General features: G+C 60.9%; 94 protein-coding genes and 1 pseudogene (2 of these 95 only partly in view). 39 read left to right on the forward strand and 56 right to left on the reverse strand.

Annotation, left to right across the window (positions count from 1 at the left end; genetic code table 11):
• A protein-coding gene (gene recJ, locus DBR44_RS00560) for a single-stranded-DNA-specific exonuclease RecJ (RefSeq protein ID WP_124641019.1) crosses the window boundary here: on the forward strand, positions 1-1019 show its 3' portion. Its footprint begins 673 nt before the window's first position; the window shows 1019 of its 1692 coding nt (coding positions 674-1692); its start codon lies off the left edge, out of view; it ends in the stop codon at positions 1017-1019.
• A 57-nt stretch (positions 1020-1076) separates the two neighbouring features.
• On the opposite strand, the gene gdhA is transcribed toward recJ, so the two are convergent.
• Positions 1077-2414, reverse strand: a complete 1338-nt coding sequence (gene gdhA / locus DBR44_RS00565; protein ID WP_124641021.1) for an NADP-specific glutamate dehydrogenase — start codon at positions 2412-2414, stop codon at positions 1077-1079.
• A gap of 289 nt (positions 2415-2703) precedes the next feature.
• On the opposite strand from gdhA, the gene rmuC reads away from it, so the two are divergent.
• Both rmuC and DBR44_RS00575 read left to right on the forward strand, forming a co-directional pair.
• The gene (gene rmuC, locus DBR44_RS00570) at positions 2704-4185 is read left to right on the forward strand and encodes a DNA recombination protein RmuC (protein WP_124641023.1); all 1482 of its coding nucleotides are present in this window, start codon (positions 2704-2706) and stop codon (positions 4183-4185) included.
• A 155-nt stretch (positions 4186-4340) separates the two neighbouring features.
• Positions 4341-4595: a hypothetical protein gene (locus DBR44_RS00575; protein WP_124641025.1), complete on the forward strand. Its 255-nt coding sequence runs from the start codon at positions 4341-4343 to the stop codon at positions 4593-4595.
• Positions 4596-4667: 72 nt separating this feature from the next.
• Here DBR44_RS00575 and DBR44_RS00580 read toward each other — a convergent pair whose 3' ends face one another.
• On the reverse strand, positions 4668-5720 hold the full coding sequence (locus DBR44_RS00580; RefSeq protein WP_124641027.1) for an NADP(H)-dependent aldo-keto reductase: 1053 nt from the start codon (positions 5718-5720) through the stop codon (positions 4668-4670).
• Positions 5721-6649: 929 nt separating this feature from the next.
• On the opposite strand from DBR44_RS00580, the gene DBR44_RS00585 reads away from it, so the two are divergent.
• Positions 6650-7819: a site-specific integrase gene (locus tag DBR44_RS00585; RefSeq protein ID WP_158613525.1), complete on the forward strand. Its 1170-nt coding sequence runs from the start codon at positions 6650-6652 to the stop codon at positions 7817-7819.
• 89 nt (positions 7820-7908) lie between these two features.
• Here the strand turns inward: DBR44_RS00585 and DBR44_RS00590 are convergent, their stop codons facing one another.
• The 6 genes from DBR44_RS00590 to DBR44_RS00615 all read right to left on the reverse strand — a co-directional run bounded on the left by DBR44_RS00590 (position 7909) and on the right by DBR44_RS00615 (position 18064).
• On the reverse strand, positions 7909-9309 hold the full coding sequence (locus tag DBR44_RS00590) for an EAL and HDOD domain-containing protein (protein WP_124641031.1): 1401 nt from the start codon (positions 9307-9309) through the stop codon (positions 7909-7911).
• A 146-nt stretch (positions 9310-9455) separates the two neighbouring features.
• Positions 9456-10106: a TetR family transcriptional regulator gene (locus DBR44_RS00595; RefSeq protein WP_124641032.1), complete on the reverse strand. Its 651-nt coding sequence runs from the start codon at positions 10104-10106 to the stop codon at positions 9456-9458.
• 90 nt (positions 10107-10196) lie between these two features.
• A complete protein-coding gene (gene adeC, locus DBR44_RS00600) occupies positions 10197-11636 on the reverse strand; it encodes an AdeC/AdeK/OprM family multidrug efflux complex outer membrane factor (protein WP_124641034.1) in 1440 nt (479 codons plus the stop codon).
• Positions 11636-14779: an efflux RND transporter permease subunit gene (locus DBR44_RS00605; protein WP_124641036.1), complete on the reverse strand. Its 3144-nt coding sequence runs from the start codon at positions 14777-14779 to the stop codon at positions 11636-11638. Before DBR44_RS00605 ends, adeC begins: the two co-directional genes overlap by 1 nt.
• 15 nt (positions 14780-14794) lie before the next feature.
• Positions 14795-15958, reverse strand: a complete 1164-nt coding sequence (locus DBR44_RS00610; protein WP_124641038.1) for an efflux RND transporter periplasmic adaptor subunit — start codon at positions 15956-15958, stop codon at positions 14795-14797.
• Between the two features lie 528 nt (positions 15959-16486).
• Positions 16487-18064 carry an ABC transporter substrate-binding protein gene (locus DBR44_RS00615; RefSeq protein WP_124641040.1) on the reverse strand — a complete coding sequence of 526 codons (1578 nt, stop codon included), beginning with the start codon at positions 18062-18064 and terminating at the stop codon, positions 16487-16489.
• Between the two features lie 257 nt (positions 18065-18321).
• Here DBR44_RS00615 and DBR44_RS00620 point away from each other — a divergent pair, with 257 nt between their 5' ends.
• Both DBR44_RS00620 and DBR44_RS00625 read left to right on the forward strand, forming a co-directional pair.
• Positions 18322-18936: a M15 family metallopeptidase gene (locus DBR44_RS00620; protein WP_124641042.1), complete on the forward strand. Its 615-nt coding sequence runs from the start codon at positions 18322-18324 to the stop codon at positions 18934-18936.
• Between the two features lie 145 nt (positions 18937-19081).
• Positions 19082-19912 carry a hypothetical protein gene (locus DBR44_RS00625; RefSeq protein ID WP_124641044.1) on the forward strand — a complete coding sequence of 277 codons (831 nt, stop codon included), beginning with the start codon at positions 19082-19084 and terminating at the stop codon, positions 19910-19912.
• 190 nt (positions 19913-20102) lie between these two features.
• Here the strand turns inward: DBR44_RS00625 and typA are convergent, their stop codons facing one another.
• Entirely contained in the window at positions 20103-21917 is a 1815-nt protein-coding gene (typA, locus tag DBR44_RS00630; RefSeq protein ID WP_124641046.1) for a translational GTPase TypA, read from the reverse strand.
• A 151-nt stretch (positions 21918-22068) separates the two neighbouring features.
• Here typA and DBR44_RS00635 point away from each other — a divergent pair, with 151 nt between their 5' ends.
• Entirely contained in the window at positions 22069-22953 is an 885-nt protein-coding gene (locus DBR44_RS00635) for a hypothetical protein (RefSeq protein ID WP_124641049.1), read from the forward strand.
• Between the two features lie 150 nt (positions 22954-23103).
• Here the strand turns inward: DBR44_RS00635 and DBR44_RS00640 are convergent, their stop codons facing one another.
• A complete protein-coding gene (locus DBR44_RS00640) occupies positions 23104-24093 on the reverse strand; it encodes an NAD(P)H-quinone oxidoreductase (RefSeq protein WP_233578248.1) in 990 nt (329 codons plus the stop codon).
• A 106-nt stretch (positions 24094-24199) separates the two neighbouring features.
• On the opposite strand from DBR44_RS00640, the gene DBR44_RS00645 reads away from it, so the two are divergent.
• The gene (locus tag DBR44_RS00645) at positions 24200-26635 is read left to right on the forward strand and encodes a heavy metal translocating P-type ATPase (RefSeq protein ID WP_124641051.1); all 2436 of its coding nucleotides are present in this window, start codon (positions 24200-24202) and stop codon (positions 26633-26635) included.
• Complete coding sequence (gene ccoS, locus DBR44_RS00650) at positions 26635-26832, forward strand: cbb3-type cytochrome oxidase assembly protein CcoS (protein WP_124641053.1); 198 nt, start codon at positions 26635-26637, stop codon at positions 26830-26832. The genes DBR44_RS00645 and ccoS overlap by 1 nt, the downstream gene beginning before the upstream one ends.
• A 319-nt stretch (positions 26833-27151) precedes the next feature.
• On the opposite strand, the gene DBR44_RS00655 is transcribed toward ccoS, so the two are convergent.
• Entirely contained in the window at positions 27152-28645 is a 1494-nt protein-coding gene (locus DBR44_RS00655) for a C69 family dipeptidase (RefSeq protein ID WP_124641055.1), read from the reverse strand.
• Between the two features lie 268 nt (positions 28646-28913).
• On the opposite strand from DBR44_RS00655, the gene DBR44_RS00660 reads away from it, so the two are divergent.
• Both DBR44_RS00660 and DBR44_RS00665 read left to right on the forward strand, forming a co-directional pair.
• On the forward strand, positions 28914-30230 hold the full coding sequence (locus DBR44_RS00660) for an MFS transporter (protein WP_124641057.1): 1317 nt from the start codon (positions 28914-28916) through the stop codon (positions 30228-30230).
• A gap of 272 nt (positions 30231-30502) precedes the next feature.
• Positions 30503-30913, forward strand: coding sequence for a VOC family protein (locus DBR44_RS00665; protein ID WP_124641059.1), 411 nt, complete (start codon positions 30503-30505; stop codon positions 30911-30913).
• Between the two features lie 20 nt (positions 30914-30933).
• Here DBR44_RS00665 and DBR44_RS00670 read toward each other — a convergent pair whose 3' ends face one another.
• From DBR44_RS00670 to ssuD, 7 genes are all read right to left on the reverse strand, one after another.
• Positions 30934-33000 carry a bifunctional diguanylate cyclase/phosphodiesterase gene (locus DBR44_RS00670; protein ID WP_124641061.1) on the reverse strand — a complete coding sequence of 689 codons (2067 nt, stop codon included), beginning with the start codon at positions 32998-33000 and terminating at the stop codon, positions 30934-30936.
• Positions 33001-33111: 111 nt separating this feature from the next.
• Complete coding sequence (locus DBR44_RS00675) at positions 33112-35157, reverse strand: methyl-accepting chemotaxis protein (RefSeq protein ID WP_124641063.1); 2046 nt, start codon at positions 35155-35157, stop codon at positions 33112-33114.
• Between the two features lie 336 nt (positions 35158-35493).
• Positions 35494-36429 carry a TauD/TfdA family dioxygenase gene (locus DBR44_RS00680; protein WP_124641065.1) on the reverse strand — a complete coding sequence of 312 codons (936 nt, stop codon included), beginning with the start codon at positions 36427-36429 and terminating at the stop codon, positions 35494-35496.
• A 571-nt stretch (positions 36430-37000) separates the two neighbouring features.
• Positions 37001-37186 (reverse strand): hypothetical protein, encoded by a 186-nt coding sequence (locus tag DBR44_RS00685; protein ID WP_124641067.1) that lies wholly within the window; start codon positions 37184-37186, stop codon positions 37001-37003.
• A 400-nt stretch (positions 37187-37586) separates the two neighbouring features.
• Positions 37587-38549: a sulfonate ABC transporter substrate-binding protein gene (locus tag DBR44_RS00690; RefSeq protein ID WP_124641069.1), complete on the reverse strand. Its 963-nt coding sequence runs from the start codon at positions 38547-38549 to the stop codon at positions 37587-37589.
• Positions 38550-38701: 152 nt separating this feature from the next.
• Positions 38702-39544 (reverse strand): amidohydrolase family protein, encoded by an 843-nt coding sequence (locus DBR44_RS00695; RefSeq protein ID WP_124641070.1) that lies wholly within the window; start codon positions 39542-39544, stop codon positions 38702-38704.
• The gene (ssuD, locus tag DBR44_RS00700; protein WP_124641072.1) at positions 39541-40692 is read right to left on the reverse strand and encodes an FMNH2-dependent alkanesulfonate monooxygenase; all 1152 of its coding nucleotides are present in this window, start codon (positions 40690-40692) and stop codon (positions 39541-39543) included. The genes DBR44_RS00695 and ssuD overlap by 4 nt, the downstream gene beginning before the upstream one ends.
• A gap of 220 nt (positions 40693-40912) precedes the next feature.
• On the opposite strand from ssuD, the gene DBR44_RS00705 reads away from it, so the two are divergent.
• Positions 40913-41641, forward strand: coding sequence for a GntR family transcriptional regulator (locus DBR44_RS00705; protein WP_124641074.1), 729 nt, complete (start codon positions 40913-40915; stop codon positions 41639-41641).
• Between the two features lie 38 nt (positions 41642-41679).
• On the opposite strand, the gene DBR44_RS00710 is transcribed toward DBR44_RS00705, so the two are convergent.
• The 14 genes and pseudogenes from DBR44_RS00710 to DBR44_RS00775 all read right to left on the reverse strand — a co-directional run bounded on the left by DBR44_RS00710 (position 41680) and on the right by DBR44_RS00775 (position 56143).
• Entirely contained in the window at positions 41680-42489 is an 810-nt protein-coding gene (locus DBR44_RS00710) for a MetQ/NlpA family ABC transporter substrate-binding protein (protein ID WP_124641076.1), read from the reverse strand.
• Between the two features lie 44 nt (positions 42490-42533).
• Positions 42534-43889, reverse strand: coding sequence for an LLM class flavin-dependent oxidoreductase (locus tag DBR44_RS00715; protein WP_124641078.1), 1356 nt, complete (start codon positions 43887-43889; stop codon positions 42534-42536).
• A 1-nt stretch (position 43890) separates the two neighbouring features.
• On the reverse strand, positions 43891-45108 hold the full coding sequence (locus DBR44_RS00720; protein WP_124641080.1) for an SfnB family sulfur acquisition oxidoreductase: 1218 nt from the start codon (positions 45106-45108) through the stop codon (positions 43891-43893).
• A 14-nt stretch (positions 45109-45122) separates the two neighbouring features.
• Complete coding sequence (locus tag DBR44_RS00725) at positions 45123-46328, reverse strand: SfnB family sulfur acquisition oxidoreductase (protein WP_124641082.1); 1206 nt, start codon at positions 46326-46328, stop codon at positions 45123-45125.
• Positions 46329-46341: 13 nt separating this feature from the next.
• Positions 46342-46995, reverse strand: a complete 654-nt coding sequence (locus DBR44_RS00730; RefSeq protein WP_124641084.1) for a methionine ABC transporter permease — start codon at positions 46993-46995, stop codon at positions 46342-46344.
• Positions 46988-48097: a methionine ABC transporter ATP-binding protein gene (locus DBR44_RS19990; protein WP_124641086.1), complete on the reverse strand. Its 1110-nt coding sequence runs from the start codon at positions 48095-48097 to the stop codon at positions 46988-46990. Before DBR44_RS19990 ends, DBR44_RS00730 begins: the two co-directional genes overlap by 8 nt.
• Before the next feature lie 10 nt (positions 48098-48107).
• Complete coding sequence (locus DBR44_RS00740) at positions 48108-48920, reverse strand: MetQ/NlpA family ABC transporter substrate-binding protein (RefSeq protein WP_124641088.1); 813 nt, start codon at positions 48918-48920, stop codon at positions 48108-48110.
• Between the two features lie 195 nt (positions 48921-49115).
• Positions 49116-49706 (reverse strand): malonic semialdehyde reductase, encoded by a 591-nt coding sequence (locus tag DBR44_RS00745; protein WP_124641090.1) that lies wholly within the window; start codon positions 49704-49706, stop codon positions 49116-49118.
• 10 nt (positions 49707-49716) lie between these two features.
• Positions 49717-49912, reverse strand: a pseudogene (locus DBR44_RS20060) (molybdopterin-binding protein).
• Between the two features lie 306 nt (positions 49913-50218).
• Entirely contained in the window at positions 50219-50854 is a 636-nt protein-coding gene (locus DBR44_RS00755; protein ID WP_124641092.1) for a peroxiredoxin, read from the reverse strand.
• Between the two features lie 244 nt (positions 50855-51098).
• On the reverse strand, positions 51099-53588 hold the full coding sequence (locus DBR44_RS00760; protein ID WP_124641094.1) for a CS1-pili formation C-terminal domain-containing protein: 2490 nt from the start codon (positions 53586-53588) through the stop codon (positions 51099-51101).
• 85 nt (positions 53589-53673) lie between these two features.
• Positions 53674-54165 (reverse strand): CS1 type fimbrial major subunit, encoded by a 492-nt coding sequence (locus DBR44_RS00765; protein ID WP_158613526.1) that lies wholly within the window; start codon positions 54163-54165, stop codon positions 53674-53676.
• Between the two features lie 36 nt (positions 54166-54201).
• Positions 54202-54993, reverse strand: coding sequence for a molecular chaperone (locus DBR44_RS00770; protein WP_124641098.1), 792 nt, complete (start codon positions 54991-54993; stop codon positions 54202-54204).
• Complete coding sequence (locus tag DBR44_RS00775; RefSeq protein ID WP_124641100.1) at positions 54971-56143, reverse strand: EAL domain-containing protein; 1173 nt, start codon at positions 56141-56143, stop codon at positions 54971-54973. The genes DBR44_RS00770 and DBR44_RS00775 overlap by 23 nt, the downstream gene beginning before the upstream one ends.
• A gap of 150 nt (positions 56144-56293) precedes the next feature.
• On the opposite strand from DBR44_RS00775, the gene DBR44_RS00780 reads away from it, so the two are divergent.
• The 6 genes from DBR44_RS00780 to DBR44_RS00805 all read left to right on the forward strand — a co-directional run bounded on the left by DBR44_RS00780 (position 56294) and on the right by DBR44_RS00805 (position 64705).
• On the forward strand, positions 56294-56920 hold the full coding sequence (locus tag DBR44_RS00780; RefSeq protein WP_158613527.1) for a response regulator: 627 nt from the start codon (positions 56294-56296) through the stop codon (positions 56918-56920).
• A complete protein-coding gene (locus DBR44_RS00785; RefSeq protein ID WP_124641104.1) occupies positions 56907-60377 on the forward strand; it encodes a transporter substrate-binding domain-containing protein in 3471 nt (1156 codons plus the stop codon). Before DBR44_RS00780 ends, DBR44_RS00785 begins: the two co-directional genes overlap by 14 nt.
• 66 nt (positions 60378-60443) lie before the next feature.
• Positions 60444-61697, forward strand: a complete 1254-nt coding sequence (locus tag DBR44_RS00790) for a hypothetical protein (protein ID WP_124641106.1) — start codon at positions 60444-60446, stop codon at positions 61695-61697.
• Between the two features lie 372 nt (positions 61698-62069).
• Entirely contained in the window at positions 62070-62537 is a 468-nt protein-coding gene (locus tag DBR44_RS00795; protein ID WP_158613528.1) for an OmpA family protein, read from the forward strand.
• A 151-nt stretch (positions 62538-62688) separates the two neighbouring features.
• Entirely contained in the window at positions 62689-62955 is a 267-nt protein-coding gene (locus tag DBR44_RS00800) for a DUF333 domain-containing protein (protein ID WP_124641110.1), read from the forward strand.
• A gap of 496 nt (positions 62956-63451) precedes the next feature.
• Positions 63452-64705, forward strand: coding sequence for a diguanylate cyclase domain-containing protein (locus DBR44_RS00805; RefSeq protein ID WP_370449615.1), 1254 nt, complete (start codon positions 63452-63454; stop codon positions 64703-64705).
• A gap of 65 nt (positions 64706-64770) precedes the next feature.
• On the opposite strand, the gene alaC is transcribed toward DBR44_RS00805, so the two are convergent.
• A complete protein-coding gene (gene alaC / locus DBR44_RS00810) occupies positions 64771-65976 on the reverse strand; it encodes an alanine transaminase (RefSeq protein ID WP_124641114.1) in 1206 nt (401 codons plus the stop codon).
• 190 nt (positions 65977-66166) lie between these two features.
• Here alaC and DBR44_RS00815 point away from each other — a divergent pair, with 190 nt between their 5' ends.
• Positions 66167-66637, forward strand: a complete 471-nt coding sequence (locus tag DBR44_RS00815; protein ID WP_124641116.1) for an Lrp/AsnC family transcriptional regulator — start codon at positions 66167-66169, stop codon at positions 66635-66637.
• A gap of 33 nt (positions 66638-66670) precedes the next feature.
• Here the strand turns inward: DBR44_RS00815 and DBR44_RS00820 are convergent, their stop codons facing one another.
• The gene (locus tag DBR44_RS00820; RefSeq protein ID WP_124641118.1) at positions 66671-67432 is read right to left on the reverse strand and encodes a dimethylarginine dimethylaminohydrolase family protein; all 762 of its coding nucleotides are present in this window, start codon (positions 67430-67432) and stop codon (positions 66671-66673) included.
• A 297-nt stretch (positions 67433-67729) separates the two neighbouring features.
• Here DBR44_RS00820 and modA point away from each other — a divergent pair, with 297 nt between their 5' ends.
• The 5 genes from modA to DBR44_RS00845 are packed head-to-tail and all read left to right on the forward strand — an operon-like array spanning position 67730 to position 71232.
• The gene (modA, locus tag DBR44_RS00825; RefSeq protein WP_124641120.1) at positions 67730-68479 is read left to right on the forward strand and encodes a molybdate ABC transporter substrate-binding protein; all 750 of its coding nucleotides are present in this window, start codon (positions 67730-67732) and stop codon (positions 68477-68479) included.
• A gap of 1 nt (position 68480) precedes the next feature.
• The gene (modB, locus tag DBR44_RS00830) at positions 68481-69167 is read left to right on the forward strand and encodes a molybdate ABC transporter permease subunit (protein ID WP_124641122.1); all 687 of its coding nucleotides are present in this window, start codon (positions 68481-68483) and stop codon (positions 69165-69167) included.
• 1 nt (position 69168) lies between these two features.
• Positions 69169-69876 carry an ATP-binding cassette domain-containing protein gene (locus DBR44_RS00835; protein WP_124641124.1) on the forward strand — a complete coding sequence of 236 codons (708 nt, stop codon included), beginning with the start codon at positions 69169-69171 and terminating at the stop codon, positions 69874-69876.
• The gene (locus DBR44_RS00840) at positions 69869-70429 is read left to right on the forward strand and encodes a nitrogen fixation protein NifQ (RefSeq protein ID WP_158613530.1); all 561 of its coding nucleotides are present in this window, start codon (positions 69869-69871) and stop codon (positions 70427-70429) included. The genes DBR44_RS00835 and DBR44_RS00840 overlap by 8 nt, the downstream gene beginning before the upstream one ends.
• On the forward strand, positions 70426-71232 hold the full coding sequence (locus tag DBR44_RS00845; protein WP_124641128.1) for a TOBE domain-containing protein: 807 nt from the start codon (positions 70426-70428) through the stop codon (positions 71230-71232). Before DBR44_RS00840 ends, DBR44_RS00845 begins: the two co-directional genes overlap by 4 nt.
• 90 nt (positions 71233-71322) lie before the next feature.
• Here the strand turns inward: DBR44_RS00845 and hflX are convergent, their stop codons facing one another.
• Entirely contained in the window at positions 71323-72711 is a 1389-nt protein-coding gene (hflX, locus tag DBR44_RS00850) for a GTPase HflX (RefSeq protein ID WP_124641130.1), read from the reverse strand.
• Positions 72712-72871: 160 nt separating this feature from the next.
• On the opposite strand from hflX, the gene DBR44_RS00855 reads away from it, so the two are divergent.
• The 4 genes from DBR44_RS00855 (at position 72872) to DBR44_RS00870 (ending at position 79372) form a co-directional block, all read left to right on the forward strand.
• A complete protein-coding gene (locus DBR44_RS00855; protein ID WP_199730939.1) occupies positions 72872-74128 on the forward strand; it encodes a DEAD/DEAH box helicase in 1257 nt (418 codons plus the stop codon).
• A 272-nt stretch (positions 74129-74400) separates the two neighbouring features.
• Positions 74401-74793, forward strand: a complete 393-nt coding sequence (locus DBR44_RS00860; RefSeq protein ID WP_124641131.1) for a hypothetical protein — start codon at positions 74401-74403, stop codon at positions 74791-74793.
• Positions 74757-78308: a response regulator gene (locus DBR44_RS00865; RefSeq protein ID WP_124641133.1), complete on the forward strand. Its 3552-nt coding sequence runs from the start codon at positions 74757-74759 to the stop codon at positions 78306-78308. The genes DBR44_RS00860 and DBR44_RS00865 overlap by 37 nt, the downstream gene beginning before the upstream one ends.
• Positions 78309-78319: 11 nt before the next feature.
• Positions 78320-79372 (forward strand): HD-GYP domain-containing protein, encoded by a 1053-nt coding sequence (locus DBR44_RS00870; RefSeq protein WP_199730940.1) that lies wholly within the window; start codon positions 78320-78322, stop codon positions 79370-79372.
• 93 nt (positions 79373-79465) lie between these two features.
• On the opposite strand, the gene DBR44_RS19440 is transcribed toward DBR44_RS00870, so the two are convergent.
• The 3 genes from DBR44_RS19440 to DBR44_RS00880 form a co-directional block, all read right to left on the reverse strand.
• Positions 79466-79612, reverse strand: a complete 147-nt coding sequence (locus DBR44_RS19440; protein ID WP_158613531.1) for a hypothetical protein — start codon at positions 79610-79612, stop codon at positions 79466-79468.
• A 440-nt stretch (positions 79613-80052) separates the two neighbouring features.
• Positions 80053-81924 carry a methyl-accepting chemotaxis protein gene (locus DBR44_RS00875; protein WP_124641135.1) on the reverse strand — a complete coding sequence of 624 codons (1872 nt, stop codon included), beginning with the start codon at positions 81922-81924 and terminating at the stop codon, positions 80053-80055.
• Positions 81925-82308: 384 nt separating this feature from the next.
• Positions 82309-82584, reverse strand: coding sequence for an HU family DNA-binding protein (locus DBR44_RS00880; RefSeq protein WP_059286330.1), 276 nt, complete (start codon positions 82582-82584; stop codon positions 82309-82311).
• Positions 82585-82783: 199 nt separating this feature from the next.
• Between DBR44_RS00880 and DBR44_RS00885 the strand changes: the two genes are divergently transcribed.
• The gene (locus DBR44_RS00885) at positions 82784-83143 is read left to right on the forward strand and encodes a LexA family transcriptional regulator (protein ID WP_124641137.1); all 360 of its coding nucleotides are present in this window, start codon (positions 82784-82786) and stop codon (positions 83141-83143) included.
• 79 nt (positions 83144-83222) lie between these two features.
• On the opposite strand, the gene DBR44_RS00890 is transcribed toward DBR44_RS00885, so the two are convergent.
• Positions 83223-83753 (reverse strand): protein tyrosine phosphatase, encoded by a 531-nt coding sequence (locus DBR44_RS00890; protein WP_124641139.1) that lies wholly within the window; start codon positions 83751-83753, stop codon positions 83223-83225.
• A 338-nt stretch (positions 83754-84091) separates the two neighbouring features.
• Here DBR44_RS00890 and DBR44_RS00895 point away from each other — a divergent pair, with 338 nt between their 5' ends.
• On the forward strand, positions 84092-85354 hold the full coding sequence (locus DBR44_RS00895; protein WP_124641141.1) for a transporter: 1263 nt from the start codon (positions 84092-84094) through the stop codon (positions 85352-85354).
• Positions 85355-85365: 11 nt separating this feature from the next.
• Positions 85366-86700, forward strand: a complete 1335-nt coding sequence (locus DBR44_RS00900) for a sigma-54 dependent transcriptional regulator (RefSeq protein ID WP_124641143.1) — start codon at positions 85366-85368, stop codon at positions 86698-86700.
• 32 nt (positions 86701-86732) lie between these two features.
• Here the strand turns inward: DBR44_RS00900 and DBR44_RS00905 are convergent, their stop codons facing one another.
• The 5 genes from DBR44_RS00905 to DBR44_RS00925 all read right to left on the reverse strand — a co-directional run bounded on the left by DBR44_RS00905 (position 86733) and on the right by DBR44_RS00925 (position 90183).
• Positions 86733-87410 (reverse strand): hypothetical protein, encoded by a 678-nt coding sequence (locus DBR44_RS00905; protein WP_124641145.1) that lies wholly within the window; start codon positions 87408-87410, stop codon positions 86733-86735.
• Positions 87411-87457: 47 nt separating this feature from the next.
• On the reverse strand, positions 87458-88162 hold the full coding sequence (locus DBR44_RS00910) for a C39 family peptidase (protein ID WP_124641146.1): 705 nt from the start codon (positions 88160-88162) through the stop codon (positions 87458-87460).
• A gap of 116 nt (positions 88163-88278) precedes the next feature.
• A complete protein-coding gene (locus DBR44_RS00915) occupies positions 88279-89088 on the reverse strand; it encodes a hypothetical protein (protein ID WP_124641148.1) in 810 nt (269 codons plus the stop codon).
• A gap of 64 nt (positions 89089-89152) precedes the next feature.
• Complete coding sequence (locus DBR44_RS00920) at positions 89153-89746, reverse strand: hypothetical protein (RefSeq protein ID WP_124641150.1); 594 nt, start codon at positions 89744-89746, stop codon at positions 89153-89155.
• A 29-nt stretch (positions 89747-89775) separates the two neighbouring features.
• On the reverse strand, positions 89776-90183 hold the full coding sequence (locus DBR44_RS00925) for a hypothetical protein (RefSeq protein WP_124641152.1): 408 nt from the start codon (positions 90181-90183) through the stop codon (positions 89776-89778).
• A gap of 403 nt (positions 90184-90586) precedes the next feature.
• On the opposite strand from DBR44_RS00925, the gene DBR44_RS00930 reads away from it, so the two are divergent.
• Entirely contained in the window at positions 90587-92206 is a 1620-nt protein-coding gene (locus tag DBR44_RS00930) for a methyl-accepting chemotaxis protein (protein WP_158613532.1), read from the forward strand.
• Positions 92207-92234: 28 nt separating this feature from the next.
• Here the strand turns inward: DBR44_RS00930 and cadR are convergent, their stop codons facing one another.
• From cadR to DBR44_RS00945, 3 genes are all read right to left on the reverse strand, one after another.
• Positions 92235-92666 carry a Cd(II)/Pb(II)-responsive transcriptional regulator gene (gene cadR / locus DBR44_RS00935; RefSeq protein WP_124641156.1) on the reverse strand — a complete coding sequence of 144 codons (432 nt, stop codon included), beginning with the start codon at positions 92664-92666 and terminating at the stop codon, positions 92235-92237.
• A gap of 281 nt (positions 92667-92947) precedes the next feature.
• The gene (locus tag DBR44_RS00940) at positions 92948-94291 is read right to left on the reverse strand and encodes an HD-GYP domain-containing protein (RefSeq protein ID WP_124641158.1); all 1344 of its coding nucleotides are present in this window, start codon (positions 94289-94291) and stop codon (positions 92948-92950) included.
• Between the two features lie 112 nt (positions 94292-94403).
• Positions 94404-96698 carry a YgiQ family radical SAM protein gene (locus DBR44_RS00945; RefSeq protein WP_124641160.1) on the reverse strand — a complete coding sequence of 765 codons (2295 nt, stop codon included), beginning with the start codon at positions 96696-96698 and terminating at the stop codon, positions 94404-94406.
• A 295-nt stretch (positions 96699-96993) separates the two neighbouring features.
• Here DBR44_RS00945 and DBR44_RS00950 point away from each other — a divergent pair, with 295 nt between their 5' ends.
• The 6 genes from DBR44_RS00950 to DBR44_RS00975 all read left to right on the forward strand — a co-directional run bounded on the left by DBR44_RS00950 (position 96994) and on the right by DBR44_RS00975 (position 104954).
• A complete protein-coding gene (locus DBR44_RS00950) occupies positions 96994-97848 on the forward strand; it encodes a Kdo hydroxylase family protein (protein WP_124641162.1) in 855 nt (284 codons plus the stop codon).
• 142 nt (positions 97849-97990) lie between these two features.
• Positions 97991-99676, forward strand: coding sequence for a glutamine--tRNA ligase/YqeY domain fusion protein (locus DBR44_RS00955; protein ID WP_124641163.1), 1686 nt, complete (start codon positions 97991-97993; stop codon positions 99674-99676).
• Between the two features lie 349 nt (positions 99677-100025).
• Positions 100026-101243 carry a 6-phosphofructokinase gene (locus DBR44_RS00960; RefSeq protein WP_124641165.1) on the forward strand — a complete coding sequence of 406 codons (1218 nt, stop codon included), beginning with the start codon at positions 100026-100028 and terminating at the stop codon, positions 101241-101243.
• Between the two features lie 154 nt (positions 101244-101397).
• The gene (gene cysS, locus DBR44_RS00965; protein ID WP_124641167.1) at positions 101398-102771 is read left to right on the forward strand and encodes a cysteine--tRNA ligase; all 1374 of its coding nucleotides are present in this window, start codon (positions 101398-101400) and stop codon (positions 102769-102771) included.
• A 201-nt stretch (positions 102772-102972) separates the two neighbouring features.
• Positions 102973-103188 carry a 50S ribosomal protein L31 gene (rpmE, locus tag DBR44_RS00970; protein ID WP_124641169.1) on the forward strand — a complete coding sequence of 72 codons (216 nt, stop codon included), beginning with the start codon at positions 102973-102975 and terminating at the stop codon, positions 103186-103188.
• 110 nt (positions 103189-103298) lie between these two features.
• Positions 103299-104954, forward strand: coding sequence for a glycosyltransferase family 39 protein (locus tag DBR44_RS00975; RefSeq protein ID WP_124641171.1), 1656 nt, complete (start codon positions 103299-103301; stop codon positions 104952-104954).
• 50 nt (positions 104955-105004) lie between these two features.
• Here the strand turns inward: DBR44_RS00975 and DBR44_RS00980 are convergent, their stop codons facing one another.
• From DBR44_RS00980 to DBR44_RS01015, 9 genes are all read right to left on the reverse strand, one after another.
• Complete coding sequence (locus DBR44_RS00980; protein ID WP_124641173.1) at positions 105005-105418, reverse strand: hemerythrin domain-containing protein; 414 nt, start codon at positions 105416-105418, stop codon at positions 105005-105007.
• A 131-nt stretch (positions 105419-105549) separates the two neighbouring features.
• A complete protein-coding gene (locus tag DBR44_RS00985; RefSeq protein WP_124641175.1) occupies positions 105550-107511 on the reverse strand; it encodes an acetoacetate--CoA ligase in 1962 nt (653 codons plus the stop codon).
• A 51-nt stretch (positions 107512-107562) separates the two neighbouring features.
• Entirely contained in the window at positions 107563-108456 is an 894-nt protein-coding gene (locus tag DBR44_RS00990; protein ID WP_124641177.1) for a hydroxymethylglutaryl-CoA lyase, read from the reverse strand.
• Positions 108457-108475: 19 nt separating this feature from the next.
• Positions 108476-110443 (reverse strand): acetyl/propionyl/methylcrotonyl-CoA carboxylase subunit alpha, encoded by a 1968-nt coding sequence (locus DBR44_RS00995; protein WP_124641179.1) that lies wholly within the window; start codon positions 110441-110443, stop codon positions 108476-108478.
• Positions 110436-110564: a hypothetical protein gene (locus DBR44_RS19915; protein WP_255424569.1), complete on the reverse strand. Its 129-nt coding sequence runs from the start codon at positions 110562-110564 to the stop codon at positions 110436-110438. The genes DBR44_RS00995 and DBR44_RS19915 overlap by 8 nt, the downstream gene beginning before the upstream one ends.
• Before the next feature lie 10 nt (positions 110565-110574).
• On the reverse strand, positions 110575-111369 hold the full coding sequence (locus DBR44_RS01000) for an enoyl-CoA hydratase/isomerase family protein (RefSeq protein WP_124641181.1): 795 nt from the start codon (positions 111367-111369) through the stop codon (positions 110575-110577).
• A gap of 12 nt (positions 111370-111381) precedes the next feature.
• Complete coding sequence (locus tag DBR44_RS01005) at positions 111382-112980, reverse strand: carboxyl transferase domain-containing protein (protein ID WP_124641183.1); 1599 nt, start codon at positions 112978-112980, stop codon at positions 111382-111384.
• Between the two features lie 146 nt (positions 112981-113126).
• Positions 113127-114296 (reverse strand): isovaleryl-CoA dehydrogenase, encoded by a 1170-nt coding sequence (locus DBR44_RS01010; RefSeq protein ID WP_124641185.1) that lies wholly within the window; start codon positions 114294-114296, stop codon positions 113127-113129.
• Between the two features lie 140 nt (positions 114297-114436).
• Positions 114437-114841: a MerR family DNA-binding transcriptional regulator gene (locus DBR44_RS01015; protein ID WP_124641186.1), complete on the reverse strand. Its 405-nt coding sequence runs from the start codon at positions 114839-114841 to the stop codon at positions 114437-114439.
• Between the two features lie 193 nt (positions 114842-115034).
• Here DBR44_RS01015 and DBR44_RS01020 point away from each other — a divergent pair, with 193 nt between their 5' ends.
• A protein-coding gene (locus DBR44_RS01020; RefSeq protein WP_124641188.1) for an AMP-binding protein crosses the window boundary here: on the forward strand, positions 115035-115343 show its start. 1380 nt of this gene lie beyond the right edge of the window; only the first 309 of its 1689 coding nucleotides appear in the window; its start codon is at positions 115035-115037; its stop codon lies off the right edge, out of view.

The following is a 115343-nucleotide window of genomic DNA, read 5'->3' on the forward strand; positions in this document are numbered from 1 at the left end:
TGGCGCTGGGCACGGTGGCTGACGTGGTCAGGTTGGACCAGAACAACCGCATTTTGGTGGAAAACGGCCTGCGCCGCATGCGCGCCGGACGCATGGCACCGGGAATTGCCGCCCTGTTTCGCATTGCCGGCCGCGCCCACTACAAGGCCAACACCTTTGATTTGGGCTTTACCCTGGGGCCAAGGCTGAATGCTGCCGGGCGGCTGGATGACATGAGTCTGGGCATTGCCTGCCTGCTGGCTGGCAATGAAAGCCAGGCTATGACGCTGGCGCAGGAGCTGGACCGGCTCAACCGCGAGCGCCGGGTGATCGAGCACGGCATGCAGGACGAAGCCCTGGCCGTACTGGCCAGTTTTGATCCGGCTGACCGCTACACCCTCACCTTATACCGTGACGACTGGCATCAGGGCGTGGTGGGCATTGTCGCCTCGCGTCTGAAAGAACGCTTCCATCGGCCATCCATTGTTTTCGCCCCTGGTGACGAAGGCGAAATCAAGGGCTCGGGGCGTTCCATTCCCGGCTTTCATCTGCGCGATGCGCTGGATCTGGTGTACAAGCGCCATCCGGGGCTGATCCTGAAATTCGGTGGCCATGCCATGGCAGCCGGCATGACGCTGGCAGAAGCGCGCTTTGGCGAATTCCAGCAGGCTTTCGAGCAAGTGGCGCGCGAGCTGCTGGATGAAAACCAGCTGACCCGCACCATCGAAACCGATGGCGGGCTGGATGCGCGTGAGCTGCACCTGCCTTTTGCTGAAGAACTGGCGGCCGAGGTGTGGGGGCAGGGCTTCCCGGTGCCGTATTTTTACGACCGTTTTGCCGTGATGAGCCAGCGGGTAGTGGGTGATAAGCATCTGAAACTGCGTATTGCCAAGCAGGGTCAGGAATTCGACGCCATGCTGTTCAACCAGGTGGATTGGCTGCCGGACAATATCAATGCCGTCTACCAACTGGTGGCCAATGAATGGCAGGGCCGCAAGGAGCTGCAGATCTATCTGCAACACTGGGCGGCGGCAGAATAGTCCATTGCGCTTGAACTGACGGTGGCTGATATCTCCCAGCCGCCGCCAGTCCCAAGGTTACAACACGCCTTGCGCCAGCATGGCATCCGCCACTTTGACAAAACCGGCGATATTGGCACCGCGCACATAGCTGTGGCGGCCATCCGGCCCGCGGCCGTGAGCCAGGCAGGCCTGATGAATACCCTGCATGATGGCGTGCAGGCGCGCATCAACCTCGCCATGGCTCCAGTTCAGCCGGGCGGCGTTCTGGCTCATCTCGAGGCCGGAGGTCGCCACCCCGCCCGCATTACTGGCCTTGCCCGGGGCATACAGCACGCCAGCTTCCTCGAACAAGCGCACGGCTTCCAGCGTGGAGGGCATGTTTGCCCCCTCGGCCACACAGCACACACCATTGGCAATCAGTTGGCGCGCATCGCTTTCATTCAGTTCGTTCTGGGTGGCGCAGGGCAGGGCAACGTCCACCGGCACACCCCAGGGGCGGATGCCGGCATGAAACGGCAGCCCCAGGCGGGCGGCATAGTCGCTGACCCGACCATACAAATGGTTTTTCACTTCCATCAGCTCAGCCAGCTTTGCGGTGGTAAAACCAGCCTCATCGATAACCGTGCCGCTGGAGTCGGAAGCCGTCAGCACCTTGGCGCCCAGCTCCATGGCCTTGACCACCGCGTATTGCGCCACATTGCCTGAGCCAGACACGCTGACGCGCAAGCCTTCCAGCGACAGGCCACGGGTCTGCAGCATCTCCTGAGCGAAATAAACCGTGCCAAAACCGGTGGCTTCCGGCCGCATCAGCGAGCCGCCATAACTCAGCCCCTTGCCAGTAAACACGCAGTCGGCACGATTGCTCAGCTTCTTCACCATGCCGGCCATATAGCCCACTTCGCGGCCGCCGACGCCAATGTCGCCGGCTGGCACATCAGTATCCGCGCCGATATGGCGTTGCAGTTCGCTGGCAAATGCCTGGCAAAAGCGCATCACCTCGGCCGGGCTCTTGCCCTTGGGGTCGAAATCGGCACCGCCTTTGGCTCCGCCCATCGGCAAGGTGGTCAGTGCGTTTTTCAGGGTTTGCTCAAACGCCAGAAACTTCAGTACCGACAGATTGACCGAGGGATGGAAGCGAATGCCGCCCTTGTAAGGGCCAATGGCCATGCTGTGCTGGATGCGATAGCCACGATTGACCTGCACCCGGCCGTGGTCGTCGGTCCAGCAGACGCGGAACATCACGATGCGCTCGGGCTCGACCAGCCGCTCCAGTAAGGACTGCTCGGTATAGCGCGGATGCTGCTGCAAAAACGGTTCCAGGCTGGCGATGACCTCGCTTACCGCTTGCAAGTATTCTGGCTGATCGGGATTGCGCGCCTGGATGTGCTGTAAAAATGGTTGAAGACTGGGCATGGTAAGAACCTTGCGGGCTGGATATGGATGGAAACGGGATACGGCATGACCGCATTGCCTACGCGGAAGGTATTTTGTGCCGAAGCATGAAGCTTGGTGGCTGACATGGCTGCATGTCAGGAAGTTTCCATGGTCATAAATGAATGCGGAGGCAGGCCGCAGGAACTGACGCCCGACCTCATGGAAACAAGCCAGCACATGACAAGGCAGCAGCATTGCGGATGAATTGGTACGAATTCAAATTATCGGCTATGCTTGCCAGCAAACCGACAGGTAGCAGGATGAAGCGATGATTGAGTTGGCACTGGGTATATTACTGGGCGCGGCAAGCGGCCTGCTGCTGGCGCGTTACCAACTACAGCGCCGCCAGCAGCTGGAATACCAGCAATGGCTGCAGCGCGAAGCCACCCTGCAGGCGCAGCTGCAGGCAGCACAGGACAATGGTACGCAGGCCGCGCAGCGTGAGAGCCGGCTGCAGCAGGAACTAGCCACCCTGCGCCAGCAGTTGAACGAGGCACAGCAACAGACCGCAGCGCATTGGGCCAGCCGGCAGGAGCAAGTCAAACAGCTGGAGCAGCTGCGTAGCGAGTGGCAGCAACAGCAGCAGCAATTGCGCCAGCATGCAGATGAACTGGTGCGACTGGGCGGCAGGGAGCTGGAACTGCAAACCCTGTTGCAGCAGGAAAAGCAGCAATCGGCCGAAAAGCTGGCCTTGCTCAGCGAAGCACGTGAAATGCTCAGCAACCAGTTCAAGGCGCTGGCCAGCGATATTCTCGAAGAAAAATCCAAACGGTTTACCGAGCAGAACCAGCAGAACATCGGTGCCATGCTGGGGCCGCTGCACGAGCGCATCCAGGGCTTTGGCAAGCTGGTGCAGGACACCTATGACAAGGACTCCAAAGAACGACTGACGCTGGAGAACGAACTGCGCCGCCTGCAGGAACTGAATACCCGGCTGAACCACGATGCAGTGGCACTGACCCAGGCGCTGACCGGTGCCAGCAACAAGACTCAGGGTGGCTGGGGTGAGATGGTGCTGGAAAAGGTGCTGGAAACATCTGGCCTGACCCGTGACCGCGAATACCGGGTGCAGGTGTCAGATGTGGTGGAAACCGAAGATGGCCTCAAGCGCTACCAACCCGACGTGGTGATCGACCTGCCGGAAGGCAAGCAGCTGGTGGTTGATTCCAAGGTCAGCCTCAATGCCTATGTGCGCTATGTGGCCAGCGATGACGAATCCGTGCGTGAACAAGAGCTGAAACTGCATGTGGCGGCCATCCGCCAGCATATTCGCAGCTTGTCGGAAAAGCGCTACCAGGATCTTTATCACCTCAATACCGTCGATTTCGTTTTCATGTTCATTCCAGTCGAGCCGGCCTATCTGCTGGCAGTGCAGCAAGACATGAGCCTGTTCAACGAGGCCTTCGAGCGGCGCATCATGATCGTCGGCCCCAGCACCCTGCTGGCTACCCTGCGTACGGTGGCCAGCATCTGGCGCTACGAATACCAGAACCAGAACGCCCAGGAAATTGCCCGGCAGAGCGGTGCCATGTACGACAAGCTGGCTGGCTTCGTCGGCAATATGGAAAAACTGGGCAAGCAGCTGGACAGTACTCGCGATACCTTTGGCGATGCCATGAAGCAACTCTCCAGCGGCCGCGGCAATTTGCTGTCCAGTGCGGAAAAGCTGCGCAAGATGGGTATCAAACCCAACAAGCAGCTGCCCGGCCACTTGCTGGACGCCGCCGCCGGGGAGGGCGACGATGAATGAAATGCCCCATCGGGCAGCAGTCGAACAAACTCCCGGCGCGCCGGCTTGTCCCAGACAGGGGATGAACAATTCCGTGCAAATGGTAAGATAGCGCCCAGCGAAACATGAAGCAGGGTCGCAGCCTTGCGGCCCGCATTGATAACAGGAGTAACAGTATGGTGTTCTTCAAGATCCCGATGCGCAATTCCAGCGAATGGGAAAAAATGTACGACTTCATCGTGGTGGAAATGAAATCCGCCGACGAACTGGATGACGTACTGTCCGCCACCCTGTACGACGTGTTCGGCGAATTCGACGACGAACAGCCGGAACACTGGCAGCCGCAACAACTGACGCTGGAACAAGCGCTGGCATCCGGCTGGCCGATTTTCAGCTACGCCCTGTATCAGCGCGAAAAAGACATCGAGTAAGCTGGATAGGCACGACTATTCAAGAAAAAGCCCTGATAAATCAGGGCTTTTTTACGTCTGGCAAAACAGAACTCAAGGGCAGGGGTTGGGCATGCGGCTGTGAATCGCCTCCAGCTCCTGCGTAAGCGCCTCATCCAGCGTCAAATGAATGCTGTCCAGATTTTCCTGCAGTTGGGGCAGGGTGGTTGCACCAATAATGTTGCTGGTCACGAAAGGGCGGCTATTGACGAAAGCCAGTGCCATCTGGGCTGGGCTCAGGCCATGGCGCTGTGCCAGATCGACATAAGCCTGCGCAGCCAGGGCCGCGCCCTCACTGCTATAGCGGGTAAAGCGCTCAAACAGCGTCAAGCGCGCCGCAGCAGGCCGCGCGCCATTCAGGTATTTACCGGACAACACACCAAAAGCCAGCGGCGAATAAGCCAGCAAACCAATATTTTCCCGCCGGCTGAACTCGGATAGACCGATTTCGAACAGGCGATTGAGCAAGCTGTAAGGATTCTGAATGCTGACTACGCGTGGCAAACCCAGATTTTCCGAGGCTTTCAGGAACTGAGCCAACCCCCAGGGCGTTTCATTGGACAAACCAATGGCACGGATTTTACCCGCATCAATGAACTCCTTGAGAATGGCCAGCGTTTCCTCGATCGGCGTACTGCCATCCGGATCGTCCTGCCAGGGAAAGCCGAGTGTGCCAAAGGTATTGGCGGTGCGATCCGGCCAGTGCAGCTGATACAGATCCAGATAATCGGTTTGCAGCCGACGCAGACTGTCGTCCAGTGCCTGGGTCAGGTTCTTGCGATCGAAATGCGGTTTGCCATCACGAAAGTGGCTTGGTCGCTTGGGATCGGACGCCGGGCCAACAGCCTTGCTGGCCAGCACAATGCGCTCACGCAAGCCGGATTTTTTCAGCCAGCTGCCGATATAGCTCTCGGTCAAGCCCTGGGTTTCCGGCCGTGGCGGTACCGGATACATCTCGGCAGCGTCAATCAGGTTAACGCCGTGCTCCAGCGCCAGATCGATCTGACTATGTGCTTCGGCCTCGGTATTCTGTTCGCCCCAGGTCATGGTGCCCAGAGCGATCACGCTGACTGAGATATCGGTGTCGCCCAACTTGCGGTATTGCATGATGCTTGTCTTTCAGTGCGGTGGGTCAAGCCAACTATGGTAACGGCCAGCCAGTCGGGTGAGAAGCCATATATGACCATTGCAAGAGCATGGTTTTTGCTCAATTCCGCGATTTACGTTAGTTCGCATAATATATATTATGTCAAATTAGCGATTGTGATTGGTGCGCAGTGATTGATAACGCATGTGTGAGTACACGCTACGCGACTGGTGGTTATTGCGAGCGGTAGATCCTGCACGCAGCGCCGTAATGGACTTGTATGCGAGATTGAGCATGCATAAGCAAGCGACCCTTGATGATTTGCGTGGCCAGTCGGTGTGTAGTTACGCAGATCAGTCCAAACGTTGCAGTAAGTCGCACATTCGGTGATGGGTGCTGATCCAGCGCTTGATCAGCTGTGGCTGACTGGCTTTCAGATGAAGCCCAGTCGGACCATAGTTCACGCGTGGACTGTGGCAGCAGGATGAATGCTGAATGAGCCTGGTTAAGTGAACCGGTGACTTGCTGGCTGCATCTAGACTTACGGCATAAGGCTGTGCAACCAAGCTGGTACTGCAAATGGCGGCGGCAGCACAAGCAAGAGCGCATAGCTCACCGGCGAACCCTCAGCTAAGATGGCTTCGACTCTCTGAACCGGTTGGGGCTGTGCGTCGGGTCGGGGTCTTGCTGGCGGCCCGGACGTCTTGGAATCACCCTGACAGAGCGCGTAGGGCCACACCTCCCCTGCGGGCAGAATCCCTTAGCGTCACAAGCAACGCCAACGGTGCGTTTGATCATTGACAAGAGCAGGCGAGCTGGCAAAAACCCGGTTATAATTCACCATTATCCACATAATGTTGATATTTATTTCAATGTATTCTTACAAATTAACAACCGTACCATTGGCGGTTTTAGCTGGTGCTGGAGTGACTGATTGAATTTCCCTGCCTTGATCATTGAATCAGATGGCGAGTCGGCAACTGCCAGTTCGGCGACGCTGCAGCCTGCTACGGCCCACGGCTGGAATCGCCAGCAAGGCGCTTGCCTGATTGATGCCGATTCCGATGTCGAGGCTGTGCGCACCTGGCTCAAGGAATACCACAGCCGGCCGCGAACGCTGGATTCGTATCGCAAGGAGGCCGAGCGCTTTTTGCTGTGGGCCTCGCTCAAGCGCGGCAAGAACCTGTCGGATATCAATCGTGATGACGTGCTGGAATACAGCGATTTTCTGCGCAATCCGGATGTCAGCTGGTGCGGGCCAACCCGGCCGCGCAGCCATCCTGACTGGAAACCATTTGCCAAGTGGTCGCCGCACAAGCACGGTTTGTCGGAATCGTCCTGCCTGCAGGCCCAGGTCATCCTGGCCAATCTGTTCCGCTATCTGGTTGAGGCTGGCTATCTGCGCCACAACCCGTTCGCACTCAAGCGTGGCCGCTCACCCGACGCACGGGCCATTCATGATGAACGCCTGCTGGAAAAGGAAACCATCGATTTCCTGTTCAACTGGCTGGAGACCCTGCCGGCAGAAACCGAGCGGGAAAAACGCCATGCCGAGCGGGCTTTGTGGATTATTTCGTTGTACTACTACACTGCGGCACGCTTGCGCGAAATTCCAGCAGCACGCATGGCAGACATACGGCTGATCCGGGGCAACTGGTGGTTCCGGGTGACGGGAAAAGGTGACAAGGAGGGGTTGGTACCGGTGCCGGCTGCCCTGTTGACTGCCTTGCAGCGCTATCGCAGTTTTCTGGGACTGACTCCCCTGCCCTCGCCGGCTGAAACCACGCCGCTGGTTTGCAGCGTGTATGGTGAAATGGCCGCAATCCGCGCCGATTCGCTGTACAAAATCATCAAATCCATCATGAAATCCGCCGCAGATGATGCCCGAGCCAGCGGCCACAGCCAGATTGCCGGCAATCTGGAACACGCCACCACGCACTGGTTGCGACACAGTTCGGCCTCGCATCAGTTGGAGGCCGGCCTGCCGCTGCTGACTGTCAGTCAGAATCTGCGTCATTCTCAGATTGAAACCACCCGGCGTTACCTGCATACCGAAGATGATGACCGACATCAGGCCACCGTCAACTGGAGCAAGCCTGGCAAGCGCGCACGCGACTAGTGCCGGACTGGGGTCGGCTGGCAGAGCATAGCCAACCGACCTGCTCCTTCCCCGGTAGGTGGAACTGGCTCCGGGGGGGGATGGTTGCGTTACACCGCTTCTACATTGCTTTGTACTTCGCTCTCGCTCAGTACTTCCTGCGCCCACACCACCGCTTCCATATACACGCTGCTGACCTGATCAAGGTCTACATCCATTTGCTCGGCCAGCTCGGTGATGCGTTCGCCATCGTCCTGCTCGCAAGCCTGGGCCAGCTGCAAGGGGGCGGCAAACAGCCCTTTTTGCAGCAGCAGGGCATCCGAAATCATGAAGGGCAGGTCCAGCGGCTCCAGCGCTTCGGCCAGCGTCAGGTTGAGCAGATCGCCCAGCAGGGAAAACATGCCGGTCAGAAACAGATGCTCGGCTTCCAGCTTGTTGCCACGGATAATGCCCAGCTCTTCCATGAAGTGCGCGCGGATCAGCGATTTTTCCAGTAGCGACAAGGTGGCACCTCCGTCGCCATCCGAGGTGAACAATAGCAGGGACAGCCATTTGAACAGCGCGCTGCGTCCCAGCAGCATCAGGCCCTCATCGATGGTCTGGATCTTGCGCGACAGGCCATTGACCGGCGAATTGACAAAGCGCAGCAGCTTGAACAGCAAGAGCGAATCCAGCTTGAACTGGGCTTCAATCTCGGCCACCGGTGCATTGGCACGCAGCAGGCGCATGATTTCCAGCACCCGCCCCTGGCTGGCACCTTCTTTCTGACTGACCCGGTTTTGCGCTACCGACAGGTATGAGCCATGAAACAGGGCAAAGCGGTCGCTATTGGCCGAGTGGCGGCACAGTGCCAGCTCTTCGGCGGTATTGATATTGCGGGCCAACCAGCGCATTTGCGGATAACGCTGCGGTAATTGTTCCAGCAAGGGAAATAGCGCCCGCGTATTGGGCGCGGCGAAATCCAGCACCATGTAATCCACTCGCTGATACAGTTCCAGCGCCGCCGGGGCGGTGCCGTAGCGTGCCGGCTCCACGGCAAAGCGCAGCCCGGCTGCACGCAGCGCATCCAGCTGCGGCATCACGGTGTCGGCCAGTTGTTCGCCATCCAGCAGTTCCAGCAGATAAATGGCGCTGGCCGCTGGCAATTCCTGCTGCAACAAATCGTCCAGCGAAGCCAGTGACACATGAATAAACGCCCGCCGATAAGCCAGCAGGCGGAAAATATTCATGTTTTTCAGGGTATTGAACAGAAGTTGGTCAAAACTGCGCCGACTGGCCGCTGGCCGGGCCACCGCCAGACTGTCCTTGACCGCAAATTCGTAGGCAACAATGCGTTGCGACTGATCCTGAATGGGCTGGTGCGAAACAAAGCCCAGTGTCTGCGGCAGCTTGAAAGGCGTTGCCTGCGCGGCAGCCTCCTCTGCTAGCACAGCAGCGCGCGGCGGCTGTGGTGCATTGTTCGTTGTCGACTCTCCCCGCCCGAGCAAGCCGCCGAATATTTTTTTGAACATGATGTACTCTCTGACTGAAACGACTGCCTGGCTGCATTCCTGGCCGCTGATATCCAGGATGGCCACAACTGTCCGACAAGACAGCTACGCCATGGCCATGACAGTGTAGTCAGTATTGCGCAAAAGGGACAATCAGATCCTGCACTTTACTGCGGTGCGGGTAGCCAGCAATCGGCAACAAACACCCCGGCAAAAAATGGGGTCAGTAGCTGCTCGCAGTGATTTTCCAGATCGACCACCTGCGGATTGAGCATCCAACTGTCGACCAGGCCGCAAATCATCGAATGCAGGCAGCCGGAGGCACAGGCAAGATCAATACCCGGCCTGACCTGCCCTCTTTCCGCCGCCTGACTCAGCATGGCGTGCAGATTGCCTACTTTTTCCATCAGCCAGGAGCGATCCAGCAGATAGGAGTTCTGCATTTCGCCGACGAATTCGCAGCGCAAATTGATGATGCCCACCACGCGGGCGACGCGCTGACTGGTGGTGACCAGCTGCAGCACACTGCAGCTGTGTTGCCACAAACGCTGCGCCGGAGTCAGCCCCGGACAGTAGTCCTCAACCAGCAACGCCTGCATCAGTTCTTCGAACTGGGGGAAGGCCCGTTCGCACATGGCGTTGAACAGGTCGGACTTGTTGTCGAAGTGCCAGTAAATGGCCCCACGGGTCAGGCCGGCGTGTGCGGCAATGCCAGCCAGCGTGGTTTTACTGACGCCGTGCTCCCAGAACAGCTGCTCGGCAGCATCCAGCAGCAACTGTCGGGTTTTGTCTGCTTCTTCTTTGGTTTTGCGTGCCATCTTGTCATCACCGGAATCATGGCCGGGTACATTGCCCGGCCTTTGGAGTATTACCAGAGACCGCCATGCAGCAGGCACGGCGGTCTTTGCTTAGCTGCCCTGCTCCGGCGCTTGCCAGCCGCCGCCCAGCACCTTGTACAGGGTCACCAGGTTGGAGGCCTGCGACAAGCGGGTGCTGATCAGGTTTTGCTGCGCAGAATACAGGCTGCGTTGTGCCAGCAACAGGGTGAGATAACTATCCACCCCCACCTTGAAACGGGCTTCAGACAGCTGCAGGCTGCGTTGACTGGCCTGCACCAAGGCCTGTTGCGCCCGCAACTGGGTGCCCACCGTGCCACGCACTGCCAGCGCATCGGCTACCTCGCCAAAAGCAGTCTGAATGGCCTTTTCATACTTGGCCAGCGAGATGTCGCGTGCCACTTTGGCCGATTCCAGATTGGCGCTCAGGCTGCCGGCATTGAAGATGGGCAGATTGATGGAAGGGCTGAAGCTCCAACTGCCGCTACCTGCCTTGAACAGATCGGACAGATTGCTGCTGCTGGACCCGGCACTGGCCGTCAGGCTGATGCTGGGGAAAAACTTCGCCCGCGCCGCACCGATATTGGCATTGGCTGCTTTCAGGTCGTGCTCCGCCGCCAGAATGTCAGGGCGGCGCTGCAGCAGCTCGGACGGCAGGCCAGCCGGCAAGTCGGTAAGCCGGCTCTGGGTTTCCAGTTGGCCTCCTTGCAGGATGCCCGCCGGAATGCTGGTGCCCACCAGTAGGGTCAGCGCGTTTTCATCCTGCGCAACCTGACGCTGATAGCTGGCCTGATCGGCCAGTGCCGACTGCACGGTGGTGTCGGCATCGCTCAGATCCAGCTCGGTTGCCGCGCCCACCTCCAGCTTGCGCCGGGTCAGCTCATACGAAGCCTGCTGCGACTTGAGCGTGTTCTGCGCCACCTGCAAGTGCTGCTGGTCTGCCAGCAGGGTCAGATAGGCATTGGCCACTTCGGCTACCAGCGAAATCTGCGTGCTGCGCCGGGTTTCTTCCAGCGAGAAGTAGTTTTCCAGCGCCTGCTGTTTCAGGCTGGACAAGCGCCCGAACACATCCAGCTCGTAGGCACTGAAACCGATACCTGCGGTGTAGCTATGGCTGATGTATTCCTTGCCGGTAGCGCTGACGCTGGCCGGTACGCGCTGGTTGCTGCCACTGCCGCTGGCACTGATAGCCGGGAACAGATTGGCTTTTTCAATCTGATACTGCGCGCGCGCCGCTTCGATATTCAGTGCAGCCACGCGCAGATCGCGATTGTTTTCCAGCGCCAGCCCTATCAGCTGCCGCATGGCCGGATCAGTGAAAAACTGCTGCCAGGCCAGTTGTTCGGCCGGGGTGCTGCCAGTCTTGCCGGCCGGCACGCCCAGATAAGCCGGGCCGCTCGGCCATTGCGCCGCCACTGGCGACGCAGGCTGCTGATACTGTGGAATCAGCGAGCAGCCCGCCAGTGCGCTAGCCAGCAGCGACAGGCTGCACAGCTTGATGAATCGGGACATTACAGGCCCTCCTTGCTGATACCGTGCATGTCGTCTGCCAGTTTCTTGGGCGGGAAGCGACGGCGGATGACCACGAAAAAGACCGGAACCAGGAAAATCGCCAGTACGGTGGCCGAAATCATGCCGCCCATCACCCCGGTACCAATGGCATTCTGGCTGCCGGAACCGGCGCCATGGCTGATTACCAGCGGCAAGATGCCCAGGATGAAAGCCAGCGACGTCATCAGGATGGGGCGCAGCCGCATGCGTACGGCTTCCATGGTGGCGGCAATCAGTTCCTTGCCGTGCTCCTGCTGCTCCTTGGCAAATTCCACGATCAGAATGGCATTCTTCGAAGCCAGGCCGATGGTGGTCAACAGGCCCACCTGGAAGTACACGTCATTGGACAGGCCGCGCACACTGGCGGCCAGCAAGGCCCCGATCACCCCCAGCGGCACCACCATCATCACCGAGAAGGGAATCGACCAGCTTTCATACAGCGCGGCCAGACACAGGAAGACGATGAGCAGCGATATGGCGTACAGCGCCGGTGCTTGCGAACCGGACAGGCGCTCTTCATAGGACAGCCCGGTCCATTCGTAGCCGATGCCAGCCGGCAGCTGCTTGATCATGTGTTCCATCTCGCTCATCGCCGTACCGGTACTGACACCGGCAGCGGGTGAGCCCTGGATTTCCACCGACGACTGGCCGTTGTAGCGCTCCAGACGCGGCGAGCCAAAGCCCCAGTGCGAGCTGGCAAAGGCCGAGAACGGTACCATGCTGCCGCTGCTGTTGCGCACGTACCAGTTGCCCAGGTCTTCCGGTGACATGCGATAGGGTGCATCGCCCTGCAGATAAACCTTCTTGATGCGGCCACGGTCGATGAAGTCGTTGATATAGCTGGAGCCCACCGCCGTGCTCAGCGTGCTGTTGATGTCCGCCACGGACACGCCCAGGGCATTGGCCTTTTCGTGATCGACATCCAGCAGGTATTGCGGGTTGTCGCTCAGACCGTTGGGGCGCACCGCCATCAATAGCGGGTTCTTGGCGGCCATGCCCAGCAACTGGTTGCGGGCGGCCATCAGCTTGTCATGTCCCAGACCGGCACGGTCCTGCAGTTGCAGGTCGAAACCGGAGGCATTGCCCAGCTCCATCACGGCTGGCGGGGCAAAGGCAAAGATCATGGCATCGCGGATCTGGCTGAATGCACCCATGGCGCGGCCGGCGACCGCCTTCACGGTCAGGTCGGGCCGGTTACGCTGATCCCAGGGCTTGAGCTGGACAAAGCCCAGACCCATGTTCTGGCCGCTGCCGGCAAAACCGAAGCCGGAAACGGTAAACAGCGAGTTGACGGCCGGGTCTTGCAGGAAATGCTTTTGCACTTGCAGCAAGGCAGCATCGGTACGTTCCTGGGTGGCACCCGGCGGCAATTGCACCTGGGTAAACAGAATGCCCTGGTCTTCTTCCGGCAGGAAGGATGTCGGCAAACGCATGAACAACACTGCCATGGCGATGATGATGCCGATGTAAATCACCATATAACGCAGTGATTTTTTCAGCATGCGTGCCACGATACCCTGATAGCGCTCGCTATTGCGGTCGAAGGTGCGGTTGAACCAGCCAAACACGCCGCCGTATTCATGGCCGACGCCGTGGCCTTTTTCCACTGGCTTGAGCAGGGTGGCGCACAGGGCCGGGGTCAGCACCAGGGCCACCAGTACCGACAGCGCCATCGACGACACCACGGTAATGGAGAACTGACGGTAGATGACGCCGGTGGAGCCGCCAAAGAAGGCCATCGGCACAAACACGGCGGCCAGTACCAGCGCAATGCCGATCAGCGCGCCGGTAATCTGCCCCATGGATTTGCGCGTGGCTTCGCGTGGTGGCAAGCCCTCTTCACTCATCACCCGTTCGACGTTTTCCACCACCACGATGGCATCATCCACCAGCAGGCCGATGGCCAGCACCAGGCCAAACATGGTCAGGGTGTTGATGGAAAAGCCGGTGGCTGCCATCACGCCGAAGGTACCCAGCAGCACCACCGGTACGGCAATGGTCGGGATCAGCGTGGCGCGGAAGTTTTGCAGGAAGACATACATCACCACAAACACCAGGCCGATGGCTTCCACCAGGGTCTTCACCACTTCTTCGATGGAGATCTTGACGAAGGGGGTGGTGTCATACGGATACACCGCCTTTACACCCTTGGGGAAGTAGGCCGACAGCTCGGCCACCTTGTTGCGCACGGCCTGAGCCGTGTCCAGTGCATTGGCACCGCTGGCCAGCTTGATGGCTACACCGGTAGCCGGCTTGCCATTGAACAGGGCCTTGGTGCGGTAGGTTTCTGCACCCAGCTCGATGCGGGCCACATCCTTGAGCAGCACGCGCGAGCCATTGGCATTCACTTTCAGCAGGATTTTGCCGAACTGCTCGGCACTGGACAGCCGGGTCTGAGCAACGATGGTGGCATTCAGTTGCTGGCCCGGCTTGGCCGGCAGGCCACCCAGCTGGCCGGCCGACACCTGGGCATTCTGCGCGGTAATGGCGGTAGAAACGTCACCCGTGGTCAGCTGGTAGCTGTTGAGCTTGTTGGGGTCCAGCCAGATACGCATCGAATACTGCGAGCCGAACAAGGACACTTCACCCACGCCATTGACCCGGCTGAGGGTGTCCTGCAGGTTGCTGGCAACATAGTCACCCAGGTCGGTGCCGTTCATGCTGCCGTCTTCCGAGACGAAACCCACCACCATCAGGAAGTTACGCGCCGACTTGGTCACGGTAATGCCCTGCTGCTGCACCACGGTGGGCAAGGCAGCCATGGCAGACTGCAGCTTGTTCTGCACCTGCACCTGTGCGGTATCCGGATTGGTGCCGGCATCGAAGGTCATGGTGATGCTGACCGCACCGGTGTCGTCACTGGTGGAGTTCATGTAGCGCAGATGATCGATACCCTGCATCTTCTGCTCGATCACCTGGGTCACGCTGTCTTCCACGGTTTTGGCCGAAGCACCGGGATAAGTCGCGTTGATGGCGATCTGCGGCGGCGCGATGGCCGGGTACTGTGACACCGGCAGGCTGCGAATCGACAGCAGGCCGGCCAGCATGATCACGATGGCGATCACCCAGGCAAAGATCGGCCGGTCAATAAAAAATTTCGACATGAATCTTTTCCCGGTTTACTTGGCGGCGGATGCGTTGGTTTTCAGCGCTTCGGGTTTGACGGTTGCGCCATCCTGTACCTTCATCAATCCTTCCACCACGATGCGCTCGCCCCCTTGCAGGCCGCTGTCCACCAGCCACTTATCACCCACGGTCTGGCTGGTCTTGATAGTGCGGGCGCTGACTTTATTGTCCTGGCCCACCACCATCACGATGGCATCACCCTTCTGGTTGCGCGTTACCGCTTGCTGCGGCAGCAGTAAGGCATGCTGGCGCACCCCCTGCTCCAGCCGCGCACGGACAAACATGCCGGGCAACAATTCGCCGGTGGGGTTATCGAACACCGCGCGCAGCGTCACCATGCCGGTGCTGGCATCCACCGTGATGTCGGAGAACTGCAGCTCACCCTCTTTGGCATATTCACTGCCGTCTTCCAGGATCAGTTTTACCTTGGCCTTGCCCGGCTGGCTTTGCACTGCGCCCTTGGCAAAGTCACGGCGCAGATGCAATAGCTCGGTGCTGGACTGGGTCATGTCGACATAGGCCGTCGCCAGTTGCTGCACGGTGGCCAGGGCGGTGGTCTGGTTGGCCGTGACCAGGGCGCCGGCGGTCACGCTGGATTTGCCAATGCGGCCGCTAACCGGCGCGGTGATGCGGGTGTAGGCCAGATTGATGCGGGCGGTTTCCACGGCAGCCTTGGCGGTGGCCAGGTCTGCACGCGCCTGCAGCAAGGCGGCATGGGCATCGTCATTGTCCTGGCTGCTGATGGCCTTGATTTCCACCAGCTGCGCATAGCGCCGGGCCTTGAGTTCTGCCGATGTCAGGGTTGCCTCGGCCTTGGCCTGGCTGGCCTGGGCGGTCTGGTAGGCGGCCTGGTAGGTGTCGGGATTGATCTGGTACAGCACCTGACCGGCCTTGACCTCGCTGCCTTCGGCAAACAGGCGCTTCTGAATGATGCCGCCAACCTGCGGACGGATTTCAGCCACGGTAAAGGCGGAAATACGCGCCGGCAACTCGCGGCTGAGAACGGTATCCTGCGCTTGCAGGGTGATGATGCCGACGCTGACCGGGCCGGCAGCAGGCATGCCGCCGGTTTGCGACTTGCCACAGCTGCTCAGTGCAGCGGACAGCAGCAATGCGGCGACAAGCTTGAGAGCGGGTGAAGCTTGCTTGATGTGCATAAACATTCCAGAGCTTGATGATGATGAAGAACTGCACTGTGCCGGGTCTGAGCGCCCAGTCGTTCAGTTGGCTTATTTTAAATACATACGCGGCTGTATGCTTGCAAATAAGCAGGTAAATTCTGGTAAAGCATAGGCAAGCAGGCTGCGGACGGCCGGTTTTATGACTCAATACGTCAATTTTTAAACCAAATACAAGTTAATTATTCAACCGTAAGCTTCACAATAATGACATTAGTACAACAGTACGTAGGTTTACTTAGGTATTTTCACGAATTATCTGCAGATTATCTGAGTAATTACTCAGAAATAAGTAAGATAGGACTAACAGATACAGCGAGCAGGCAACAATATGCCAGCCGCCTGAATACTCTGTGACAAGCTGCCGGGCAGGCCTTGGGGAAGGCTCCGGCAACGATGTGCGAACACATCGGGGAAGATGCGTGCAAGCGGGAACAGACTGCCAACGCAGTCAACAAGCCAGACCTTGCTGGCAGCGGGAACAATCCCGCTGCCAGCCGGGGCGGCCTATTTCACATAGACATCCTCAAAGCCGAACGAACCGTTCGGATTCATCACAAAGCCCTGTACTTCCTTGCGCATTGGAATGTAAATGCGCGAATGCGCCATGGTGATCCACGGCCGTTCGCGTTTGAAAATGTCCTGCGCTTTCAGGTAGTAAGCCGTGCGCTGCTTGCGGTCGTTGGTCTGCCGGGCTTTCAGCAATAGCTGGTCAAATTCCTGATTGCAAAAACGCTGGCCATTCTTGCTGACGCTGCAGGAGAGTGAAGTCCACAGAAAATCATCCGGATCGCCGGAGTCGCTGGTCAGGCCACTCATGTAGACATCATGCTCGCCCTGCCCCGCCCGTTTCAGATACTCGCCCCACTCATAACTCTGGATATTGGCCTTGACGCCTATCCTGGCCCAGTCTTGCTGGATCATCTGCGCCATCAGCTTGCCATTGGGGTTGGTTGGCCGCTGCACCGGCAAGGCCCACAGATTGATGCTGAAGCCATCCGGGTAGCCTGCCTTGGCCAGCAACTGGCGCGCGCGCGCCGGATTGTATTCATTGCGGGTTTTGCCATTCCAGCCCCATACCGCCGGCGGAAACGGATTGACCGCCTGCGTGGCACCACCTTTGGGAAACAGCGCCTTGAACAGGGCGTCGCGATCAATGGCGATATCCAGCGCTACCCGCACATCACGACTGGCCAGCTGTGGCCGTTTCAGGTTGTAGGCCAGGTAGGAAATATTCATGGCCCCGGTACTGTCGACCTTGATGTTGCGGTCGGTTTGCAGTCCGTCCAGATCCGCCTCGCGCACAGCAGCGGCCAGCTGACATTCATTGCCTTTCAGCTTCTGGATACGCACCTGCGGGTCGGTGACGATGGCGAAAATCAGGCTGCGGGTGAGTTGCGGCCGCCCCCAGTAGTCCGGATTGGCCAGCAGGCGTACGGCCGAATCCTTGGCATAGCTCTTGAACTGGTATGGCCCGGTGCCGACTGGTTGCTGGTTGATGTCGGCAGCGCGGTTCTGCTGCAGCAGGTGGTCTGCGTACTCGGCTGACTGCATGCCGGCAAAGCCCATGGCCAGGAAGCTCAGAAAGGTGGCATTGCGCTCTTTCAGCTGCAGTCGCACCGTGTAGGAGTCGATTTTCTGCACGCTGGCTACCGACTGGGCGATCCCGTAATTGGCCGGCCCCAGTAGCTGGGTCTTGAATGCAGCATTGAATGGCAGCTCGGGCTTGATCCAGCGCTGCACGGTGAACACCACGTCATCCGCCGAAAACATACGCTTCGGGCTGAAATAGTCTGTGTGCTGAAATTTCACCACCTTGCGCAGATGAAAGGTATAGCTCAGCCCGTCTGCCGATATTTCCCATTTGCTGGCCAGTGCCGGTACGATTTCCACCCCGCCGCGCTTGAAGGCAACCAGACCCTGGAAAATCTGCCGTGTCACATTATAAGTGGACGCGCTATCCCATAACGCCGGATCAAAGCCTTCCGGTGCTGTCTCCGCGCAGAACACCAGAGGCTTGGCGGCCAATGCCGGCAAGGCTGCAGCGCTCAGGCACGCCGCCAGCAGCAGCTTGTGCAATTTCATTGAAATCTCCCTCATGCGGTGACTGCAGCATTGCCATGCCACCAAAGCCCGCATCATAACCGAAAGCGCAAAGCTGCCGCCCAGCACTGGCGCAAACAATGACGCACCTGCCTTGCGCGGGCAGGCTGCGCCGCGGGTCATTGCTTCGCCCTGCCTGCTCGTGGAAGATACATGGCGGAATGCTGCTTACATGATGACGACTGTTGCAACATGCCGCCTGTTTGCCACGACTGAGCCAGATCAACCGGAATTGCCCCATGCACATCACCACCATCCAGCTGGAAGACGTACTCGCCCATCCGGAATACATCTCAATCCACCAGATGCCAGGCATCCACCTGGATTTACGCTATGCCGGCGTGGACAACTTCATCGGACACAATCTGTATGGTGATTTTGATGGTGGCCTGCTGCACAGCCAGGCCGCCAGTCAATTGGCTCGCGCGGCGACAATCCTGCAAGCGGAACGACCGGGCTGGCGCTTGCGGGTACTGGATGCACTACGACCCGGGCGGGTGCAGCGCCTGCTGTGGGACCGGGTGAAAGGCACGCCGCAGCATATCTACGTAGCCGACCCGGCGCGTGGTTCAATCCACAGCTTTGGCATGGCGGTGGATGTGACACTAGAAAACGAGCACGGGCAGCAGCAGGACATGGGCACCCGCTTTGATGATTTCTCGCTGCTGGCACAGCCCTGCCAGGAAAGGCAGATGTTGCAGGCCGGCCTGCTCGACCATCAGCAGCTCAAGCAGCGCCAGCTGCTGCGCAGCTGTATGCAGCAAGCGGGTTTTCATGGCATCGCCAGCGAATGGTGGCACTTCGAGGCGGCTGATCGTGGCTGGATTCGCGCCAATATGCTGCTGGTGGAATAAGCCCGCCACTCGTGCGCAGCACGCCGGCGGCGGTTGCGCTAACTTGACGCCGACCGGGAAATCAAGTCTCATCCACCCTGCAATTATTAAAACAATTTAAACAAATATCCGAATACGCGCGGGCATGGTGCAGATGAGTGAGGCAATGAAAGACAGCGTGACCTATAGCAGTGCCGCTTCGTTTTCCCAACTGCAGCTGAAACTGCAGGCCATTATCCGCCGCAGCCCGGACCCGGCGCTGCGCCAGCTGTGCCTGGGCGCGCTGGAGCGGATCTTCGCCATCAAGTCGATGCTATGCATGCCGTTTGATATGGTTTATGCCAGCCAGGCCGCCCGGCTGAGTGAGCAGCTGGGCGAGAGCACTTTTGCAGGCTTCATCCGTAGCGAAGACGGGCTCAATCAGCTGGAACAGGAAATGCGCAAGGTATTTTCCTTTATCGAACGCCAGCATGGTGGCGTGGTATTCCAGCGACTCAACGGGCTGGCGGCCGCACTGGCCTGGGACATCATCGAGGCGCTGCTGCGCGACTTCATCGAGCTGAGCTGCAACCGCAGCCCGCTGCTGGTGCTGGATGCGCTGGAGCAACTCAAACCCATTCATCGTGACAAGCTGTTTCGCAGCGAAGTGCTGCAGCGACACAACTTTGCGGTACAGCACAAGCTGGGCAGCATTCTGCTGGAAGAAAACAATATCCGCGGCGTGGAGCGGCTGCGCCTGTGGCTGAAGCTGCTTTTCCCGCAGGAGAACACCCTGCTCGCCTATCTGGATGACCCCTTGCTGGACACCCTGCAGGCGCGGCGCGAAACCATTCTGCACGATCACTCGACACAGGATGCCACGCTGATTCTCAGCCGCGACGATGTCAATATTTCGGTTATTCGCGCCATCAAGCTGTGCCTGCTGTTGTCGATGGACGTCAGCATGGCGCCTGCAGCCGCCGCACAGACTGCTCCCGCAGCACTGGCCCGGCTGTAAGGGTTTAGGCAAAAAAAATCCCGGCAGAGACCGGGATCAAACGTTTAGCGGGGATAGATACGAGGCGGGAACCTCGTATTTGAATTTATATCTATCAAATAACCCCCAGTCAACTAAATATTTACTTACATATAAAACTAGTCGTAAAAAAAGGCAGCCATTGGCTGCCTTTTGTCACTCCGCTGAAAGATCAGGAAGCTTGCTTGTTCATCTTGCGGCGTTCGTTCTCTTGCAGGTAACGCTTGCGGATGCGGATGGACTTCGGCGTGATTTCTACCAGCTCGTCATCATCGATGAATTCCACTGCCGATTCCAGAGTCATCTTCATCGGGGTGGTCAGACGAACGGCTTCGTCAGTACCGGAAGCGCGCACGTTGGTCAGCTGCTTGCCCTTGACCGGGTTAACCACCAGGTCGTTGTCGCGGCTGTGAATGCCGATGATCATGCCTTCATACAGCTTGTCGCCCGGGGAGACGAACATGCGGCCGCGATCTTCCAGCTTCCACAGTGCGTAGGCAACGGCTTCGCCGTTTTCCTGGGAAACCAGCACGCCATTGTGGCGACCCGGCATGTCCGGCTTAACCGGGCCGTAGTCGTCGAATACGTGGCTCATCAGGCCGGTACCGCGCGTCATGGTCATGAAGTCGGACTGGAAGCCGATCAGGCCACGTGCCGGAATATGGTATTCCAGGCGGGTACGACCCAGGCCGTCAGATTCCATATTGGTCAGTTCGCCACGGCGACGACCGATTTCTTCCATGATGCCGCCCTGGTGATCATCTTCCAGGTCGATGGACAGGTTTTCGTACGGCTCGCACTTCTCGCCGTTCACTTCCTTGTACACCACGCGCGGCTTGGCCACGGCCATTTCGAAGCCTTCGCGACGCATGCTTTCCAGCAGGATGGTCAGGTGCAGTTCGCCACGACCGGATACGCGGAACACGTCGGAGTCTTCGGTTTCTTCAACACGCAGCGCAACGTTGGTCAGCAGTTCCTTGGTCAGGCGGTCACGGATCTGACGGCTGGTAACGAACTTGCCTTCGGTGCCGGCCAGCGGCGAGGAGTTCACCATGAAGTCCATGGTCAGGGTCGGTTCGTCCACGGCCACCATCGGCAGGCCTACCGGTTGTTCCTTGTCACAGATGGTGACGCCGATACCGATATCGTCCAGGCCGGAAATGATGATGATGTCGCCAGCTTCGGCTTCTTCAACCGGTACGCGTTCCAGACCCTGGTAGCCCAGCACCTGGTTGATACGGCCAGAGGCTACTTGTACTTCATGGTTCATCACCACAACTTGCTGACCCGGCTTGATGCGGCCATTCAGTACACGACCAACGCCCAAGCGGCCGGTGTAGGTGGAATAGTCCAGCGCGGAAACTTGCAGTTGCAGCGGCGCTTCCGGATCGCCCGGCGGGGTCGGCACGTGCTTGAGCACGGTTTCGAACAGCGGACGCATGTTGTCGGACTCTTGATCCAGTTCCAGCTTGGCAAAGCCGTTCAGGCCGGAAGCATAGATGATGGGGAAGTCCAGTTGTTCGTCGGTGGCGCCCAGCTTGTCGAATAGGTCGAAAGTTTGGTCTACCACCCAGTCCGGACGGGCGCCCGGACGGTCAACCTTGTTGATCACCACGATCGGACGCAGGCCCAGAGCCAGGGCTTTCTTGGTCACGAAACGGGTTTGCGGCATCGGGCCTTCAACGGCATCCACCAGCAGCAGTACGCCGTCTACCATGCCCAGTACGCGCTCCACTTCACCACCGAAGTCGGCGTGTCCCGGAGTGTCCACGATATTGATGTGCACGCCTTCGTATTCGATGGCGGTGTTCTTGGCCAGAATGGTAATGCCACGCTCTTTTTCAAGATCGTTGCTGTCCATTACGCGTTCATCTACCTGCTGGTTCTCGCGGAAGGTGCCGGACTGGCGCAGCAACTGGTCAACGAGGGTGGTTTTGCCATGGTCCACGTGGGCAATAATGGCAATATTACGAATCTGTCGTGTCATGTTTCGGAATTCGGTCGGTTGAAGCGGAAAAATCGTACGATTCTATCACGTAGCACAGGCTTAACCCAAAGCATTATCGCGACAAGGCATGATGATTTGGTTACACTGCGCGCCATTTCCCCCTGCAAACCCGGATATTGAGGAGTCGACCATGTATGACTGGGACGCCCTGTGGCATGAACATGAAGGCTATCGCACCGGCTTCGATGTGCAGCACAACGACGCCAACCAGCTGGCCGACGAGCTGTCGGCCAAACTGATGAAACCGGCACAACACCCCACCGACGTGGCGGTATACGAAACAGCAGACAAATTCATCCTGGCCGGCCATGCCGATGGGCTGCAGCTGCTGGAAGTGTTCAAACACGGCCTGTTTGACATCACCCTGCGCCTGGTGAGTGAAGACGAGGGCCTGGAACTGACCCTGCCCTATGTGGAAATCCACGTCGACAATCTGGCAACCGAAGAACAGGCCGTCTGGCGTGGTGCAGTGCGCCGCGATGAGGAAGGCCGCATCTGGGTAGACAGTCGCACCCTGGATGAGCAGGTGATGCCGGCCATGCCGTTTGACGATCTGTCCTTCACCGACAACGCCCGCTTCCGCGATGAGCTGCACCGGGTATGGGAAGAGGACTTGCCCACCCTGCGTCCGCTGATCGAGGCCTGGTTTGATCACACCTCGCTGGCCGGCGAGGCAGAAGCACACCACTATGGCGACGAAGGCCGGGTGCAGCAGATCTGCGACCGCTACGCAGAAATCGTGCGCCGCGAGCAGGCCGCCCTGTCGCGACTGTTCTCCGACGCCGAGCTGCGGCTGATCGCCCATGTGCTGCAAAACGTACGCTTTGAAGAGGCCGCATCCTGCCGTGGTGTATGGCTGGCCGTGGAGGCCTGCATGATAGACGAAGAGCTGGACCAGCACTTCAAGCTGGATGGCGAGGCACTGCTGGGCAAGATGAAGGCGCTGTCCTACGCCCAGGAAGTCGCCCTGATCGAAGCGCTGTCACCGCTGCCGCCCGCGACAGCCGCCGAATAAAGCTTCCAGTGCAGCCAAGGCCCGTTCTCGCCAGAGACGGGCTTTTTTGCGGGCAAAAAAAGGGGAACGATAGCCGCATCGTCCCCTAATCCCATCCATACCAGTCAGAGGCAGAGCACCTCCCACGCCGCACAATGTACTGGCGACGGATTACGGCGTCATGACAGGAAAGAAGGTCAATACCACCTTGCCCAGATTGGCATTGGCCTCCATGTGGGCATGCGCGTCCGCCGCCTGTTGCCAGGGGTAGCTGCTATCCAGCGTCAGTTGCAGCTGGCCGGCCAGCAAGGCTGGCAACACCTCCCGCTCCAGCGCCTGCGCCAGACGGGCCTTCGCTGTCAGCGGCTGTGAACGCAGGGTGGAGCCAATCAGTGACAGCCGCTTGACCAGCAGCAAGCCCAGATTGAGCTCGGCCTTGTTGCCGCCCATCAGGCCGATATTCACCAGTCGGCCATCCTGCTTCAGGCTGGCCATGTTTTCGGCCAGATAGGAGGCACCGATCGGGTCGAGAATCACATCCACCCCGCCCCACTCCCTGACCTTGGAAGAAAAGGCCGGCAGCGCCTTGTAATTGAATACCTGCTCCGCCCCCAGTTCCTGGCAGAAGGCCAGCTTGTCGGCACTGCCGGCGCTGGCAAAGGGGTGCGCGCCCAACCATCGCGCCAACTGGATGGCCGTGGCCCCGACGCCGCTGGCACCAGCATGGATCAGGATATTTTGCCTGGCTTGCAATTGCCCCACCTGCACCAGATTCAGCCAGGCGGTCATCCACACTTCCGGCAGGCTGGCAGCCTCCACCCACGACATGGCATCCGGCTTGGCAATGGCCAGCGCCTCGTCCAGCACGGCGCATTCGGCATAGCCGCCACCGGCGATCAGGCCGAATACCGCATCGCCTTCCCGAAAGCGACTGCCAGCATCCGCCTCGATTACCACCCCAGCCACTTCCAGACCAAGAATGCTGCTGGCACCCGGCGGCGGCGGATAATGCCCGCTGCGTTGCACGATGTCGGCACGATTCACCCCGGCCGCCATCACCTGCACCAATAGCTGGCCAGTCTGGCGCTGCGGCCTGGCGGTTTCTCCCAGATAAAGGGTATCCGCACCACCGGGTGCGCTTTGCAATATCGCCTGCATCATCTTGCTTTGCCTTTCCTTGCACTGCCTGCTCTTTAGCGAATTTCACTCGTCATGAAACTGAGCCAGATCAAGCAATGCGTCCGAGTATTGTTTACAATGGCGCGCCATGACTGATCACTGCTTCCATTGCGGCCTGCCCGTCCCCGAGACTGTCGATTTTCCGGTGCGTTATCGCGAAAAGACCGAAGCCACCTGTTGCGCCGGCTGTCAGGCCGTCGCGCAGACCATTATCGACTCCGGGCTGTCCGACTACTACGCTCACCGCACGCAGGGTGCGCGCCAGGGCGAGGTATTGCCGGCCGATATTTTGCAGCAGATTCAGCTGTACGACTCGGAAGAATTGCAGAAAAGCTTTGTCCATGTCAGCGCAGGACAAACGCGCGAGGCCGCGCTGATGCTGGAAGGCATTACCTGCGCCGCCTGCATCTGGCTGAACGAGCAGCACATCCGCCAGTTGCCCGGCGTGCTGGCAGTGGACATCAACTATACCAGCCACCGTGCGCGGGTGAGCTGGGACAACAGCCGCATCCGGCTGTCGCAGATCCTGCAGGCTATCAGCGCCATCGGCTATCGCGCCCACCCTTACGATGCCGAACGGCAGGAAGCACTGGCACAGAAGCAGCGCAAGCAGGCCATCAGCCGGCTATGGGCCGCCGGCCTGTCGATGATGCAGGTGATGATGTACGCCGTGCCGGTGTACCTGGCACCAGATGGCGACATCGACCCGGACTTCCTGTGGCTGCTGCACTGGGCCAGCCTGATCCTTACCCTGCCGGTGATGCTGTACTCCGCCGTGCCTTTCTATCAGAACACCTGGCGCGACCTGAAAACCGGCCGCGTCGGCATGGACACCCCCGTCACCATCGGCATTTTCACCGCCTTTTTCGCCAGTCTGTGGGCGCTGATCAACAAGATTCCGCATGGCGTGTATTTCGACTCGGTATCGATGTTCGTCTTTTTGCTGCTGGGCGGGCGCTATCTGGAAAGCATCGCCCGGCGCAAGGCCGGCGAGGCCACCGAAAGCCTGGTGCGTTTGATCCCGGCCTTTGCCCACCGCGCCAACGACTGGCCGGCCAGCCGCGATACCGCAGAAACCACGGTAGCCATGCTCAATTCCGGCGACGTGATTCTGGTGAAACCGGGCGAAACCATTCCCGGCGATGGCCTGGTGCTGGATGGCCACAGCGCCGCCAATGAATCACTGATCAGCGGCGAAAGCCGCCCGGTCAGCAAGCAGCTCGGCGATGCCGTGGTGGCCGGCAGCGTCAATACCAGCAGCCCGCTGTTTATCCGCATCAGCCAGACCGGGCAGGAAACCCGGCTGGCCGGCATTGTCCGTCTGCTGGACAAGGCGCTGGCAGAGAAGCCGCGACTGGCGGTGGCGGCCGACCGCTTTGCCAGCTGGTTTGTCGCCCTGCTGCTACTGGCAGCGGCCGCCAGCTATATCGCCTGGCACTTTATCGAGCCGGCCCGGGCACTGTGGATCATGGTGGCGGTACTGGTCGTCTCCTGCCCCTGCGCACTGTCGCTGGCCACTCCGGCTGCGCTGACCGCTGCCACTGGGCACCTCGCTGCACTGGGCGTACTGACCACCCGTGGCCACGCTCTGGAAACACTGGCCAAGGTTAGCGACGCGGTATTCGACAAGACCGGCACCCTGACTCATGGCGATATGCGACTCAGAGCGCAGCAGCGGCTGGCCGATCTGGACGATGCCGTAACACTGGCCATCGCCGCCGCACTGGAACAGGCATCGGAACATCCGGTGGCGCAGGCACTGAAGCTGGCGGCAGCCGACCTGCCGCTGCCAGCAACGGAACGGCTGGACAGCACGCCGGGCAAGGGTGTGGAGGGCGAAATCGCCGGCCAATCCTGGCGGCTGGGTTCGGCAGAATTCATTAATGAATGGCTGCCGGCACCTGCGCAGCTGCCACAGGACTGGCATGCCCACTGCACCCTAGTGGTGTTGGCCAACCGACAGGCGGCACAGGCGGTATTTGCCATTGGCGACACGGTACGCGATGACGCCGCCGCCATGGTGCAAGCCTTGCGCCAACGCGGCATTGCCATTCACCTGCTCAGTGGCGATGGTGCTGGCGCGGTGCAAAGCCTGGCCGACAGCCTGGGCATTGCCGACTGGCACGCCCGCGCCACGCCGGAAGACAAGCTGGCCTTTGTCGGCCAGTTGCAGCAAGCCGGCAAGCGGGTGCTGATGGTGGGTGATGGCATCAATGATGCGCCGGTGCTGGCCCGCGCCGATGTATCGCTGGCCATGGGTGGCGGCACCGACGTGGCCCGCGCCAGCGGCGACATGGTGCTGATGGGTGACCAACTGGCGCTGATTCCGACAGCATTGACACTCGCGCGCAAGACGCTGGGCGTAATCAGGCAAAACCTGTGGTGGGCAGCCGGGTATAATCTGCTGGCGCTGCCACTGGCGATGACTGGCCACGTTACACCGTGGCTGGCCAGCCTGGGGATGGCCGCCAGCTCGCTCATCGTGGTGAGCAATGCCCTGCGACTCGTCAAACGGAAATCCTGATGGAAAGTCTTTACCTGCTTATCCCGCTTAGCATCGTGCTGGCTTTTGTCATCGCAGTGGTGTTCTGGTGGGCTACCCGCTCCGGTCAGTTTGACGATATGGAAGGTCCGGCCCACCGCATCCTGATGGACGACGACCGCCCGGTCACGCCCAAAGCAGCCCCCCCCACCCCGCCCGAGGCCGACTCGCGCGGCTAGGGCCTGTTAACACGATGTTTTCTGCGGCGCAGGCCCTGAAAGGTTGTCAATGCAAGGCGGAGGGTGCAGCGCTTGGTGGCCCCAAGCGCAAATCCGACAACGCAGCAGTGGCAAGCTGGTCGGGCCTGCCCTGCGGGGCGGATGTTGAGCGGCGCACTGCCTTGTCAAACCGCGCTGGCAGGGAATGCCCTGCGGCGCGCGGTTTTTCGCGCATTGCATCCCCTCAACATCCGCCGCCGTGAAAAAAATAGCGTTAACAGGCCCTAGCACACCATGGCATGCCGGCCGCACGGTCTGGCCGCTCAAAACCAGCGCAAGCCTACAGTCCCTTGATCTTTTCCAGTTCTGCCGGGCTGTATTTCTTCTCGGTGGACTTGGTGATATCCGTCAGCAAAGTGGCGTTGAGGTCACGCGCCGATTGCACACCCCACAGCATCATGCCGTTGCTCCACTGATTGGCAAATGCCAGCGCAGCGTCCGGCGCAGTGGCGTGCAGGCTGCGCAACATGCCATCCACGGCGGCCTGCTGCGTAGTCAGCCGCGCTTCCTGCTTGCCCTGCCAGGCCTTGAGCAAGGGGCCGTACTTGGCCGGCTGGGTCTGCGCCAGGCTGGCATTGGCGCGGAAAGCCCAATACGCCGATACGGTATCGTAGCTGGCCGAGCCCTGGCGCAGCGGTTGCGGCACGTCCTTGAGCGCGCCTTCATACAGCGGCAGCAACAGCGCTCCGGCGGGGCTGCCAAATGACTGCCAGGTGAGCGCGGCCAGCTCGGCCGGCATGTCCGCCCGTAGTTGAATGATGTGGGTTTCGATGGTCCGATCCACGCCCATCGGGCGGTCGGCATCCTTGACGCTGGCCAGCGCGGTGCCATCAAAGCGTGCGCGCAGCACACGGGCGACATCACTCACCGAAATGGCCTTCTCGGGCTTGATGGTCAGCGGATACTGCTGCTGGCGGATTTTCTGGGTGAGCGAGGGATTGAGCAGATGCTGGCCGAGCCATTCGCGATCCACATTGTAGCGATCGCCAATCACGCCAAAGGCCTTGGCAAAATTGAAGCGGCGGCGATCCACCTTGTCCAGCAGGCCATGCTTGCTGACGAAATCAGCCAGACCAGGACTGGCGACTACATTGGCGCTGTCATCCAGATCGATATCATGCAAGCGCAAGCCGTTGGCCACCATGATGTAGCTATCCTGCGGCACGCGATAGGCAAGGTAGTGATGGCCGGAGCCGATTTCCATATACCAGGCCTCCTGCTGGTCGGCGATCAGCACGCCATTGCCCTCACCCGCGCCGTAATGGTCGATATAGCCGGCCAGCAGCGTCACCGCCTCACGCGCGCTGCGTGCCTGCGGCAGCAGCAAGGAGGGAATCGCTGCCTCCACCACGCTGCTATCGATCAGCGGGTCGGCCTTCTTGGCGCGCTCGTTCACTTCCGCGCTATTGCTGGCAGATACCGCCACATTATGCTCATTGACCCCGCGTTCTTCGTACAGGCCGTCGCCACTTGGGGTATCACCATTCCAGTCCATCAGCCCGCTATAGCGCAGCAAGTGCGCCGGTGCCGGCACCTTGAGCCCGTTCTTGAAGCTCAAGACCTCGTCTTTTTCCGCATTGCGTGCCGCATGCAGCACCAGCCGCTTGTTCCAGTTATTGATGTAATAGTCTTCGTTGCGGGCAATGATGACCGATCCATCAGCCGAGGCCTTGTTGCCCACCAGCAAGGAAGAGCAAGCCTGCGTGCCTTCAGCAGCAGCCAGCAAGGTGAGTGCGGCAAATGAAATAGCAGATAAGCGGCCGATCTGAGACATGATATTCCCCATATGCAGTAGATAAGTGACACGAAATGCTATTCCTGCCACTGCTTTCATGCACGACTCCGCCAGCACGCCAGTTGATTTTCATCAAGTATATTCAAACATGCTAATTTTCATGCCTGCACCGCAGCAGGCTCACGCCATGGCCAGCCCAGCCACACGCGGTGGCAACTGACAAACAGTCAAAGTGTCGTCCAGCAAGGCTGACAGCCGCATTTGAATACGTTAGCATGCGTTTCCCGCCTTTTCGTGCTGACAAACCGTGAAAACAGACTTCAGTTTTTTTGGCTCCCGCCGCTTTCTGCCCTTGTTCGGCACGCAGTTTCTGGGCGCATTCAATGACAACCTGCTGAAAACCGCCATCGTGGTGCTGATCAGCTACCACGGCCTCAGCCTGAATGGCTTGTCACCGGAACTGCTGGTGAATATGGCGGCCGGGGTATTCATCCTGCCCTTCTTCCTGTTCTCCGCCACGGCGGGCAAGATTTCCGAGCGCTTCGACAAGGCCATCATCGCCCGCTGGATCAAGCTGGCTGAAATCGGCATCATGCTGCTGGCTGGCAGCGGCTTTTTCCTGCACTCAGCCGGCCTGCTGATGTCTGCCCTGTTCCTGATGGGCTGCCACTCGGCGTTTTTTGGTCCGCTCAAGTATTCGGTGCTGCCGCAATATCTGGATGAGCACGAACTGGTGGGCGGCAACGGCATGATCGAGATGGGCACTTTTCTTGCCATCCTCATCGGCCAGATCATCGGCAGCCTGATGACCCAGGGCGGCCCGTGGATTACCGTTGGCCTGCTGCTGGGCACCGCCGTGTGCGGCTGGCTGTTCAGCCGCCGCATGCCAACCGCACCGCCCGGCGCGCCGCACCTGAAACTGTCCTTCAATTTCATCGGCGACTCGGTACGACTGGTTGGCGAGGCCTGGCGCATCCGCGATGTACGCAGTGCCATTCTCGGCATTTCCTGGTTCTGGCTGATGGGCGCGGTGTACACCACCCAGCTCCCCACCTTTACCCGCCTGCACCTGGGCGGCAATGCCGATGTCTATACCGTGATGCTGGCGCTGTTTTCCATCGGCATCGGCCTGGGCTCGGTGATTTGCGCCAAGTTGTCGCACGGCCAGTTGCAGCTTGGGCTGGTGTTGCTGGGTAGCGCCGGCATGACGCTGTTTGGCGGCGATCTGGCACTGGGTGCCATGTCGCATTACCATGGCCCACTGTTGACGCTGTCAGACTTCCTGAGCCAGCTCAGCAGCTGGCGTCACATGCTGGATGTTGCCATGCTGGGTTTCTTCGGCGGCTTCTTTACCGTGCCGCTCTACACCTGGCTGCAGGTTTCCAGCCCGGACAGCTTCCGCTCGCAAGCCATTGCCGCCAACAACATCATCAATGGTTTCTATATGGTGGCCGCAGCGCTGGCCAGCGTGCTGGTGCTTAAGCAGTTCGACAATATCTCCTACCTGCTGCTGGGCACGGCCGTGCTGAACATTCTGGCCTCCGCCCACCTGCTGCTGCAGGCACCCATCATCTGGCAACAGCGCAGCCATTGGCTGAAAGCCCTGCTGGAAGACCGCCGCTAAGCCAAGCGGGCGCAGCAAAAAAAGACCGGCCACCACGCAAGTGGTGCCGGTCGCAAGAGCATTCGGTGGCGTCAAGGCCCGAAACCACCGAAAGCGGGAGGGTCGCCAACAGGCCGTCAGTACTTGATTGCCTGTTAACGGCAGAAGAGGTTCCGAGAACAGAACCAGCTCCTGTGGTGCTGAGTGTCAGTCAGTGCCACCATTGTGCTGGCCACGCCACCATGCGTCCAATTGATTGAAATTAGATTTTCAATATAGATTATCTATTAACCATGTCAGACACGCCCCTGCCGCTGCGCGGCCTGCATCACGTCGCCCTGATCACCGCCGACTATGCCCGCGCGCGCGACTTTTACCACCGCATTCTTGGCCTGCCCATCGTCAGCGAGAGCTGGCGTGCCGAACGCCAGTCGTGGAAGCTGAACCTGCAGCTGCCGGATGGCATCCAGCTGGAATTGTTCAGTTTCCCCACCCCGCCCGCGCGTCTCAGCCGGCCGGAAGCCTGCGGCCTGCGCCATCTGGCGCTGAGTACGGATGATCTGGAGGCATTGCGGGCGGCACTGCTTTGTCAGCAAGTACCTTGCGAGGATATAAGGCTGGACGCGCTGACCGGACAGCGCTTTTTCTTCTGCCAGGACCCGGACCAGCTGCCAATCGAGTTTTACCAAACCACCAAAGCGTAGTCATTCCCGCCAATGGCAACTCAGCACTGGCCGGCGCGAATGAAAGCGAGAAAGTCCTGGCGTGGCATGGGGTAGGCAAACAGATAACCCTGGGCGTAGTCGCAGCCTGCCTCCAGCAGCAGCTGGCGCTGCGCCTCGGTCTCCACCCCTTCGGCAATCACCCGCATGCCCAGTTTGTGCGCCATGGCGATCACCGCCTCGGTAATGGCATGGTCGGTATTGTCACTGGACAGACCAGCGATGAAGCTGCGATCTATCTTCAGATAATCGATATTGAATTTTTTCAGATAGGACATGGCGGAGTAGCCGGTGCCAAAGTCGTCGATACTGACCTCCACCCCCGCCTGATGAAAGCCCAGCAGGGTGTTGACCACCAGCGGCCGCTCATCCAGCAGCAGCCCTTCGGTGATTTCCACCGCCAGACAGCCAGTCGGCAGCTGCCGTTCGGCGATTTCATGCAGCCAGTGGCGGCAATCGCCGCTGATGAACTGGCGCGGCGAGATATTGACGCTAACCTGCCCGTCCGGCCAAGCCGCAATCAGCTCCAGTGTCTGCTGGAACACCAGATTGCCGATATCGCCGATCATGCCGATTTCCTCGGCCACCGCGATGAAATCGCCGGGCAGCAGCACACCCTGCTCGGGATGGTGCCAGCGCAGCAGTGCTTCAGCCTTGACCACCCGGCCGCTGGCCAGCTCGACAATCGGCTGGTAATACGCTTCGAATTGATTGTCGCGCAAGGCCAGGCGCAGGCTGTTGCCCACCTTTTGCCGGCGCTGCGCCTCGACCTGCAAGGACGGGGTGAAATAGCTGGAGCCATTGCGCCCAGCGGCCTTGGCCGCATACATCGCCTGATCGGCGAAGCTGACCAGGGTTTCCAGCTCGGTGCTGTCATCCGGGTACAGTGCAATGCCAATGCTGGCCGACACATAAACCTGATTACTGCCCAGCAGGAAAGGCAGGCCCAGCAAGCGGATGATTTTGCCGGCCACCAGCCCGGCCGCCTGGGCGTCGCTGATGTCGGGCAGGATGACCACAAACTCGTCGCCGCCCTGGCGGGAGACGATGTCGCTATTGCGCACCACGGCACGAATGCGCTCGGCCGCCTGCTTCAGCAGCTGGTCCCCCATATGGTGGCCCAGCGTATCGTTGACTTCCTTGAAACGGTCCAGATCGATAAACAGCAGCGCCAGATTGCTGCTCATGCGCCGCGCCCGCTCCAGCTCTTTGGCCAGACTGTCGCGCAGCAGCCGCAAATTGGGCAGGCCGGTCAGGGCATCGTAGTTGGCCTCGTGCCAGATTGCCTGCTCCATGCGCTTGCGTTCGCTGATATCCAGCATCAGGCCAACCAAGCCGCCCAGGCTGCCATCAGCCTTGTCGAAGGTCGCCTTGTAGAACATCACCTCGTGCCGGCTGCCATCGCCATACACCACCTGGGTTTCGTAAACCTGGGTGCCACGGCTGTCAAACAGGGCCTGGTCTGCCGCCTGGTAACGGGCGGCCAGATCCGGCGGGGAGATATCGAATACGGAATGGCCGATCAGCTCGCTGCGCGGCCTGCCCAGATATTGCTCGAAGGCGCTGTTGCAGCCGATATAGCGACCGGTCTCGTCCTTGTAGAACACCGGATTGGGAATGGTATCGATCAGACGGGTGATGAACTGCAGCTGGTCCTTGACCGCGCGCTCGGCGGCGCTACGTTCGGACACATCCAGCAGCATGCCGATGATGGCCGGCCGCTCGCCAAAACGCGTGCTAACGCCAAAAACTTCCACATCCAGCTCGGAACCGTCCTGCCGCACACCGCGAAATGCATAGTGGCTGCTCTGGCTGTCGCCCTTGATGCGGCTGTCGATTTCCCGGCGCACCATGGCCTGGTCGCGCTGGGCGGTGAGCTGGCGCGGGCCCATGCCACTGCATAACTGTTGCTGGCTGTAGCCAAACAGCTCGGCCAGCCTGGCATTGACGAAAACGAAGTGATCGTCCTGGATGACGTACACCCCGATGAGGGCATTGCTGCACAGCCCCAACAGCAGCGGCCCTGCCTCGTGCAGCAGCCCGTCCAGCATGGAAGCGGTCTGATTCATGATGTCGGCTTGTCCCCGGCGCTGGCGGTGTTCGAACACCGCCCTGTCTTATTTATAGCGCGCAGGATACCGCAGCCGACAACAATCCGCCCGTTTTACGGGCGGGGCACGCTACAGCTTGAAGCGGCTGATGCTGGTGCGCAGTGCCTCAGCCAGCCCCACCAGTGTGGCAGCAGCCTGGGCGGCAGCACGGGCCTTGCCGTGATTGCCATCGGCTTGCTGGGCAATTTTTTCCACATTGAGCGCGATATCGCGGCTGGCCGCATCCTGCTCGCCCAGCGCATCGGAGATGCCGCTGACCGCCTCACCCACCTGCGCCGCACCGGCCTGGATATCCTGCAGGCTGCTAGCCGCCTGACTGGCGCTGCTGACACCGGCATCCACCTGCTGCGCACCGGCTTCCATATGCTCCACCGCCATGCGGGCACCGTCCTGAATCTTGCTGACGGTATCGGTAATCTGCAGGGTGGACTGGGTGGTACGCTCCGCCAGCTTGCGCACCTCATCAGCCACCACGGCAAAACCACGACCGGCCTCGCCGGCTCGTGCCGCTTCGATGGCGGCATTCAACGCCAGCAGATTGGTCTGGTCGGCGATGTCGCGAATCACGGTCACCACTTCGGCAATGCGTTCGGACAAGCCATCCAGCTGGCGCACGGTGCCACCCGCCTGCTTCACCGCAACGGCAATCTGCCCCATGGTGTTGGTGGCCTGGGATACCACCTGTGCGCCGCATTGCGACTGCACGTTGGCATCGGCAGCCATCTGTCGCGCCAGATCGGCATGACGCGCCACTTGATTGATGCTGCTGCTCATTTCTTCCACGCAGGCTGCCATGGTGCTGGCGGCGGCATTCTGCTCGCCCGAAGCGGTGGACACATCTTCCGAAATACTCACCAGCGATCTGGCCTGCACCGACAAGGACGCCAGGCTGCGTTCGACATCACCAATCATCTCGCGCAGATGGCTACTCATTGCGTCGGCAGCCAGCAGCAACTCGCCCACCTCGTCCTGGCTGCGCGCCTCAATGCGCACGGTCAGGTCGCCGTCGGCCACGCGGCGGATGGCATCCACCGCATGGGCCAGTGGCCGGGTGACCCACAGGCGGCTGGCCCAGAAAGTAGCAGCCAGCAGCAGGCCTATCATGACGATGATGCCGATGGCCAGGCGCCAGCGCATGGCCTGCAACTGGGCAGCGAACTCGTCTTCATAACTGCTGGCGGCGACAATCCAGCCCCAGCGTTCAAAAGTATCGAACACGGCAATCTTGGGACGCACCGGCTCGTTACTGTCCGGCTTGGCCCAGTGGTAATGCAGCACGCCCTGCTTTTGTTCCAGCATGATGCGGTTGATGGCGAGGCCGTCCTTGTCCTTGAAGTCTAGCAGGTTCTTACCCTGGGAATGCGGGTGGATCATCATGCGGCCCGGCTCGTTGTGGGCATCGAAAGCATAGATGTAACCGGATTCGCCAAAGCGCACCGACATGATTTTCTGCCGCAGCGCAGCCAGGCTGGCGGTGAACTCCTCACCCACAAACAAGGCCGCCACGACCTGACCAGCCTCGTTCTGCACTGGCGAATACAGCGTCATGAAATCGCGACCAAACAGCTGAACCGGGCCGGTATAGGCGTGGCCGGCATTCAGGCTGGCATAGGCAGGTGAATCGTGGCTCAGCGGGGTGCCGACAGCACGGCTGCCGTCTTCCTTCTTGACCGAGGTGGCAATGCGAATCCACTCGCTGCCATCCTTGACAAATACCGTGGCCAGCGAGCCGGTGCTACGGGTGAAACGATCCACCTCCAGCGTACTGTTATTGATGACGTGCTCGCCAATACGCAGCACCGGCAGGGCTTTGCCGCCGGTGTCCATCCGTTCGCCACTCAGCGCCGGCTGACCCGGGAGGTTGGCGCGCAAAGCTGACTCGGCCAGCGCGGCCGAGCGTTCCAGCTGTGCGGCGTAGGCATCCATCATGTCGATGACCTGACGGTTGGCCTGGCGCATTTCCTGTTGCTGTTGCTGTTCCATGCGCTGGCTTTGCCAATGGGTCAGCCAGATGCCGGCCAGTCCGAGTACCACCAGCAACAACAGGGATAACACCAGGTTAAGCTTGGCGGCAATGCTGAGCCTGCTGGTAAAAGCGTTGAATTGATTTGACATGATGATGGCCAGGGTATGTGTGCGTGCCGGAATGCTGGTCCCGCATCGCTGGCGGCAACCGTTTAGCACATTGGTCTAATTTTGCCGTGGCATCATAATATGGAAATGTTATTTGAATGCAGCAAATTTTTAATAAAATTGACAATTATCAATCAGAAATGATTTGCACTCAGCCGGCGCGCATGACCGGAAATCACTGCAAGCGGCAACAAGATTGCCCCTGCCCGTAAAGGCGGTGAGCAATACTGAAGGAAATGGCTGAAAGAAAGGATTTTGTTGCAAAGTGCGGGGCATTCAGTGACTGAATGCCCCATCTCAGACCGGGCCGATCACCCCTTACACGGCTGATAGCAAGCTAGCTGCTGCTTGCGGGCCGTGGTCACGATAGGCCGAAACCCGTTCGCCCCAGCGCTCGAAAGGATAATAATCCCAGATCGCATGGTGCTGGGTGGCCCAGTTATCCCACAACAACAGGGTATCCGGCTGCCAGTGAATGCGGGCCTGGAAGGACTGGTGTTTTTCGATATGACGGAACAGCAGCTGCAACAAGGCACGGCTTTCGGCCCGGCTCAGCTGCACGATGTGCGAGGTGAAGGCTTCGTTGACAAACAGGAACTTGCGACCGCTGACCGGGTGACGGGCCACCACCGGATGCTCGCTGGCATTGAATACCTGACCGGGCTTGGGCTCGGCACCATAGCCATTGCTCCACCCTTCCTTGCCGTCGTGGACGGCGCTCAGCCCTTCCAGAAACTGCTTCAGCGGATCAGACAAGGACGCGTAGGCCAGATAGAGGTTGGCAAATGCCGTATCACCGCCGCCCACTTCCGGCAGCCGGGTCACCCGCAGCAGCGAGGCCCAGATGGGGTGCGGATCGCAAGACACATCATTATGCCAGGCATCACCAGCGGTGTAGCGCGTGCTGCGGCCTGTTTTCCAGCCCAGGATTTCCGGATCATCGCTGCGCGCGGTCAACTGGGTGCTGTCACCCAGCACGTGCTGGTGCAGGCTGCCAAAATGCCGGGCAAAGGCCTTGTGCTCTGTGGCACCGATGGCCTGTCCGGGAAAGGTCAGCACCAGAAAATCGGTGAGCGCCTGGCGGATTTCCTCCAGCTGTGCCGGCGGCAGGGGCTGGCTCAGGTCCACGCCACGGATTTCCGCCCCCAGCGCCGGTGACAGGCGACGCAAGTCCACATGTTGATACTGCTGCACTGCCCGGGTATTCCAGCCTTCGATGGCCAGCTTGTCGTTGTAATCCTGATAAAAACTCATCTCGCAGCCTCTGGTGCCAAGGGGAAAAATGGTGGCCCTGCCCTTGCGGCAAAACCACTTGTCAGACATGGATATTAAGAAATCCACCCGGCATTCCCAAGCAAGAAATTACGGATAGCTTATTCGGAAAATTGCAGGAAATTTGCAGCAGAAAACAGCCATCCCGTCGGGCCACCCACCTCGGTCAAAGACGGCTGTTTTTGTCACCTACAGACGGAAACAAACACGGACATCCTGTAGCGCGCACGCAGACAGCGTGACAGGCCGTGGCCGTGCGCATGGCGGGTGTTTGTACAGGAATCGGCAAGGAACCGGCAGGCTGGCACCTTGGCTGTAGCAGATAAGAAGCAAGGTAGAGGACAGGATTCCGCCGGGAAGTGGCAGCTGCCAGGTTTTAGAAGGTGTGCATAGTCTGCCGAGACTTTGAACAGCTTCTTACATCAGGACAAGACGAGATGGCCAGCACTGGCGTTTTAGCTCAGACGGCTGGCAAAGTGACGGCGGCCATTGGGCAATGGGTCCGGCAGGATGCGCCTGCCAGGCAGCAGGCGCGCGGTGCAATCACGCCGGCTCAGAAATCATCCAGCGTGCAGGGTTGGGTATCTTCTTCAATATCCTTCAACAGCAATATCTTGATAGGCACGACCATCTCCCGGATGTCCTGCTTGGCACGGAAAATATCCGCCTCCAACTGGCACAGCACCAATTGAAATGCCAGATCCAGCATGGCCTCGATATTGGGGATTTTGGCGTCCAACTATTTTTCCTGCCCGGTATACAACCATTTGATTTTTACTGCAGCAATCTGCGCCGTGACACAGACTGCTGTACACCTCAGCAGTATCATGCCATTCGGGTGTTTTCGTCCATAAAATAACGAATATATCGGCGATAAATAAGGAAAAATCGCTGCCGTTGACGGGAAAAATGCCAGATATATAGCACTATCTATTAGTGATGCTTTCAGCATTTTTTACATACTGCCGATACCGGCAGCGTATCATCCTGCACCACGACAAAAAGCCGGCATTGCACGCGCAATGCCGGCCTCCATCAAACCACCAACAGTCCGCTCAGGCGGCATCCCGGGCCGCTAACAAAAACTGCGGTGGCGCTGCGCCTTGCCCCAGGGGGCTAGGCCATTTACTTGGCTGCGCTTATTTGCCGTCCCACACGATATCCTTCACCACCAGCGGCTTGGGAACCAGCTTGAGCTTGAAAAAGGTATCGGCAATGCGCTGCTGCTCGGCCACCACCTTGCCATCCAGCAGTTTCACCCCGTAGCCGGAGCGTTGCGCAGCCACCTGCACGATGTCCTTGTCCAGGCCGATCTGGCTGGATAGCTCGGCCGCTACTTCCGGAATATGGCTCTTGCCCCAGGAATCCAGCCGTTGCAGCTCTTCCAGCACCACCTTGATCACCTTGGGATTGCTGGCTACATAAGGCTTGCGCCCCAGATAAAACTGGGTGTTGTTGACGATGCCCTTGCCATCGGCCAGCAGGCGGGCACCCAGCTGTTTTTCCGCCGCAGCAAAGAACGGGTCCCAGATCACCCAGGCGTCCACACTGCCTTGCTGGAAGGCCGCGCGGCCATCGGCCGGATTAAGGAATACCGGGGTGATATCCTCATATTTGAGGCCGGCCTTTTCCAGCGCACGCACCAGCAGATAGTGCACATTGGACCCCTTGTTCAGCGCCACGCGCTTGCCCTTGAGGTCTTTCACACTGCGGATGGCCGAGTCCTTGCTCACCACGATGCCTTCGCCTTGCGGCGCGGCCGGTTCATTGGCCAGATACAGCAGGTCGGCCCCCGCCGCCTGGGCAAAGATGGGCGGCGTTTCGCCGGTGGTGCCCAGGTCCACGCTGCCCACATTCAGCGCCTCGAGCAGTTGCGGGCCACCGGGGAATTCGGCCCATTTCACCTTGATGCCCAGCGGGGCCAGGCGTTTTTCCAGCGTGCCCTGCGCCTTGAGCAGCACCAGCGTGCCGTATTTCTGATAACCGATATTCAGGGTGTCGCTGCCGGCAGCCAGTGCGCTGGCCGACAGGGTGGACAGCGCCAGGCCAGCTGCCGCCAGCAGGCTCAGCAAACGGCGGCGGGTGGGGTTGAAGTGTTGCATCACGTTTCCTTATTGTTTGCAGTATGGATATCCGGCTTTAAAGCGGCCAACAAAATGGCGTAGCGTCCCTGCGGCAAGGCACACCGCCGCAGACCGAACAAAAAGTCCGGCCAGGAGGCGCAATGCCGCAGCAGGTTTTTTGTTAGCCGTCCTTAAAGGTCAAACAGGCGCGCGGCATTGCCGTACAGCACCTTGTCCAGCACATCGGGCCGCAGGCCCAGGCCATGCAGATCATCAATCGACTGGCGAATGGGGCGGAATGGATAGGACGAGCCAAACAGCAGCTGCTCGGCCATGAAGCCATTGGCCGCATCGATATACAGCTGGCTGCCCGGCAAAAACTGGTACATGTCCGGCACCAGCAATACGTTTTCATGGCGAAAGGCGATGGCGATGACTTCCGCCACCCGTGGCCAGTAGCCGTGGTAGCAAACGATGGGCAGCTGCGGAAAATCCGCCGCCACCTTGGCCAAACCGGAGGGGTCGTTATAACGCGGGTCCGGCGTGGTGGGGCCGGACATCAGGCAGACCGGCACGCCCAGCGCCGCGCAGGTTTCGTAGATGGGGTAGTACACCGCATCGTCCGGCTGCCGTGCCGGCACGCCAAAGCCCGGTTCGATATCGATGCCGGACAGGCCCAGCTGGCGGATGGCACGCTCGGCCTCGGCTACCGCCGCCTGCTCGCCCTGCAAGGCCGGGTCCACCCCGGCAATGCCCAGCAGGCGCTCATGGCCATGCACGATCTGGTGAATGGTGTCATTGGGCAGCTGCTGGCCCGGCGTATGCCGCCCCACCACCACGGCGTGGCTGAGGCCGGCGCTGGCCACTTCATCCAGAAAACCCTGCTGGGTCAGCGAGTTGACAAAGTGCTGGTCGTCACGCGAGCCCACGCGCCGGTTAAGCCAGCGTGCCGCCTCGTAAGCTTGGGTGCCGGGTGAGGCCCCGAAGAAATCGTGCAGGAAGGCCGGCCTGCAGCGCATATCGATCGCCCTCATGCGGCCTCCGTCTCGGCCACGGGTTTCTTCACCACGGTGCTGGCATCAAACGGCCCGCCGGTCTGCACCCGGTCATCGCCATACACCCAGCGCTTGCCCGGCAACAGCGGGAATACCAGTTCGGCAAAGCGGTAGGCTTCTTCCAGATGCGGGTAGCCGGACAGGACAAAGCTGTCCACGCCCAGGTCGGCATATTCCTTCAGCCGCGCCGCCACGGTTTGCGCATCGCCCACCAGTGCGGTGCCGGCACCACCACGCACCAGGCCGACACCGGCCCACAGATTGGGGCTGACTTCCAGCTGGTCGCGCTTGCCACCGTGCAGGGCGGCCATGCGGCGCTGGCCTTCGGAATCCATGGCGGCAAAACGCTGCTGCACCTTGGCAATCACCTCGTCATCCAGATGACTGATCAGCGCATTGGCCGCCGCCCAGGCTTGCTCGGTGGTTTCACGCACGATCACATGCAGGCGCACGCCAAAGCGCACGGTGCGGCCCAGCTTGGCGGCACGGGCGCGTACATCGGTAATCTTCTCGGCCACGGCTGCCGGTGGTTCGCCCCAGGTGAGGTAGGCTTCCACGTGCTCGGCTGCCAGATCATGCGCAGCACTGGACGAGCCACCAAAGTACAGCGGCGGGGCCGGTTTCTGCACCGGCTCAAAGAAATTCTGCGCGTTTTCTACCGTGTGATATTTGCCGGCGTAGTTGACGGTTTCCCCGGCCAGCAGGCGCTTCCAGATGTGCAGGAATTCGCTGGCTTCCTCGTAGCGCTGGTCGTGATCCAGGAAGATGCCATCGGCAGCCAGTTCGGCCGAATCACCGCCGGCCACCACATTCAGCAGCAGGCGGCCATTGCTGGCCTGCTCCAGCGTGGCGGCCATGCGGGCGGCGGCGGTGGGCTTGGTCAGCGCGGTGCGCAAGGCCACCAGCAGCTTCAGCCGGCTGGTGACCGGCACCAGACTGGAGGCGGTCACCCACGGGTCCAGGCAGCCGCTGCCCGTGGGAATGAGAATGCCGTCGTAACCCAGACTGTCCGCCGCCACGGCAATCTGCCGCAGGTATTCGTTGCTGACGGCGCGGCCCGAACCGGACTGCCCCAGATAACGGGTATCCCCCGAGGTGGGCAGAAACCAGAAGATATCGAGACTCATGGTGCTTCCTTTGCTGGCGGTTGTGCGAAACACCGTGGGCGATGCGGCTGGCAGGCCACGGTGAAAATGATGAGGCTGATTCTAGACAGCCGCCTGTCCACACAGAACCAAGGAAATCAGCAAAGCAAATCACTTTAAGTCATAACCTGTCATGACAGGTTGGCAGGGTTTCGGGCTTATACTCGCTGCAGTTCATCACTGCATCAGCCCCACTGTCACCATGTCCACCCTGAACGCCCCCCAAGCCCTGTATGCCCGTATCCGCGACAGCCTGCGCAGCCAGATTCTCAGCGGCCATTACGATCAGCACGACAAACTGCCCTCGGAAAAACAGCTGATGGAAAGCTTTGGTGTGAGCCGCATTACCGTGCGCCATGCACTGGGAACCCTGGAACAGGAAGGCATGATCTTCCGCATTGCCGGCAAGGGCTGCTATGTCGCCAAGAACAAGCCCACCCAGACGCTGACCCGGCTACAAGGCTTTGCCGAAGCCATGCATAGCCAGGGCTACGCCGCCTGCAACCGGGTACTGAGCCTGAACAGCCTGCCCGCCAGCGAGCTGGTGGCTCAGGTGTTTGGCGTAGCGGTGGGCGCGCCCATGGTGGAGCTGCGCCGCCTGCGTTATCTGGAGCGGCTGCCGGTATCGCTGGATATCAGTTACTTCACCCAGGAGCTGGGCCAGCGCCTGGCGCGTGAAGACCTGGTCACCCGCGATGTGTTTCACATTCTGGAAAATGACTATGGCCAGCCACTGGGCCATGCCGACCTCGGCATTGAAGCCGCGCTGGCCACGCCGGAAGAAGCCGGCTTGCTGGAAGTGCCGCCCGCCTCGCCGCTGCTGGCCTTGCAACGCATGACCTGGGGCGCGGACGGCAGCCCGCTGGAACTGGATTTCATCCGCTACCGCGCCGACCGTTTCCGCTACCAGCTGCGCATCGAACGCCGCTGAATACTGGCCGGCACCATCTGCTGCCGGCCAGCGGCGGCTCACTTCAGCCAGGCCAGGCTGTAGAGCTTGTCGTTATTGGCATAGGACTTGCGAATCTGCGCCTTCACCGCCGGCGAGTTCTGGTAGATCTGCACAAATTTCAGCAAGCGCGGATCGCGGGCATTGTCATCACGGGCGACAAAGCGCAGGGCGTATTGCTCGTCGTCCTTGCCGGAGAAAATCAGCGCACTGCCGGGGTCGAAGGCATGCGCCGCCACGATGAAGTGCGGGTAGCCCTGCGCCAGATCGACATCATTCACCACCCGCACCAGCTGCGGCCCTTCCACCTCGACAAACTCCAGCTTTTTCGGGTTGCTGGTGATATCACCCAGCCTGCCGCGCGCGCCCACCCCCTCACGCAATTTGATCAGGCCGGCCTTTTGCAGCAACAGCAAGCCACGGCCCTGATTGATGGGGTCGCTGGCAATGGCCACCTTGGCACCAGTTTTCAACTCACCAAATTGTTTGATGCGGCTGGAATACAAGCCGACATTGGCCAGGATGCCCACCCCAACCGGGCGGAAGTGAAAACCCTGGGTCTTGATCACATTGTCCAGAAACGCCTGATGCTGGAAGTAATTGGCGTCCAGATCCTTGCTGGCCAGCGCCACATTGGGCGTGGTCCAGTCGGAGAACTCCACCACATCGACTTCCAGCCCCTGCTTTCTGGCCTCCTGCGCGGCCACCTGTACCGAATCGGCATAAGCGCCGGGCGTGACGCCAATTTTCAGTGCCGCCGCCAGTGAGCCATGGGCCAGCAGCAGGCCGACCAGCGCCAGCGCGCCCAGTTTTTTCTGGTGATGCTTCATGATTTTCCCTTGAGTGTGTGATGTTGTTTTGATTTTTGGGCGCTTCAGCGTGGCCGGTAGCCTGCCGCAGCATGGCGCGCCGGCAAGCGGTCGCCCTCGGCAAACAGCTTGTGGCGCAGGCTGCCTTCAGCGTAAGCGGTCTTGTAACTGCCACGGTTTTGCAGCTCCGGGATCACCAGATCGATAAAGTCTTCGTAGCTTTCCGGCGTAACCGTGCGGGTCAGGTTGAAGCCGTCCACGCCCACATCGTTGACCCAGCTTTCCAGCTCGTCGGCCACGCTGGCGGCATCCCCCACCAGCGTCGGATAGCGGCTGCCCAGACGGAAGCGCTCCAGCAACTTGCGCCGCGTCAGCTGGTTGGCGGCGGCAGTTTTGGCTGCGGACTGGATGGCATTGCTGCCACCGTATTCAATGGGGTCGTCCAGGCCATAGCGGCTGAAGTCCACGCCGATGCTGCTGGCAAAGTGGGCGAGACCCGCCTCCGGGCTGGCGTACTGCCAGTAGTCGTCAAACTTGTCCTGCGCCTCGGCCTGGGTCTGGCCCACCACCGCCGCGATGCCGATGAAGATTTTCACATCCTCGGCGCGGCGGCCGGCGGCCACCGCCTGACGGCGGATGTCCTGCACCAGCTGGCGGGTTTTGTCCTTGTCCTGGGCTGCGATGAAAATGCCTTCGGCGTGGCGGGCGGCAAACTGCTGGCCACGCTCCGAGCTGCCAGCCTGAAACAGCACCGGCGTGCGCTGGCGTGACGGCTCGCTCAGGTGGTAGCCGTCCAGCTGGTAGAACGGCCCCTGATGATTGATGCGGTGGATACGGCTGGCATCGGCAAACACCCGCGCCGCCTTGTCGCGTCGTACCGCCTCGTCTTCCCAACTGCCTTCCCACAGCTTGTACAGCAGCGTCAGGTAATCGTCGGCGCGGTCGTAGCGCTGGTCGTGTTCGTCCTGGGTCAGCAGGCCCATGGCACGCGCCCCGCTGTCCAGATAGCCGGTGACGATATTCCAGCCGGCACGGCCGCCGGTGAGGTGATCCAGCGTGGACATGCGACGGGCGAACAGATAAGGCGGCTCGTAGCTGAGATTGGCCGTGACGCCAAAGCCCAGATGCTGGGTCACCGCGGCCATGGCCGGCACCAGCAGCAAGGGGTCATTGACCGGCAGCTGGATGGCTTCGCGCGCGGTCAGGTCTATCGACTGCTGATACACATCGTAGACACCGATGATGTCGGCGATGAACAGGCCGTCGAACAGGCCGCGCTCCAGGGTTTTGGCCAGATCAGTCCAGTAGCCCAGCGTGTTGTAGTCCACCGAGTTGTCACGTGGATGCGCCCACAGGCCATGGTTGATGTGGCCGACGCAGTTCATGTTGAAGGCATTGAGCAGAATCTGTTTTTTGCTCATGTCACAAGGCTCCGTGGCGCGGCGGCAAGACATCGTTCAGCACATAGTTGCCGACGGCGAAGAACTTCCAGCGCACCGGATCATGCAGGGTGTGCACGCGGGCATTGCGCCAGTAGCGGTCGAGATTGCGCTCGCCCAGCGTGGCGCTGGTGCCAGACAGCTCGAACAGCTGATTGCCGGCCAGCAGTGCCACTTCGGTAGTCAACACCTTGGCTTCGGCCACCGCCACCGAGGCCTCGGCCACGCTGCGCGCATCGGGGAAAGCCTGCTGTTGCAGTGCATCCAGCACGCGGCCAGCCCGGTACAGCAAGGCATCCGCCGCCCGCAGCCGCACTTGCACATTGCCCACCCGCTCCAGCAGCAAGGGGTCGCGGCTGGCCTTGTCCACGCCGGCATCTATCCATGGCCGCGCATGCTCACGCACATAGTGCAGGGTTTCCTGATAGGCCCCGCGTGCCTGACCGCTGTCGATGGCGCAGTGCAGCAGCTGGGCAAAGGGGCCAATGGAGGTGGGGCGGTCAAACGAGGCCTTGAACGGCACGATCCACTCCGGCTCCACCCACACCTGGCTGAAGCTGACCGAGCCGCTGCCAGTCACGCGCTGGCCAAAGCCATCCCAGTCGTCGGTGATTTCCACACCATCACTGTGGCGCGGGATGAAGGCCAGATAGCTGTCCTGGTTGTCATCCACCACCAGGGTGGGAATCCACTGCGCATACAAGGCCCCGGTGCAATAAAACTTCTGCCCGCTGACGCGATAGCCCTTGCCCTCCGGCGTCAGCCGAGTGCGGCGCTGGTAATCCTTGTGGCCGATTTCGGCCAGCGCATTGCCGAAACGCACGCCCTCCAGCGCCAGGCCGTAGAAAAAGCGCTTTTGCGCCGTGCTGCCGCCCACGCGCAGCACTTCCAGCGCGTAGTAGTGGTTTTGCGGAATTTGCGCCAGCGAACCATCGGCGGCACTGATGGTGGCGATCACTTCGGCCAGCGTGACATGGGACACGCCAGCACCGCCGAACTCACGCGGCACGGTAATGCCCCACAGGCCACTCTGGCTGAAACTTTCCAGTTCTGCCCACGGCAGGATGCGCTCGCGGTCGCGCCGCGCCGCATCAGGGGCGAAATCAGCAGCCAGGCGCCGCGCCAGTTGCAAGGCTTCCTCATCGTTGCCAATGCGATGGGCTTGTCGTTGGCTGATATCCAAAACGGCCGGTGCGCTCATGGATGATTCTCCTTTCAATTCCATTGATGGCGCGCGGGAAAGGCGCCGTTAAGGTGGTATTGGCCGATGGCGTGGTATTTCCAGCGCACCGGATCGTGCAGGGTATGCACCCGGGCATTGCGCCAGTGACGATCCAGCTGGTGGCGCGCACGGGTGGCGGACGAACCGGCCAGTTCGAACAGCTTTTCACTGGCTTGCAGGGCGATTTCGGTGGTCAGCACCTTGGCCTCGGCCACGGCAACGGATGCCTCGGCACTGATGGCATCGCTGATGTCACCCGCCAGCAGTCGGTCCAGCGTGCGCGCGGCATTGTCCAGGACCTCCTGTGCCGCATGCAGATCGATCTGCAACCGGCCGATGACATGGATGACAAAGGGGTCGTCACTGGCCCGCTCCACCCCGGAGTCCAGCCAGGGACGGGCATGTTCGCGCACGAACAGGATGGCATCGCGCAGGGCTGCCTCGGCAATGCCGGCATCGATCGACGCCTGGATCAGCTGGGAAACCGGCCCAGTGAGGTTTGGCCGGTCGGCCAGCTGCCATACCGGCAGGATATGCGCTTCGTCCACCAGCACCTGGTCGAAACGCACCGAGCCGCTGGCCGTGGTGCGCTGGCCGAACGACGACCAGTCGTCGATGACTTCAACACCCGGCGCATGGCGCGGCACCAGCACCTGCACCGTCAGCCCAGACTCATCCTTGGCACGGGTGGGAATCCAGTCGGCAAACAGGGCACCCGTGGAGTAAAAGCGCTGGCCGCTCAGCCGCAGCCCGTCCGTGCCGCGCTGTAGCCGGGTGCTCAGTTGCAGCATGGACTGCTGGCCTTTTTCCGGCCCGGCATTGCCCAGCCGCCGCCCGGACAGCACTTCGCTATAGATGAAGCGCAGCTGCGCCGGCGTGGCCAGCAGGCGGAACACCTCCAGCACGGCAAAGTGATTCTGCGGAATCTGCCCCAGCGAGGGGTCGGCCGCGCACAGGATGCGGAACACCTGCGACAGCGTCAGCAGGCTGACGCCGGCCCCGCCATGCGACTTGGGCACGGTGATGCCACCCAGGCCGCTGGCCGAATACTGTGCCAGCTCGGCCCAGGGCAAACGCCGCTCGCGATCACGCAACCCGGCCTCCTGAGCAAACTGTGCCGCCAGCCGGCGGGCCACTTCCAGCGCCTCGGCATCACTGCGGATCAGTGCCGCCTCCTGGAACAATGCTTGATGACTCATGACAACTCCTGTTTCATTGACGATGGTTCAGCCGGCGTGCCAGGGCATCGCCCACGGTCTGCACCACGCTGACCAGCACGATCAGGCCAAGCAATACCGACACCATCACCTGGGTGTCGAAACGCTGATAACCATAACGAATGGCCACATCCCCCAGCCCGCCGGCCCCCACCGCCCCGGCCATGGCCGAGGAGCCGATCATCGCCACCAGGGTGATGGTGAGGCCGGACACGATGCCGGGCAGCGCCTCCGGCAGCAGCACTTGCCACAGCACGTCACGGCGGCGGCCGCCCATGGCCTGTACCGCTTCGATCAGGCCACGGTCCACCTCGCGCAGGCTGACTTCGGCGATGCGGGCAAAGAACGGAATACCGGCCACCGACAAGGGCACCGCCGCGGCCCACACGCCAATGGTGCTGCCCACCACCAGCCGGGTGAACGGCAGCAAGACCACCAGCAAAATGATGAAAGGCACCGAGCGGAACACATTGACCACGCTGCCCACCCCACGGTTGAGCCAGGGCCGGGCATACAGATCGCCCGGACCGGTGGTGACCAGCAGCAAGGCCAGCGCCAGCCCGAACAAGGCCGATACCAGCGCCGACACGCTGACCATCTGCAGGGTTTGCCAGGTGGCCGTGAGATACAAATCAACAAAATCAGGCATGGTCCAGATACCCCAGGATGCGAATATTGCCGACCGGCACGGCCAGCTGACGGGCCAGATCGCCCAGACGATTGCGTGACTGCGGTGCGCACGCCAGCACCAGCCGGCCCTGCGCCCGGCCCTGTATCCGTTCCACACCGCCATGCAGCAGGCGGGTGGCCGGCCCCAGGGCGCTGACCAGTGGCCCCAGCGCCGGGTCTTGCCCGCTGACCCCGTCCAGCCGCACATCCAGCAGCAGTTCGGACTGGGCCGTGGCCGGCTCGCTGGCAATGCGCCCCTGCACATCAGGCGGCAGCTCGTGCACCAGCGATGCCAGCAAGGCGCGGGTAGCGTCGGCCTGCGGTGCACCAAACACCTGCCATACCGGGCCCAGCTCCACCACCTGCCCTGCCTCGAGTACCGCCACGCGGTCGCAGATTTCGCGGATCACTGCCATTTCATGGGTAATCAGCACCACGGTGACATTCAGCTGGCGGTTGATGTCACGCAACAGCGCCAGGATGGACTGGGTGGTTTCCGGGTCCAGCGCCGAGGTGGCCTCGTCACACAGCAGGATGTCCGGCCGGTGCGCCAGCGCGCGGGCAATACCCACCCGCTGCTTCTGCCCGCCGGACAGCCGTGCCGGGTAGACATCGCGCTTGCCCTCCAGCCCGACCAGGTGCAGCAGTTCGTCCACACGCTGCTCTATCTCCGAAGGGGCCAGCCCGGCAATCTTCAGCGGCAGGCCGATGTTCTGCGCCACCGTGCGCGAGGACAGGAGGTTGAAATGCTGGAAAATCATGCCGATGCCACGCCGCGCCTGTGCCAGTTGGGCTTCGTTCAATCCGGACAGGTCACGTCCGCCCACCAGTACACGTCCACTGCTGGGTGATTCCAGCCGGTTGATGCTGCGCAACAGGGTAGACTTGCCTGCGCCGCTACGGCCGATGATGCCGAAGATTTCGCCGCGCCGGATGCCGAACTCCACCTCCTGCAAGGCCTGTACGCTGCGTCCGCCCGCCTGGAACCGACGGCTCACCTGCTGAAACTCCACCAGTACTTCAGCCTCCGCTGCTGCGGCAGCCGGTGGGGTGCTCACTGCAATATCTGCCCGTGCATTCATGCCAGCTTCCTTACAGCCAGGCCGGGGCGTACAACTTGCCGAACACCTTGTCCAGCGAGGCACGCACCTGCCTTGATTGCTGATAGATGGCAATGAAGCGGCGGATTTGCGCATTGTTCACATCCTGTTTGCGCACCACCCATTGCAGGGCGTAAATCTTGTTTTCCAGCCCGTCAAACAGCAAGGCATTGTCCGGGTTGTCGCCCGCCTGCTTGAGGAAGGACGGATAGCCCTGCGCCAGATCAACGTCATCCAGCGAGCGCGCCAGTTGCGAGGCTTCCAGCTGTACGATCTGCAGTTTGCGCGGATTGGCCACGATGTCCTGGATGGTGGCCTTGTAACCCAGGCCAGGCTTGAGCTTGATCAGCCCGGCTTTTTCCAGCAGCAGCAAGCCACGACCACCATTCACCGGATCGCCGGCAATGGCCACCTTGCCGCCCACCGGAATCTGGGCAAAGGATTTCCATTTGTGCGAATACAGGCCGATTTTCATGATGGTGCCGGGAGCAATCGGTACGAAGTCATAACCGCCCTGCTTCTTGGCGTTTTCCAGGAAGGGAATGTGCTGGAAATAATTGACATCGATATCGCCATTGGCCAGTGCGGCATTGGGGGTGTTCCAGTCGGAAAACTCGACCAGCTCCACATTCAGCCCCTGGGCCTTGGCTTCCTTTACTGCAATCTGCAGCGATTCGATTTGCGGGGTGGATGACACCCCCACCTTGATGCCGTTGGAACCGGCCACGGCCAGCGTACTGACAGCCAGCAACAGCGTGGCCAGCACACCGCCCCAGCGTGAAAATTTGATTGTTGATGACTGCATTGCAGACTCCCTGATGGTGGCTGCCGCAAGTGGGTGGGCAGCACATTCAGGGGACAGACTAACCATCCGGCATGAATCGACAAACCAAGAAAATCGCCGTTTTATATCTTAAATTCAGATAAATAACGGCAAATTACGACAAAAGCCGCCAATGCATGCGCATGGGCGGCGAGCTGACTGACAAGGGTGATGCGGTCAAACGATGGCAGCAGCCTGTTCAAACTCCAGCCGAGGACCGCGCGGCGGCTGACCGTCGCGCACACCATAGCCCAGGTTAAGCAGCAACAGGCTGCGCCACTGCCCGTCAGGGAAGAAGGCCGCATCGACCGCCGCCGCATCAAACCCTGCCATCGGCCCGGCGTCCAGCCCCAGTGCACGGGCAGCCAGAATCAGATACGCCGCTTGCAGGCTGGCATTGAGCCGCGCATGCGGTTCCAGCAATTGCGGCAGGCCATCATAGAAACCCTTGGCGTCATAAGCCGGAAACTGCCCGGGCAGATGCTGATGAAAAGCCGGGTCGTAAGCCAGCACCACGGTGAGCGGTGCGGCGGCGGTCTTGTCGCGGTTGCCGGAAGACAGCGCGGGCAGCAGCTTTTGCCTTGCCTCGGCACTGTGAATGAACAGATAACGGCCCGGCTGGCCATTAAAGGCGGTCGGCCCCCATTTCAGCAGCGCGTACAGCTGGCGAATGGTGTCTTCGCTCACCGGCCTTGGTTGAAAATGATGCGTCGATCTTGCCTGGACAAACAGCTGATCCAGGGCTTGCACTGACAGTTGCGAGCTCATGCGCACCTCCTCAGGCCAGCGTGGCAATCGACACTTCAGTGGACTTGACGAAGGCCACCACCGGCGAGCCAACCTTCAATTGCAGCTCGCGCACCGAACGGGTGGTAATCACCGAGGTGACAATGCCGGAGGCGGTCCGGCCCTTCCAGGATTTCCTTGATTACGCCTTTGAACTGGTTGCGGACATTAATGGATTGAATGCTCATGGGGTGGTCTTTCTCGTGGGTTTGGCCGCAGCGGCTGATAAAACCACGGTAACAGAGCTTTTTTATATCGATAAGCAATAAAAAATGCTCTGGTTAGCAAAAATTTCGCTAAAGAAGCCGCGCAAGGCAGGCAAAAAAATGCCGGATCGCAAGATCCGGCTGAAGAAGAGACATGCAAGAAGGAGAAACAGAGACAACTCAAGACAACTCAGGACAACAACAAATTCGACTTCGCTACGCCCCCTCCCGGCTTGTCGGCATTGGCCGACCTTGAGCAGGGAGCGCAGCGAATTATTGCAAGCGGCGCTAAACCGGCTGTGGCGTCAGGCGCAAATAGGGCCTGACCGCACGATAACCCTGAGGGAATTTCTGGCGGATCAGCGCCTCATCCTGCAGCGACGGCACGATCACCACTTCCTGCCCCTGTTCCCAGTTGGCTGGCGTGGCAACACTGTGTTTGTCGGTCAGCTGCAGCGAGTCGATCACCCGCAGGATCTCGCGGAAGTTACGACCGGTGCTGGCCGGATAGGTAATGATCAGCCTCACCTTGTGCGACGGGTCGATAATGAACAGCGAACGCACGGTATGGGTGCTGCTGGCATTGGGGTGAATCAGATCGTAAGCCTCGGACACCTTGCGGTCAGCGTCGGCAATGATGGGAAAATTCACATTGGCCTGCTGGGTGTCGTTGATGTCGGCAATCCAGCCGTGGTGGGCCTCTACCGGATCGACCGACAAGGCCAACACCTTGACATTGCGCTGGCTGAATTCCTGCTTCAGCTTGGCGGCCACCCCCAGTTCGGTCGTGCACACCGGGGTGTAATCGGCCGGGTGGGAAAACAGTACAGCCCAGCTGTCGCCCTTCCAGGCGTGGAAATTCAGCTCACCCGCCGTGGATTGCTGGCTGAAGTCGGGGGCGATATCGCCAAGTCGCAGTGTCATATTGCTTCCTGTTCAGTGTGATTGCGGTATGGGCTTAGTGCGGCTAACAAAAACCCTGCGGCGGCGTAGCGCCGCCTTGCCCCAGGGGCGCTACGCTATTTTGTTAGCCGCTCTTACTGTAATCGGCCGGCCTGGCCAGTGGAAACAAGGAAAACTGCGTTACTTATCAGCAAACCGGAGGATGGCAGGCGCTACTGCGCAAGCCTGCCGCGCCCGGCTGGGAGGCTGCCAGCCGGGTCTTGTTTTATAACAGCGGGCCGGGGCGGCTGGCAGGCGGCAGGCTGGCGCTATCTGTTGCGTGCTGAGCCAGCAAGGGCGCGCAGCGGATATCGCCGACAAACTGTACATCCTGTGCTTTGGCCGGCGGATTGCCCGCCAGCTTGAACAGGCACTGGCGCTGGCCGTTCAGCTTGATTTCCAGTTCTGGCTGGCTGGCACTGACATCCACGCTAAAGAAGCCATCGCTGTCGCTCATGGTGCGCCCGGCATGGTTGATGACGGCCGCACCGGCCAGCGGACGGCCATCGGCCCCTTGCAGGCGACCGGCCAGGGTGACGATCTTGCGCACATTCACCACCACGTAATCCACGCCGCCCTTGTTGAGGTGATAGCTAGACTGGGCCGGGCTGATGCTGGCGGCCGTGGCGTCGCGCTCGGCGAAATAGAAGCTGAACTTGCCTGGGCGATAAGGCGAGGCCGGCAGCAGATTGCGTCCGCGATGCAAGGTGTAGTGCCCGCCGCTGCTGTCTTCTGCATGCAGGGTCAACTCCGGGATGTCCGATGCCACATCCACAATGACTGCGGTATCGACTGCACTGGACACCCCGTCGGCCGACAGCGCCACCGCCTGGCCATTCAGTGCCAGGGTGCTTTCCACGTTGACGCCGCCACTGAAACGGCCGCCTTGCGCGGCGCGTGCCAGATAGGCATCGCCTTGTGCCAGCGCATGCCGCCATTGCACATCACCAGTGACACCCAGGCCGTAACGATCGGCATTCAGCCCTATGCCATATTGCTGCAGCCACGATGCCTCCTGACGCTGGCGCAAGGTAAGGCCGGCATATTGCTCGCGATTGCTGCCGCCCCCGTTGCGGCTTCCCAGGGTGGCGCTGAAGCTGCGGCCCTCACTGGCAAAATCCAGGTTCAACGACAGCTCGATGCCACGGCTGCGCTGCCCGCCCATGCCGCCATAGGGGCGGTCGAACATCGACAGCCGGGACACCAGATCGCTACCCCACAGCTTGTGGCGCCGGCTCAGGCCCAGATCCAGCCCCACACCCTGGCCCTGGCCATTGCCATGACTGAGCCGGGCCGACAGGCTGTCGCCCCGGCCCAGTTGCTGCTGCCAGGTCAGGTTGACGGTACGCACCGGCTGGCTGCCGCCATCGGGCAGGCTTTGCCGCCACTGGCTCAGCCCCAGCAGCACGCTGCCGTCACCAAAACCGCCATACCATTGCAGATCTGCCTGATTACCGGCCTGCCCGCTGTGCAGCCAGTTGGCAATCAGCTTGCTGTCGCTGGTGAAATCCACCGCCACCGATGCGCCATGGCCGCCGTGCTGTCCGGTGCGCGCCACATTGATGCCGGCCACCAGTTGCGGCAGTACCAGGTAATTGAGATTGCCGCCCCAGACCGGCTCACCGGCGTCGCTGCCGTCAAAATTATCCAGCAACTTGCGCTGCTGGCCGGCAAACAGGTTGTAGCGCCAGCGCTGTTCGGCACTGCCCCAGCTGGGCGATTTGTAAATCCATTCGCTTTGCGTGCTGTGCAGCACGCCGTCCTGCAATAGCCTGACTTCTACCTGATACACCCCCTCGGGCAGGCTGCGGGTGTTGACCAGTTGCAAACCGGAGCTGACCGGCTGGCTATGCAGCAGCACGCCATTGCGCAGCACTTCCACCATGCCGTCACGGTTGGCGGTGACATAAATCGGATAGCTGCTGGAGAAATCGTGACTACTCCTGAGCGTGGCGGAACTGCCTGCCATCACACCCAGGGTGGTGCTGCCACTGCCAGCCAGCGGGCGTGGCAGCAACACCATCTGTTGGTTGTCCGGGGTGAAATAACCCAGCCGCACATAGTTGCCCGCATATTCACGCTGGGCATACAGCTGAGTCAGCGCGTGACGCCAGCCGGCATCCATGCCGCTGCTGCGGCTGAGTAGTGCGCCGCCGTGACTGGTCCAGTTGCCCAGGCTGCCGCTCACGTCCAGTGCGTAGCGTCCACCTGCCCCGCCCTGCTGTGCACCCGCCAGGTTCAACTGGCTGCGTGCAATCATGCCCTGGCTGCCCGCCGCGGGCGGCAGGATATAAGCCCCGGCCTGCTCATGGCTTTCGGCATGCTGACTCAGCAGGTAGAGCGTGGCGTTTTCCACGCTGTAATGCATGCCGAGCAAGCCACGCGGGCAGTCGGTCTTGCAGTCACCCAGCGGCTTGGCTTCGCTCAGATAGTGTTGCCAGACTGTCTGCAGCGTGGTCTGCCCTTGCGGGCCAGCATCGCTGAACTGCAGCAACTGCACGCGGCCGTCGCGGCTGAGCGCCAGCAAGGCATCCCCCAGGAATGCGCCATTGAGTTCGACGCGGCTGGCTTGCGGGCTGGTAAACAATCGATCGGCGAATTCTGCGGGAATATCTTCTGCCTGCTGCTGCAGGGAGGGTGTCAGCACAGTAGTACCTGCTGTCGCCACACCACTGACCAGCAGCCAGGCCGCCAACAGTGTATTGGTATGCAACATCGGTCTCGGAAGTTAAAAAAGGCACGCCGGACGGCGCGCCAAAACCATCGAATGAAAAAAAGAAAACGGCGCTACCGCCGACAAATCAGCCGCCCGGTGCCACGCTCTCAAACATCATGTTGACCACTGCGTTGTACTGGCCGGCCTGATAACCATTGCTGGGTTTTACCGGTTCCAGCGCCAGGGTTACCCGCTTGCTGACTGCCGCATTGGTGGCCGACATCACTTCCACCTTGCTGGTACTGCCCACTTCCAGCTTCTTGTCCGCCACTTTCACGTTCAGCGGGATGGCGTTCTGGCCATTGCTGCTGTACAGGATGGCGGCTTCTTCCAGATAGCCCTGGATCGGGCCCAGCGTGCTCTTCATTTCCAGCGTTTTTTGCAAAGGCTCCAGGTTGCTGGTGCCGGGCTGCCAGGTCATGTTCTGCACCTGACCGCCCCAGCCGCTAACTGGCGTGACATAAAAATTGTCGGACGGAATACGCGCTTCCACCGTCAGTTGCAACTTGCTTGTTTCCGCCAATGCATTGCCCCACACAGTCGCCAGTGCTAGCGCCAAAAATAATTTCTTCATCATGTACATCTCCATATTGTTTCCAAGCACAGCTCGACATCAGGGAAGGGATACGGGCTTGGATCGTGTCCCCTCTATCAACTCGAAGTGGTAACGCCGCTGTGGCGTTCGCTCCAGGCGCAAGCTTGCCTGCGGCAAGACATGGCGCTTTACCGCATCGGTACAGACATTGCCGGCCTCGCACTGGTACAAGGCCTCCAGCACGATGGTGCTGTTGCCGCGATTGCTGACGACGAAGGCATCATCCTTGCTGTCCAGCACGGTGTCGTAATGCTCGACATGCGGCCGGACAATCAGAAAAGCGCCATAGCCAGTCAGCACGTTCACCCCGGCATCCAGCGAGTTCTGGTATTGATTGGCCGCCTTGTCATCCAGCCCGAATTCGTCTTTTTTCTGCGGCAAAACCGGCACGAAGCGCACGCGGTAATAGCTTTCCCGCTCACGCGAGCCGACATGCAGCAGCCGCACGCTGCTGGCAGAAGATGCCGGGACGATCACATGTGAGGGACTGGCAATCAGCCCCTCCAGCCTGGCACCGTCTTCGGCGCGGGTGACGGGCAGTTCGCGATGCTTGCCATTGCTGTCGTACACCACTTCATGGATGGTGATCCGGACAAATGCGGTATTGCTGCCGCTGTTGTAGATCCGCTTCAGGATGGAACTGCGGTCATGATCGATATAGTTGTACAACGCACCGATGCTGATGACCGGCCCGGCCTGCGCCAGGCCCGCAGCCAGCAGTGTGATAATCAGAATGATCAAGCGCATTTCTTTCCTTCCTCTTTCCGCCTTGCCCGCCGGACAGCCATCAAAACCGGTTTCCGATTTCATGTGCACTCATCGGCCGCGCCAGAAAATAGCCCTGGCCGGTGCTGATATCCAATTGACGGGCAATGTCCAGATCCTGCGTGCTTTCGATTCCTTCCAGCACCACATCGGTCACCGCCAGACTTTTGGCCATGCCGACTGCGGCGGCCAGTACGGTCAGGCCATCCCGGCCGCGACTGGCTGCCCGCAACAGGCTTTGGTCCAACTTGAGCTGTGTCAGCGGCATCTGGCTTAATAACTGCAAATTGGCATAGCCACTACCAAAGTCATCCAAGGCCAATTGAAAACCATGCAGCCGCAAACTCGCCATATTGCCCAATACCTGAGCCAGATCAGATAGCTCTTCGGTTTCGGTGACTTCGATGATAATGCTGGCGGGATCAATACCGCGCCGGCTGGTTTCTTCAATCAACACTGCCGCAAAATCGCTCTGCTTTAATAACTGCCAACCCAGATTGAATGCCAGAGAAACACGCAGGCCTTGCGCATGCCAGCGTTGTAAATCTCTCAAACCCTGATGCAGCATTTGCCATGTCAATTGCCTGAGCGCATCCGGATCATCAAACAACTCCTGAAAGCTGGCCGGCGTGAGCAAGCCATAATAAGGATGATCACAGCGTGCCAGTAATTCGGCACCGATATAATCCATGGTATCCAGATTGAATTTTGGCTGGTAATGCGCAACAAATTGACCTTTGCATAAAGAGTCCCATATCTCCTCACTATTCAGATACACAGGTGCAGACAATCTGCCTTCCGGCAATTCCGAGCCAGCTTCCGTAGCCAGCACCCGGCGCAAATCCTCACAAGAAACAGGCTTTTGCACGCTCCCCAGCACCTGCCAATGTGACTCCCTGGCTGCCATTTCAGCCGCTTGCAAGATGCGGTGATCATAAGAACTCATCAGTATCAGGGCCGCAGGCTTTACCCCGCGCGCTGCCAGCATTCTGATTAAGCCAATGCCATCCATATCCGGCATTTGCAGGTCACAAATAAGTACATCAAAAGGCTCGGCAGCTGGCTGGCATATTGCTGCCAGGGCGCTGCTGGCGCAGGCGGCCTCGGTAATATTTTCAAAACCGATAGTGCGTAACAAATCAGCAATCAGAAAACGCTGTGGCGCGTGATCGTCAATTACCAAGAATCTCGTCATAAATTCACCTTACTCATAGCGGGCTATTGTATCCAAGATAAGTCTTAACTAAATATGCGATCTGTCTTTATTTTTGTATGAAATTTCCTAAAATAGACAAAAACACTTCTGAATTGTTATTATTCGCCGCTAATGAGCATCAGGACACCCATGAAATCAATTGTCATCATCGACGATCACCCAGCCATTCGCATCGCCATTCGCGGCTTATTCCATAATGCAAATGAATTTAATGTTCTATTGGATACGGGTAATGGTATGGATGGCCTGGCCTTTTTAAAAAAGAAGGCAGCCGATTTGATTATTCTGGATCTGGAGTTGCCGGATATCGACGGCTTTGAGGTATGGCAGCGTGTTTGCGCCGCCCATTTGCCGAGTAAGGTTTTATTCTTGTCCGCCAAGAATGAAAACATTTACGCGCTACGCGCCCTGAAATGCGGCGCGCACGGCTATATCAGCAAAAGCAAGGATCTGGAAGACATCTTTCAAGCGGCCAACATGATCTTGGCGGGCTATACCTTTTTCCCCCAGGCCGCCATGCAGAGCCTGAATTCGGCAGGCGATCCGACAGTGGATGGTGCGATCGGCCGCTTGTCCAATCGCGAATTGATGATTGCGCGCCTGCTGGCCCAGGGTTTGTCCAATCTGGATATCGGCCGACAACTGGCCATCAGCAACAAGACTGTCAGCACTTACAAGACGCGCATCTTCCAGAAACTCAAGGTGCAGTCGGTGATGCAGCTGGCGCAGCAGGTACAGATTCATGCGGCGGACTGAGTACTGGCTTGGCGGACTGTGCCTGGTGCTGTGCTGGTTTGCCCGGCTAGCGCTGGCAGAGCCGCTGCCGCTACAGCTCTACCCCGGCCAGCCCGCCAGCCAAACCGGCATTGAACGCCAGCGCCCGCCACTCAAGGTGGGCATGGTGCTGGATGAGTACATTCCCTACTACGTGCGCAAGGACAGCACGCAGCTGGAAGGCATCAGCGCCGATTACCTGGCGCTGATCGGCCGCCAGCTTGGCCGGCACATCGAGGCCCTGCCCTTCAGCGACAAACAGCAGGCACTGCAGGCCTTGCGCGCCGGCAGCATAGACCTGCTGGCAGGCAACCAGAGCGATCAGGCGGCAGACCTGCTCAGCACGCATGTTTATTTCCCCAATCGCCTCATCGAGGTAAGGCGGGTCGATGATGGCAATACGCGCCGCCCGCGCATTGCCATCGGCAAACATCCCGCCCTGGCGGCACAGCTGGCCCGTATTTATCCGGGCAGCCCGATACAGCGCTTTGACAATGGCTTGCAAGCCTTGCAAGCCGTCGCCTTCCAGCAGGCCGATCTTTATATTGGCAACCCCACCGAAGCGAATTTCCTGATCAACCAGCTGTCGCTGGACAGCCTGGAAATTGCCAACTACTCCGCGCTGGAAGACGATCCCTTCGTGTTCTTGCTGCGCCAGAACCAGCGCACGCAGCAGGCCAGCCTGAATGATGCCCTGGCTGCCATTCCCAGCCGGGTGGAGCTGGAAGTTCAGAAGCGCTGGCAGGGTGGCAACGAACACTACAACATCAGCCAGCAGATCAAGCTGTCGCCCAGCGAACAGGCCTGGATTCAGGCGCATCCCGTCGTGCGCTACGCCGTACCGGGCGATCTTTACCCGCTGGCCTTCAAGACCAGCCCGGATGCCCCGGCCGCCGGCATGGCTATCGAACTGCTGCAAAAGATTGCCCAGCGCACCGGCCTGCGCTTCGTCGAAGCGCCCCACAGCGGCGACCACCGGCTGGTGGACTTTTCCAGAGGTGAGGTCGACATCATCCCCAATCTGGCGGTGTCTGAGCGCCGCCGCCAGGACATGCTGTTTTCCGTACCCTACGCCCATTCGCTGTGGGGGGTGATCACCCGCGATGACGAAAGCGCTATCCGCTCGCTGGCCGACCTGGCAGGCAAGAAGGTGGCCATCATCCGCCATTCGGCGGCCCGGGAAAGCATCAGCGACCCGGCCCTGCGTGCGCGCATCCAGTTTGTGGAAGCGGACGACATGCTCGGCACCTTCCGCCTGCTGGCCGAGCGCAAGGTCGATGCCAACATCAACAGCCTGCTGACCGCCAACGCCATCGTGCGCAATGGCGAACTGGGCCAGTTCAAGGTCATCGGCACGGCCAACCAGACACCGCTGGACATCGCCATTGGCACCAGCCGCGCCCTGCCGGTACTGGCCGAGATCATCAACAAGGCAGTGCTGGCCATACCGCAAGAGGAACTGGACAAGCTGCGCCTGGACTGGGTCAACAGCAAGGCCAGCGCCATGCATGTTGGCCTGAGCCGCCTGAACGACCGCAACTACCAAACCATGATCTGGCTGCTGGTGGCCAGCCTGGTGGCGTTGCTGGTGCTGATCGCCTACCGTAGCCGCCGCCACTGGCGACAGCAGCGCGTCTTGCGCGAACGGCTGGACACCCTGGGCCGCTTGGTAGACCAGCTGCCGTTTGCCCTCTTCATCAAACTGCCCGGCAGCGGCATTGAGCTGTCCAACCCGCCTTACCGCGAACTCCTTGCACAAAGTGACGATGGCGCACTGGAGGTACTGCAGCGCGACATCATTGCCACCGCCCGGGCCGAAGGCAGCACGCAGCGGGAGGGTCAGGTCAGCACCCGCCAGGGCAAGCAGGACTTGCTGCTATGGGCCAAGCCCTTTGTCACGCTTACCCAGGATGAGGGCGCAATCCTGGGCGGTTGGTTCGACATCACCCCGCTCAAGCACAGCGAGCGGGCGCTGGAACAGGCCAGGGACGATGCCGAAAGCGCCAACCGTGCCAAAACCACCTTTCTGGCGGTGATCAGCCACGAAATCCGCACGCCGATGAATGCCATTCTCGGCCTGCTGGAACTGGAGCTGAAAAAAGCCGCCAACAGCAATCTGAGCACCATTTTCCAGTCGGCCACCAGCCTGCTGCACCTGCTGGATGGCATTCTGGACCAGGCCAAGATGGAGGCCGGCCAACTGAGCATCGCGCCGCATCCGGCGCAGCCCTGGCGCATGCTGGCCAATATGGCGGCGCTATACGGGCCGATTGCCAAGGAAAACGGACTGGTACTCACGCTGCATACCAACCCGGCCCTGCCCGACACGCTGTACATGGACGAAAAGCGGGTCAGCCAGATTCTGGGCAACGTGCTGGGTAATGCGATCAAGTTCACCGAACACGGCGACATCCGCATCGACTGCCAGTGGCGGGCACAGTCATCCAGCCAGGGCGTGTTGCAACTGGACATCAGCGATACCGGGCGCGGCATTTCCAGCGAGGCACAGACAGGCATCTTCGATGCCTATGCGCAGGAAAATCCAGCCGCCAAATCGGGCAGCGGTCTTGGCTTGTGGATATGCGCCAACCTGCTGCGGCAGATGGGCGGCGACATCAGCCTGGCCAGTCAACTGGGCGTCGGCACCACGGTATCGATCCGCATACCCTGCCGCTGCGATTGCACCATCAGCCATGCCACGGCCGCGCCGCCCCAGCAGCGGATAGAAACCGCATTGCGGGTGCTGGTGGTGGATGACCATCCGGCCAACCGGCTGCTGCTGCAACAACAACTGAATTTTATCGGCCTGCACGACATCCGCAGCCTGCCCAGTGCAGAAGAGGCGCTGAGCTTGCTGGCAACCGAGCACTGCGACATCGTCATCAGCGACTGTTTCATGCCGGGCATGGATGGCTTCAGCCTGGCGCGCCAATTGCGCGCACGTCCCGGCAAACAGCCCTACATCATCGGCTACACCGCCGATGCCCGGCCGCGCAATCTGGAGCAGGCCCTGGCAGCCGGCATGGATTGCTGCCTGATCAAGCCGGTCAATATCGAGCAACTGACGGCAGCGCTGGCCGCCTGCCCGCAGGACGATGCCAGCCAGCAACGCCGGCACATCCTGCAGCAGCGCATTGCCGGGCTGAAGCTGGCCACGGTATCGCGCCAGCAATTCATCGACCTGATGCAAGAAAGCAATCAGCAGGACATCGCCGCCCTGCAGCAAGCCTGTGCGCAGGCCGACTTTGTGCAGATGGCCGGCCTGACGCACAAGCTGATGGGTGCCGCGCGCATGGTGCAGGACCAGGAAATGCTGTCGCTCAGCGAACTGCTGCAAGACAGCGTCAGCCAGCAGTCGCTGGCGGAATGCCGCGAGATCGTGGCCGACCTGGCGCAAGCCGTGGCCGAATGCAATGCCATGCTGGAGCAAGCGCGCTGACCCACGTAGCCCCTTACCCGGCGCGACCTCACCGTCGTGCTTTCACCCTGGAACAAAGGCAAAGCAATGCAAGACCGCAAGCACAGCAGCACCTGGCGACACCAACTGGTCAGCAGCCTTGCCGCCTGCCTGCTGGCTGCCAGCGCCAGTGGGGTGGAGCTGAACATCAGCGCGCGCTTTCGCCCTTCCGTGCTGTCTCCGCAAACCGTTCAATTTGAAAATACCACCCCGCTGGCCGGCTTTTGCCGCCACTGGCCAAATAGCTGTACCGGCAAGACTTTCAGTATCGGCCTACCGGTAAACTGGTCCTATCCCAGCCTGAAAAGCGGTCAAACCGACCCACGCAAAGGCGTGTACATCAAGGTGCCCAATACCTTTCGCACGGTGCAGGTGGTCAATACCCAGACCGGGCAAAGCAGCCAGCTGCGCTTTCGCGTCAGCGGCATGGCCAGCACCTACAACCTGACGCAAACCGCGTCGGAGATTGTTGGCGGAGGCACCGCGCTTGATGCCCACAACAAACTCTGGGTGGGCAGCTATTGGAACTATCCATCAGGCAATTGCACCATGCTGACCAATACTTGGCTTTCCGACAAATGGGCATCGGCACTTTGGGGTTATCCGGAAAGCGCCGGGGGATGTTACAAACAGGCCGCCTACACCATTGCGTCGCCAGGCGTCAGCATGACCGATACCGGCTTGATGTACGAACTGCAAACCCCCAGCCCGCTGGAGCTGGGCAATGGCGAGTACAAAGGCAGCCTGGAGTACCGTATTGGCCCCGGTCAGGATTTTGACTTTGGCGACACCGCCACCGCCGACGCCAGTCTTGTCAAAATCAATTTTGTCTTGAGCGTGGCACATGAACTGAAAGTGAACTACCCGGACAACGCCCTTCAGGTGCTACTGGAGCCTGCCGGTGGCTGGTCGGTGTGGCTGCAGCAGGGCCGCGCCCCCGGCCCACTGCAGCGCAATATCCCGTTTACCGTGGCCAGCTCGGGCAACTTCAGTGTGCGACTGGAATGCCAGTACACGGTGGGCAGCCATTGCGGCATTGCCAATGGCAAACAGCTGGTGGTGCCGGTGGCGACGGCGCTGAGCATGGAGGGCTTGCGAGAGAAAATCAGCGGCCAGAAGGCTGCGCGCACGCCACTGAGCAACGCGGTCGCGGTGGTGTTCGGCTCTCAGGCTGCCAGCGCCGCGCGCCGTTCGCAGCTGCACTTTACCGTGGCGGCACCGGATGTGACGGCCATGGCCAAGCAAAGCGGCGAGCGCTTTGTGGGTACGGTCACCCTGGTGTTCGACGCCGGTGCCATCTGAAGCAGATTGTCCCCCGGGACTGCTAGCGCAACTTTTCATGGCGGCGGGTATGGAGAGGATGCGATGGCGGCATAAGGGCCTACAGCTCAACGACTGCCCTGCCCTGCGGGGCAGCTTCCAGAGTAATGCGCTAGCTGGCCACCCGGCTCACTCGGCAGCCCTCAGCGTGTCATGGCGGGCATGCCGGCCAATCTTGCTGTCATCCGATATCATGGCGGTGCGTTATCCGTATGGAATAGCCTCTGTTCTACAAGCGCGAACTTTCATAACATCGTCATGTCGGACTGCTTTCATCCATGCTGCGTGCGACATCGACTCAGGCCGATGCGAAGAATGCCCAGCAACGCCCTTACTCCACACGGAACCATCACCATGAAACGTCTTCTGCTTGGCTGCCTGCTCACCACCACTCTGGCAGCCTGTTCCAGCACCAATAGCCAGCAAGCCGCCACCACTGGCAACAATGCCATCAACAAGCCGACCGCCACCCTGTCCTCAGCAAACAGCAACAGCCCAGCCCAGGCTGTGCTGAACCAGAAAATCGACGCCAATATGGCGGCAGCGCCTGGCTTTATCCCCTTTGCAGCAACGGATAGCACGCTGGACCCCGTGGGCAAGGGGCAGATTCTGCGACAGATCAGCAGCATCCAGGCCATGAAAAAGATCACCCTGCGCGGCTATTGCTACCGTGGCAGCTCGAGCAAGGCCAAATCGGTGGCACAAGCCCGCGCCGCCGAAGTTCGAGACTTCCTGGTGGCCGCCGGCATACCGGCCAAGCGCATCACCATCCGCATCAATACCGACAAGAAGCAGCACGGCGTGCAGATCGCCAGCAGGTAATTCGGCTAGCCCGTCAACCAGCCCCGACAGACAAAGCCGGGCCGCAACTGCGCGCCCGGCTTTGCTTTGCCCCATACCGATCATCCGCGCCAGGACCAGCAATGCCCGCGCTATACTTGCGCCATTGCAGCAAGCGTCCCTGGAGCCATGCATGTCCGTCCTTACCCGCTCTCGCTACCCTATCCCCGCCTTGCTCGGCCCGTTGCTGGCCGGCTGCGCGACTTCATCCACCACACCCTCCCCTGGCATGGTGGGCATGGCCAATCCCGCCTCGGTGTACTGCATCAAGCAAGGTGGCCAGTTGCTGCCGCAAAAAGACAGCGCCGGCAATGAGTTTTCCCTGTGTCAGCTGGCGGATGGCCGGGTCATCGAGGAATGGGCCTTGTTCCGCCAACAGAAGCAGCCGCCCCAGCCCTAAGCGCCACGAACAAAACCGCGCAGAGAACCCAGTCCAACGCGCGCCAATACCGGCCGTACAAGATGTACGGCCAGGAGGCGTCATGCAGAGCGCCGGGTTTTGTTGGCGCTTCCAAGTCACACCGGCTCCGGCTAGCACTTTCTTCTTTCGAACCCCCAACGCTTCACCGCACCTGCCACCCAGCCAGCCACCTGCTGACGACACAGCAAGCTGGGCTTTAACGCATAGTTGGGTTATAAACAGGGCGGGGAACGCACGGCAAATGCGTCTTCCCAGCATAATAATATTGGTTCAAATAAGAAATATATCGGGGTGAGTCATGCGTGGCCGGTACCATAAACAGATTATTTTCATTTCCCTCATTATCAGCATCGGTTTTTCCATCAGCGCTGTCGTCACTTATTCACGCGAAAAGAGCGAAGCCGAAAAAAGGGTTCTGGAAGAATCCCTGCCCTTGATTGGGGATTCCATTTACACCGAGATACAAAGCAACATCATGAATCCGGTAGATATTGCCACTTTCATGGCCCATGACAGCTTTGTCCGTGACTGGATAATCGACAAGAACAGCAACCCCGTCACCATTCGCAAATATCTGCGCGGGATAAAAGAAAAATACAATGCCACCACAGCTTTCCTGGTGGATGATGCCGAAAAGAAATACTACACCGATAGCGGCAGTCAGCTTGTACTGCACAAGAATACGGCAAGGGATGCCTGGTATTGGCGGGTATTGGCCGATCCGGCCGTCTATGAGCTTAATCTGGGCAAATACCAGGAAAATGACTCGTTGCTGGTTTTTGCCAATGAGAAAATTTTTGATGATCAAGGCCAGATCATCGGCATTGTCGGCATCAGCCTGGAGCTGCACCGCTTCAAGAAAATCATCGACAAATACGCTGAAAAATACAACAACGCCATTTACATATTTGATCAGTCCGGCAATATCATCATCCGCAGCAGCGTCTCGGCCTTTCCGCCCCACTTTGATTTCAAGTCGATGAATACAGCCATTCATCAGGACGAGTCAGTACCGCATAATTTCCTGCTGCAATCCACAGCAACAGAGCGCATTGTCGGCATACGCAAACTGCCGGGCAGTAGCTGGTATCTGGCCGTGGAAGAAGATGTATCAGAGACGCTGGCAAACGAGAAAAAATCGATGATAGAAACCCTGCTGGTCAGCATTATCTCCAGCATTATCGTCATCCTGTCCACCACTGGTCTGGTGTACAACACCCAGAGAAAACTGTTTGCCGCCGCCACGACCGACCCGCTCACCGGCCTGCTCAATCGCAATGCTTTTCACGAGCGCATTCGCCGTCAGCGCAAGCGGCATGGCGAGCAGGCTTTCCTGCTGGCCATGATCGATATCGACCACTTCAAGGCAATCAATGACAGCCACGGCCATCAGCTTGGCGACGAGGTGATTCGTGACTGCGCCCGCGCCTTGCGCGAGGCGGCCTCAGACGGAGATATCCTGGCGCGTTGGGGTGGTGAGGAGTTTCTGCTGTTTTCACCGCAGCCCGATGGCTGTGACCAGGATAGCTGCCGGCAGTGGCTGGACGATATCCGCGCCAATATTGCCGCTCGCCGCATCCACTGCCACGGCGTGGAGATGTGCGTGACGGTGAGCATCGGCTATACGCTGGCCAAGAACAGTGCCAACTGGGAGCAAGTGCTGGAGGTGGCCGATCAGGCCTTGTATGCCGCCAAACAGGCCGGCCGCAACCGGGTGATGGCTGCTTGATCGCTTGAGCTTCTGTCAGGAAAAAGCTGACCGGCACTGCCGGCCAGCTTTATTAGTGCGCCCGCTCAGGCGCTTATCTGCGCTTCCTTGAACATGGCCTTGATGCCACGCAGCGCCTGCCGGATACGGGCCTCGTTCTCGATCAGCGCAAAGCGCACATACTCATCGCCCTGGTCACCAAAACCGATGCCGGGCGAGACACATACCTTGGCCTGCTCCAGTAGCAGTCGGGCGAACTCCAGCGAGCCCAGGTCGCGCCATTTTTCCGGAATGCGCGCCCAGATATACATGGAGGCCTTGGGGCATTCCACTTCCCAGCCGATCTCGTTCAGCCCTTTCACCAGCACATCACGACGCTGCTGGTATTTTTCGGCAATATCACGCACGCACTGCTGATCGCCTTCCAGCGCGGCAATGGCGGCCACCTGCAGCGGGGTGAAAGTACCGTAGTCGTGATAGCTCTTCATCCGCGCCAGCGCCGCCACCAGATCGGGGTTGCCCACCATGAAGCCGATGCGCCAGCCGGCCATGTTATAGCTCTTGCTCAGGGTGAAGAATTCGACGGCGATATCCTTGGCGCCCGGCACCTGCATGATGGACGGCGCTTTCCAGCCATCGAACACGATGTCGGCATAGGCCAGATCGTGCACCACGAAGATGTCGTGTTTTTTGGCCAGCACAATCACCTTTTCGAAGAAATCCAGCTCCACGCACTGCGCAGTAGGGTTCGACGGAAAGCCCAGTACCATCATCTTGGGCTTGGGGTAGCTGCCACGAATGGCCTTTTCCAGCTCGGCAAAGAAATCGATGCCCGGCACCAGCGGTACCGAACGGATTTGTGCCCCGGCAATCACCGCGCCGTAGATGTGAATCGGGTAACTGGGGTCCGGCACCAGCACGGTATCGCCACCATCCAGCGTGGCCAGCATCAGGTGGGCCAGGCCTTCCTTGGAGCCGATGGTGACAATCGCCTCGCTATTGGGGTCGATCTCTACCTGGTAACGGTCCTTGTACCAGCGGGAAATGGCGCGGCGCAGGCGTGGAATGCCCTTGGACGCGGAATAGCCGTGAGTATCGGGGCGCTGCGACACTTCATTGAGCTTGGCCACGATATGCGGCGGCGTGGCACCATCGGGGTTGCCCATGCTCAGGTCGATGATGTCCTCGCCGCGCTGTCTGGCGGCCAGTTTCAGCTCGGCGGTGATATTGAATACGTAGGGAGGGAGACGATCGATGCGCGCAAAGCGGCGCTTGCCTGCAGAAGAAGCCATGTGAACCTTTCACGTAAGCGCCCGGAACCGTCCGAGCGACGTTGCCCATGTAGGGGCAGACTCATCGTAAAAGCGGATGCCGCATGGCACAAGCATTTTTTTGACGGCCAGCCGGCTTGACAAGGCCAGGGCGGGCCGCTCCAATCGTAAGCCTTGCCCCACCACGCCGGGCTTCGCGAAAACAGGAAACATGGATCACAAGCCCAGTCTTGACCGCATCGACCTGAAAATCCTGGAAGTATTGCAGCGGGATGGCCGCCTGCCTTTTCAGCGCCTGTCCGAGCAGGTAAACCTGACCGCCCGCCCCTGCCTGGAGCGGGTCAGACGACTGGAAAAAGCCGGCATCATCAAGGGTTACAGCGCCATTGTCGACTTGCCCCAGGCCGCACCGGCGCTGGTGGTACTGGCCCAGGTGTCGCTAGCCGACCATGTGGTGTCGCAACAGGCATTTACCCGTGAAATCCAGGCCACGCCGCAGGTGCTGGATTGCTGGCTGGTCAGTGGCAGCTTTGATTTCCTGCTGCGCATCGGCTGCCAGCATATCGACGAATACCGCCAACTGGCCGACCGCTGGCTGGCCAGCACTGCGTTTCACATCGAAAAAATCCTCACCACTACCGAATTGCAGCAGATCAAGCGCGACGGCGCGGCACGGCCCTGAGCCGGATCGCGCGCCGCGCGACAGCCTAGCGCCTCAGAAGCGCAGCGACAGGCAGGTCAGGCCGCCATCCATCTTGCGGATTTCGCTGGTATCGGTCTGGATGATGGGCAGGCCCAGTGCCTGCAACTGGCGCAGGGTATGCGGATAGCCGCTGGGGGTGATCAGCGTGTCGTTGATCCACAGCGTGTTGCCGGCGTACTCCTCCTGCGGGCTGAGCACGATTTGCGCAAAGCCAGTGAATGCCGGGTTGTTGACGGCATCTTCCGATAAAATCAGCGTATTGCGCCCCACGTAATTGACAATGGATTTCAGGTGCAGCCCCGCACCCACCGGCACCGCCTGCACGCTATAGCCAAATTTCTCTACTGCGGCGGCAAACTGGCTGATGCCCGCCTCATTGGTGCGGCTGGACAGCCCGATAAAAAAGCGCTTGTCCACCATCAGCACGTCACCGCCATCCATGTGCGCGCCCTCTCCCAGCCACACTGCATGCCGGAACCGCGAAACCAGCGGGGCAATGCTGTGGATTTCACCACGGCGGGATGGCGCTCCCGGATTGGTGATGATGGCCAGCTCCGGCATCAGCACGGCGGCGTCTTCCACAAAATGGGCGTCGGGATAATCCGGCTGCGCCGGCAGGGTGGTCACGGTCAGCCCCAGTTGCAGCAGGATGTCGACGTAAGCACGAAACTGCTGCCGGGTCAGCTCGGCGTCCGGCGCGCCCAGGCTGGCGGTGGTCAGGCCAGTGGCAACAGAATCGGCAGGCAGGCGGGTAATGGCTTGGGTAAAGTACATGGCGGGCTTTCCGGTGGCGTCAGCAAACATGACAGGCAGAACCTGTCTTCCTGCCCACCATTCTAGGCAGCCCATCCCCGCCGGAACGGTCGTTCTGCATGGCCGCCACAGCCGGTTTGCGCTGTCATGCGGCACACTGGCAGCGCAATTACTCTTGACCGCCCAGACAGTAATCCGGCATGCCGTAGCGACAGCCACACTAGCAACTTCAGCCGACAGCCCCTTCCCCGGAAGGATTATTTCCCAGCGTTATATATCCGGGTATATTACGCCTTCACACGCAAACCGGAGCCCGCAATGAAAGCAAGGCTGATTGCCCTTTCCCTGTGCAGCATGCTGCTGGCAGGCAACACCCTGGCCGGTGAAATCACCGTTTCCGCTGCCGCCAGCCTGACCAACGCGTTCAAGGACATTGCCCGTGGTTTTGAAGCACAGAACCCCGGCAGCAAGATCAATTTCAACTTCGCTGCATCCGGCGCATTGCTACAGCAAATTGCCAAGGGCGCACCGGTGGATGTCTTTGCCTCGGCCGACCAGGAAACCATGGACAGCGCGGTGAAGCAGAAGCTGGTCAATAGCGCGGACCGCAAGGACTTTGCCCGCAATGCGCTGGTCGTGATCGTGCCGACCGACAGCAAGCTGAAGCTGCAGCAGCTAAGCGATTTGCAGCAGGCCGCCATCAAGCATGTGGCACTGGGCATCCCGGCCAGCGTGCCGGTGGGCCGCTACGCCAAGCGGGCACTGGAAAACGCCCGCCTGTGGCCGGCGGTAGAGGCCAAGGCCATCAATACCCAGAATGTGCGGCAGTCGCTGGACTATGTCGCCCGCGGCGAAGTTGAGGCCGGTTTTGTCTACCAGACCGACGCTACCATCATGCCGGACAAGGTGAAAGTGGCCTTCAGCGTGCCGCTGGACGAGGTCATTTCCTACCCGGTGGCGCGCACCGCAGCCAGCAGCAATGCTGCCGAGGCGCAACGCTTCGTCAATTACCTGCTGTCGCCGGCAGCACAAGCCGTGCTGAGCCGCTACGGCTTCCAGAAGCCCTGAGATGGGCGACTGGCTTGCCGACCCGGCGTGGACGGCACTTTTCCTGTCACTGCGGGTAGCCGGCTGCGCCACCCTGCTCAATCTGCTGCTGGGCGTGGCGGTGGGCCTGCTGCTGGCGCGTGGCCGTTTCCCCGGCCGCGATCTGCTGGACACCCTGCTGACCCTGCCCATGGTGATGCCGCCCACTGTGCTGGGCTATTACCTTCTGACCCTGCTGGGGCGGCGCGGCCCGCTGGGTGCCTGGCTGCAAGAGCAGTTTGGCATCAACCTGATTTTCACCTGGCAAGGCGCGGTGATCGCCGCCGCACTGGTGGCATTTCCGCTGGTATACAAGCCGACCCGCGCCGCCTTCGAAGCGGTGGATGGCCAGCTGGAACAGGCCGGCCGCGTGCTGGGAGTATCGGAAATCGGCATCTTTTTCCGCATTACCCTGCCCCTGGCCTGGCGCGGCATTCTGGCTGGCCTGCTGCTGGCCTTTGCCCGTGCGCTGGGCGAATTCGGGGCCACGCTGATGGTGGCCGGCAGCATTCCCGGCAAGACCCAGACCCTGTCGGTCGCCATTTACGAAGCAGTACAAGCCGGCCAGGACGACAGTGCCAACCGGCTGGTGCTGGTGACTTCGGTGGTCTGTGTGCTGGTGCTGTTGCTGGCCGGCAAGCTGGCACCGGGCCGGCTGGCGGAGCGCTGACATGAACACACCACGCTTCGACCTCGCCATCAGCCAGACCCTGCGCAGTGGCACCCGCAGCTTCCAGCTGGAACTCAAGCTGCAAAGCCCCTGCCAGCAGCTGGTGGTCTATGGCCCGTCCGGGGCCGGCAAAAGCATGTTGCTCAAGACCATTGCCGGGCTGAACCGGCCGGATGCCGGCCATATCCGGCTGGATGGCCGCTGTCTGTTCGACAGCGCACAAGGCATTTGCCTCAGCCCGCAGCAGAGGCAGCTGGGCTATCTGTTTCAGGACTACGCACTGTTTCCCCACCTGACCGTGCGGCAGAACATCGGCTTCGGCCTGCAACGCGGCTGGCGCAACCCCGCGCGCCAGCGGCACGATGCGGCCGTGGATTACTGGCTGGAGGCCTTTGGCCTGACGGCACAAGCCGGGCAATTGCCCGCCACCCTGTCCGGCGGACAGCGTCAGCGCACCGCACTGGCCCGCGCCCTGGTCACCGAACCGCGCGCCTTGCTGCTGGACGAACCCTTCTCGGCGCTTGATCCATCCTTGCGTCAGCAATTGCGCGCCGAGCTGGCGGAACTGCTGCAACGCTTGCGCATTCCCTTGCTGCTGATCACTCACGATGCCGACGATGTGCGCTGCTTTGGCGAACAAACCCTTTATCTGCAGGATGGCCGACTGGTCGAGCCGCCTGCCAGCCAGACGGAGACTTCCCATGGATGACTTCCAGCAACAATGCGCCTTCCGTCTGCTGACTCGCGCCGTGCTCGGTGTGCTGCGCAATGCACAGGATGGCGAACTTCCCCTCTATGCCTGGACGCTGGGCCTGCCGCAGCAGGCTGTGCTGGAGGTGCTGGCCACCTGTGCCCCGGAACTGGGCTCAATGGAAGCGCTGACCGATGTGCAATACCAGCAGCTGCTGTCGCTGCAGCCGCCATTACACACTGCGCTGCTAGACATGCTGCTGGCCAACCGCTCGGCGGCGGAGAACGCGCAACACAGCAGCTGGCTGGCGCATGTGGTGGCAGTGGCCAGCCTGGGCAGTCGTCACCTGTGGGAAGACATGGGCTTGTCTGGTCGGCATGAGCTAAACCAGCTGCTGCAGTACTACCTGTATCCGCTGTATGCGCGCAATCAGGCTGACATCAAGTGGAAGCGTTTCCTGTATGCGGAACTGGGCGAGCAACTGGGTCTCCCCCAACTGAAGCCACCGCAGTGCGGGCGCTGCCAGGAGCACGCCGCCTGCCTGCCCACCCTGGCGGAGCAGCCGACATGAAGCAACAGGACATCACCCTGCAAGGCGCGCTGTGGCTGAGCATGGCCGGCGAGAAATTTGGCAGCCCACAGCATCTGGCCTTGCTGGCGCAGATAGACAGCAGCGGCTCCATCAGCCAGGCCGCCCGCACCACCGGCATCAGCTACAAGGCCGCCTGGGATGCCATCGACCACATGAATAATCTGGCTGGCGAACCGCTGGTGGAGCGTTTGTCCGGCGGCAAGGGTGGCGGCGGCACCCGGCTGACAGCGCGTGGCCGGCAACTGGTGGCCAATTACCAGATCATCGAGCGGGAGCATCAACAGTTCCTGTGCAATCTGCAGCGTCAGGCCGGCAGCATGGCCGACGACCTGCTACTTTTGGGAGGCATGAGCATGAAAACCAGTGCGCGCAACCAGTTTCTGGGCAAGGTAGTCGCCATCAAGACCGGTGCGGTGAATGACGAGGTAGAGCTGGAAATAGCCGACGGCCTGCGGCTGGTGGCCATCATCACCCACGACAGTGCCGCAAGCCTGGGGCTGACTGCCGGCGCGACCGCCTATGCCCTGATCAAGGCCTCCTCGGTCATCGTCGGCAGCGGCCACGACGGCATGCGCCTGTCGGCGCGCAACCAGCTGCACGGCACGGTCAGCCGCTTGTTGCCGGGCGCGGTGAATACCGAAGTAGTGATCGAACTGGCCCCCGGCAGCAGCATCGCCGCCATCATCACCAATGGCAGTGCCAGCGAGATGGGGCTGCAAGTGGGCAGCCCGGCTTGTGCCATCTTCAAGGCATCCAGCGTGATTGTAGGCGTGCCGGGCTGAACCGGTTCTGTAGATAAATACCGTCGAACGACGCACAAAAAAACGCCATCCAGACAGGATGGCGTTTTTCATGGAGCGACCGACTAGGGGTCAGACTTCCCAGTGTTCCTTCTCACGGCCTTGCGAGCCGGGATTCAGCTGCTCGTGCAGCCGGCGCAGTTGCTCTGGCTCACCGCGTATGCGGAACCAGCTGCCCTCTTCCTCGGCACGCTCTTCCAGCACCTGGCACTGGCTGAACAGCTCGCCGCGCAGTTGCTGGGCCGACCACGGCAGCAGCACTTCGTCTTCTACCAGATCCTGCTGGAAGAAGGCCACGATGCGCGCGCGCAAGGCGGCAACCTCCACCGGCCGGCGCGCACTCATCACCACACAACCGGGATAACGCTGCTCCAGTTCGGCAGCCCAGGCGGCCTCGGCGGCTTCGTCACCGATATGGTCGATCTTGTTGAACACGCGAATGCGCGGCACTTCATCGGCACCGATTTCATGCAGCACGGTGTCGGTTACTTCCAGCTGGCGTTCGAAACCGGGGTCGCTGGCATCGATGACATGCAGCAACAGGGCGGCATCCAGCGCTTCTTCCAGCGTGGACTTGAAGGAAGCCACCAGGCCGTGAGGCAGGTTCTTGATGAAGCCGACGGTGTCGCTGACCAGCACACGCGGCACGCTTTCCGGGTAAATGGCGCGCACCGTGGTGTCCAGCGTGGCAAACAGCTTGTTGGCCACCAGCACCTCGCTGCCGGTCAGCGCCCGCATCAGCGTGGATTTGCCGGCATTGGTATAGCCCACCAGCGACACACCACCAAGGCCCTGGCCCTGACGCTCCAGTCGGCGCGCACGCTGGGTCTTGCGTTCCAGTTCCATGGCGAGGATTTCGCGTTGCAGCTCGGCAATGCGGTCGCGCACCTTGCGGCGGTCCAGCTCGGTATGGGATTCGCCAGCACCACGACCGCCCATGCCGCTACGCTGGCGGCCTTGCGGCCCGGCCAGCTTGGCTGCTTCGCGCAGACGCGGCGCCATATAACCCAGACGGGCAATTTCCACCTGGGCCCGTGCGGCACGCGAGCGGGCATTGCGGTGGAAAATCTCCAGAATGACCATGGTGCGGTCCATCACCTCGCAGCCAACGGCCAGTTCCAGATTGCGCGCTTGCGAGGGGGAGATTTCATGATCGACCAGCAAGACGTCGATCTCGATGGCGGAGGGGTCCAGCTGTGGTGGTGCATGTTCCAGTTCGTCAGCACGCAGGCCGCGGTTGACGTACATGTGGATTTCTTCCAGCTTGCCCACGCCCAGGTAGGCAGTGCGGTCGAAGCTGTTACGCTTTTGTACAAAGGTATGCACCACCTGGAAACCCAGGGTCTTGGCCAGCTCGCTCAGTTCGGTGAGCGAGGCCTCGAATTCGACATCGCTGACATCCGGCAGCTGGACTGACGCCACGATGGCGTATCTGGGCTTCTCTTTGACTTCTGTTTGCATGTGCAGATTGCTTTACTTGGTGGCAGGCCCCGATCTTACTCGCAATTGACCCGCCCCGCCGCAGCGATCTACAGCAGCCTTGACCCTGTCGCCTGCCAGGACGATACTGCTGCGCCTCTGGCGGCCATGCCGCCCAACCTATGCCGGGCCTCTTCCATACATGCCATTCACCTCCCTGGGCCTGCAGCCCGCCCTGGCCGCGTCGGCCAGCGCACAAGGCTATGCCGCGCCCACCGCCATCCAGCAAGCGGCCATTCCGGCCATTCTGCAAGGCCACGACCTGCTGGCCACCGCCCAGACCGGCTCCGGCAAAACCGCCGCCTACTGCCTGCCCATGCTGCAGCAATGGCTGGCCGGCCAGCACGGCTCCCCGCGCCAGACCCAAAGCCTGATTCTGCTGCCCACCCGCGAACTGGCGGTACAGGTGGGAACCACGCTGCGCGAACTGGCCGCCAGGCTGCCGCAGGCCATCAAGGTGGCCGTGGTCTATGGCGGGGTATCGATCAACCCGCAGATGATGGCCTTGCGCGGTGGTGCAGACTGCGTGGTGGCCACGCCGGGCCGGCTGCTGGACTTGCTGGAGCACAATGCCCTGCGCCTGTCTGCCGTCCACACCCTGGTACTGGATGAGGCCGACCGCCTGCTTGACCTGGGCTTTGCCGATGAAATCGGCCGCCTGCTGGCGCTGCTGCCACCTTACCGGCAGAACCTGCTGTTTTCCGCCACCTTCCCGCCAGCCGTGCGCAGCCTGGCCGAAGCCTTGCTCAAGCAGCCGCAGCGCATTGACATCCCGCTCAGCCCGATCAGCGCACCCGACATCCGGCAACGCGCCATCGAGGTGGACGCTGGCCAGCGCACCATGCTGCTGCGTCATTTGCTGCAGACTGAAAACTGGGAACGGGTACTGGTATTCGTGGCCAGCCGCCACAGTGCCGAGCGCGTGGCTGGCAAATTGCAGCGCGCCGGCATCAAGGCCGCCGCCCTGCATGGCGATTGCAGCCAGAGCCAGCGTGGGCAGGTACTGGCCGATCTCAAAAGCGGGCAGCTGCAAGTGCTGATCGCCACCGATCTGGCCGCCCGTGGCATCGACATCGCCGGCTTGCCGGTGGTGGTCAATTACGATCTGCCGCGCTCGGTGGTCGACTACACCCATCGCATCGGCCGCACCGGTCGTGCCGGGGCCAGCGGTGTGGCCATCAGCTTTGTCAGTGCCGAGTGTGCCGCCCATTTCCGCCTGATCGAAAAACGACAGCAGCAACAGCTGCCGCGCGAGCAGATTGAGGGCTTTGCACCAAGCGCCCCGCTGGACAACAGCCCCACCGCCCAGCACGACCCCAACAGCAATGGCGGCATCAAGGGCAAGCGCATGAGCAAGAAAGACAAGCTGCGCGCCGCCGCAGCCGCTGCCAAAGAGTAAAAATCGCTTGCCGGTACAGGCCTGGCTGATGCCGGCCTGTGCCCTCACCCCGCCGTCCCCGGCCCTGCCCTTTTGCGCCCCCTGCTGCCCCGGCATTCTTGAATCAATCATGACAATTGAGTCAATCATTTGCCGCATGCTACTATTCCAACACTTGCCTTAAACTCGCCACACACCCTATCCGGCCCCGGGCAGGCAAGCGCCTGACGCCCGCTCGGCCACGACAGTCCCGCAACAGCACAGCACCAGCCAGATTCACATTGGAGCGCTGATTGAAAAAGACATTTGCCAGCAGCCTGGTCCTGCGCATGTGCGGGCTGATCCTGCTGTCCCTGGGGGTGTTCGCCTTTGGCTGCTATCACCTGATCGTCCAGTCGACGGTGGATAGCCTGGCCCAGTCGCAAATGCAGATTTCCGCCCAGCAGCTGGATGCCCGCATGCAGCGCCTGCTCGATACAGTCGATGCCAATCTGCGTACCAGTCAGGCCTGGGGCCGCAACAGCCAGTGGGATAGCCACACCCAATGGCTGCAGGATGATCGCCAGCAACTGCAGCGCTTCAACGAATTCTTTTTCCCCAGATCGCCTCGGTCAATCTGGCGCACCAATCCGGCCGGGAAGTCCTGCTGTTGCATACTGCGGATGGCGGCTGGGTCAATCGCCTGAGCGATCCGGCCCGCTGGGGGCGGACCACCTACTGGTTTTATTGGGACCAGAAGCGCCGGCTGTTGCGCAGTGAAACCCGCCAGCAGGATTACGATGCCCGCCAGCGCCCCTGGTTTAAGGGTGCCATGGCACTGAGCAGTGACCATGACATCCACTGGACCCAGCCTTATATCTTTTACACCACCCGCCAGACCGGCCTCACCGCGGCCAGCCGCTGGACTGCCGCCGACGGCAGCCACTTCATCATCGGTCATGACGTCAATCTCAGCAGCATTGCCAGCTTTGCCGACACACTGCCCATCGCCCAGCAACAAACCCTGGCCTTGCTGGATGAGCAAGGCACGGTGCTGGCCCTGCCCTATGGCGGCGGCCAGCCAACGGCCTCCTTGCTGATGCGCCCGCTGGCCAGCCTCAGCGACAACCCGCTGTCCCATGGCTACGAGCACTGGCTGCGCCGTCAGCAGCAACCGGGGCGAGCCAGCCGCTTCCATGCCGCCGGGCAGGACTGGTTCAGCCTGTTCCAGCCCACCCGCATTGGCCAGCAGCCATTGTGGATAGCGGTGGTTGCACCGGAAGCAGCCTTTTTGCCGCTCAAGCCACGCGATCTGCTGTTGCTATTGTTGATTACCCTGGCGGCGCTGGCCTGCGGTGGTGTGGTGGCACTGCGCATGGCCCGGCGCTTTGCCAACCCGCTGCAATTGCTGACCCGGGAAAGCGAACGCATCGGCCAGCTCGACCTGGCGGCCCCGGTGTGCGCCACCGCCCTGCATGCCCCCTGGCAGGAAGTCAGCCAGCTGGCTGCCGCCCAGGAAGCCATGCGCCAGCGCTTGCTGGCCAATACCACCGAGTTGCAACAATCCCGCGTGCTGCTGGAACAGAAAGTGTCCGAACGCACCAGCGCCCTGCTGCACCAGGTGGCCCTGGTGGAGGCCTTGCTGGATGTCATCCCCAATCCGATTTTCTACAAGGGTGCGGATACGCGCTTTATCGGTTGCAACCAGGCCTACGAACAGGCCTTCGGCATCGAGCGACGCGACTTCATCGGCAAGCGCGTGCTGGATCTGGACTACCTGCCCTTGGCCGACCGCCAGCATTTCCAGCAGGAAGACGAAACCGTCATCGCCTGCGGCAGCCGGATATCCCGTGCCGAAGAGCTGGTGCTGGCCGATGGCAAAACCCACCACTTGCTGTATTCGGTGAGCGGCTTTCGCCATCAGGACGGCTCGCCCGGCGGGCTGATCGGCGTCATCGTTGATGTGAGCGAACTCAAAACCGCCGAACAGGAAGCCCGTGAAGCCCGCCGCAGCGCGGAAGCCGCCACCCGCGCCAAGGCCGAGTTCCTGGCCAATATGAGCCACGAAATCCGCACCCCGATGAATGCCGTCATCGGCATGACCCAGCTGGCCTTGCAAACTGAGCTGAATCCGCAGCAGCGCAATTATCTGGACAAGGCACACGCCGCGGCCAACAGTCTGCTGGGGCTGATCAACGACATTCTGGATTTCTCCAAGATCGAGGCCGGCAAGCTGCATTGCGAACACATCGATTTTTCTCTGGAAAACGTCATCGGCCAGGTAGCCGACCTGCTCGCCCTGCACGTGCGTGACAAGGGGCTGGAACTGCTGTTCGACATCGACCAGACGATGCCGCCGCAACTGCGGGGGGACCCGCTGCGGCTAGGCCAGGTGCTGAACAATCTGGTGGGCAATGCCGTCAAGTTTACCGAGCAGGGCGAAATCACCCTCGCCGTGCGCCTGCGTGAGGAAGACGAACAATCGGTCCTGCTGGATTTTTCCGTGCGCGACACCGGCATCGGCATGAGCGAGGCCGAACAGCAGCGGCTGTTCCAGGCCTTCTCCCAGGCCGACAGCTCCACCACCCGCCGTTATGGCGGCACCGGCCTGGGCTTGAGCATCAGCCAGCACATCGTCCAGCTGATGCAGGGCGAGATCAGCGTCAGCAGCGCACCCGGCCAGGGCAGCTGCTTCAGCTTCAGCTGCCGGCTGGGCAAAGCGCAGTCAGTGCCAGACCTTCCAGCGAGTTTGCCGGACATCCGAGGCCTGCGCTGCCTGGTGGTGGACGACAATGCCGCCGCGCGCGAGGTGTTCGTGCACATGCTGCAGGCGCTGCAGTTGCAGGCCGAGGCGGTTGACAGCGGCCCGGCCGCGCTGCAGGCCTTGCAGCAGGCCCATGCCGCCGGCCAGCCCTACCAGCTGGCACTGATAGACTGGAAAATGCCAGGCATGGACGGCGTGCAGACCCTGCAAGCCATCCATGCGCTGCCCGAGCTACCCACCCCGGTCTGCCTGCTGGCCACCGCCCACGACAGTGACAGCCTGAGCCAGGCACTGGGGCAAACGCCGGTTGACGGCATCATGGACAAGCCGGCCACCTTCTCCACCTTGCTGGATGCCATTCACACTGCCTGCCGCCACCAGCCGCCGGCATTGCCGGCCAGCAGCGCGCCGCGCATCGACCTGGCGCAGTTGCGCCAGCTGCTGCAGGGCAGCCGCGTGCTGCTGGTGGAAGACAATCTGACCAATCAGGAAGTGGCACTGGAACTGCTGCGGCAGATCGGCATCACGGCCCAGCTGGCCTGCAACGGCGCCGAGGCCCTGCAGATGACGGCCGAACAAGACTATCAACTGCTGCTGATGGACTGCCAGATGCCGGTCATGGATGGGCTGGAAGCCACCCGCCGGCTGCGCGAGGAGCCACGCGGGCGGGAACTCACCATCATCGCCATGACCGCCAATGTGATGGCCGGTGAGGAACAGCGCTGTCTGGATGCCGGCATGGACGACTACATCGCCAAACCCATCGACATCCAGCTGTTCTACGCCGTGCTGCTGCGCCACCTGCGCCCCGGCCAGCCGCTGGCAGCCAGCAGCAGCAAGCCGGCCCCGACGGTGCCGCCAGGCGAAGCGCTGCTCGACCGCAAGTCGGCCCTGCTGCGCATGGGCGGCGATCACACCCTGTACCAGCGCCTGCTGACCCGCTTCCAGGAGCGCGAGAACGATGCCGCCCAGCGCCTGCAGCAGGCCTTGCACCAAGGCGAAGCCGATACGGCGCGGCGCATTGTGCACAATCTCAAGGGTCTGGCTGGCAATATCGGTGCCGATGCCCTGGCCGCCGCCTGCCGCCATCTGGAATACCACCTGGACGGTGATGACAGCCAGCAACAGCAAGCCATCGCGCGCCTGCAGCAGCAGCTGGAGCGCCTGCTTGAACATGTGCAGCAAGAGCCGGTAGCAGAGCCAGCCGCCAGCCAGACGAGTGACCCGGTCAATTACCGGCAACTGATGCACACGCTGGCCAGCCAGCTGCAAGACAACGATATCAAGGCCAGCCGCAGTGCCGCCGAGCTGTACCGGGCACTGGCCGGCCATGCCGAAGCAGATGCCGCCCGCCAGCTGTCGCGGCTGGCGGCCCAGTACGACTACGATGCCGCCCTGCGGCAGCTAAACCAGCTGGCGGCGCGCATGCAGCCCGACCAGACCGAGCAAGCCAACTGAAAGCCCACACCATGGCCGATCTCAGACTGCGCCAGAGCATATTGATTGCTGATGACGTACCGGAAAACATCGAATTGCTGGCCGCCATCCTGGAAGACGATTACAGCATCAAGGTGGCGGCCAATGGCGAAAAGGCGCTGCAGATCATCTATTCCGACTCGCCGCCCGACCTTGTCCTGCTGGATGTGATGATGCCGGGGCTGAGCGGCCATGAAGTCTGCCGTCGACTGAAGGCCAATCCCGACCGCCAGCACATTCCGGTAATCTTCGTCACCGCCATGTGCTCGGTGGAAGACGAAAAACTGGGACTGGAAATCGGTGCGGTCGACTACATCACCAAGCCGATCAGCCCACCGGTGGTCAAGGCCAGGGTGCGTACCCAGCTGGCACTGTACGACCAGACGCGCGAACTGGAGCGCATGGTGGCCCAGCGTACCCACGAACTGCTGACCTCGCGCCAGCAGATCATCCAGCGCCTGGGGCGGGCGGCCGAGTTCAAGGACAATGAAACCGGCAATCACGTCATCCGCATGGCACATGCCTCGCGGCTGATTGCCGAAGTGGCAGGCCTGGGTGACAAGGCGCAGGAAATACTGCAGCTGGCCGCCCCCATGCACGACATCGGCAAGATCGGCATTCCAGACCACATCCTGCTCAAACCCGGCAAGCTGGACAGTGCCGAGTGGGTCTTGATGAAGCAGCATCCACTGATGGGGGCCGACATCATCGGCATCCATGATGACGAACTGCTGCAAACCGCCCGCAGCATCGCCCTCACCCACCACGAACGCTGGGATGGCAGCGGCTATCCCTATGGCTTGCGTGGCAATGCCATCCCGCTGGTCGGGCGCATCGTGGCCATTGCCGACGTATTCGACGCCCTGCTGTCAGTGCGCCCCTACAAGCCGGCACTGCCGCTGGCAGAGGCACTCGACTACATGTACAGCCAGTCCGGTCAGCACTTTGACCCGGAGCTGATACCGGCCTTCAGGAAGGCGCTGCCGGAGATACTGAAAATCCACCAGGCCTATGCCGACGAAGGCAGCCCCAACCTGAGCAGCTGAGGCCAGGCTATTCCAGCGCCTGGGCCAAGGCCAGCGCGGCGATGAACAGGCTGGACAGCAGAACGCCACCCAGCCAGTGATAGAGCCTGGCCTTCATTTGATGCGCCTCCCGCTGATACCGGCCACCCGCCCCAACATGTCCAGCACGTTGAGGCAGGCCTCGCCGCAACTGCTGGCCAGCGCACACACCGTATAACGACGGCCATCCCGCTCCACCACGGTCAGCAAATAGGCTTTCATCACCACACCTCCAGACAGATGGTCAGACTGATCCACAACACCTGTCAGCTATCTTGGCCATTCATTCCCGTGGCTAACAGACGATACTTCCTTGTCGTGAGGTGAAAGTTCCGAGCAAAAAACTGTTCTTTTCGTCAGTCATGGTGGCGCATTGGCAGCAGCCCTCCCGGCACGGCCAGCCAAACGTTAAAAAACCCGGCATGCCGGGTGAGACGATGGTTCAAGATCAGCGCGCCGGCCCTCCAGCCAACACCGCATGCAGGCAGGGCAAGGACACCGCCGGGGGAGCAAGCCGGACGGCCACGCAAGCAGCGGCTTGAATAGCGAGGCCCAGCATGGCCGGGCCTGGTAACAGCACACTCCATTGTTGACTGGACAAGCAAAACCCCCGCCATGGCGGGGGTTCTGTTCAGTGGCAGACTACTGCAGCCACACCAGCCTTACAGCTTGAACTGCGACACCAGCGCACGCAGGTCGCCGCCGCGACGGGACAGGTCCTGAATGATGCTGAGGATGCGTTGCACGTTTTCATCACTTTCCAGCGCCTTGGCATTGATGCGTTCGGCACTTTGCGCCATGACGGTGGTAGCCGTGCTCTGCTCCTTGGTCGAACTGGTGATTTCCGACATGCGACCCGCGATATCGTGGGTGCTGGCCTTGATCTTGCCCACCTTGTCTGCAGCTTCACGCGACAGGGCCACACCGGTGGCCACCCGCTCGTTGGTCTTGCTGGTGTGACCAATGGCCACTTCGGTCTGGCTCATCACGCTATTGATCATCTGCGCGATTTCCACCGTGGCCGAGGCGGTACGCTCGGCCAGCTTGCGCACTTCATCAGCCACGACCGCAAAGCCGCGGCCTTGTTCACCGGCACGGGCGGCCTCGATGGCCGCATTCAGTGCCAGCAGGTTGGTCTGGTCGGCAATATCGCGAATCACTGCCACGATGCCGCGAATCTGCTCGGAATGAGAAGACAGGTCACCCATGGCACTCTGCAGTGCGTCCACAGTCTGCACGATGGACTGCACCTCGCTGGCCACTTTTTCCATGGCCTGGTAGGAGTCTTCCGAGTTCTCGCGGGTGCTGGCCACCAGCACTTCGGTCTCGCCGGCATTGTCGGCGATATGGTTGATGCTGACGGTAATCTGCTCGATGGTTGCCGCCGTGGCCGACAGCTCGTTAGACTGCACACGCGAATCCGAGGCAATGCTCTCTGCCGCCTGGTGCAGGGCCGAGGTATCTCGTGCCAGGGCTTCCGCGTCGTTACGTACCGACACGAACATGCCGTGCAGCTTGTGCACGAAGCCATTGAACGCCTCGGCAATCTGGCCCACTTCATCTTGCGAGTGCACCGGCAGATGCAGGGTGAGGTCGCCGTCGCCGCTCGCCACATTGCGCATGGCATCACGCAGCTCGGTCAGGCCGGACAGCATGCGCGCCACACCAACCGTGGCCAGCAGTGCCACGACTACCACACCGGCAATCAGCACACCGATCATCAGCTCGATCAAATGGGTAACGGACACGGTAGCCGCAGCCACCGGCACCACCACGCCCAGCAGCCAGCCGGTCTTCCCCACCGGATACAGCGCGGTCATGCTGGATTCGCCGTTGATGCTCACTGTTTGCAGTGCGCCGTCCTTGCTGATGCCGTTCAGGTCGAAGCCGGTCATTACCTCACCGATCTTCTTCATGCCGGAATCCTTGACCGGATGGGCAATCACCGAGCCGTCACCGGTAATCAGGAAGGCAAAGCCATCGCCCGGCAGCTTGGAGGACACCACTTCTTCAGCCACCCGCTGCAGCGATACGTCACCACCGGCCACCGCTACCAGTTGGCCGTCTTTGCGCAGGGCCTTGGCAAAGGTAATGATGGGCTTCTTGGTGGCGGCATCGATATACGGCGCGGTAGCAATGGCTTCCTGCGCGTTGCTGGCCGCCAGATACCACGGGCGACCAGTCGGGTCATAACCCGGCGGCACCGGAGTAGAACCGGTGAACTGGGTCATCTTCTTGCTGGGTTCGCCGACATACATGTCATCCAGCTTGCCGGCTACTTGCGACTGGTCGAGGATGGGTTTCATGTCCCCCTCGGTAAAGTGCAGCAGAGCAGAACCCACAATATTCTGACGGGTACTTACCCATTCGGTAATGAAGCTGACCTTGTTGTTTGCTGTCTGGCTGATTTGATCACTGATGGAAGACAGCAAGGCGTCCTTCATCTTCCAGTAAGCCACACCGCAAAACAGCAGCGAGATGGCTACCAGCATCATCAATACAAACACCAGCATTCTGGAACGTAGAGTACGCATGGAGGATCCTATTTTTATAATTGCTTAAAACCACATTGCCGCCTGCTGCGCTTTTGCAGACATTAAACAATCAACAGGCAGGCTGCCATATTCCGATCTTCACTCAAGCACGTCAACACCATTACTAATTCATTGAGCATTTTAAAATAAAACCTCAAGAATAATGGTATTAACGGGCATTTACTGGCTCATCTACCGCCATACCGCTCCCCGCGATATCAAAACTGCCAGCCGTTCACAATCTCGTCTTACAGCACTTTATTTATTGGACAAATTTCCCGCACAGTCCAGTCATTTGCACATTTATCCTGAACGCATGAAAAAAGGACGCCGTAGCGTCCCTGGGTGAGAATTTCCGGCCACGCCGGAAACAGTCGGGCTGTTTCAGTTGGCCACTGCGTCTTTCAGTGCCTTGATCGGGGTAAATACCACCTTGCGCTTGGCCGGAATCAGCACGGTCTCGCCGGTCTTGGGGTTGCGGCCATTGCGTGCTGCGGTGTCTTTCACCTTGAACTTTCCGGTGCTGGCCAGGGTCAGTTCGCCGCCATTCACCAGTTCTTCGCGGATGGTCTGTTCCAGCGCGTCCATGAAACGCAGTACATCGACTTTGCTACTGCCGGTTTTTTCGGAAAGGATGGCAATCAGTTGTTGTTTGGTCATGCAAGGCTCCTGCGCCGGTATTGTTGGCTGATGGCTACAAAGCGTGAGGGTAACCAGCCAGAGCCTGCCACATCAAGGAAAATTTGCACTGACCTGCCAAATTCGCCGCCGGATGGCAAGAAAAAGCACGGCATCTACCATTGCCCGGCCAAGCAGTCATCTGCTATATTTGATTATGTACAATTTCAAAATTGCTGCCATGACCACCACGCTCCCCTGCCATACCGCGCCATATGCCATGCCCTCACCAGCGCTACTCCCCAGCGAGCGCAGCGGGCTGTTTTGCCTGCCCATGCCAGACCAGGCACTCGCCGGTGCCGGCATCGAGGCCGGCAGTCTGCTGGCGGTAGATGGCCAAGGCAGCCCGGTACAGGGCTGTCTGGTAGTGGCTGCCGTCGACGGCGAGCTGCTGGTGCGACGACTGCAGCGCAGTGGCAGCCGGCTGCAATTGCTGGCGGCACACCCGGACTACCCCCTGATCGAACCCAGCTACGAGCAGGACTTCGCCATCTGGGGTGTGGTGACCGAGCCCAGCGCGCCTGCAGCAAGACCAGCCTAGCGGCCATCGCAGCGCCTGGAAGGTGTTCACGATCCAGGGAACGAAGGGTCAGGCAGGGCGAAAGGGAGTGAGCAGGCTGTTACGGCTTTTTATGTTGTGCCTTGTCCAGCACAGCCGGCAGATAGCCTTCTACCTGGCGCAGCATCTCCTGGTATACCGCCAGCGGCTTGCCCCAGGCATCGGCGACATCATCCGTATTACCGCTGGCGTATTCGGACAAGGTAAAAGTCTTGCCTTTGGCTTCGGGAAACAGCTCCAGCACCTTGGCCTTGTGTTTGGCGGTCATGGTAAGAATCAGGTCGGAGTGGCGTACATCATTGGCATTCAGCTGTGCGGCATGGTGGGCCGACACGTCGATGCCACGCTGCAGCAGCAGGCTGGCCGCATTCGCCTCGGGGCTGCTGTCGTAGGGGTCCATGTCGACCGCTCGCGAAATCACCGCGATGGGCAGCTTCTGCTGCTCGATACGCTGCCGGGCCAGTGCCTCGGCCGTCAGACTGCGCCCGGTATTGCCGGTATCGACAAAAGCCAGCTTGAATGGCTCGGCAGCCGCGACCAGCCCGCTAGCCAGCAACAAGAGCATGCCTGTTAATGCAATCAGCTTCCTCATCGTTTACTCCCTGTCATCAAGCTTGTTCATCATGAATGCGCGCCAACTGGCGCTGACATGCACAGCAGCTGTGCCATTGCATTGTTCCCGCCATGTTGCCGCTGATTATTTCGCACTTTCACGCAGCACAGTCAAATTCAACTTGTCTTGGCCATGTGCTCGACTAATATACAATACAAATAAGTTACACAAACTACAGTTTAAATAAATAACATCAAGTCGGGCCATGCAATGCATCACTCACCCCATCAGGTGATCGGGAAGCACCGGCATGCCTGCCCCGTCTTGGCCGGTATTGATCCTTGCCCAGCCCGCACCTGTGCTACAAGGAAATGATCATGCCGCTGCCGCGCCCTACCTATTCCGGCGTCAAACCACTGCTGTTAACCGCGCTTGCCCTGGCTTTTCCATTGCAGGCACAGGCTGAAATCAGCCTGGAAAGCCTGCAACAGCAAATAAGCGCCCTGGCCCAGACCAATCAGCAACAGGAAAGCCGTATCCGCCAGCTGGAAAGACAGCTGGCCAGCCTGCAACACGGTAGCAATGCCGCCAGTGCCGCCAACAACCCGGCCAGCAGTGAGTCCCCAACTGCAGGTAGTGGAGCGGTGGCCGCAGGCAATGGACCGGCGTTGCCAGTCGTCAGCGAAGTGCCCAAGAGCGTGGAAGACATCTATCAGGAAGCCAGCGGCTTTGCTGCCGGCAAATTCTCCATCGAACCCAGCTTTACCTACACCCACTACGACACCCGCGAGCTGGTGCTGAACGGGTTTCTGGCACTGGATTCGATTTTTCTGGGCAATATCAATCTGGACAAGGTGGTCAGCGACAGCGTCACCCTGGGCCTGACTACGCGCTACTCACCCAGCCCGCGCTGGCAGCTGGACGTGGACATCCCCTTCGTGGCGCGTGATGCCACCTACTTTTCCGGTGGTGCCGGCGGTGCCGCCAACAGCGTGTCGCAAGGCTCGGTGCGGCAAGGACCGACGCTGGGCGATGTCAGCTTTGGCGTGGGTTACAAGCTGGTGGAAGAAAATGCCGACTGGCCGGACATCGTGTGGAGTGTGCGCGCCAAGGCCCCCACCGGGCGCAATCCCTACGGCATCAAGCTGGTGCAGTCAGCTAGCAACAACAATCTGTCCATCCCCGACCGCCTGCCCACTGGCAACGGCGTCTGGGGCCTGAGTACCAGCCTGTCCTTCGTCAAGACCGTAGACCCGGCCGTGCTGTTTGCCAGCCTCAGCTACACCCATTATCTGGATGGCCACTTCAGTGACATCAGCCCCACCGCTGGCGTTACCCAGCCGGGCGATGTGCGCCTGGGTGACAGCTGGAGCTGGGGAGCCGGCATCGCCTTTGCCCTCAACGACAAGCTCAGCCTGGGCCTGTCCTATTCACAGCAGATGGTGCAACAGGCGCGCATGCGCCAACAGGGCAGCAACTGGACCGACGTGATCGGCAGCAGCGCCAATGCGGCCAACCTGAACCTGGGCCTGACCTATGCCTTCAGCAAACGGCTCTCCATCATTCCCAACCTGTCGCTGGGCATGACGCCGGACAGCCCCAATTACGCATTTTCGGTGAAGTTTCCCTACCGTTTTTAACGGAGTCGGTCATGCAAGCAAACAAGACGCTGCTGGCAGTGGGGTCGGATGCCCTGCTGCCAGTACTGCACGCGCTGCGCCAGCAGCATTGGCACATCATCCATATCCACGATCCGCAGCAGTGGAAAGCACAACGCAGCCCCCGCTGCAGTGCCGGGCTGCTATTACTGGACAGCAAGCTGCTGCGCAAGAGAACGGCGCTGCAGCAACTGGCCAGCGAGCTTGATCTGGAGTGGCTGCTGCTGACCGAGCGCGCCCAACTGGAACAAGCGGCCGTGCGCGCCTTTATCAACGACAGCTGCTATGACTACCACTGCCTGCCCGTTGAAAATGAACGGCTGGCCGTCACCCTGGGCAGGCTGCACGGCAAAACCCTGTTACGCCGCCGCAGCCAGCACGAACAGACCGAGCAGGAGCCGCAACAACTGGTGGGCGAGCACCCTAGCATCCGCCGCCTGCGTCAGGAAATCCGCCGGCTGGCCCGGGTGAATGTCACGGTGATGATTACCGGTGAGTCCGGTACCGGCAAGGAGCTGGTGGCGCAACTGATCCACCAGTACTCCGACCGCGCCGACGGCCCCTTCCAGGCGGTCAACTGCGGTGGCCTGCCCGTCAACCTGGTGCAGTCCGAGCTGTTCGGCCACGAACGCGGGGCGTTTACCGGCGCATCCAGTTGCCGCATCGGGCGCATCGAAGCGGCGCAGAATGGCACGCTGTTTCTGGATGAAATCGGTGACATGGCAATAGAGGCACAGGTCAACCTGCTGCGTTTTCTGCAGGAAGGCACCATAGACCGGCTTGGTGACAACCGCAGCCGTAGCATCGATACCCGCGTGCTGTCGGCCACTCATGTCGACCTGCCGGCTGCCATCGGCAAGGGGCGCTTCCGCGAGGATCTGTACTACCGCCTGTGTGTCTGCCAGCTGCAACTGCCCGCGCTGCGCGAACGGCGCTCGGACATTCCGCTGCTGGCACAACACCTATTGCAGCAGAGCGCCAGTCGCCACGGCATTCCGTTCAAGCGGCTGTCTTACGAGGCGCTGGCAGCCATGCTGCAACACGACTGGCCGGGCAATATCCGTGAAATGTCCAACCGCATCAGCCAGGGTCTGGCCATGGCCAGCGGCCGGGTCATCCGCCCGCAAGACATGGGCCTGGGCAGCAGCATGCTGGCACCACTAGACAATGGGCTGGAGGCAGTCCGGGAAAGGGCGGAACGGGAAGCGCTGGCCACTGCGCTGCAACTGAACAATCACAACAGCAGTCAGGCGGCACGCACGCTGGGCATTTCCCGCGCCACGCTGTACCGCCTGCTGAAGAAATACGAGATGAGCGCCGTCGAATAAGCGGGCGGCGTCGTAGCGCAGATGAAGATGACTCAGCGCACGCCGGTGCCGGACAGCATCAAGCGGTTGGGAATGCTGAAGCCGAAACCGGCGGCCTGCGGCTGCAATACCAGCTGGATACGCAGGCTATTGTCGGTACTGATGCCGCTGCCGTTAATGCTGGAAAACTGCAGCAACTGCCCCTGGCCCAGCATCTGACCAATGCGCCCCGTACTCCCCAGATCGATATTCACCGCCAGTTGGCCGCTACCCAGTGAGCTACTGCCACTACCCGCCTGCCAGCCGGCCGGCATCTGCAGGCTGGCCGTGCCGTCACGCCGGATGTCGATGCTGGTGCTGTTGCTGGAACGGTTGCCATTGCCGGCTTGCTGATTAAGCTGCACCACGCCTTGTACCGATGCCAGCCCGCTAGTCGGCGCTGTCGCCGCCGACGTCGTTGCCGTGCCATCGCCATTCAGGGTGTAACGGCTGATCACCGGCACCGCGCCGGTCTGGGCCGTCAACTGCAGCCCGGCCCCTTGCACCACCCCAGCCTGGTTCTGCCAGGTAGTCAGCATCTGCACGCCGAAGCGCACGATCTGCCCGGCATCGATATAACGACCACGCAAGCTGTCCAGCACGCCGTCGTCTACATACGCCAGCATGGCTTGCGCCGGCACGCTGGCAGTCAATGCCAGCAGTACCGGCACTGCCCTGGATAAGATACGCACGCTATGCTCCCGGTCGTCGCCGGCGGGGCTGTGCCCACAGGCCGCAACTATAAGAAATCACTGTAGATAAAGCCGTACTCCACTAGGTCGGCCGGCTGCACCGGCTGCATGCCATTCATCAACTGCCGCGCCGACAACAGGCTGGGCGGTTGCCGCAACGGCCCTTGTGGCTGGTAGCCGGGGCCGGCCACCGCCAGCAACACGCCATTCCACTGCCGTGCAAACTCCGCCATAGCCACCGCGCGGTTGCCAAGCGCCGGGTCCGCTACATAAACCGTGTCGCGGGTCGCCATTTTCAGGATGACAAAGTGTTTGTAGCCATTGATGTCCAGCATGATCAGCGCCGGAATGCGCAGCGCGGGCAAACGCTCCGGGCCGCTGACAAAACCGCTGGCCCGCAGGCCCAGCGTATTTACATAGTGCTTCATGTCCAGCATGGAAAAACCCTGCTGGCGCACCACATCGGCATTGGCTCCGGCCAGCATGCCGGCGATGACCTGCTGCTCGTCGATATCGCGGCCAAAGCCATAACGCAGCAAGGTGGCCAGCGCCGCCGCCCCGCAGCTGAAATCGGTATGTTGCTCCACCACATGGGCAAAACGCATTTCCCGCAGGCTGTGTACCTGCTTGTAGACATTGCCCTCGCCGGTATAGGCCGGCACGGCCAGGTCTGCGGCCTGGGCAAACTGTTCGCCACCCGGACAGGCCAGGCCCAGCAGGATGGACAATAGCAAGCGGATAGTGGTTTTCATGGCAAAAGCCGGCAGCGTGGCCTGACGACTGCGCTGCCGGCGTCTCCTGGCTTAGAACCTGCTCACGATCTGCGAGACGCGGGTGACCCCGCGTTCGCTAAATCGTGAACACATTCTTAGTGGGTGGCCGCAACCGACAGGCTGTTAACCTGCTGATTGGACAGGCCGGCAGCATTGTTGACGCCGACATTGCCGCTGATGCCATTCACCGAACCGGAAATGCTGGCGGTGGCATTGAGCGGGAAGAAGGTGGTCACCGAAGTACCCTGATTCACCTGCATGCCACCGGCCGAGGCGGTAGCCAGCACGGCAGCGCTGGCCGAGGCCAGGGCGACATCATTTTTCTGCTGGTTGCCAGCACCGGCGGCGTTGTTCACCCCGGCATTACCCTGGATGTTGTTCACCGAGTTGCTGAGGCTGGCATTCATGTCATTGGAGGTGCCGCGCATCGGCTCGGCAAAGGTGTAGTTATTGCCGTCGTTCAGCTGCTCGAAGGAGGTGGAAGCCGCAGCACCGCTGTGCTTGCCGGAAGCCGAACTGATCGCCACATTGTTAGCCTGCTGATTGAAGAAACCAGCAGCATTGTTGACGCCGGCATTACCCTGGATATTGCTCACGCTGCCAGTTACCCCCGCATTGGCCGGATCGGTCACATTCAGCTTGTTGCCCAGATTTTTCTGCACGTCGTTCACGCGGGCACTGGCCAGGGCATCGGCCTTGGGATCAAACACCTCGTACACGGCGATGCCTTCCAGATAGGCGGTGCCGGTGACGTTAACGTCGGTATTGCTATAGGTATTGGACAGATTATTGCTGATCCTGGTCGTCGTGGTGGACGGCGGAGCCGGCGGTTCCACGGCATGCGCTACGCCGAACACACCAACAAGAGCGACGAAAAGCACTTTTTTCTGCAGCATTGCGGTCATGATTGTTCTCCTAGCGATTTGCTTGAATACCGGCTCCGCCACGGCTGGCCAGAACCGGCACTGCTCACGGGTTGGCCCATTGCACGGCCACGACATTGACAGCCAGGTTATGGCTGCCAGCAATCTGGTTAAGCTGCACCAGCCCCCGGCTTCCCTGGAAAGCTGCTGCGGATAATTCGGTTATCTGTCCGGTATTGGCGGCAGCCCCGGCGACGGGTGCTGCCGCTGCGGTCGTGCCGGCCAGCACGGCATCCTGCACCGCCGCCGGCAGGTCACGGACACTGGCCTGTGGCCGGGCGGCCTGCGCCAGGCTGAAGGCATTGAGTGACTGGTTGGCATTGCCGGCCGTCTGGTTCACGGCCAGCAATCCCTGGCTTCCGGCAAACGACGCACCCACAATGCTGGCGCGCAGGTTTTGCTCCGCCACCGCCTGGGTGCTTCCTTGCTGCTGCGGCAAGCTGATCCGCGCCTGTGCCACCCCGGCGGCTAAGGCCAGCGCCTGCAGATTGCCTTGCTGATTGGCCGTGCCGGCTACCTGGTTCACCGCCAGCACGCCCTGTGCGGCCTGGCCGCTATCGCTTATCAGTGCCAGCTGGTCGGCCTGGGCCAGTGCTGCACACAGCCCGCTTGCCAACCACAACATCTGCGTGATGTGCATGACTTGTCTCCTTGCCACTGCTGGCCCGTTCATGGGTGCAAAGCCGATTGCAGCAGATGCCCCATTCCCACACCGGATAGTGCCGCGTCCGCCATGCCGGCTGGCGGCTTGCCATTAGCACCGCCAGCTGCCATGCCAGACCAGGCAGACTGCCCATCCAGCACGACCACTGGCGAACGCAAGGCCGGGTCGGCCATCACCGCATGCGTGGCTGCCAGCAAGGGGTCGGCCAGCTGTTGTGTGACGGTGGGTACGCTACTGGACGGTGAAGTCGAAACCCGGCTGACGTCCGGGCTGGGATCGCCATGACGGATGGCTGGGCGGGCCGGCACTTCACGACCGACCACCATCTCGCCCTCGCCCTGTGCCGCAGCCGAAGCCAGCAGGCTGCCCGCCAGCAAGGCCGGAAAAACGCGGCGGAATAATGTGCTGTCCATGCTGACCACCTGAGGGCTGGGGAATGTCCTATTCATTGCAGAAAGCGTGCCAGACCACCCATACCCGCATGCCATAAGGGAATTCGCGCGCGGACGCTGGCGGCGGATCGCGCAACTGTCTCGCCACTGCGACAGAAAACGGGGGCTGCCGGGTAAGCGCCACGCCTGGCCTGCGCGATGTCACCGGGAAAGGGGGCCCTGCCAACAGCCACGGGCCTGCCGTGCGGGCTGAGGGCGGGCAAAGCGTCTCAGACTTGCGACAAGCTCACGCGTCACTACCCTGTCACCGCCGGCGATGCACCAGTCATATAAAAGATGGCTTGTCACATGCTGGCTGCCAGCTATAACGGAACAGGCAAAGCAGAAAGTCAGCAACAGATAGCCAATGGGAAAAGGGGAAAACATGAATATTTCACAACGCCTGGCGCTCACGCTGGGCATCGCCCTGCTTGCCCTGCTGGGCATAGGTGGCTTCGGCCTGTATGAACAGAGCCAGGCCAATGAGCGCTTCAACTACCTGAAAGCCAACACTTTCCCCAGCATTGCCGCACTGCAAGATGCTCAGGATGCACTGACGCAGTCGCGCACCGGCACCTACCGCCATGTCATCGACCACGACGACGCGCAAAAGGAAAAGGATCTGCAGGCTATCAGCAGCAATGATCAGCGTTTTGATGACATGCTGGCCCACTATGAAAAAGAACTGATTTCCAACGAGGGCGACCGCAAACTGCTGGAACAGGACCGCAAGCTGATACAGGAATACCGCAGCGCCCGCAACGCACTGCTGCAGCTCTCCAAAGAACACAAAACCCAGGAAGCGGAACAGGCCATTGTCGGTGGCCCCATGCGCGCGGCCACCGCAGCGCTGAACAAGCAGCTGACAGAGCATGTGAAATTCAACTACCAGTACGCTGACAAGCTGTCGGAAGAAAATACCCTGGCTTACAAGCAAGCCATCATGCTGTCGGCGGCCATTATCGGCCTGTGCCTGCTGTTATGCGGCGTGCTGGGCGGCACGCTGTTCATCCATATCCGCGCTAGCCTGCAAAGCATTCGTAGCGTGATGCAGACGGTATGCGAATCGCTGGATTTCCGCCTGCGGGCACCGATAAAGAGCAAGGACGAAGTAGGCGAAACGGCCGCCGCCTTCAATGCCCTGCTGCAACAGTTGCAAGGCAGCTTCCAGAATATTCGCCAGAGTGTGGAGTCGGTGGACCAGGCCATCGAAGGCATGGCGGCCAATACCTCGCAGATCGCCCGCAGCTCGGAAGTACAGAGCGAGGCCGCTTCGGCCATGGCTGCTGCCGTTGAAGAAATGACGGTCAGCATCAACCACGTGTCAGACCGCGCCCAGGAAGCCAGCAGCCAGACCAGCGCCGCCGGCAGCACCGCCACCCAGGGCGGCAAGGTCATCCTGGCCACGGTGGAGGGCATTACCCAGGTATCGACCTCCATCCGCAGCGCGGCCAGCCAGATCAACCAGCTGAAAGAAGACAGCCAGACCATCGCCACGGTCATGGGCATCATCAAGGACATTGCCGAGCAGACCAATCTGCTGGCGCTGAATGCCGCCATCGAAGCCGCCCGTGCCGGTGAGATGGGCCGTGGCTTTGCCGTGGTGGCCGACGAGGTACGCAAGCTGGCTGAACGCACAGCCAAATCCACCACCGAGATTTCCTCGGTCATCAGCAAGATGCAGCAAGGGACGCAGGACGCGGTCAGCAGCATGCAAACCGTGGTGGAACGGGCCAATCGCGAAGCGGACGGCGCGCGCGAAGCCAATATCGCCATCGGCCAGATCCAGAACAACACCCAGCAGGCCATGGGGCTGGTGCATGATATCTCCGGCAGTATTTCCGAGCAGACCAGCACCAGCACTACCATTGCCCAGCGGGTGGAGCAGATCGCGCAAATGGCCGAAGAAAACTCCTCGGCGGCCAGCAGCTCGGCCGATGCCGCACGCGAACTGCACCACCAGGCCAGAAGCATTCTGCAAACCGTGGCGCAGTATCAGGTATGAGACAGTAAAGTGCCGGCCGGCCCGCCACTCAGCCCAGATGGGTGTGGCGTTCCGGCCGGGCGCTGGTTTCCATCTCCGCCAGCCCCTGCAGAATGCCGCAGGCGTCCACACCCTGCTGCTGCTGACAGCGCTGGCGCAGGGCATCCAGTTGTTGCTTGAGCTGCAGCAGCTCGGCAATACGCTGGTCCACATGCTGGATATGCGCGTCCAGCAATTCGTTTACACCACCACAGTCGCCCCCGGCCGTTTCCATCAGCGCCAGCAGCTGGTGGATTTCCTCATGAGTCATGTCCAGAGCCCGGCAATTGCGCACAAAGCGCAGCCGCTCCAGATGGCGCGAGCCATAACTGCGGTAATTGTTGGCGGCACGGTCAGCCGTCGGCAGTAGCCCTTCCTTCTCGTAAAAACGCACCGTTTCCGTGGTGCAGCCCGCGTGACGGGCCAGATCGCCAATTTTCATCCCACCCTCCCAGGCTAGGGCCTGTTAATACTATGTTTTCTGCGGCGCAGGCCCTGAAAGGTTGTCAATGCAAGGCGGAGGGTGCAGCGCTTGGTGGCCCCAAGCGCAAATCCGACAACGCAGCAGTGGCAAGCTGGTCGGGCCTGCCCTGCGGGGCGGATGTTGAGCGGCGCACTGCCTTGTCAAACCGCGCTGGCAGGGAATGCCCTGCGGCGCGCAGTTTTTCGCGCATTGCATCCCCTCAACATCCGCCGCCGTGAAAAAAATAGCGTTAACAGGCCCTAGTCCAGCTGTCCTTCTGCACGCAAGACCTGGCTTAGCGCCTCGAAGCAGTGCGGGTCGATGGCGCTGTGCAGGTTCTGCCGCATGATGTCCAGCGTTTTGTCCACCGGCGTGGCCGGATGGTAGGGGCGCTCGGCATTGATGGCATCGAAAATGTCGGCGGTGGTGATGATGCGGGTTTCCAGGGTAATGGCATTGGCAGCCAGGCCGCGCGGATAGCCCTTGCCGTCCAGCCGTTCGTGATGGGCTGAAGCCACCTCGGCGAGTTCGGCAAAGATGTCCATCCGTCCCAGAATGGCGTGGGTATAAGCGGCATGCCGTTGTACTGCGGCCCATTCCTCGGCGTCCAGTTTGCCTGGCTTGTCCAGAATGCTGTTGCTGACGCCCAGCTTGCCCACGTCGTGCAGCAAGGCACCGCGTTTCAGCCAGCGGCGGCGGGCATCGTCCATGCCCAGCGTGGCGGCAATACGGTCGGCGTAATGGCCTACGCGCTGGCTGTGACCGGCCGTGAAGGGACTTTTCGAGTCGACCACCTGACCAAAGCCTTCGGCGATCTCATCCAGATAGTCTTCATCCACCTCGACGTGATGCTGGGCTGGTTCCAGTGCCAGTACCGCCTGATCCACTGCATCGGATTCCAGCACCTGCCAGAAGGCGTCGTCGCGGGCTACGCTGGCAAAGCAGGCGACCAGCTGCGGGTCGAACCAGCCGCCGGCTCGGCTGCTGATTTCCGCCAGTGCACCATCGCGGCCGCTGGTGATGTGGAACACATCAATCACCTGCGCCAATAGCGCAATGCGCGCATTGAGCGGAATGGCCTCGCCCTGCAGGCCCAGCGGCCGGCCTGAGCCATCCCAGTGTTCGTCCAGCGACTGGATGCCGCGCGCCACCTTTTCGTTGAAACGCAGCTGGCGGGCGATGTCGGCACCACGGTGGCAGCGGGTGTGGATCAGTTCGTCGGCAATTTCCTTGCCGTTGCGCATGATATTGACGATGGAGGCTAGCCGGTCGGCCCAGCCGGCGTGGCGGCCGGTATGGCTGAACACAAAGCCCAGCTTCTGCGGCAGGCTCTGGCCTATCCGTTTGAAGTCCTGTTTGAACTGCCGGTCGTCAGTGAGATAGAGCTCGCTGATGCGGGCGGCATTGCTGCTGCAGCCCAGGTCTTTCAGCAGAATGGCGTAGTACAGCTCCCATTGCGACTGGCTGTCCAGGCCGATGGCGCGGCCGATATGCATGCCGATCCAGCAACTGCGGACGCAATGGCCCTCGGGTTGGCCTTCGGTGATATCCAGCGCATAACTGAGCGAGCCCAGCAGTTCGGCCAGCTTGAGTGAGGCGCCCATTGTGCGTGTCCTGTTTATAAAGCCTGACTGTACTTTAACTGGCGCTGGCGGATTTGCCCAAGAAAAACGGCATCGTCATGGACAATGCCGTTGCTTGGTCGGTCCGCCTGGCTTAGCGTTTGGTCTTGTGGCGGCTATTGCCGCTGCCCGCCGTGCCGGTGCCGGCCGGTTTGCTGCCGGGCTTGGCTCCGGGGCGACCAGTGGCTTGCGGGCGGCCGCCGAAGGGCTTGGCCTGCGGTGTGCTGGCTTTGCCACTGCCCGTGCGCGGCTGGCCCGGTTTGCCACTGCTTTGGCGTGCGGCCGGCGCACCCAGGCGGTGGCGGATGGCGGCTGATTTGTCACCCGGCGGGGTGGGCGGGATCAGGCAGTGCTTGCTGTGGCCGATCAGGTCGCTGCGGCCCATATTGATCAGCGCGTCGTGAATGATCTGCCAGTTGTCCGGGTGGTGGTAGCGCAGGAAGGCCTTGTGCAGCTTGCGGCGGTAGCCATCGCGCACCACGTCCACCTTTTCCGAGCTGCGCGACAGGCGCTTGAGCGGATTGCGCCGGGTATGCCACATGGTGGTGGCCATGGCCATCGGTGTCGGGGTGAAGGTTTGTACCTGATCCAAGCGGAAGTTGTTCTTCTTCAGCCACAGCGCCAGATTCATCATGTCCTCATCGCTGGTGCCAGGGTGGGCGGCAATGAAGTAGGGGATCAGATACTGCTCTTTGCCAGCCTGGCGGCTGAAGCGTTCGAACAATTCTTTGAACTTGTCGTAAGCGCCCATGCCCGGCTTCATCATCTTGGACAGCGGGCCGTCTTCGGTGTGTTCCGGGGCAATTTTCAGGTAGCCGCCCACATGGTGCTGCACCAGTTCCTTGATGTACTCGGGCGAGCGCACCGCCAGGTCGTAACGCAGGCCGGACTGGATGTTGATCTTTTTCACGCCGGGCAGGGCACGTGCCTTGCGGTACAGCTGAATCAGATGGCTGTGGTCGGTATTCAGGTTTTCGCAGATGTCCGGGAACACACAGGACAGCTTGCGACAGGAGCGCTCGATATTCGGGTCCTTGCACGACAGGCGGTACATATTGGCGGTCGGGCCACCCAGATCGGAGATGTGGCCGGTAAAGCCCGGGGTCTTGTCGCGGATTTCCTCGATCTCGTGCAGGATGGATTCTTCCGAGCGGCTCTGGATAATGCGGCCCTCGTGCTCGGTAATCGAGCAGAAGGTACAGCCACCAAAACAGCCGCGCATGATGTTGACCGAATACTTGATCATCTCCCACGCCGGAATTTTGGCATCGCCGTAGGACGGGTGCGGATTGCGGGCGTAGGGCAGGCCGTAGACGTGATCCATTTCCTCGGTGGAAAGTGGAATCGGCGGGGGATTGAGCCACACATCGCGGCTGCCGTGCAGCTGTACCAGCGCGCGGGCGTTGCCGGGGTTGGATTCCAGATGCAGGGTGCGGCTGGCGTGGGCATACAGCACCGGATCATGTGCCACGGCTTCATAAGCCGGGATGCGGATGACGGTCTTGGCACGTTGGGCGCGGCGTTTGGCCAGGCGCTCTTCGCGCGATTCGATGCGGATGACCTGCGGCGCAGACGGGTCGATACCTGCAGTCGCTTTCGCAGCCTGCTCCGGAATCTCCTCGTAGGGATTCAGGTGCGGATCGACATGGCCGGGCAGGTCCACCACGCTGGAGTCCATTTCCTGCCACTCATCATCAGGCCGCCAGCCTTGCTGCACCACAAATGCCGTGCCGCGCACGTCGCGCATTTCACTGAGTTTTTCGCCCTTGGCCGCGCGATGGGCAATTTCCACCAGCGCCCGCTCGGCATTGCCGTACAGCAGGATGTCGGCCTTGGAGGTAATCAGCACCGACTGGCGCACCTTGTCGCTCCAGTAGTCGAAGTGGGCGATGCGGCGCAGGCTGGCCTCGATGGAGCCGATCATCACCCCCACGCCAGGGTAGGCTTCGCGGCAGCGCTGGGCGTAGACGGTAACGGCACGGTCCGGGCGCTTGTTCGGTTCGGCATGCGGGGTGTAGGCGTCGTCGGAGCGCGGACGACGGTCAGCCGTATAACGGTTGATCATCGAGTCCATATTGCCGGCGGTGACGCCAAAAAACAGATTGGGCTTGCCCAGCGCACGGAAGGGTTCGGCCGATTGCCAGTCCGGCTGGGCAATGATGCCGACGCGGAAGCCCTGCGCTTCCAGCAGACGGCCCACCAGGGCCATGCCGAAGCTGGGGTGATCGATATAGCAGTCGCCGGAAATCAGGATGATGTCGCAGGAATCCCAGCCCAGCTCGTCCATTTCGGCGCGGCTCATCGGCAGGAAGGGCGCGTTGCCAAAGCGGCTGGCCCAGTACTTGCGGTAAGAGGTGATCGGTTTTGCGGCGGCTGCTAGTGTCGTCATGCTGATGGAATGCGGTAGTGGCGCTGGTGTGCGAGCAACCCGGCATTATGCCGCACTTTTTGGGTTTTATCACTATAAACAGTTGTTTTTTATGGTGAATTGTCGTGCTGCAAGTAGGGCTTAGTCTGACGGAGGCTTTTGCTTGGGAATCAGCAGCTTGTCCGCCGCATGCCGGCGGGATGTGACCTGGGGCGCTGATTGGCGTAACCTGCTGCTTTGTCGCCCATGGCAACCGGCATGTTTTCTGTCTGATAGACGCCGTTGCCAGCAGAACCCAACAGAAAGCCGTTGAGACATGAGTAGCCAGATACTACAGCTAGCGGGCATGCCGCAGCACTCACAAGTCGCCGCACTGGAAAGCGGCAAGGTACTGTTTTTGCCGCAGCTGGATTTTGCCATCCAGCCGACCGAGCTGGCCTTGCTCAATCCGCAGATAGCCGACCCCAAGCGCAAGAACATCAGCCTGGATCCGCAAGCGGATGGCAAGCTGCACGGCGTGGCCGATCCGGCCAATGAAGCAGCGGTACGGGCGCTGATCAGCCGCTATCGCAGCTGTGCCTTTGCCCTGGTCGAGCAGTTGCTGCCGGAATACCGTGGCAAGCTGCGCGCCGCGCCCACCAGCCTGCGGCTGCTGCGGGTGGAAGACCGCCAAACCTCCTGGCGCAAGGATGACAGCCGCCTGCATGTCGATGCCTTCCCGTCGCGGCCCACCTATGGCGAGCGCATTCTGCGCGTGTTCTACAATGCCAACCCGAATGGCGAACCGCGCGTGTGGCGCGTGGGTGAGCCGTTTGCCGACATGGCACGGCGCATGTTGCCGCGCATTCCCCGCCAGTGGCCAGGCTCGGCCGCGCTGATGGCGGCGCTGAAGATTACCAAGCGCAAGCGCAGTGCCTACGACCACCTGATGCTGCACCTGCATGATGCGATGAAGGCCGACATGGACTACCAGCGCACCTGCCCGCAGGAAACCATGCCGTTTCCGCCCGGCTGCGGCTGGGTGTGTTTCTCTGACCATGCCTCGCATGCCGTGATGTCCGGCCAGTTCATGCTGGAGCAGACCTTCTGGCTGCCGGCACCGGACATGGCTGACCCGGCACGTTCGCCCCTGGCCGAACTGCAGGCCATCACCGGCCGTACCCTGCTGTAAACCAAGCGGGCGGATGGTCAGTCAAAGCGCCAGCCCGCCTGCTTTTGCCAGGCAGCTCCCGCCATGCCGGGACTGGCCCTCCCCATCAAGGGCAAATCGGTTACAATCACCGATTGCTTTCATTTAGTCTGCAGCCAGAATCATGAGCACGGAAAACAACGCGCCAGTAGTCAGCAACTTCATTCGCAACATCATTGACGAGGACCTGGCTTCCGGCAAGCACAGCGCCATCGTCACCCGCTTCCCGCCGGAGCCCAATGGCTACCTGCATGTTGGTCACGCCAAATCCATCTGCCTCAACTTCGGCCTGGCCGAAGATTACCAGGGCAAGTGCAATCTGCGCATGGACGACACCAACCCGGAAAAAGAGTCGGACGAATTCGTGCAGTCCATCAAGGACAGCGTCGAATGGCTGGGCTTCCAGTGGGATGGCAATGTCCGTTTCGCCTCCGATTACTTCGATGCGCTGTATGACTACGCTGTCGAGCTGATCAAGTCCGGCAAGGCCTTTGTCTGCGACCTGAACGCCGAAGAAATGCGCGCCTATCGCGGCAGCCTGACCGAACCGGGCAGGAACAGCCCCTTCCGCGACCGTAGCGTGGAAGAAAACTTCGATCTGTTCACCCGTATGCGTGCCGGCGAATTCCCCGATGGCAGCAAGACCCTGCGTCTGAAGATCGACATGGCCTCCGGCAACGTCAATCTGCGCGACCCGGTGATCTACCGCATCCGCCGTGCCCATCACCACCGTACCGGTGACAAGTGGTGCATCTACCCGATGTACGACTACACCCATTGCATCTCCGATGCACTGGAAGGCATCACCCACAGCCTGTGCACGCTGGAGTTCGAAGACCATCGCCCGCTGTACGACTGGGTGCTGGACAACATCACCATCCCTTGCCACCCGCGCCAGTACGAGTTTTCCCGTCTGGAACTGCTGTATGCGCTCACCTCCAAGCGCAAGCTGCAGGCGTTGGTGGCCGATGGCCTGGTGGATGGCTGGAACGACCCGCGCATGCCCACGGTGGAAGGCATGCGTCGCCGTGGCTTCAGCCCGGCCGGCATCCGTCTGTTTGCCCAGCGCATTGGCGTATCCAAGGGTGAAAACATCATCGACATGAGCGTGCTGGAAGGCGCCGTGCGTGAGATGCTGGAAAACGAATCGCCGCGCGTGATGGCTGTACTGGACCCGATCAAGGTTACCCTGGCCAATTTCGATGCCGCCGTCACCGCCAGCCGCAGCGCGCCTTTCCATCCGCATCACCCGGAGTTTGGCGAGCGCGAAGTGCCCATCGCCCGTGAAATCTGGATCGAGCGCGACGACTTTGCCGAAGTGCCGCCGCCCAAGTGGCAGCGCCTGACCGCCGGCGGCGAAGTGCGCCTGCGTTACAGCTATGTCATCAAGTGCGAAGAAGTGATCAAGGACGCCGACGGCCAGGTGGTGGAACTGAAATGCTCCATCGACCACGACACCCTGGGCAAGAACCCGGAAGGCCGCAAGGTCAAGGGCGTGATCCACTGGGTATCGGCCGAACATGCCATCGAAGCTGATGTGCGTCTGTACGACCGCCTGTTCACCGAGGCGCGTCCGGATGCCGTGCGTGGCGAAGATGGCGAATATGTCGATTTCCGTCAGTTCCTCAACCCGGAATCGCTGAAAACCGTCACTGCCTATGTGGAAGATGCCGTGCTCAAGGCGGCGCCGGAATCACGCTTCCAGTTCGAACGCCTGGGTTACTTCGTGACCGACCGTTATGAGCATCAGCCGGGTACGCGTGCCGTGTTCAACCGCACGGTGGGCCTGCGCGACACCTGGAGCAAATAATTTTGTGCCCAATAAAGTTAAGTCAGCACTGACTTACTTGGTGCGGCATATCTCTCAAGCGGGCCATTGGCCCGCTTTTTTCACGCCCTTGCTGCGGATTACACCGTTCAGTTGGCACTGACAAGCTTCGCCAGCGCAGCATTTGATGCGTATCGACTTTCCCTTGATGTAATTTGCTTGCTACAAAGCCGCCGCCTAGCATCGAAGCCATTCAGCGCCACTAACCACAACCCTGTTGCAGCGTTGCGCCTTCTTGCCCTACCGCTGGTACGGGCTGCGTCGGCGCGCCTTGCCCCAGGGAGGCTACGCTCTTGTTAGCCGCTCTCAGTCTTGCTCGCGGAGAAATGCCATGAACCAGCCTCGTATCCTGTATCTGCAATCCGGCGGCCCCACCGCCGTGCTCAATGCCTCGGCCCAGGGCGTGATTGAAACCGCCCGCAAGCTGGGGGTGTCGGTGTATGCCGCCCGCGACGGGCTGGCCGGTTTGCTGGAAGACCGGCTGGTGAATACCGATGGCGTGTCCGATCACGATATCGCCCGGCTGGGCTTTTTGCCGGGCGGGCATTTTGGTGTCAGCCGCCGCATGATAGGCAGTTTTGCGGAGGCCCCGGCCGACTGGCTGCGCATGAAGGAAGTGCTGGCGCGCCATGGCATTCATTACCTGCTGATCAATGGCGGTAACGGCTCGCTGGGCTGTGCGGCCCGGCTGGCAGACTTTCAGCGCCACACCGGCCATGCCCTGCATGTGGTCGGCGTGCCCAAGACCATAGACAACGATCTGGTCGGCACCGACAACAGCCCCGGTTATGGTTCGGCGGCCAAGTTTCTGGCCAGCACCATGCTGGAAGTGGGCATGGACATGATCAGCATGGGCCGTGGCCGGGTGTTCATCATGGAGGCCATGGGCCGGCATACCGGCTGGCTGGCGGCAGCACCGGCAGCGGCGCGGCTGCATGGCGGTCTGGCCCCGCATATCGTGTTGCTGCCGGAGGTGCCGTTTGATCAGGACAAATTTCTGGCGGCAGTGGATGCCAGCCTGGCGGCGCATGGCCAGTGTGCCATTTCGGTGGCCGAAGGGCTGACCGATGCCAGCGGGCGCTTTGTCACCGAAGCCAATGCCTCGGCCATTTATGGCCACGAGCAACTGGGCGGGGTGGGCAGCTGGCTGGCTGGCCTGCTCAAGCGCGAGCGCGGTCTGTCGGCCCACGTGGCGCAGGTGGACTATCTGCAGCGCGCTGCCGGCCATCTGGCCTCGGCCACCGATGTGGAGCAAGCCTACCGGATGGGGCAGCAGGGTGTGGAGTGGCTGCTGGCTGGCCGTTCTGGTGTGATGGCTGGCATTCGCCGCCTGTCCGATCATCCTTATCGCTGGGAAGTGGCTGCAGTACCGCTGGAGGAAGTGGGCGACCAGGAAAAAGCCTTCCCGGCGCATTTCATCTCCGCCGATGGCTATGGCGTGACCCAGGCCTTTCTGGATTACCTGCTGCCACTGATGGAAGGCGAGCGCATGCCGCCTTTCCGTCAGGGCTTGCCGGATTACCGCCGTATTGAATGGCCGCCGGTCTGACCCCATATACACCCCTTGCATCTGCAGACCAGCCGGGCCCTGTGCCCGGTTTTGCATGATGGAGCGGGTACAGGCCCGGATCAGGCTGCCCTTCGCGGGGGCTTGACGACTCTGCTACAATTTCCCCTTTTACCCAAGCACAGGTTGCCGAATCATGCTGAACGTGTACAACACACTGACTCGCCAGAAAGAAGAGTTCCACCCCATCGAACCGGGCAAGGTGCGTATGTATGTGTGTGGCATGACGGTGTACGACCTCTGTCATATCGGCCATGCCCGAATGCTGGCCGCCTTTGACGTGATCTACCGCTGGCTCAAGGCCTCCGGCTACGATGTCAATTACGTGCGCAATATCACCGACATCGAAGACAAGATCATCAAGCGTGCGCTGGAACGCGGCATCACGCCGGACCAGCTGGTGGCGCAAACCATTGCCGACATGCATGAAGATGCTGCGGCGCTGAACCTGCTGCCGCCCACCCACGAGCCGCGTGCCACCCATCACGTGGGCGGCATGATCGCGCTGATCGAACAGCTGATTGCCAATGGCAAGGCCTATCCCGCCCCCAATGGCGACGTGTACTACGCGGTGCGTGAGTTCGAGAGCTACGGCAAGCTGTCCGGCCGTACCCTGGACAAGCTGCGCGCCGGCGAGCGAGTGGAAATCGACCCCAACAAGCGCGACCCGCTGGACTTCGTGCTGTGGAAAGCGGCCAAGCCGGGTGAGCCGTCGTGGGAAAGCCCGTGGGGCGCTGGCCGTCCGGGCTGGCACATTGAATGCTCGGTGATGAGCTGCCACCACCTGGGCGAGCATTTCGACATTCACGGTGGCGGCGAAGACCTGCAGTTCCCGCACCATGAAAACGAAATCGCCCAGTCCGAGGGTGCGCATGGCCACAAGTATGTCAATTACTGGCTGCACAATGGCTTTATCAATGTCGATGGCGAAAAGATGTCCAAATCGCTGGGCAACTTCTTCACCATCCGCGATGTGCTGCAGCACTTCGACGGCGAGGTGGTGCGCTTCTTCATCGTGCGCAGCCACTACCGCAGCCCGGTCAACTACACCGACAGCATCCTCAACGATGCCAAACAGGGCCTGACCCGGCTGTACACCGCCTTGCGCGGTCTGGATTTGCCAGAGAGCACAGGCATCGACTGGAGCAACCCTTACGCGGCGCGCTTCAAGGCCGCCATGGATGATGATTTCAGCTCCTCTGAAGCCGTTGCCGTGCTGTTTGACCTGGCCGGTGAAGTCAACAAGAGCCGCGATGTACAACTGGCGCGCCTGATGAAAGACCTGGGTGGCGTATTGGGCCTGCTGCAGCGCGAGCCGGAAGACTTCCTCAAGGCCGGTGCCGGCGAGGGTGAACTGAGTGCGGAAGAAATCGAAGCCCTGATCCAGGCGCGTCGCGATGCCCGTGCCAACAAGAACTGGGCCGAATCCGACCGCATCCGCGACGAGCTGATCGCCAAGGGTGTGGTGCTGGAAGACAATGCCCAGGGCACCAGCTGGCGTCGTGCCTGAATCAGGCGAGTCGACAAGGCCAGGCCAGCGTGATGGTTTGACCTTGTCGGCTGATTGGCCACAGCAGCGGCCTCATGCCGGAGTATTGCCACTGTTTTAATCTTGAGCGACTTGTCAAGCGCAAATAAAGCGCGGATAATGCGTCCTCTTGACCCTGTAGTACAGGCAAAACCCCTGTACCCGTAAACTAAGGAAGCTCTCATGCGCGCTGATATCCACCCGAATTACACCGACGTTGCGGTTACCTGCTCTTGCGGTAACACCTTCACTACCAAGTCGACCATGGCCAAGGACGCCTTCCACATTGAAGTGTGCTCCAGCTGCCATCCGTTCTACACCGGTAAGCAGAAGATTGTTGATACCGCAGGTCGTATCGACAAGTTCAACCAGAAGTTCGGCGGCTTCTTCAAGCGCTAAGCTTGTAAGCTTTGGAAAAAAGGCAGCCTCGGCTGCCTTTTTTCATTTCCGCAGCCCGCGCTTGCACATTAAAATAGCGCATTACTCCTACCTGACTGGCGCGCGCCTCGATGCTGACGTACTCCCCGCAAAACGCCACCGTTCCCGTTCCCACCGAAAAGCCCTGGGTATTGCTGCTGCTGTGTTTTATCTGGCTGTGGCCCGGCATTATCGGCCACGACCCATGGAAGCCGGACGAACCCTATGTGATGGCGGTGGTGGAGGGCATGCTGCGCAGCGGCAACTGGCTGCTGCCCACCCTGCAAGGGGTGCCCTATCTGGAGTCACCCCCCTTGTACTACTGGGTGGCGGCAGGTTTTGCCAAGCTGTTTTCGCCCTGGCTGCTGCCGGCGCATGACGCCGCACGGCTGGCCACGCCGCTGTTCATGGCGCTGGGCCTGACGCTGGCCGGCATGACCGGGCGCGACCTGATCGGCCGTCGTTACGGCCGCAGTGTGGTGATGATACTGATAGGTTGCCTGGGCCTGATTGTCACCGGTCACCAGATGACGCCCATGGTGGCCAGCTTTACCGGTTTTGCCGCTGCCTTTTATGCGCTGTCGCTGACCTTGCGTTCGCCTGGTCTGGCCGGGGCGATACTCGGTGCGGCCAGTGTCACGCTGTTTCTCAGCGCCAGCCTGCTGGAAGTGATGCTGGTGTGGGCGGTGGTGATTTTCCTGCCAGCCTTTTCCGCCTGGCGCAACAAGCGCTACGCCATCACCGTCTTCATGGCGCTGCTGGTTGCCTTGCCGGTGGCACTGATCTGGCCGCTGGAGCTGGCACGCAGCTACCCGGCCCTGTTCCGTCTATGGTGGGAGCGCCATGCGCTGGGCCCGCTGGATGGCTTTGGCAAGGTCAGCCTGTTTCATGGTTTTGGCTACTACACCTTCAATACCATCTGGTTTGCCTGGCCGGCCTGGCCGCTGGCGGCCTGGACGCTGTTCCGCAACCGCAAGTACGAACTACCGATGTTGCAGCTGCCACTGATGTTCTTTGGCGTGGTGCTGATCATGCTGACGCTGTCCGAACGCAAGAGCATGGATTACGCCATGCCCTTGCTGCTGCCGCTGGCGTTGCTGGCGGCGGTGGAACTGGACAATCTGCGCCGCGGCGCGGCGGCTTTTCTCAACTGGTTTGGCCTGATGACTTTCGGCGTGTTCGGGCTGTTGATCTGGGCCGGCTGGGCGGCAATGAACTATGGCTGGCCGGAGCGGCTGGCCGGGCGCGCCCAGTATTTCAGCCCCTACTATGTGCCGCATGTGTCGGTGCTGGCCGCGGTATTCGCCGTGCTGGCCACCATCACCTGGATCTGGGCGGTAACGCGCAGCCATTTGCGCGGCCGGCAAGCCATTACCAACTGGGCGGCCGGGCTGACCCTGTGCTGGGGATTGGCGCTCAGCCTGTGGCTGCCGTGGCTGGATGCGGCCAAGAGCTACCGGCCGGTGGTGGAGAGCATGGTACGGTCCATGCCGGCAGCCGGCTTGGACAAGGCGCAGTGCATCGCGACGGAAAGCCAGAACATGGTGGCGCGCATCAGCTGGCATTACTACGCGGGTATCGATCTGCTGGCTTATCCGGCGGGGGAAAGCAGTCCTTGCGATTACCAGCTGCTGGTGCGTTCGCGCAACGATGGGCTGGCCGAGCCAGGCTGGACCTTGTTGTGGCAAGGATCGCGTCCGCGCGAGAAATTTGAGCTGTTTGGCCTGTTCCGGCGCTCAACCCACTAGCGTCTGACTTCATCATCCATGCAAGAAGGGCCGGATAATCCGGCCCTTTTTCATGTGGTATGCGCTTGCAGTGCGGCCATGACCGCCGGCAGGCTTTCGGCCACGGCAAACAGCTCGCGCTCTTCAAAGCGCACATGCGCAGTCATGGCATCGGCAAACGCCTGCAATATGGCCGGACTGGCCAGTTCGGCATGCTGCAGCAACTGGCGCAAGTGTACATGCTCATCCAGTGTGCGCTGAGCCAGCAGAGCCTGGCCGGCTTGAGTGAGTGCAGGGAGCAAGGTGCGCTCTTCCTCGGCAAAGTGGGCTTGCAAGGTTTGTTCTGCCTGCTGGCTTATCTTGGCGGCGGCCTGTTGCCATTGGGCGGGGTCGCTGGTGCGGGCGGCCTTGCCAGCCTGGATGGCGAGGGACAGGGCGTGGTGGTGCTCGCGTGAGAGCGGGGTAAGGGCTGCGCTGCGTTTCATGCTGTGCTCTATTGCTGGGGGTGATTAGCCTGCATCAAGCGCGGAGGGGCAGCCTTGAGCGCGCTCAAGCATTCGCGGCTTGCCCCGTGTAGCAGTGGGGGGCGGCTGCCCGCTCCGTACCGCCTGTCGCTTCAGTGTTGCAACTGCGGCAGATTGGCAAACAGCTTGAGTGCTTCCGGATTGGCCAGCGCACTCAGATTGTTGACCGGCTCGCCATGAATCACGTTCTTCACCGCCAGCTCGACAATCTTGCCGCTGATGGTGCGCGGGATGTCGGCCACGGCAATGATGCGCGCCGGCACATGGCGCGGGCTGGCTCCGCGCTTGATCTGCTCGCGGATGCGCACGGTGAGTGCTTCGTCCAGCTGGCAACCCTCGCGCAGCCTGACGAACAGCACCACGCGTTCGTCGTCCTGCCAGCGCTGGCCCACGGCCAGGCTTTCCAGGACTTCGGCAATGCTTTCCACCTGGCGGTAGATCTCGGCGGTGCCGATGCGCACGCCACCGGGGTTGAGCACGGCGTCGGAACGGCCATAGATCACCATGCCATCGTGCTCGGTCAACTCGGCATAGTCGCCATGACACCAGATGTTTTCAAAGCGCCCGAAGTAGGCCTGGCGGTATTTGCTGCCTTGTTCGTCCTGCCAGAAACCGACGGGCATGGAGGGGAAGGGGCGGGTGCACACCAGCTCGCCCTTTTCCTGGCGCACCGGGCGGCCATGGCTGTTGTAGATGTCCACCGCCATGCCCAGCCCGCGGCATTGCAGCTCGCCACGGTACACCGGCAGCGTGGCGCAACCCAGGGCAAAACAGGACACGATGTCGGTGCCGCCGGAAATCGAGGCCAGATTGATGTCCTGTTTGATATTGGCGTACACCCAATCATAGCTTTCCGCCATCAGCGGCGAACCGGTGGAGAACACGGCACGCAGTGCATCCAGCCGGTATTCCTGTGCCGGAATCAGATCAATCTTGCGCAGGCCGTCGATGTACTTGGCCGAAGTACCGAAATGGCTGAAGCGGCAGGCCTGGGCGTAGTCCCACAGCACCCGCCCCTGTGCGGCAAAGGGCGAGCCGTCGTACAGCATCAGGGCCGCGCCGGAGGCGAGGCCGGACACCAGCCAGTTCCACATCATCCAGCCGCAGGTGGTGAAGAAGAACAGGTGGTCACCGTGGTGCACATCCCCGTGGAGCTGGTGTTCTTTCAGATGCTGCAGCAGGGTACCGCCCGTGCCGTGCACGATGCACTTGGGCTTGCCGGTGGTGCCACTGGAATACAGGATGAACAAGGGGTGGTTGAAGCCCACCCGGGTGTATTGCAAGGGGCGTGCGGCAAACGGTGCGGTGAAATCGTCCAGCGTGGTGGTGCGTGGCAGCCTGGCGGCAAACTCCGTGGCATCGCCCAGATAAGGGATGGCGATGAATTGTTCTACCGAGGGCAGGCCGGCTGCCAGGGCCTGCATCTTGTCGTGGATATCGATTTGTTTGCCGTTGTACCAGTAGCCATCCGGGCAGAACAGCAGTTTGGGTTCGGTCTGGCCAAAGCGGTCGATGGCACCGTCGGTGCCGAAATCCGGCGAGCAACTGGTCCACACCGCGCCCAGGCTGGTGGTGGCCAGCATGGCGGCCACAGTTTCCGGCATATTGGGCAGCAGGCCGGCCACGCGATCGCCCGGCTTGATGCCGGCGGCCAGCAGTGCCTGTTGCAGCCGGGACACCAGTTGGCGCAGTTGCTGCCAGCTTAGCTGGCGCTTGAGCTTGTCCTCGCCCCAGAACACCATGGCCAGTTCGTCACCATCGTGGCGCAGCAGGTTTTCCGCATAGTTGAGCCGGGCTTCGGGAAAGAAGCGTGCGGCCAGCATGTTGTCGCCGTGTTCCAGCGCCGTATCGCCCTTGTCGCCGATGACGCCGCAGTAGTCCCATACCAGCGCCCAGAAGCGGCCGGGGTCGTCCACGCTGGCCTGCCACAGGCTGTGGTAGTCGGGCAGGGGGCGGTCATAGGCGGCTTCGGCCAGCCGCTGAAAGGCATGCAGGTGGGAGCCCGCCACGCGGGCAGGCGAGGGATGCCAGATCGGGGTGCTGGAGTGCTGCATATTGCTCCTCTTTATTTTTGTCTCGGGCGTGGCGGGCCGTGCGTGCCAGTGTCAGTGATGGCGGCCCATGGCCAGTGCCACGCGGGACGCCGGTGCGCGGCCCAGCAGGCCGGAAACAAACCAAGCAGTTTCCACCAGTTGTGGCAGCTTGATGCCGCAGTCCACACCCAGCCCGTTCATCAGGTAGACCACATCTTCCGTGGCGACATTGCCGGAAGCTCCACGAGCATACGGGCAGCCGCCCAGCCCGGCAACGGAGGAATCGAATGTCCTGATGCCCGCCTGATAAGACGCATGAATATTGCTGATGGCCATGCCGTAAGTATCGTGAAAGTGGCCGGCCAGCTTGTCCATTGGCACAAGCTGGCTGACGGCTGCCAGCATGTCCAGCACCCGGTTCGGCGTGCCAGTGCCTATGGTGTCGCCCAGTGAGATTTCGTAGCAACCCATGTCCAGCAGGCGGGCGGCAACTTCTGCCACTTTGGCCGGGGCAATGGCACCCTCGTACGGGCAATCCACCACGCAGGACACATAGCCGCGCACGCGGATATTCTCACGGCGGGCGCTGGCCAGCACGCTGTCGAAGCGCGCCAGGCTTTCGGCAATGCTGGCATTGATGTTTTTCTGGCTGAAGCTTTCACTGGCGGCACCAAACACGGCGATTTCGCGCACGCCGGCGGCCAGCGCCTGTTCCATGCCCTTGTCGTTGGGTACCAGCACCGGGTAATTCACCGGGCCGGACAGGTCGAGTGCCTGCAGCACTTGCAGGCTGTCGGCCATTTGCGGCACCCATTTGGGCGAGACAAAGGCACCGGCTTCGATGGTGGTGAGGCCGCTGGCGGCCAGCCGGCGGATCAGTTCCAGCTTGCTGGCCGTATCCAGTTGCTGCTTTTCGTTTTGCAGCCCGTCACGCGGGCCGACTTCGACAATCTTCACGCGAGTCATCTTGTCCCCTTGCCGCCACTCAGGCAGCGTCGAAATCCACCAGCTCGTCGCCGTCGCATACCTGCTCACCAGCGGCAAAGTAAAAGCCGCGCAGTACGCCGTCGGCAGGGGCGTGAATGGTGTGTTCCATCTTCATCGCTTCCAGAATCAGCAGGGGCTCGCCCTGACGGACTGTCTGGCCTGCCTTGGCCAGCAGGGTGACTACCCGGCCCGGCATCGGGGCTTTCAGATGGGTCACACCATGGACTGTGTCTTCTGTCGCCGCATAGGGATCGACCCATTCCAGCTGCAGGCGTTCACCCTGCAGGAACAGCTGGCGCTGCTGTGCCTGTCGTACCACGCTGGCGCTGAGAACCAGACCATTCAGTGTGGCCTGCAATTGGCGGCCGTGCAGGCTGGCCTGAACCTGGAATTGCTGCTCCGCCACGGTGACGACAAAACCATGTTCAAGATAGCGCAGCCCCACCGTGTGCACATGTTCGCCCTGACGAAACTGCAAGCTGTGTTCCAGCACGCCGTTCAGCCGCCAGCCGGCACGAGCCGGGTAGGGCGCGGCAGCATGCAGGGTTTCGGCCACGGCCAGCAAGGCCAGTTGCTGTCCGCTTGGGGTGGCCGGTGGGGGCAATAGTGCATCCTGATGGCGGGCAATCAGCCCGGTATCAACCAGGCCGCTGGCGAAGCTGTCGTGCTGCACAATGCGGCGCAGAAAGGCGATATTGGTGCTGACGCCGGCAATCTGGTACTGCGCCAGGGCGGCATCCAGCTGTTGCAGCGCGGCTTCCCTGTTTTCTCCCCACACGATCAGCTTGGCAATCATCGGGTCGTAGAAGGGGGTGATGCTGTCACCTTCGGTCACGCCGGTATCAATACGCACCTGGGCGTTTTCCGGCGGCGTTTGCAGGTGGATCAGCTGGCCGGTAGCTGGCAGAAAGCCCTTGTCCGGGTCTTCGGCATAAATGCGTGCTTCGATGGCATGGCCATGAATCTTCAGCTCGTCCTGGCGCAGCGGCAGTGGCTGACCCGCGGCGACTTGCAGCTGCCAGGCCACCAGATCCTGGCGGGTGATCATTTCGGTAACCGGGTGTTCTACCTGCAGGCGGGTATTCATTTCCATGAAGTAGAAGGCACCCGGCTGGCCGTTGGCCTGCACGTCGACGATAAATTCCACCGTGCCGGCACCGATATAGCCCACGGCACGGGCAGCGGCGCAGGCAGCTTCACCCATGGCCTGGCGCATGACGGCGGGCAGGTGCGGAGCGGGGGCTTCTTCCAGCACTTTCTGGTGGCGGCGTTGCACCGAGCAGTCGCGCTCGAACAGATAGACGCACTGGCCATGGCTGTCGGCAAACACCTGGATTTCCACATGACGCGGCCGGGTCAGGTATTTTTCTACCAGCACCTTGTCATCGCCAAAACTGGCACTGGCTTCGCGCTGGCAGGAGGCCAGTGCTGCGGCAAAGTCTTCACTGCGCTCGACAATGCGCATGCCCTTGCCGCCGCCGCCGCTACTGGCCTTGATCAACACCGGATAGCCGATATGGTCGGCCTGCTGCTGCAGGAATTCTGCTTGCTGTTCCGCGCCGTGGTAGCCGGGTACCAGTGGCACACTGGCTTTTTCCATCAGGGTTTTGGCGGCCGACTTGCTGCCCATGGCGGCGATGGCACCGGCGGGCGGGCCGATGAAGGCGATGCCGGCGGCTGCGCAGGCAGCGGCGAATTCGGCATTTTCCGACAGGAAACCATAGCCGGGGTGAATGGCCTCGGCACCGCTGGCACGGGCGATGTCCAGGATTGCGTCGGCCTTGAGATAGGATTCAGCCGCGGGGGCCGGGCCCAGTCGCCAGGCTTCATCGGCCAGTTTGACAAAGCGGGCCTCGGCATCGGCATCGGAATACACCGCCACGGTGGCAATGCCCAGCTGGCGGGCGGTTTTGATTACCCGGCAGGCGATTTCGCCTCTATTTGCAATAAGGATTTTCTTAAACATGGCAGTCTCCCGCGGCGAAATCGCCACGGCGCAGGCGCGCCATCAGGCGATGTTGCTGCGCAGCTGCGCAGCCTTGCGGCTGCTGGTCACCACGGTTGGCAATGAGGATTTTCTTGAACATGGCGGCGTCCTTATTGTTCTTGTTGCCAGGCGGGCGGGCGTTTGTCGAAGAAGGCAGCCAGACCTTCGCGGGCTTCCTGGCCCACGCGGATGCTGGCAATGCGTCCGGCGGTGTCATTCAGCAGATCATCATCCCAGGGTGAGGCTTCGTGCAGTACCGACAGCAGGTCCTTGGCGGCGGACAGGGCTTGTGGCGCGCCCAGTGCCAGTTCGGCGGCAATGCTGGCGATGCGTTCATCCAGCGCTTCGGCAGCCACGACTTCATGCACCAGCCCGATGCGGGCGGCGGTGGCGGCGTCGATACGCTCGGCTGACAGGAAATAGCGCCGCGCCTGGCGCCAACCGATGGCATCGGCCACATAGGGGCCGATGGTGGCAGGAATCAGCCCCAGTCGTACTTCGGTCAGGGCGAAGCGGGCGTGTTCGGTGGCAATGGCAATGTCGCACACCGCCGTCAGCCCGGTGCCACCGGCCATGGCTGCGCCATGGATGCGGGCAATCACCGGCTTTTTGCTGCGGTAGATGGTCTTGAGCATGGCGGCCAGATGGTGGGCATCGGCCAGGTTTTCCGCTTCGCTGTAGCCGGCGGCACGGCGCATCCAGTCCAGATCGGCCCCGGCGGAGAAGCTCTTGCCGCGCCCGGCCAGCACGATGACCCTGACGCTGTCGTCCAGTTGCAGCGCTTTGAAGGCGGCGGTCAGCTCGGCGATCAGGGTTTCGTTCATGGCATTGTGCAGCTCGGGACGGTTCATCCATACCGTGGCGACCTTGCCCTGTTGCTCGATTTGCAGCGTGTCGTAGTACATGGTGGCGGCTCCTTACATGCGGAACACGCCAAAGCGTGTTTTTTCGATGGGCGCGGACAAGGCCGCTTCCAGCGCCAGAGCCAGTACATCGCGGGTCTGGGCCGGGTCGATCACGCCGTCGTCCCACAGCCGCGCGCTGGCGTAGTAGGGGTGGCCCTGGCGTTCGTACTGTTCGCGTACCGGCGCTTTCAGCGCTTCTTCCTGCTCGGCGGTGAAGGCCTCGCCCAGCTGTTCCTTCTTCACCTGGGCCAGCACCCCGGCAGCCTGTTCGCCTCCCATCACCGAAATGCGGCTGTTCGGCCACATCCACAGCATGCGTGGGCTGTAGGCACGGCCGCACATACCGTAGTTGCCGGCCCCGAAGCTGCCGCCAATCAGCACGGTGAACTTGGGCACGCTGGCGCAGGCCACGGCGGTGACCAGCTTGGCACCATCCTTGGCGATGCCGCCGTTCTCATACTTCTTGCCCACCATGAAGCCGGTGATGTTCTGCAGGAAGATCAGCGGAATCCCGCGCTGGCAGCACAGTTCGACAAAATGTGCACCCTTTAGGGCAGATTCGGAAAACAGGATGCCGTTATTGGCGATGATGCCGACGCGCCAGCCATTGAGGCGGGCAAAACCGGTCACCAGCGTAGTGCCGTAGTTCTGCTTGAATTCGTCAAAGTCGGAATCGTCCACTAGCCGTGCGATGATTTCGCGCACGTCGAACGGTTTTTTCGGATCGGCCGGAATCACGCCGTAGATTTCCTCGGCAGCATGGCGCGGCGGTTTGGCTTCGGCGCGGTCCAGCACACCCTGTTTGTGCCAGTTCAGATCGGCCACGATGCGGCGGGCAATACCCAGCGCGTGGGCGTCGTTCTGGGCCAGGTGGTCGGCCACGCCAGAGATACGGGTGTGCACATCGCCGCCGCCCAGTTCTTCTGCCGTCACCACTTCGCCGGTGGCGGCCTTTACCAGCGGCGGGCCGCCCAGAAAGATGGTGCCTTGTTCCTTGACGATGACGGTTTCATCCGACATGGCCGGCACATAGGCCCCGCCTGCGGTGCAGCTGCCCATCACCACGGCGATTTGCGGAATGCCGGCGGCAGACAGTTGGGCCTGGTTGTAAAAGATGCGGCCAAAGTGCTCCTTGTCGGGAAACACTTCGTCTTGCAGCGGCAGGAAGGCACCACCGGAATCCACCAGATAGACACAGGGCAGGCGGTTTTCCTTGGCGATTTCCTGGGCGCGCAGGTGCTTTTTCACCGTCATCGGGTAATAGGTGCCGCCCTTGACCGTGGCATCGTTGGCGATGATCAGGCAATCCACCCCGGCAATGCGGCCAATGCCGCTGATCAGGCTGGCACCGGGGGCGTCATCGTTATACATGCCGTGAGCGGCCAGCTGGGACAGCTCCAGAAAGGGCGCGCCGGGGTCCAGCAGCAGGTTGATACGCTCGCGCGGTAGCAACTTGCCGCGGGCAATATGCTTGGCACGCGGTCCCTCACCCCCACCCAGTGCGGCCTGGGCAACCTTTTGCTGGAGATCAGCCACCAGGGCACGCATCTTGTCGGCATTGGCCTGGAAGTCCGCACTACGCGGGGAGAGTTTGGATTCGATGACTGGCATGATTTTAGGGAGTGGGGAGTAGGGAGTAGCAGGTGACGGGTGGGGAACTCCCCACTCCCGATTCTCTACTCCCGGTGTTAGTGGTCAGTAGGGTGTGGGCGAGTGAACGGTTTTACTCCCGACTCCCCACTCTCTACTCCCGATGTTCAGCGTGTCTCGGCCATCAGTTCGCGGCCTATCAGCCAGCGGCGGATTTCACTGGTGCCTGCACCAATTTCGTACAGCTTGGCATCGCGCAGCAGACGGCCGGTGGCGTATTCATTGATATAGCCATTGCCGCCCAGGCACTGGATGGCGTCCAGCGCCATCTGGGTGGCGTTTTCGGCGGCATACAAAATCGCGCCAGCGGCGTCCTTGCGCGTCTGGCGGCCACTCTCACCCCGGTCCAGTGCCTGGCCGACGGCATAGACATAAGCGCGGCTGGCGGACAGCTTGACGTACATGTCGGCCAGCTTGCCCTGCATCAGCTGGAAGTCGCCAATGGCCTGGCCAAACTGTTTACGGTCGTTCAGATAGGGGACGACGATGTCCATGCAGGCCTGCATGATGCCCAGCGGGCCTGCCGCCAGTACGGCGCGTTCGTAATCCAGCCCGCTCATCAGCACCTTCACGCCATTGCCTTCGCCACCCAGCACGTTTTCGGCGGGGATTTCACAGTTGTCGAAGAACAGGGGATAGGTGTTGGAGCCGCGCATGCCCAGTTTGTCGAGCTTGCTGCCGTGGCTGAAACCGGCAAAGCCCTTTTCCACGATAAAGGCGGTCATGCCCTTGGGGCTGGCATTGATGTCGGTCTTGGCATATACCACCAGGGTGTCGGCATCGCCGCCATTGGTAATCCACATCTTGCTGCCATTCAGCACGTAGTGGTCGCCCTTTTTATCGGCCCGCAGCTTCATGCTGACCACGTCGGAACCGGCATTTGGTTCGGACATGGCCAGTGCGCCGACGTGCTCGCCGGAAATCAGCTTGGGCAGGTAGCGGGCTTTTTGTTCGGCATTGCCGTTTTTCTGGATCTGATTCACACACAGGTTGGAGTGTGCGCCGTAGGACAGGGCCACCGAGGCGGAGGCGCGGCTGAGTTCTTCCATCACCATCATGTGGGCCAGATAGCCCATATTGGCACCGCCGTATTCTTCTGCGGCGGTAATGCCCAAGAGGCCCATCTCGCCAAACTTGCGCCACAGATCGGCCGGGAACAGGTTGTCCTGATCGATTTGCGCGGCACGCGGGGCGATTTCGGCATCGGCAAAATCCTTCACGCTCTGGCGCAACATGTCGTAGGTGTCACCGTGGTCAAACCGCAGGCTGCTGTACATGGTGTTTCTCCTCGGGTGCCGGTCTTGGCGGCAAGGCCTGACAGGCTATTGTGAAGGTGGCGTTGATGATTTGAATATTGAATTACGCTTACGTAAACGTCAATACGATGCGGTAAAAAAACCTGCCACAGGGCAGGTGTTCAGGCCGGGCTATCGGACTTGGTGGTCATCTGGTCAATCACGCCACGGCAGTGCTGCTCCAGGGCGTCGATTTCCGCCAGTACCACATCGATATCGCGGCGTTGTTCTTCCAGCTGTTCGCGCCGTGCCACCAGCAGGTGCAAGAGCTTGAGCGACTGGCTGGCTTCGTCGCGCGCCAGATCGTACAGATCAATGATTTCGCGGATTTCAGACAGCGACAGGCCAATGCGCTTGCCACGCAGGATCAGGCGCAGGCGGGCGCGGTCGCGGCGGGTGAACACGCGCTGGCGGCCATCACGCTTGGGTTCGATCAGGCCTTGTTCCTCGTAGAAGCGGATGGTACGCAGGGTGACGTCAAAATCACGCGCGAGATCCGAAATGGTGAAGTGTTCTGCTTCTGTCATGGTGTCCGCTTTCAGTATTTGTACGGATTGTAGCGTTTTTCCCACGGCTTCTCATCATGAATGGCACATTACGTTTACGTAATCGTCAACTTGTGGGATTAATGCAAAAAAGACCTCTGCGCAGCGAGGCCACACTGCCGAACAGGGAAGCGGCTCCAACGGACAAAGAGACCACAACAAGGAGACAGTAGCAATGAAGCACGCCAGCTATGTGCACGGTGCCAGCCCGCAAGCGCTGATCGGGCAAACGATTGGCCAGTTGTTTGATGCTGCCAGCCAGCAATATGCCAGCCAGGACGCACTGGTCGTGCGGCACCAGGGCATACGCTGGAGCTATGCCGAATTGCGCCAGCAGGTAGACCGGCTGGCTTGCGGCCTGCTACGGCTGGGCTTGCAGCCGGGAGAACGCATCGGCATCTGGTCGCAGAATAATGCCGAATGGGTGCTGACCCAGTTTGCCACGGCCAAGGCCGGGCTGGTGCTGGTCAATATCAATCCGGCC

The sequence above is a fragment of the Aquitalea sp. FJL05 genome (genome assembly GCF_003852595.1).
Lineage (GTDB): Bacteria > Pseudomonadota > Gammaproteobacteria > Burkholderiales > Chromobacteriaceae > Aquitalea > Aquitalea aquatilis.

Excerpts from the sequence above, each read along its gene's own strand:
- DBR44_RS00975 (WP_124641171.1), top strand. The coding sequence starts at position 103,299 with ATGCTGACGTACTCCCCGCAAAACGCCACCGTTCCCGTTCCCACCGAA.
- DBR44_RS00915 (WP_124641148.1), bottom strand. The coding sequence starts at position 89,088 with ATGACCGCAATGCTGCAGAAAAAAGTGCTTTTCGTCGCTCTTGTTGGT.
- DBR44_RS01015 (WP_124641186.1), bottom strand. The coding sequence starts at position 114,841 with ATGACAGAAGCAGAACACTTCACCATTTCGGATCTCGCGCGTGATTTT.
- DBR44_RS00900 (WP_124641143.1), top strand. The coding sequence starts at position 85,366 with ATGCAAGCAAACAAGACGCTGCTGGCAGTGGGGTCGGATGCCCTGCTG.
- DBR44_RS00835 (WP_124641124.1), top strand. The coding sequence starts at position 69,169 with ATGAACACACCACGCTTCGACCTCGCCATCAGCCAGACCCTGCGCAGT.
- DBR44_RS00925 (WP_124641152.1), bottom strand. The coding sequence starts at position 90,183 with ATGGACAGCACATTATTCCGCCGCGTTTTTCCGGCCTTGCTGGCGGGC.
- DBR44_RS00800 (WP_124641110.1), top strand. The coding sequence starts at position 62,689 with ATGTCCGTCCTTACCCGCTCTCGCTACCCTATCCCCGCCTTGCTCGGC.
- rmuC (WP_124641023.1), top strand. The coding sequence starts at position 2,704 with ATGATTGAGTTGGCACTGGGTATATTACTGGGCGCGGCAAGCGGCCTG.
- cadR (WP_124641156.1), bottom strand. The coding sequence starts at position 92,666 with ATGAAAATTGGCGATCTGGCCCGTCACGCGGGCTGCACCACGGAAACG.
- DBR44_RS00640 (WP_233578248.1), bottom strand. The coding sequence starts at position 24,093 with ATGATGCAGGCGATATTGCAAAGCGCACCCGGTGGTGCGGATACCCTT.
- DBR44_RS00695 (WP_124641070.1), bottom strand. The coding sequence starts at position 39,544 with ATGAGGGCGATCGATATGCGCTGCAGGCCGGCCTTCCTGCACGATTTC.
- DBR44_RS00610 (WP_124641038.1), bottom strand. The coding sequence starts at position 15,958 with ATGCACATCAAGCAAGCTTCACCCGCTCTCAAGCTTGTCGCCGCATTG.
- modA (WP_124641120.1), top strand. The coding sequence starts at position 67,730 with ATGAAAGCAAGGCTGATTGCCCTTTCCCTGTGCAGCATGCTGCTGGCA.
- DBR44_RS00625 (WP_124641044.1), top strand. The coding sequence starts at position 19,082 with ATGAAAGACAGCGTGACCTATAGCAGTGCCGCTTCGTTTTCCCAACTG.
- DBR44_RS00605 (WP_124641036.1), bottom strand. The coding sequence starts at position 14,779 with ATGTCGAAATTTTTTATTGACCGGCCGATCTTTGCCTGGGTGATCGCC.
- hflX (WP_124641130.1), bottom strand. The coding sequence starts at position 72,711 with ATGCAAACAGAAGTCAAAGAGAAGCCCAGATACGCCATCGTGGCGTCA.
- DBR44_RS00620 (WP_124641042.1), top strand. The coding sequence starts at position 18,322 with ATGCACATCACCACCATCCAGCTGGAAGACGTACTCGCCCATCCGGAA.
- DBR44_RS00615 (WP_124641040.1), bottom strand. The coding sequence starts at position 18,064 with ATGAAATTGCACAAGCTGCTGCTGGCGGCGTGCCTGAGCGCTGCAGCC.
- DBR44_RS00730 (WP_124641084.1), bottom strand. The coding sequence starts at position 46,995 with ATGCCTGATTTTGTTGATTTGTATCTCACGGCCACCTGGCAAACCCTG.
- DBR44_RS00795 (WP_158613528.1), top strand. The coding sequence starts at position 62,070 with ATGAAACGTCTTCTGCTTGGCTGCCTGCTCACCACCACTCTGGCAGCC.
- DBR44_RS19440 (WP_158613531.1), bottom strand. The coding sequence starts at position 79,612 with ATGAAAGCCTATTTGCTGACCGTGGTGGAGCGGGATGGCCGTCGTTAT.
- DBR44_RS00575 (WP_124641025.1), top strand. The coding sequence starts at position 4,341 with ATGGTGTTCTTCAAGATCCCGATGCGCAATTCCAGCGAATGGGAAAAA.
- DBR44_RS00670 (WP_124641061.1), bottom strand. The coding sequence starts at position 33,000 with ATGAATCAGACCGCTTCCATGCTGGACGGGCTGCTGCACGAGGCAGGG.
- DBR44_RS00720 (WP_124641080.1), bottom strand. The coding sequence starts at position 45,108 with ATGAGCGCACCGGCCGTTTTGGATATCAGCCAACGACAAGCCCATCGC.
- DBR44_RS00775 (WP_124641100.1), bottom strand. The coding sequence starts at position 56,143 with ATGACGAGATTCTTGGTAATTGACGATCACGCGCCACAGCGTTTTCTG.
- DBR44_RS00725 (WP_124641082.1), bottom strand. The coding sequence starts at position 46,328 with ATGAGTCATCAAGCATTGTTCCAGGAGGCGGCACTGATCCGCAGTGAT.
- DBR44_RS00635 (WP_124641049.1), top strand. The coding sequence starts at position 22,069 with ATGTATGACTGGGACGCCCTGTGGCATGAACATGAAGGCTATCGCACC.
- DBR44_RS00920 (WP_124641150.1), bottom strand. The coding sequence starts at position 89,746 with ATGCACATCACGCAGATGTTGTGGTTGGCAAGCGGGCTGTGTGCAGCA.
- DBR44_RS00680 (WP_124641065.1), bottom strand. The coding sequence starts at position 36,429 with ATGAGTTTTTATCAGGATTACAACGACAAGCTGGCCATCGAAGGCTGG.
- DBR44_RS00855 (WP_199730939.1), top strand. The coding sequence starts at position 72,872 with ATGCCATTCACCTCCCTGGGCCTGCAGCCCGCCCTGGCCGCGTCGGCC.
- cysS (WP_124641167.1), top strand. The coding sequence starts at position 101,398 with ATGCTGAACGTGTACAACACACTGACTCGCCAGAAAGAAGAGTTCCAC.
- DBR44_RS00765 (WP_158613526.1), bottom strand. The coding sequence starts at position 54,165 with ATGATGAAGAAATTATTTTTGGCGCTAGCACTGGCGACTGTGTGGGGC.
- DBR44_RS00590 (WP_124641031.1), bottom strand. The coding sequence starts at position 9,309 with ATGTTCAAAAAAATATTCGGCGGCTTGCTCGGGCGGGGAGAGTCGACA.
- DBR44_RS00655 (WP_124641055.1), bottom strand. The coding sequence starts at position 28,645 with ATGTCTCAGATCGGCCGCTTATCTGCTATTTCATTTGCCGCACTCACC.
- DBR44_RS00645 (WP_124641051.1), top strand. The coding sequence starts at position 24,200 with ATGACTGATCACTGCTTCCATTGCGGCCTGCCCGTCCCCGAGACTGTC.
- DBR44_RS00710 (WP_124641076.1), bottom strand. The coding sequence starts at position 42,489 with ATGAAGCATCACCAGAAAAAACTGGGCGCGCTGGCGCTGGTCGGCCTG.
- DBR44_RS00705 (WP_124641074.1), top strand. The coding sequence starts at position 40,913 with ATGTCCACCCTGAACGCCCCCCAAGCCCTGTATGCCCGTATCCGCGAC.
- DBR44_RS00955 (WP_124641163.1), top strand. The coding sequence starts at position 97,991 with ATGAGCACGGAAAACAACGCGCCAGTAGTCAGCAACTTCATTCGCAAC.
- DBR44_RS00870 (WP_199730940.1), top strand. The coding sequence starts at position 78,320 with ATGGCCGATCTCAGACTGCGCCAGAGCATATTGATTGCTGATGACGTA.
- ccoS (WP_124641053.1), top strand. The coding sequence starts at position 26,635 with ATGGAAAGTCTTTACCTGCTTATCCCGCTTAGCATCGTGCTGGCTTTT.
- DBR44_RS00580 (WP_124641027.1), bottom strand. The coding sequence starts at position 5,720 with ATGCAATACCGCAAGTTGGGCGACACCGATATCTCAGTCAGCGTGATC.
- DBR44_RS00790 (WP_124641106.1), top strand. The coding sequence starts at position 60,444 with ATGCAAGACCGCAAGCACAGCAGCACCTGGCGACACCAACTGGTCAGC.
- DBR44_RS19915 (WP_255424569.1), bottom strand. The coding sequence starts at position 110,564 with ATGTTCAAGAAAATCCTCATTGCCAACCGTGGTGACCAGCAGCCGCAA.
- DBR44_RS00595 (WP_124641032.1), bottom strand. The coding sequence starts at position 10,106 with ATGGCACGCAAAACCAAAGAAGAAGCAGACAAAACCCGACAGTTGCTG.
- DBR44_RS00740 (WP_124641088.1), bottom strand. The coding sequence starts at position 48,920 with ATGCAGTCATCAACAATCAAATTTTCACGCTGGGGCGGTGTGCTGGCC.
- adeC (WP_124641034.1), bottom strand. The coding sequence starts at position 11,636 with ATGTCCCGATTCATCAAGCTGTGCAGCCTGTCGCTGCTGGCTAGCGCA.
- DBR44_RS00755 (WP_124641092.1), bottom strand. The coding sequence starts at position 50,854 with ATGACACTGCGACTTGGCGATATCGCCCCCGACTTCAGCCAGCAATCC.
- DBR44_RS00785 (WP_124641104.1), top strand. The coding sequence starts at position 56,907 with ATGCGGCGGACTGAGTACTGGCTTGGCGGACTGTGCCTGGTGCTGTGC.
- DBR44_RS00930 (WP_158613532.1), top strand. The coding sequence starts at position 90,587 with ATGAATATTTCACAACGCCTGGCGCTCACGCTGGGCATCGCCCTGCTT.
- DBR44_RS00995 (WP_124641179.1), bottom strand. The coding sequence starts at position 110,443 with ATGTTTAAGAAAATCCTTATTGCAAATAGAGGCGAAATCGCCTGCCGG.
- DBR44_RS00760 (WP_124641094.1), bottom strand. The coding sequence starts at position 53,588 with ATGTTGCATACCAATACACTGTTGGCGGCCTGGCTGCTGGTCAGTGGT.
- DBR44_RS00910 (WP_124641146.1), bottom strand. The coding sequence starts at position 88,162 with ATGAAAACCACTATCCGCTTGCTATTGTCCATCCTGCTGGGCCTGGCC.
- DBR44_RS00770 (WP_124641098.1), bottom strand. The coding sequence starts at position 54,993 with ATGAAATCGGAAACCGGTTTTGATGGCTGTCCGGCGGGCAAGGCGGAA.
- typA (WP_124641046.1), bottom strand. The coding sequence starts at position 21,917 with ATGACACGACAGATTCGTAATATTGCCATTATTGCCCACGTGGACCAT.
- gdhA (WP_124641021.1), bottom strand. The coding sequence starts at position 2,414 with ATGCCCAGTCTTCAACCATTTTTACAGCACATCCAGGCGCGCAATCCC.
- modB (WP_124641122.1), top strand. The coding sequence starts at position 68,481 with ATGGGCGACTGGCTTGCCGACCCGGCGTGGACGGCACTTTTCCTGTCA.
- DBR44_RS00950 (WP_124641162.1), top strand. The coding sequence starts at position 96,994 with ATGAGTAGCCAGATACTACAGCTAGCGGGCATGCCGCAGCACTCACAA.
- DBR44_RS00945 (WP_124641160.1), bottom strand. The coding sequence starts at position 96,698 with ATGACGACACTAGCAGCCGCCGCAAAACCGATCACCTCTTACCGCAAG.
- DBR44_RS00820 (WP_124641118.1), bottom strand. The coding sequence starts at position 67,432 with ATGTACTTTACCCAAGCCATTACCCGCCTGCCTGCCGATTCTGTTGCC.
- DBR44_RS00805 (WP_370449615.1), top strand. The coding sequence starts at position 63,452 with ATGAATCCGGTAGATATTGCCACTTTCATGGCCCATGACAGCTTTGTC.
- DBR44_RS00840 (WP_158613530.1), top strand. The coding sequence starts at position 69,869 with ATGGATGACTTCCAGCAACAATGCGCCTTCCGTCTGCTGACTCGCGCC.
- DBR44_RS00960 (WP_124641165.1), top strand. The coding sequence starts at position 100,026 with ATGAACCAGCCTCGTATCCTGTATCTGCAATCCGGCGGCCCCACCGCC.
- DBR44_RS00815 (WP_124641116.1), top strand. The coding sequence starts at position 66,167 with ATGGATCACAAGCCCAGTCTTGACCGCATCGACCTGAAAATCCTGGAA.
- DBR44_RS00890 (WP_124641139.1), bottom strand. The coding sequence starts at position 83,753 with ATGAGGAAGCTGATTGCATTAACAGGCATGCTCTTGTTGCTGGCTAGC.
- DBR44_RS01010 (WP_124641185.1), bottom strand. The coding sequence starts at position 114,296 with ATGTACAGCAGCCTGCGGTTTGACCACGGTGACACCTACGACATGTTG.
- rpmE (WP_124641169.1), top strand. The coding sequence starts at position 102,973 with ATGCGCGCTGATATCCACCCGAATTACACCGACGTTGCGGTTACCTGC.
- DBR44_RS00745 (WP_124641090.1), bottom strand. The coding sequence starts at position 49,706 with ATGAGCTCGCAACTGTCAGTGCAAGCCCTGGATCAGCTGTTTGTCCAG.
- DBR44_RS00665 (WP_124641059.1), top strand. The coding sequence starts at position 30,503 with ATGTCAGACACGCCCCTGCCGCTGCGCGGCCTGCATCACGTCGCCCTG.
- DBR44_RS00875 (WP_124641135.1), bottom strand. The coding sequence starts at position 81,924 with ATGCGTACTCTACGTTCCAGAATGCTGGTGTTTGTATTGATGATGCTG.
- DBR44_RS00880 (WP_059286330.1), bottom strand. The coding sequence starts at position 82,584 with ATGACCAAACAACAACTGATTGCCATCCTTTCCGAAAAAACCGGCAGT.
- DBR44_RS00895 (WP_124641141.1), top strand. The coding sequence starts at position 84,092 with ATGCCGCTGCCGCGCCCTACCTATTCCGGCGTCAAACCACTGCTGTTA.
- DBR44_RS00780 (WP_158613527.1), top strand. The coding sequence starts at position 56,294 with ATGAAATCAATTGTCATCATCGACGATCACCCAGCCATTCGCATCGCC.
- DBR44_RS19990 (WP_124641086.1), bottom strand. The coding sequence starts at position 48,097 with ATGAATGCACGGGCAGATATTGCAGTGAGCACCCCACCGGCTGCCGCA.
- DBR44_RS00985 (WP_124641175.1), bottom strand. The coding sequence starts at position 107,511 with ATGCAGCACTCCAGCACCCCGATCTGGCATCCCTCGCCTGCCCGCGTG.
- DBR44_RS01000 (WP_124641181.1), bottom strand. The coding sequence starts at position 111,369 with ATGTACTACGACACGCTGCAAATCGAGCAACAGGGCAAGGTCGCCACG.
- DBR44_RS00675 (WP_124641063.1), bottom strand. The coding sequence starts at position 35,157 with ATGTCAAATCAATTCAACGCTTTTACCAGCAGGCTCAGCATTGCCGCC.
- DBR44_RS00690 (WP_124641069.1), bottom strand. The coding sequence starts at position 38,549 with ATGCAACACTTCAACCCCACCCGCCGCCGTTTGCTGAGCCTGCTGGCG.
- DBR44_RS01005 (WP_124641183.1), bottom strand. The coding sequence starts at position 112,980 with ATGCCAGTCATCGAATCCAAACTCTCCCCGCGTAGTGCGGACTTCCAG.
- DBR44_RS00980 (WP_124641173.1), bottom strand. The coding sequence starts at position 105,418 with ATGAAACGCAGCGCAGCCCTTACCCCGCTCTCACGCGAGCACCACCAC.
- DBR44_RS00715 (WP_124641078.1), bottom strand. The coding sequence starts at position 43,889 with ATGAGCAAAAAACAGATTCTGCTCAATGCCTTCAACATGAACTGCGTC.
- DBR44_RS00940 (WP_124641158.1), bottom strand. The coding sequence starts at position 94,291 with ATGGGCGCCTCACTCAAGCTGGCCGAACTGCTGGGCTCGCTCAGTTAT.
- DBR44_RS00990 (WP_124641177.1), bottom strand. The coding sequence starts at position 108,456 with ATGACTCGCGTGAAGATTGTCGAAGTCGGCCCGCGTGACGGGCTGCAA.
- alaC (WP_124641114.1), bottom strand. The coding sequence starts at position 65,976 with ATGGCTTCTTCTGCAGGCAAGCGCCGCTTTGCGCGCATCGATCGTCTC.
- DBR44_RS00885 (WP_124641137.1), top strand. The coding sequence starts at position 82,784 with ATGACCACCACGCTCCCCTGCCATACCGCGCCATATGCCATGCCCTCA.
- DBR44_RS00845 (WP_124641128.1), top strand. The coding sequence starts at position 70,426 with ATGAAGCAACAGGACATCACCCTGCAAGGCGCGCTGTGGCTGAGCATG.
- ssuD (WP_124641072.1), bottom strand. The coding sequence starts at position 40,692 with ATGAGTCTCGATATCTTCTGGTTTCTGCCCACCTCGGGGGATACCCGT.